Origin of the sequence: Poseidonocella sedimentorum (assembly GCF_900116005.1) — a bacterium.
Taxonomy (GTDB): Bacteria; Pseudomonadota; Alphaproteobacteria; order Rhodobacterales; family Rhodobacteraceae; genus Poseidonocella; species Poseidonocella sedimentorum.
The window spans coordinates 165,819-278,987 of the sequence record NZ_FOYI01000002.1 but is presented as its reverse complement, the minus strand read 5'-3'; the positions used below and the strand labels follow the sequence as shown (position 1 = coordinate 278,987).

Genomic DNA, 113,169 nt, shown 5'->3' with positions numbered 1-113,169 from the left:
CCAGGCGATCGAGACACTGTCGGGGCGCTTGGCGGACTCAGTGGTAAAATGGCGTGAAGGGCTCCTTACCGCGATGTCGCTTGTGGAAGCCATGATCGATTTCTCGGACGAAGAGCTTCCTCCCGGAATGACTGAGGATATCGTGCGGCGTCTGGCTGAACTTGCTCGAACCTTTGAGCGCGAAATCGAGGGAAGCCAAGTCGCGGAGCGGGTACGTAGTGGGTTTGAGATCGCCATCATTGGGCGGCCCAATAGTGGTAAATCCACATTGCTGAACCACATTGCCGGTAGGGAAGCCGCAATCACGTCCGAAATTGCCGGGACGACGAGAGATGTCATCGAGGTGCGGATGGATTTGTTCGGACTTCCGGTGACTTTTCTCGATACCGCAGGGATGCGAGAGACGGACGACCCGATAGAGGCGAAGGGTGTAGATCTCGCCAAGCAGCGTGCGGAGCGGGCTGACATTCGAATCCATTTGGTTGAGAGTTCCGACTCCGGGGATTTACGAATTGAAGACGGAACTGCTTTTGTTGGACAGAAACGAGATCTGGCGAGCTACCCCGGGTTTGGCCTATCTGGCGTGACCGGTGAAGGCGTTTCAGATCTACTTCACGCAATTCATGAGTATCTGAAAAATTCAGTAAATTCAAAAGGTAGCATCAGCAATGAAAGACACCGCCGTTCTTTGGTTGAAGCGAAAAGGTGTATCTTGCAGGCTGCAGTTCACATAGAGCTGGGGGAAGACTACGTTGATCTCGCGGCAGAAGAGCTACGTAGAGCAGTGCATGAGCTTGATGCCGTTGTAGGCAAAATCGGCGTGGAAGACGTGTTGGGAAAGATATTCGCCACGTTTTGCATGGGTAAATAGAGGATTGTTTCACGTGAAACATTACGATGTGATCGTCGTAGGCGGTGGACACGCCGGGTGTGAGGCCGCCCACGCTGCGACCCGAATGGGTGCAATAACGGCGTTGGTTACAATGAAGCGTGATGACCTGGGCGTAATGTCTTGCAATCCAGCAATTGGAGGATTGGGAAAAGGTCATCTTGTACGCGAAATTGATGCGCTAGATGGCGTTATGGGCCGAGTGGCTGACCTTGCTGGTATTCAATTTCGTCTACTGAACCGGCGCAAAGGACCTGCAGTGCAAGGACCTCGGGCGCAGATCGATCGATCTCTCTATAAAGCTCATATGCGCACCGAGATGGAGTCGCTGCCGATTCTTGATCTCCTCGAAGGCGAGGTTGCTGAACTTCTCTTTGAAAATTCGAAACTAGTCGGGGTTGGCTTGACAGACAACGCGGCGATCTATGGCAAAACCGTGGTGTTGACCACTGGGACATTCCTCGGTGGCACCGTGCATATAGGGGACAAGCGCTATCCTGCCGGCAGAATGGGCTCCAAATCGTCGATTCGCCTCGCTGCGCAAATTCGGGACCTTTTTCCGCGTATGGGTCGCCTCAAGACCGGTACACCGCCGAGATTAGATGGGAAAACAATAAATTGGGAGGTTCTTGAGTCTCAGCCTGGGGATGACGTACCCACCTACTTCTCTTTTCTGACGAACTCGACGTCAACAGAACAGGTTTCTTGCGGAATTACTCATACGAACGGTGAGACTCACGACATAATTAGAGAGAATCTCGATAGATCTGCTATGTACGGTGGTCATATTGAAGGAACTGGACCGCGATACTGCCCATCCATCGAAGATAAAGTCGTCAGATTCTCTGATAAATCGTCTCACCAAGTGTTCTTGGAGCCAGAGGGACTCTCGACCGATGTTGTATACCCTAACGGAATCTCCACGTCACTTCCGGAAGATGTCCAGGAAAGCTACGTTTCCACGCTAAAAGGGCTTGATAACGTTAGAATTATCCAACCCGGATACGCGATTGAGTACGACTATTGCGATCCTACAACCCTATCGCGAACATTGGAACATAGGGATCAAGAAGGTCTTTTCCTAGCTGGGCAGATCAATGGCACAACTGGCTACGAAGAAGCTGCAGCGCAAGGATTGGTCTCGGGGTTGAACGCGGCCGCGAAGGCGCTCAGCAAGGATACTGTGACGTTCTTGCGTTCAGACAGCTATATCGGCGTGATGCTGGATGATTTGACAACTCGCTCCGTTACCGAACCATATAGGATGTTCACCTCTAGAGCTGAGTTTCGCTTGAGGTTGCGTGCGGATAACGCAGATCAGAGGCTTACTGAATTCGGAAAGCTGGCTGGGTGTGTCGGAGAAGCACGTTGGACAGTATTTGCGGAGAAAAAGTCAAAACTAGATTCGGCCAAAGCGATAATGGAGAACAAGACCTACTCTTCGAAGGAGCTCGAAGGGTTCGGTATTAGCGTGAAGAACGATGGGAAGAAGCGGTCAACCTTTGATCTTCTGTCCTTCCCGAACATCGAGTTTCCAGATCTCCTTGAAATTCAGCCAGAGTTGTCGTCGGTCGAATTCCATGTGCGGGAGCAAATCGAGAGAGATGCGATGTACGCAAATTATCTTGTGCGGCAAGAACGCGACGCTGAAGCGCTGCAGCGGGATGAGCAGAGGGCGATCCCTGTTGATATGGACTACGAGTCTCTATCCGGGCTTTCGGGCGAGCTTCGGTCTAAACTAGTCCGCGTTCGTCCGGCTTCCTTGGGACAGGCTGCGAGGATCGAAGGGATGACGCCTGCTGCGCTGACTTTGATTCTTTCTGTCCTGAAGCGCTCTGAAGCTGAACGCAGGGCGTGAGCATGGAAATGCAGAATGTTTCACGTGAAACAGAGGCGCTATTTCGGAGTTTTGAATCGCTTGTAGGGAAGTGGTCGCCCAGAATAAATCTTGTATCCAAAAGCGACCTCTCCAATGTCTATTCTAGACATATCATTGATTCTAAACAAGTTTATCAAGTTGATTGGAACTGGTCGTCGTGGATCGATATAGGGTCTGGCGGCGGATTTCCTGGCATCGTCGTTGCGATTTTGGCGAAGGAGTTCAATCCCGGTGGGAAGGTCGTCCTCGTGGAGAGCGACAAGAGAAAATGCGCCTTCTTGCGGACTGCGATCCGCGAACTGGATCTTCCAGCCCAGGCTCTCGGTCAGCGGATAGAGGACGTACCTTCGCAACCTTTCGACATCGTTTCTGCGCGCGCGTTAGCGCCTTTGGGTGCACTATTCGGGTTGTCTGAGAGGTTCCTTCACGAAGCGACTACACTTGGGTTCCCGAAAGGGAAGAAATGGCAAGAAGAAATAGAGCTTGCATCACGGCAATGGCTGTTTGATTACGAAGCTGTGCAAAGTAAAACCGATCCTGAAAGCAGGATTCTGATCATCCGAAATCTCCGTCCTATCGAGGACAAATAACCGTTGAAAACCAAAGTGATAGCGGTCGCCAACCAAAAAGGCGGCGTGGGCAAGACAACGACGACGATCAACCTGGCAGCCGCTCTGGCTGAGCTGGGCCACAGATCGTTGATCATTGATATTGATCCTCAAGGAAACGCCTCGACTGGCCTTGGGTCTGATCCGGAATCACGCGATCTGACGACGTACGATCTGCTTTTCGAGGACGTGGGACTGGACGCCGCTTCGATTCCAACAGACGTCGAAAATCTCGACATTATCGTGTCGAACACAGATCTGAGCTCTGTCGATCTGGACCTGGTCACTCAGGAAAATCGCAGCTTTTTGCTGAAAGAGATCCTTCGCTCGGACGCTTCAACGCTGGCAGGCTACGAATACATTTTTCTGGATTGTCCACCATCGCTGAATATTCTCACGATCAACGCCATTGTCGCGGCGGATTCGATTTTGGTGCCTCTGCAGTCAGAGTTTTTTGCATTGGAAGGGCTTTCGCAGCTCATGGTTACCATCCGCGAGATCCGTGAAACAGCGAATCCAGAGCTTCGAATAGAGGGTGTCGTGCTCACGATGTTCGACAAACGGAACAACCTGTCGCTGCAAGTCGAGAAAGACGCGCGGGAGCACCTGGGGCATTTGGTGTTTGACACGAGAATTCCACGGAACGTTCGTTTGAGCGAAGCGCCATCGCATGGGTTGTCCGTCCATGAATATGATCGCTACTCGATCGGCGCGCAGGCGTACAGGCGGCTTGCACACGAAATAATAAATAAAAACAAAGAGTTAGGATAGGATTCACGATGAGGGACCCGAAATCCAAAAGCCGTGGATTGGGGCGCGGGCTCTCTGCGCTCATGGCAGATGTGAATGTCGCCTCCGATGCGACGGGCGCAGGGGTTAGCGCGAAGACCGAGCGTTTTCTGCCGATTGAACAAATTCAACCCAATCCGGATCAGCCGCGGAAGCGATTTTCCGAGGATGAATTGCAGGGGCTTGCCGACTCAATTCGTGAGAAGGGCGTCATTCAGCCACTCATCGTGCGCCGAATTGATGAGGCCGATCACTACCAGATCGTGGCGGGTGAGCGTCGTTGGCGCGCCTCTCAGCTGGCGCAGTTGCATGAGCTGCCAGTCATTGTTCGCGAATTGTCTGACTCGGATGTGCTTGAGATCGCCATCATCGAGAACATCCAGCGCGAAGAGCTTAACGCGATCGAGGAGGCGCTTGGCTATCGCCAGCTCATGGATCGTTTCGGCCACACTCAGGAGCAAATCTCGAAAGCTCTGAGCAAGAGCCGGAGCCACATTGCGAACCTTTTGCGGTTGCTCAACCTGCCGGAACAGATTCAGGACCATGTGGCCGCAGGGCGCTTGTCGGCCGGGCACGCACGTACGCTCGTTGGCCACCCGCAAGATGTTGAACTTGCAGAAAAGATCATCAATGAGGGCCTGTCGGTACGTCAGGCCGAAAAACTGGCCAAGTCCGGGTCAGATAATCCAGCTGCGCGGATCAAGAAACGCAAGTTGATCGCGCCTGATAAGGACGCCGATACCCGCGCTCTGGAGGCGGATCTTACTGCAAATCTCAAAATGTCGGTGGTTGTCGAGCATGATCCGGGGACGGAGCGGGGCCGCGTGACGATTCAGTATAAGTCCTTGGAGCAATTGGATGAACTTTGCCAACTGCTTGGCGGTCTGTGACTAGAGCAGCTTTGCCAGGATAGCGTTCAGAACGGCGCGGCCGCTCCGTGTTGCGCCGATCTGCTCCGCGCGCGTCCAGATCAGGCCCAATTCTTGTAGCTCATCAATCGCGTCCGGGTCCAATTCGCGACCGCTGAGTGTCCGGAAACGGTTGAGCGACATACCTTCGGTCAATCGCATCGACATGAGCGCATATTCCGAAGCGGCATCGTCATGTCCCAGAACAGTCCGTTGCAATTCGCCCAGCCCGTCATCGACCGCGCTTAACCATGCGCCGGGGAGGAGTTGCGTTGAGGTCGCGACGCGCTGACCGTTCAGCGTCAACCGCCCATGCGCGCCCGGCCCGATGCCGGCGAAATCGCCGTAACGCCAATAGATCAGGTTATGCGCCGAGCCGTGGCCTGGCATTGCGTGATTGGAGATCTCATAGGCCGGATAGCCCGCTGCCTCGGTGATGTCCTGCGTGAGCTCATACAAATCGGCGGAGAGATCTTCATCGGGCAGCCCTTTGAGATGCCCAAGCGCGTGACGTTTGCCAAAAACGGTGTCCGGCTCGACCGTCAATTGGTAAAGCGAGAGATGCCCCGCAGCCATGCCGAGCGCCTCCGTCAACTCCCGGGACCAATCCTCGAGGGTCTGATCCTGGCGCGCATAGATAAGGTCGAAGGACATGCGGTCAAAGGTCTGCTGCGCGATCTCGATGGCCCGGCGCGCTTCCTCTGTGGAATGGAGCCGGCCCAAACGCCGGAGATCCCGGTCGTTCAGCGCCTGAACCCCGACGGAGACGCGGTTCACCCCCGCATCCCGATACCCGGCGAACCGCCCCGCTTCCACGGAACTGGGGTTCGCTTCCATCGTGACTTCGAGATCGTTGGCGATCGGCCAGCTTGATCGGATTTTCTCAAGGATGGATCCGACGAGATCGGGCGACATCAGGCTCGGCGTGCCGCCCCCGAAGAACACGGAATTGAGGACACGCCCATCTGTTTCACTGGAAACTCGTTCTATTTCAGATAGATAGGCGTCGCGCCAGCGCGTCTGGTCAATCGTGCGGGACACGTGGCTGTTGAAATCGCAATAGGGGCACTTGGCTTCGCAAAACGGCCAGTGAAGGTAGAGCCCGAAGCCGCCGTTGCGCCAATCCTCAGTCAAGACTGCCCGCGACAAATTTTCCGAAGGCCATGGCCCGGTGAGACATCCGGTGCTTCATTTCCGGGTCCATCTCGCCGAAGGTTTCGCGCTCGCCATCGGGGAGGAATACCGGGTCGAAACCGAAGCCCCGGTCTCCGCGCATCGGCCAGACCACTTGCCCGCGCACGATGCCTTCGAACAGCTCGTCATGGCCATCGGGCCACGCGAGGCATAGGGTGCAATGGAACGCCGCGCTGCGCGGGGTGGGGGCCCCGGCGGCTTCGAGCTCGTTCCAGACGCGCGTCATCGCCATGACGAAATCCCGGCCCTGACCGGTTTCCGCCCAATCCGCGGTGTAGACGCCGGGCGCGCCGCCGAGGGCGTCTACGGTTATACCACTGTCATCCGAAAGCGCCGGGAGGCCGGTCTTCTTCGCCGCATAGTGCGCCTTGATCCGGGCGTTGCCGGCGAAGCTGTCTTCGGTTTCTTCCGGCTCGTCCAAGCCGAAGTCACCGGCTGATTTAACCGTTTTGCCAAAGGGCTCCAGCAGCGCCGATATCTCGCGCAGCTTGCCTGCGTTGTGGCTGGCAAGCACGAGCGTGGTGTCGGTGAGCTTACGCACTGGTGACCTCGGTTTGCAGCGCGACGAGCTCGCCAACGCCCTTGTCCGCGAGCCCCATGAGAGCGTCCATTTGATCGCGCGAGAAGGTCTTGCCTTCTGCCGACATTTGCACCTCGATCAGATCGCCTGTCCCGAGCATGATGAAATTGCCATCCACGCCCGCCTGACTGTCTTCGGGGTAATCCAGATCAAGAACGGCTTGCCCGGCATAGATCCCGCAGGACACCGCGGCGACCGGCGAGGGCAGGGGATCGCTCAGCACGTCGCCCGCCTTCATCAGCTTGTTGACCGCGAGCCGCAGCGCGACCCAGCCGCCGGTGATCGAGGCGCAGCGGGTTCCGCCATCGGCCTGGATCACGTCGCAGTCCACGGTGATCTGTCGCTCGCCGAGGGCCACCCGATCGACGCCGGCGCGCAGTGCGCGCCCGATCAGCCGTTGGATCTCCACCGTCCGGCCGCCTTGCTTGCCGGCCGAGGCCTCGCGCCGCATCCGGCTGGTCGTGGAGCGCGGGAGCATCCCGTATTCCGCAGTGACCCAGCCTAGCCCGGTCCCCTTGACGAACGGCGGTACGCGCTCTTCGAGCGTCGCGGTGCAGAGCACGTGGGTGTCGCCCATCCGGATCAAGCAGGACCCTTCGGCATGTTTGCTCACGTTCGTTTCGATCGAAACCGCGCGCATTTCATCAAGACGTCTGCCGGAAGGTCGCATCTCTCTCTCCATTTTGTCTGGCGCGGGGATACTCTTCCCATGCTCAGGAACGCAAGCAAGATTGACGTTCGAGACGGGCGACCTTTAATGAATGTAAGGGGTCAAAGACCGATGACAGAACAAGCGCGAATCCTCGAAGAAATGAATGAACGCTCGCGCGAAGTGTTTCGCCGGGTGGTCGAAGGCTATCTTGCGACCGGCGATCCAGTGGGTAGCCGGACGCTCACACGCGATTTCAGCGAAAAGATCAGCGCCGCCACGATCCGCAATGTGATGCAGGATCTCGAATATCTCGGCCTGCTTGACAGCCCGCATGTTTCGGCGGGCCGTATCCCGACGCAACAGGGATTGCGGATGTTTGTCGACGGGCTGCTGGAGGTCCGCAATCTCGACAACGAAGACCGCGAGCGAATCGATGCAACAGTTTCGGGCAAGAGCTCGGATGTGGCGGGCCTGCTTGACGAGGTCGGTACAGCGCTGTCGGGCGTGACGCGCGGCGCTTCGCTGGTGTTGGCGCCGAAGCGAGAAGCGCCGATCAAGCATATCGAATTCGTCAGCCTCGCCCATGACCGCGCGCTTGCGGTGCTGGTCTTTGCCGATGGTCATGTGGAAAACCGGATCTTTGCCCCGCCGACGGGCCAAACGCCGAGTTCGATGCGCGAAGCGGCGAATTTCCTCAATGCTTTGGCCGAGGGCCGAACGATCACCGAGCTTCAGACCGTCATCCGGCGCGAGATCGACCGCCGGCGGCGGGAGTTGGACACGCTGGCGAGCGTCATGGTCGAGAAGGGAACCGCGCTTTGGGCCGAGGGCGAGGAGGGGCCGGAGCGGCTGATCGTGCGCGGGCGGGCGAATCTGCTGGGCAACGAGGGCGAGGCCGCCGAGCTGGACCGTATTCGCGAGCTCTTTGACGATCTCGAACGCAAGCGCGATATCGCCGACTTCCTTCAGCTCACCGATGAAGGCGATGGCGTGCGCATTTTTATCGGTTCGGAGAACAAACTTTTCTCACTTTCGGGTTCCTCTCTGGTGGTTTCTCCCTATATGAACGCGGATCGTAAGATTGTCGGTGCGGTTGGCGTCATTGGGCCCACGCGCCTGAACTATGGACGGATCGTGCCGATTGTGGATTACACGGCACAGTTGGTCGGCAAGCTGATCTCCGACCGCTCTTAGAGGTGAACAATGGCAGAGCCGAACGCAAACGAATTTCTCGACGAGATCGCAGACGCCGAGGCGGAAGAACTCGCGGCTGAAATGGAAGAAATCGACGAAGAGGCGTTGGAAGTTGAGGAGCTGCGCGCGGAGCGCGACGATTACAAGGACAAGTTTGTCCGGGCTCTGGCCGAGGCGGAAAACACCCGCAAGCGGGCCGACAAGCAACGCCGCGAGGCGGAGCAATACGGCGGTTCGCGTCTCGCGCGGGACATGCTGCCGGTCTATGACAACCTCAAGCGCGCGCTGGATGCTGCCAATGACGAGCAGCGCGAAGGCGCCAAGGCGCTCATCGAAGGGGTCGAGCTGACCCTGCGCGAGCTGCAGTCGATCTTCGAAAAACACGGCATCACCGTGATCTCCCCGAAAGTGGGCGAGAAATTCGACCCGCAGATGCACGAGGCGATGTTCGAAGCGCCGCTGCCCGATACCAAGGCGGGCGACATCATCCAGGTCTCGGCCGAGGGTTTCATGCTGCATGATCGACTGCTGCGCCCCGCCGCCGTCGGGGTCTCGTCGAACCCGGGCTGATCGGGCCCGGGCTGTTCCGGTCGGGGCCAATCGGGCTTGGGCTATCGGGCCCAAGCTCGCCGCACGTCAGCGGATGCGCTGCTCGGTCTCGCGATCAAATAGCATGATTCGGTCCATTTCGATCTTCAGGCCGACCGACGCGCCTTCGGGTGCGGGGGCCATTTCGCCGGCTTCAACGATGATCCGCTCACCGGTCTCTTTGTGGCGAAGATAGATGTAGGACGTCCCGCCGAGCGATTCCGTCAGATCGACGCTGTGGCTCTGCCCCGCCGGATCGATCGCGATATGGGAGGGGCGCACCCCAACCGTGACCGCCTGATCGCCGGTCAGAGAAGCCGGTGCCGCGAATTGATCATCCCCGAGGCCGGGGCAAAGGATCGCCCCGCCGCGCGCCTCCCCGTCGAGGAAATTCATCGAAGGTGAGCCGATGAACCCGGCGACGAACTTGTTGTCCGGATCGCGGAAGAGATCCATCGGCGCGCCGACCTGTTCGATCTTGCCCGCGCGCAGAACCACGATCTTGTCGGCCAGCGTCATCGCCTCGACCTGATCATGGGTCACGTAGACCATCGTTGCGCCGATCTCCTTGTGCAGCCGCGCGATCTCGACACGCATCTCGACGCGCAGCTCCGCATCGAGGTTGGAGAGCGGCTCATCGAAGAGAAACACCTCCGGCCCGCGCACGATGGCCCGGCCGATGGCGACGCGCTGGCGCTGGCCGCCGGACAGCGCCTTGGGTTTGCGGGCGAGATAGTCTTCCAGCCGCAGGATCCGCGCGGCTTCGGCGACCTTTTCTTCGATCTCGGCTTTGGGGTGGCGGTTCATCTTCAGCCCGAACCCCATGTTCTCAGCCACCGTCATATGCGGGTAGAGCGCGTAGGTCTGGAACACCATGGCGACACCGCGTTCGGCGGGATCGAGCTTGGTCACGTCGCGCGCGCCGATGCGAATCGTGCCGCCCGTGGTCTCTTCCAGGCCGGCGATCATGCGCAGCAGGGTGCTCTTGCCGCAGCCCGACGGCCCGACAAAGACGCAAAATTCGCCATCCTCGATTTCGAGGTCGACCCCGTGAATGACCTGTGTCGCGCCGTAGCGCTTGATCACGTTCGAAATATTCAATCCGGACATTATTCGGCTACCAGTTCTGTCAGTCCTGCGGTTTCGGGGAAGCGCCAGTCGGAGGCGGCCCGGGCGATATCGCGCGCGGCGTCGACGATCCGCGGCACGCGTGTTGCAAGGTCGTCCAGCGTGGCGCGCGATGTGGTTGTGGTGATCGAGAGCGAGCCGAGGACGCGGCGATTGCGGGTCAGGATCGGAACGGCGACGCAGATGATACCCGGCTCATGCTCCTCACGATCATAGGCAAACCCGCGCTCGCGGATGTTTTCAAGCTCGGCCTCCAGCGCCTCGCGGCTGGCGAGCGTGTGCGGGGTGAAGGCGTGGTAGCTTTGCTGGTCCAGCGCATGTTCGCGCGCGGCCTCATCGAGGAAGGCGAGCATCGCCTTGCCCACTCCGGTGCAATAAGCCGGCCCAACCTTGCCCGCGTCGGAAAACATCGCCACCGGCCGCGTTGCGTTGCGCTTGTCGACGTAGAGCACCTGGGCGTTGTCGATCTGCGCGAGGTGGACCGTCTCCCCGAGATCCCGGCTCAGCGCATCGATGAAGGGCCGCGCGATGGGCGCGAGCGAGCTCTGTTGCCAGGCCGAATGCGCCATCCGCACCAGCCGCATCCCGAGCGCGTAGGTCTGGGTTTCGGCGTCATGGCTGAGCATCCCCTGCCGGGTCAGGGTCTGGACCAGGCGATAGAGCGTCGCCTTGGGATAGTTCGCGCGCTCGAGCAGCTCGCCGAACCGCACCGGCCGCCCGAACTCGGAGACCATGTCGAGCACGGCCAGCGCCTTCGCGACGGTCCCGTCCCCCTGCGGCGATTGTGCCATTGCTGTCCTCCCTTGCATGGATCGCAACGTCGTGGCGCGCCCATACCCTCTTGACAACCATAGGCCAGCAGGGGCTATGATTTCAATATGCAAAACTAAGTTTCAAATAGTGGAACAATCCGCGCCTTGAAACAGCAGTGAAGCGTAGGGAGGACAACATGCTTCAACTATCCAAGGCTGCCGTGGCAGCTCTTGCAATCTCCTCGTGTCTGGCCGGGGCGGCCGCCGCGGGGGATCTTGTGATCAACTTCGACGATCTCAACCCGGGGCCGAAACAGGGGTTCGACGATGCCGTCGCCCAGTTCAAGGCCGAGAACCCGGACATCAACGTCATCGTCAACAACAATGACCGCGAGGCGCACAAGACCGCGATCCGCAACTTCCTGACGGCCGATGCGCCCGATGTGACGAGCTGGTATCCGGGCAACCGCATGGCGCCGTTTGTCGATGCCGGGCTCTTCGAGCCGGTGACCGATCTGTGGGAAGAGGAAGGGTTCACCGAAGATCTCGCCGCCATCATGCCGACCATGAGCCGCGACGGAGAGATCTGGGGCGTGCCCTACAGCTACTACCAGTGGGGCATCTACTACCGCAAAGACATCTTCGACCTGCTGGAGCTCGAAGAGCCCGAGACATGGGACGAGCTTCTCGCGGCCTGCGCCAAGATGAAGGACAACGGCGTTACCCCCTTCACGATCGGGACCAAGTACCTCTGGACCGCGGCGGGCGTCTTTGACTACATCAACCTGCGGACCAACGGCTATGACGTCCACATGGATCTCACCGCCGGCAAGATCAAATACACCGATGATCGCATCCGCGAGACCTTCGCCAACTTCGAAACGCTGATCGGCGATTGCGGCTTCGTGGACAACCACGCCTCCATGAGCTGGCAGGACGCCATCGCCCCCTTCGCCAATGGCGATGCGGCGATGTATGTCATGGGCAACTTCGCGGTGGACGGGTTCAAGAACGCCGGTCTGACCGAAGATCAGATCGACTACTTCGCCTTCCCGTCGATCAACCCCGATGTGCCGCGCGCCGAGGAAGCGCCCGCGGATGCCTTCTTCATCCCGACCAACGCGAAGAACAAGGAGGACGCCCGCAAGTTCCTCGCCTTCGTTGCGCGGCCGGATGTTCAGGCCAAGTGGAACGCGACGATCGGCCAGCTGCCGATCAACTCCAAGGCCGAAGTCGGGGATGACAAGTTCATCCAGGAGGGTTTCGCGACGGTCTCGACTGCCGCGGGCCTCGCGCAGTTCTATGACCGCGACGCACCGGCCGAAATGGCCAAGGCGGGCATGGAAGGCTTCCAGCGCTTCATGACCGATACCTCCAGCCTCGAAGAGGTGCTCCAGCGCCTCGATGAGGTCCAGGCCGAGGTATACTGATCCGATCCGGCGGGCTCCCATGACGGGGGCCCGCCCTTTTGCACGGGGAGTTCTAGGATGTCGGTCATGGATGAGACGCATCCCGAAAACGCCGGTTGGCTGAAACGCAACAAGCTGGCGATCGCGCCCTGGATCTTCCTGATCCCCGCCCTTGGCTTCTTCGCGGTCTACGTGGTCCTGCCGATCTTCGAATCGATCTGGCTCTCCTTTTACGAATGGAACGGGCTCTATCGCCCGGACGGGACCAGCACGGCCACATGGGTCGGGTTTGACAACTACGCCAAGCTCTGGGGCGATCCGAAGTTCTGGATCTCGCTCAAGAACAATGTGCTCTGGCTCGTGCTCTTCATGCTCGCGGTGCCCGCCGGGCTCCTGATCGCGCTCTTTCTCAACCAGACCGTCATCGGAATGCGGCTCTACAAGAGCCTCTTCTTCTTTCCCTTCGTCATCAGTCAGGTCGTCGTCGGCCTCATCTTCGGCTGGTTCTACAATCCCGATTTCGGCGTGGTGGGCAGCGTATGGAAGGCGCTCTTCTGCGAGGAGACGGTCAACATCCTCGGCAATGCGACCTTCCGTTGCACCCGCAGCGCGCCCGATATTCTCAGCTCACCCGAGTTCGCGACATACGGCATCATCGCCGCCGGGCTCTGGCCCCAGATCGCATATTGCATGATCCTCTATCTCACCGGCCTCAACAACGTCGCCGCGGATCAGGTCGAGGCCGGGCGGCTCGACGGCGCCAAGGGTTGGCGGATGCTGTGGTACGTGGTGCTGCCGCAACTGCGCCCCGCCACATTCATCGCCGTGGTTGTGACCGTGATCGGCGCGCTGCGCTCCTTCGACATGATCGCAATCATGACCCAGGGCGGGCCCTTCGGCTCCACCAACGTGCTGGCCTATTACATGTACGAAACCGCCATCTCCGAATACGGTGAGCGCTACGGCTACGGCTCGGCCATCGCGACCGTGCTCTTCCTCATCATGCTCGTCTACATCAGCTACTTCCTCTGGCGGATGTATCAGGACGAAAAGGGAGGGCGCTGAGATGTTTCCCCGCCCCGTCAGCGCCGCCGGCACATTCGGCGGCCTCAGCTACCGCATCGCCGTCCCCATCGCGCTGGTGATCTGGCTCTTGCCACTCATCGCGATCTTCCTGACCTCGATCCGCTCGGCGGTGGACATCAACTCGGGCAATGTCTTCGGCTGGCCGAGCGAATTCCGGATGCTGGAGAATTACACCGCCGTCTTCACCCAGTCGCGGGCCGCGCTGTATCTCAAGAACTCCTTCCTGATCACGATCCCCTCGGTGGTGATCTCGGTGACGCTCGCCTGCCTCGCGGGCTATGCTCTGGCGATCTACCGCTTCCGCGTGGCGCTGCCGCTCTTCTTTCTGTTCGTCGCGGGCAATTTCGTCCCGTTCCAGATCCTCATGGTCCCGGTGCGCGACATGTCCGTCCAATCGGGGCTCTATGACACGATCGCGGGACAGTTCCTGTTTCATGCCGCCTTCCAGACCGGGTTCTGCACGCTCTTCATGCGCAACTTCATCCGCGCCCTGCCGTTCGATCTGATCGAGAGCGCGCGGATCGAGGGCGTCGCCGAATGGCGCATCTTTTGGTACGTGGTCCTCCCGCTCGTTCGGCCCGCGATCGCGGCGCTCGCCGTGCTGATCTTCACGTTCGTGTGGAACGACTTCTTCTGGGCCAACGTCTTGACCCAAGGCGAAAGCGCCAAGCCGATCACCGCCGGTGTCCGCGCGCTCAACGGTCAGTTCGTCAACAACTGGCACCTCGTCTCCGCCGCCTCTCTTCTGGCCGCGGTCCCGCCGGTTCTGATGTTCTTCCTCATGCAGCGCCACTTCATCGCCGGCCTGACGCTCGGGGCGGTCAAATGACCACCTGCTGGCGATTGGACGGGGCGCGGCAGACGCTGGTTCTCGGCTCCGAAAACGGTGCGTTGCCGCATGTGCTCTACTGGGGTCCGCGCTTGGGCCAGGATGAAGACCTCGCAGCCATCGCAGCGGCGAGGGGTGCCGATTTCACCGGCGGTTGCCTCGATGCGCCGGTTGAGATCTCGCTCTGCCCCGAAGCGGCGCGGACCTTTCCCGGGCAAGCCGGGTTGCGGGCCAGAGATGCGCGCGGCCACAGTCTTCACATGCGCTTCTCGCTTCGGGACGTCATCGAAGAGCGGGGCTCCTTGACCGTTCGGGCCGAAGATGCGGCGCTCGGGCTGCGCTATTCCGCCCAAATCCTGTCGCACCCCGCCTCCGATCTTTTTGAGCTTTCCGCCGAGTTGGAAAGTGATGCGCCGATCGCTGTGGACTGGTTCGCGGCCCCCGTGCTCCCCGTCGCGCAGGACGTGGCCGAGAGCATCGAATTTTCCGGGCGCTGGGTGGGCGAATTCCAGACCTGCCGCGTGCCCTGGTCCATGGGCGCGCGCCTGCGTCACGCGCCGTTGGGCCGATCGGGCCATGAGCACCCGCCGCTGCTCTATCTGCCCTCCGGGGCCGCGAACAACACCCAAGGCAGTGCCGCCGCGCTGCATTTCGGCTGGTCGGGTGGGCACACGATGATCGCCGAGGAGCTCCCCGACGGGCGGCGGCAAGTCCAGTTCGGCAAGCTCATGGGCAGCCACCTCGCCCCCGCGACGCGGTTTGCCTCGGGCTCCGTCTTCGCCGCCTCGTCGGAGACCGGGCTCAATGGCTGCGCCATCGCCTTCCAGCGCCACGTCCACGACGAGCTCACCTTGCAAAAGCGCATGCCCCGGCCGGTGCATTACAATTGCTGGGAAGCGATCTATTTCGACCACGATCTCGATGCGCTCAAGGCCATCGCCGACCGGGCCGCCGCCCTCGGCGCGGAGCGGTTCGTTCTCGATGACGGCTGGTTCGGCGCGCGCGACGATGACACCACGAGCCTCGGCGACTGGCAGATCGACGCGCGGAAATACCCCGGCGGGCTCGGCCCCCTGATCGACCACGTCCACGCGCGCGGCATGAGTTTCGGCATCTGGTTCGAGCCCGAGATGGTGAGCCCCGACAGCGATCTCTTTCGCGCGCATCCCGACTGGGCGCTCGGCCCGGCCGACCAACTCCTCGGGCGCCAGCAGATGGTGCTCGACATGGCGCGCACCGAGGTCCGCGAGGCGCTCTTCGGGATGATCGCGGCGGTGCTCTCGGCGCACCGGATCGACTACGTCAAATGGGATCACAACAGGCTGCTACCTTATGCCGATGCCGCTCAGGCCGAGGGGAGTTATGCGCTGCTCGACCGGTTGCGCGCGGCGTTCCCCGAGACCGAGATCGAAAGCTGCGCCTCTGGCGGCGGGCGGATCGATTTCGGTATTCTGGCCCGCACGGGCCGGGTCTGGCTCTCGGACAGCAACGACGCGTTGGAACGGCTGAAGATCCAGCACGGCGCGGCGCTCCTGCTGCCCGCCTCCGTGACCGGATCGCACGTCGGGCCGCGCCATTGCCACTCCTCGCACCGGACGCTCTCAATGCCCTTCCGCGCCTGGATCGCGGCGCAGCGGCACATGGGCTTCGAAATGGACCCGCGCGAGTTGACGGCCGAAGAGGCCGAGGTTCTGACCCGCGTGACCGCGTGGTGGAAGGCCAACCGCGACTGGCGCATGAACGCCGATATTCACCGGCTCGACAGCGATGATCCCGCCGTGATCGCCGAGCTTCAACTTTGCCGCAGCCGGGGGCGCTTCGTGGTCTTCGCAGCGCAGGCCGAGGTCAGCGCTCAGTCCGCGCCGCGCCCGCTGCGCCTTGCCGCGCTGGAGCCAGAGGGGCGCTATCGCATCTCGCTCGCCAACCGCGAGGATATCAGCGCGCTGTCCCGTGGCAAAACCGCGCTCGAGGCCGGGGATATCGTCCTGAGCGGCCGGATCCTGATGACGCAGGGGCTTGCACTGCCCTTCGCTTTGCCGGAACAGGTCTGGGTGCTTGAAGGGGAGAAACTGTGAGCGGATCTGTGCGAAATTCGGCGATCTCCTGGATTGCCGTCGATTGGGGCACGACCCACCTGCGGGCCTGGGCGATGGATGCGGCGGGCGAGGTCCTTGCCGAGGCAAGCTCTGCCGACGGGATGGGCGCGCTGACCCGTGACGGGTTCGAGCCGGCGCTGGTGCGGCTCATCGACGGCTGGCTCTCGGATGGGGTGCGACTCCCGGTGATCGCCTGCGGCATGGTCGGCTCGCGCCAGGGATGGGTGGAGGCGCCCTATCGCGCCGTCCCCTGTCGGGCGGAAGCCGGGGCGCCAGTCACGGTCGAGACCCGCGATTCCCGGCTCAGCGTCCATGTCATCCCCGGCGTGATGCAGCCGGAGCCCCCCGACGTCATGCGCGGCGAAGAGACCCAGATCGCGGGGTTCCTCGCGGCAAATGAAGGCTGGGACGGGGTGGTCTGCCTGCCCGGCACGCATACCAAATGGGCCCACCTGAGCGCGGGCGAAATCGTCAGTTTCCAGACCTTCATGACCGGTGATCTCTTCGCCGCCATCGCGGGCCATACGGTGCTGCGCCACTCCGTGACGACCGACAGCTGGGACACGGAGGCGTTCGAGGAGGCGGTCGCGGATGCGATCAGCCGCCCTGAGAAACTCGCCGCGCGGCTCTTCGGGCTCCGGGCCGCAGGGCTTTTGCACGGGCGCGATGGCGCCAGCGCGACGGCAGCGCTTTCGGGCTATCTCATCGGGGCGGAACTGGCCGCCGCGCGCCCCTACTGGCTCGGCCAGCAGGTCGCCGTGATTGGCGCGAGCAAGGTGGCCGCCCACTACGCGGCGGCGCTTGCCAATCAGGGCGTTTCCGCCAATATCTTAAGCGCGCAGGAGGCCGTTTTGCGTGGCCTTGCCGCCCATCTCGATCAGGTAAAGGCCACCACATGACCCGACCCATCATCGCCATTCTGCGCGGTGTCGCGCCCGGCGAAGTGCTCGCCGTGGGCGAGGCCCTTCTGGACGCTGGCATCACCACGATCGAAGTCCCGCTCAATTCACCCGAGCCGCTCGCATCGATCGAGGCGCTGGCCAAGTCGTTTGGCGGGCGCGGCACATTCGGGGCCGGGACCGTGCTCACCACGGGCGAGGTCCGCGACGTGGCGCAGGCAGGGGGCCAGATCATCGTCTCGCCCAATTGCGACCCTGCCGTGATCCGCGCCACGCGCGATGCCGGGCTCGAAAGCTGGCCCGGGGTCATGACCCCGACGGAATGTTTCGCGGCGCTGCAGGCCGGTGCGACGGGGCTCAAGCTCTTCCCGGGCAGCCTCATCGGCCCCGAGGGGCTCGCGGCGATGCGTGCCGTGCTCCCGCCGAACTGTCCGGTCTACGCGGTCGGTGGCGCGGGCGCAGAGAATTTCGCGGCGTGGAAGGCCGCCGGCGCGGCGGGCTTCGGCATCGGCAGCGCGATCTACAAGGCCGGGATGTCGGTGGCGGAGGTCGCCGAGGCGGCCCGGACGGTGGTCCACGCTTACGACGCCCTGCCATGAGCGCCGTTTTCGATCCGACCCCTTGCGCTCTTGGCGAGGGCCCTCTGTGGCATCCGGAGCGCGGCGAGCTGTTCTGGTTCGACATTCTCGGCAAGAGGCTTCATGCCCGGAAGGGTGCCGCCGCGCGGCAGTGGCAGTTTGATGAACACGTCTCCGCCGCCGGCTGGGTCTCCGAGGCTGAGCTACTGATCGCGTCGGAAACGAAGCTGATGGTCTTTGACATCGAGACCGGCGCATCGCGCCTGCTTTGCCCGCTGGAGGCCGGCACGGCGCAGACCCGTTCCAACGATGGGCGCGCGGATCGCAGCGGCGGCTTCTGGATCGGCACGATGGGCAAGTCGGCGGAGCCGGGCGCGGGGGCGATCTATCGGTGGTTTCGCGGCGAGGTGCGCAAGCTTTACGACAACATCACCATCTCCAACGCGATCTGCTTTTCGCCCGACGGCGCGCGCGCCTATTTCACCGACACGCCCACTGGGATCATCCAGACGCAAGCGCTCGACGGTGATGGCTGGCCCGTTGGCGATCGGGCCGTCTTTGGCCGGCCCGGCGCCGAGGGGCGCAACCCGGACGGTGCGGTGGTCGATGCGGCGGGCAATCTGTGGTGCGCGGAATGGGGCAGCGGCGAGGTTGCGTGCTACGCGCCCGACGGGGCGCTCTTGCGCCGCGTGGCGGTCGATGCGCCGCAGGTTTCCTGCCCGGCCTTCGGCGGCGAGGCCTTCAACAGGCTTTTCGTGACCACCGCGCGGCAGGACATGACCGATGACGCGCTCGCCGCAGCGCCGCTCTCCGGCGCGGTTTTCGAGCTTGACCCGGGCGCCGTCGGCCTGCCCGAGCCGCGCGTCATTCTTTAAAAAGGGGGCCGCCATGACACCGAGTTTGGGCGTTTGCTATTATCCCGAGCACTGGCCGGAAGAGACATGGGCCGAGGACGCGGCGCATATGGTCCGGCTGGGGTTGAGCTGGGTCCGGATCGGGGAATTCGCGTGGTCGAGGATGGAGCCGGAGCCGGGCGATCTGCGGCTTGACTGGCTTGATCGCGCGACCGAGACGCTCGGCGCGGCCGGGCTCAAGGTGATCCTCGGCACGCCGACTGCCACGCCCCCGCGCTGGATGATCGACAAGCATCCCGATATGCTCGCCGTCGATGCCAACGGGCAGCCGCGCAAGTTCGGCTCCCGCCGGCACTACTGCTTCAGCCACGCGGGTTATCGCGACGAAAGCGCCCGGATCGTCGCGATCCTGGCTCGCCGCTACGGCGCAAACCCGCATGTCGCCGCATGGCAGACCGACAACGAATACGGCTGTCATGACACCGTGCTGTCCTACTCCGATCCGGCCCGCCGCGCCTTTCGGATCTGGCTCGCCGCCCGCTATGACAGCATCGAGGCGCTCAATGCCGCCTGGGCCAATGTCTTCTGGTCGATGGATTACCGGAGCTTTGACGAGATTGACCTGCCCAACCTGACCGTGACCGAACCAAACCCGGCTCACGTTATGGCCTTCCGTCGCTTTTCCTCCGATCAGGTCATCCAATACAACCGGATGCAGGCCGAGATCCTGCGCGCGCATACGGACGCGCCGCTCATCCACAACTACATGGGCCGGATCACCGAGTTTGATCACTACGAGGTTGGCGAAGACCTCGATATCGCCAGTTGGGACAGCTATCCAATCGGTTTCTTGTCGGATCGGCTCGAGGCAAGTGACGCGCATAAACAGGCGTTCCTGCGGCAGGGCGATCCGGACATGCAGGCATTTCACCATGACATCTATCGCCGCGTCGGCAAGGGCCGGTGGTGGGTCATGGAGCAGCAGCCCGGCCCGGTGAACTGGGCGCCATACAACCCCGCGCCGCTGCCCGGGATGGTCCGGCTCTGGACGTGGGAAGCGTTCGCGCATGGGGCCGAAACCGTGAGCTATTTCCGCTGGCGCCAAGCGCCGTTCGCCCAGGAACAGATGCACGCCGGCCTCCTGCGGCCCAACCGGACCGAGGCGGAAGCCTCGGCCGAACTGCGCCAGGTCGCGGAGGAAATCGCAGAGCTTGGCGACGTTGAGCCTGCGCGCGCCCGGGTGGCGCTGATCTTCGATTACCCCTCCGCCTGGGCCTGGGAGACGCAGCCCCAAGGCGCGGATTTCGACTATTTCCGCCTGGTTTTCGCGTTTTACAAGGCGCTGCGGTCTTGCGGCTTGACGATCGACATCCTTCCCGCGCGCGCGCCGGACATTGCCGGATACGACCTCGTCCTCGCGCCGGGCCTGATGGAGGTGGGCGCGCCCTTCGTCGAGGCGCTTCAGGCGCAGAACGGACTGGTCGTCCTCGGCCCCCGCGCCGGGCACAAGACCGACGAAATGGCCACGATCCTGCCTGAGCCGTGCCCGATCTCCGAGCTCGGCGGCGCGTTGCTGCTTGTCGAGAGCGTCCCGCCGAGCGAAGTTATCCCGCTGCAAGGCGGCGGTGCCTTTTGCCACTGGGTTGAGCGGGTTGCCGCCACGGAGACCGTCGCGGAGCGGACTGTTGCCGGCGATCCGGCCGTACTGCGCAAGGACGGTCTCGCCTATCTCTGCGGCTGGCCCGATGCGCCGGCTCTGGGCCGGATGCTACGGGCCTGGTGCGCGGAGAGGGATGTCCCGACGCTCGCGCTGCCTGAGGGTCTGCGGCTGCGCGACACCGCCACGCATCGCTTCGTTTTCAACTACAGCGCCGTGCCGCTGACGTGGGACGGGACCCAGATCCCGCCTGCCGGTGTCCACTGGGAGATGCGCAAATGACGCCCGTCGGACCCTCGCCGCGCGGGGAGGATGTTCATGAAATCACTCTGAGCCGCGGCGCGCTCACCGCTCGGATCTGGACGCTCGGTGCCGCGCTTGCGCGTTTGCACCTCGCTCCCTTCGATCACAACCTCACCCTCGCGCCGCAAGCGCCCTCTGGGATGACCGGCCCGCTGCAATATGCGGGCGCGGTGGTCGGGCCCGTGGCCAACCGCCTGCGCAACGCGCGCCTCCCCATGCCGGATGGTGTTTACACATTGCCCGCCAATGAGCCCTCCGGCCATGTGGTCCATTGCGGCGCGATCGGGCTTCACCACGATATTTGGGAGGTGGTCGATCACGGCCCCGAGCACGCGCGGCTCGCGATCACCCGCGCGCATCTGAGTGACGGGCTCCCGGGGCATCGCAGGTTCGAAGCGCTTTACCAACTCGCCGACGATGCGCTCCACCTCACCCTGAGCGCCGAGACAGACGCGCCCACCGCGGCCAACCTCGCCCATCATCCCTACTGGGCCCTCGCAGACGCGCCGACCATTTCGGACCATACGCTCTGGATCGCGGCGGATCATGTGCTGGAGACCGACGAGGGCCTCATCCCGCTGGACGCACCGCGCGCCGTTGACGGGACGGCGTTCGACTACCGCAGCGCCCGCCGCCTGACCGATTCCGCGCGGCTCGATCACAACTTCTGTCTTTCCGATGCCCGAACCGTGCTGCGCGATGTCGCAAGGCTGATCGGCCCGAACGGCCTCTCGCTCACCATCGCCACCACCGAGCCGGGCCTGCAGGTTTTCAACGGCTTCTCCCTGCCGCGATCGGACGCGGCTCTCGCTGATGGCCGCGCGATGCGCCCCCACGCGGGGATCGCGCTGGAGCCGCAATTCTGGCCCGACGCGCCCAACCAACCGGCCTTCCCGTCCATCCTGCTTCACCCCGGCGAAAGCTACCGGCAGGAGACGGTCTATGGCATCACCACGGCGGCTTGAGCGCTGGGCGAAATGGATCGAGATCGGAGATACTTCGAATTTTCACGATTCTCTTGAGGGTTTGGAAGCAATTTGGATATCTTCGGGGGCGCGGATCATGTTAATCTCCTGTAGAGCAAGAACAGAGCGGCGCCGTTTACACCTCATGTCTCTGTTTTCGCGGCAATAGTCGCTCTTTGCTGACCCGGGCACGCCCCGGCGACTGTTTCTAAATGCGAAACAATCGCCTAAAAGTCTCGGTTTACGCCACAATTTCGCCACATTTCGGGCCAAGTTCGGCCGCATTTCCGCATCAGATTGATCTCCTCATCGGAGGTCTGTCTCGTGTCGAACCTGAATTTCCTTGGAACCCTGTCGCTCGTCAGTGAGACGATTGAGGCGTCGCAGTGGGATCTGGAATTCACCAGCGTCAACGGCAGGCCGTTTCTTCTCGCCCTTTCGGGCTACAACGATCTGCTGCTCAGCATCCAGATTCGCACGTCGGATCTCTCGGGCGCGATCCAGAGCGTTGCGCTGCCCGGGACCGGGGCGATTTCGGCGACCCTGTCGTCCGATGGCGACGGGGGCGATCTGCTTCTTGCCGGGCTTTCGGCGGATACGGTCTATTCGGTCGCGCTCCCGTCGGGTGGCCTCCCCAGCCTGTCCGAACTGGACGCGAGCGGAGGCGGGTTCTCGGCGTTCGAGGCGATCCGGATCGGAGATGACAGCTTGCTGTCCATCAACCTCGACCGCGACGGGATCACCCTGCACAGCATCACCGGCGGCTACCTCAACGCGCTCGCCTCTTTTCAGGATGACGAGACCAGCTTGCTCGAAGAGATCGACGAAGTTGCCTTCGTCGAGGTCTCGGGCGCGCAATATGTTATCGCCTCGAGCCGCGCGGAAGACGGGGTTTCGAGCTTCTCGGTAGAGAGCAACAGCCTCAGCCACGTGGACAGTTTCAGCGCCGAAGACGGGCTCGGATTTGCCACGCCAACCGATCTTGAGAGTGTCCAGTTCGGCGATCGCAGCTATGTGTTGCTCGCCAGCGAGGGCAGCCAAAGCGCGTCAACGACGCTCAGCGTGCTTGAGATTACCTCCGACGGTACCATCGCCGCGCGCGATCACATTTCGGTCAAATCCGGCAGCGCCTTCGGGCTCGGCCTGATCGCGACGGAAGCGGTGGGGGATCGTCGCTTCGTGGCGACCGCGGGCGTCCAGGGCGTGGGGCTCTTCGAGATCCTCGCAAACGGAACACTGATCAAGCATGGCAGCCTGGCATTCTCGGAAATGGACGCGGTGGACGGCGCGACCTCCATCGATATGGCGCAAATCGGGACGACGTTGCGCATCGGCCTCGGCACGATGGCGGGCGACGCGATCGGTTTCGCGAGCTTCGAAATACCGCAAGGTGACGCGCTCTTCGCGGATGATCTGGGCGGCACACTGTCCGGCACGGGGTCGGATGACGCGCTCGTGGATGGCGCGGGATCCGACACGCTGGTCGGCGGGGCCGGAGCGGACGTGTTCGTCTTCACTCAGGATGGTGAGACCGATGTCATCGACGGCTACAATCCGAGCGAAGACCGGCTTGACCTGTCGGCCTGGCAACGCATGTACGCGGCGGAGGACGCAACCGTCACAAGCACCTCAGACGGAGCGCGGATCGAATTTGGCGACGAAGTACTTGTTCTCTTCAGCGAAGGCGGCGGCGCGCTTGACGCAGAGGACGTCCGCGACAGCATCTCCGACGATTTCTTTCGCAACTGGTGGGTTCACATCCCCGAAGAAGAGCCGGATACCGGCGGCGGCGCGCCCGCAGACGATCGCGCGGTTGCCTCGGAACTCGCGGCCCTGCTCGTCACCGCGCAATCAACCACCTTGACCTCGCACGCGTCCCGCTTCGGCTATGACAGTTTGGTCGATGATATCGCCCGGATCGCCGCGCAATACGAGGCACTGACCGGCCGCGACGGCGGCTCTTCCGCGCAATCGATCGAGACCGTCTCCTTCGACGATCCTCTCGCAGGCTGAGCCCTGACGCATTACGCGTTGAACCCGGCGCTTTCCTTCAGATCATAGAGCAGTTGCAAGGCCTCACGCGGCGAGAGCTCGTCGGGGTTGATCGCTGCGAGCCGCTCCAGGGCTGGGTTTGTCTCCTGCACGGCGGGCGGCGAGGGAATGGCGAAAAGCGGCAGATCATCGATCAGCGCGGCCGCGCCCTTGCCGGCTTCGCGATCCTGGCTTTCCAGCGCATCGAGCACCTGCCGCGCCCGTGCGACCACCGCTTCGGGCAAGCCGGCCAGCCGCGCGACCTGTACCCCGTAAGACCGATCCGCCGCGCCCTTGCGCACCTCGTGCAGGAAGACGACGTCGCCGCCGTGCTCCTTGATCGCCACGGTGGCATTTTCGACCGCATCGAGTTTTCCGGCGAGCGCGGTAAGCTCATGATAGTGCGTCGCAAAAAGGGTTCGGCAGCGGTTCACGTCGTGCAGGTGTTCCAGCGTGGCCCAGGCGATGGAGAGGCCGTCATAGGTCGAGGTGCCGCGCCCGATCTCGTCGAGGATCACCAGCGCGCGATCATCGGCGCGGTTCAGGATCGCGGCGGTTTCGACCATCTCGACCATGAAGGTGGAGCGACCGCGGGCAAGGTCGTCTGACGCGCCGACGCGAGAGAAAACCTGTGAGACAAGCCCGATCCGCGCCGATTTGGCGGGCACGAAGGCGCCCATCTGGGCCAGAAGCGCGATCAGCGCGTTTTGCCGCAGGAAGGTGGATTTCCCGGCCATGTTCGGGCCGGTCAGCAGCCAGATGCTCTCTTGTCCGAGCGCGCAATCATTGGCGATGAAGGGCGTGCCGGAGTTGCGCTGCGAGGTCTCGACGACCGGGTGGCGACCGGCTTCGATCTCGAAGGCGCGGCTGTCATCGATCTTGGGCCGGCTCCAGTTTTCCTGCTGCGCAAGCTCGGCAAGGCTCGTCGTGAGGTCGATCTCGGCCAAGGCCCGCGCCGCATCGCCGATCTCGCCCGCGTGCGCCAGCACCGCCGCGCGCAACTCGTCGAACAGCCGCTTCTCGATCTCCAGCGCGTGGGCGCCCGCGTTGAGGATCCGCGTCTCCAGCTCGCTGAGCTCGACGGTGGTGAAGCGGATCTGGTTGGCGGTTGTCTGGCGGTGGATGAAGGTCTCGGCGAGCTCGGGCGTGCGCATCTTTTCGGCATGCGTCGCGGTGGTTTCGATGAAGTAGCCGAGCACGTTGTTGTGCTTGATCTTGAGGTTGGAGACGCCGGTCTGCTCGGTGTATTTGGCCTGAAGCGAGGCGATGATGCCGCGGCCTTCGTCGCGCAGGGTGCGCGCCTCGTCGAGCTCGGCGTCGTGCCCCGGTGCGATGAATCCTCCATCGCGCGCAAGAAGCGGCGGCTCGGCGACAAGCGCGTCATCAAGCTGCTCGCGCAGGGCGTCGTGGCCTTCCAGAGCGCGGGCGGCGGTGGTGAGCCGGGCGGGCGTGTCTTCGGCGGTGATCGCCGCGTGGATCTCTTCGGCCTGGCTCAGCCCGTCGCGCAGGGAGGCAAGGTCGCGCGGGCCGCCACGCTCCAGCGCCAGCCGCGAGAGCGCCCGGTCCAGATCCGGCACCCGGCGGAGCATGTCGCGCAAATCGGCGCGGAAGCCGGAAGCGCGCGCGGCAAATTCCACCGCGTCGAGCCGGTGGGTGATTTCGCCAAGGTTGCGCGAAGGGGCGGAGAGGCGCCGTTCGAGCAGCCGCGCGCCGCCTGATGTCACGGTGCGGTCAATCGTGGCCAGAAGCGAGCCTGCCCGGCCACCCTCCATCGAGCGGGTCAATTCGAGGTTCCGGCGGGTGGCTGCATCGATCTGGACGGCGTCGCCCTGGGCCTCGCGGCGCGGACGGCGCAGGAGCGGCAGCTTGCCCTTTTGCGTGATGTCGAGCCAGTCGACAATCGCGCCCATGGCCGCGAGCTCGGGCCGGGTGAAGGGGCCGAATACATCCGTCGAGGCGACCTTGAAGAACTCGGTCAGGCGTTTTTCCGCGCCGGTGCTGTCGAAACTGCTGCGCGCGAGCGTGGTAAGGCTCATGCCGATGTCCTCGGCGATGGTCGCGGCCGCGTCTTCCTGCGCCTCGCTGACGAGCAGTTCGGCGGGTTGGAGACGGGCCAGCTCCGGGCCGAGCCGGACGGGGGCGGACGGCATGACATGAAACGCCCCGGTCGAGATATCGACCCAGGCAATCGCGCCCTCGTCCCGCACCTCGGCATAGGCGGCGAGGTAGTTGTGGCGGCGCGCCTCAAGCAGCGATTCCTCGGTGAGCGTCCCCGGTGTGACGAGGCGCACCACATCGCGTTTGACCACCGACTTGGAGCCGCGCTTCTTGGCTTCAGCCGGGCTTTCGAGCTGTTCACAGACGGCAACGCGAAAGCCCTTGCGGATGAGCGTGAGCAGGTAGCCTTCGGCGGCATGGACCGGCACGCCGCACATGGGGATATCATCGCCCTGATGCTTGCCGCGCTTGGTCAGCGCGATGTCGAGCGCCTCGCTCGCAGCGACCGCGTCATCGAAGAACAGCTCGTAGAAATCGCCCATTCGGTAAAACAGCAAGGCGCCGGGATGCGCGGCCTTGATGTCGAGATATTGCGCCATCATCGGCGTGACGGGCTGGTCCTTGTTGCTCACGTGTCGTCCCCGGTTCGGATCGGCGCGACCTTAGAACCCATGGCGAGGGGAGGAAAGTGGGAAGGTGCGTCATCGCTTGCCCGCCGGTGGGGCCGCGTGCAAACTGGGGCCCGGACCGAACAGGAGCACGGCGGCATGACCATCTGGAATCTCGGGTCGATCAACGCGGATCACTTCTATCACGTGCCGCACATCCCCGCCCCGGGGGAGACCTTGGCTTGTTCTTCTCTGCGCACCGGGCTCGGGGGCAAGGGGGCGAACATGTCGGTCGCGGCGGCGCGCGCCGGGGCGCATGTGGCCCATATCGGTGCGGTCGGGCCGGAGGGTGGATGGGCGCGTGACCGGCTCATGGAATACGGTGTCGACACCCGCCATATCGCACAGGTCGCCCAGCCGACGGGCCATGCGATCATTGCCGTGGCGGACGGGGACGGCGAAAACACGATCCTGCTGTTTGGCGGGGCGAACCATGCGATTGACGAGGCGATGGTTGGCGCCGCGCTCTCGTCGGCTTCGACCGGCGATACCTTCCTGTTTCAGAACGAGACATCGGCGCAGGGATACGCGGCCGAAACCGCCGCCAAGCTCGGGCTTCGCGTGGCCTATGCCGCGGCGCCCTTCGATGCGGCGGCGGCGCGGGCGGCCTTGCCGTTTCTCGATTTTCTCATCCTCAACGAGATCGAAGCCGAACAGTTGGGCGCGGCCGTGGGCAAGCCGGTGTCCGAGATGGGGGTGACCGATGTGATCGTGACGCTCGGCGGCGCGGGGTGCGATTGGTATCACCGGGGCGAGAAACAGAGCTTTAGCGCCGTGCCCGTCACCCCGGTGGACACCACTGGCGCCGGCGACACCTTTACCGGCTACGTGCTCGCGGGGCTCGACCGTGGGATGAGCATGGCGCAGGGGATCAGCCTTGCGATGCGGGCCGCGGCGCTCAAGGTCACACGGGCCGGGACGGCGGATGTCATCCCCGATCTGGCGGAGGTGGAGGCCTTTGCCTCAGCCCCCGACAAAGGGCGCGGCTGAGCCCCAGAGTTCGCGCACCCGTTGATCGCGGCGGCAGCCTTCGCGGTAGCGCTCGTAGGCCTCATCCTGCTGGACATAGCCAAAGCGGGTCAGCACGCGATTGGTGCCTTTGTAGTAATTCTGGTGGTAGTCCTCGGCGAGGTAGAATTGCCCCGCGGGCAGGATCGGGGTCACGACCTTGACCCCCAGAGCCGCTTCGGCCTCCGCTTTCGCGGCCTCGGCCGCGCGGGTCTCGGCGTCGCCCTCGGCGAAGATCGCGGTGCGATAGGATTCGCCCCGGTCACAGAACTGGCCGCCCGCATCCGTCGGATCGACGGAACGGAAGAACAGATCGAGCAGGGTCTCGACGCTCACCTGACCCGGATCATATTCGATCTGCACGGCCTCGTAATGCCCCGTGCCACCGCGCGTGACCTCCTTGTAGGTCGGGTTTGCCGTGGTCCCGCCGGTGTAGCCCGAGACAACCTCTCGCACGCCATCGACCTTTTCGAAATCGGCCTCCACGCACCAGAAACACCCGCCGGCGACGGTCAGCGTCCGGCTCTCAGCGGCCCGAAGTTCGGTGCAGGGGAGGATGAGGGCCAACGCAAGCGCGAAGACGAGAACGCCGGCTTTGATGTTTGCGATGTTGCGGGTCACGGGGGACACTCCTTCTCGAACTGCGCCCAGAGTGACGGAGGGGGACCCCTGCGCCAAGAGGGTGCAACCGGATGTCACGAGGAGGTGACAGCCGGTGAGGCGCCCGCGACAGGCAAGGCCCCGTCGTTTGAAGCCACCCGCTCCGAGTTTTTCGCCGTCTGAATACCAACTGTTTAGATATGAAACGGTAGAACGACATAGGTTTTAAGGATTGCCGGGCGCATGTACCGCTTGATCGAATGTATTACGCAAGAGCACCTCTTTGGGTTGGTGGCTCTGGCGGCAACGGTGTGCCTGATGGGATCGTTGCTCACGGTGAGGCTTGCCCGCCGCATGGTGACGAGCAATGGCCGGCGCAGGCAGTGGCAACTCTTCCTCGCCGGTATGATCGGCGGGACAACGATCTGGTCGACCCATTTCGTCGCGATGCTGGCCTACAATCCCGGGTATCCGCATGGCTACGAGCCCGTCCTGACCCTGCTTTCGCTGGCCGTGGCCTTCTCGGGAGTGCTCGCATCGCTCGCGATTCTGGCCTACTGGCGCTCCGCCATCAATCTGATCGCGGGCGGGTTCTTGCTTGGGCTGTCGATCGCCGCGATGCACTACATGGGTATGCTGGCCTACAAATTGCCGGGCGAGCTTGTCTGGGATGCGTCGATCTTGCGGGCGTCGATCCTCTTCGGCGGGATTTTCAGCGCCCTTGCATTTCACCGCGTCAAGCATCCAACCACGAAATACTGCTGGATAGGCGGCGGCATCCTGATGTTCCTTGCGATCAACGCGGTGCATTTCATCGGCATGACCGCCTTCGAGATCGAACTCAGCCCCCTTGTCGAAGTCCCCGAGCAGATCCTCCCGGATACGACGCTGGGCATCATGGTTTTCGGCGTGACCACGATCCTGTTTTTCGTCGGTTTCGTGGGGATGAGTATCGAGACGAATGTCGAGAAAGAAGCACTTGCCCGTGTGGATCATATCGCCTCCCACGATCAGCTCACCGGCCTGCCCAATCGCGTCATGCTCACCAGAAAGGCCGACGGTTTCTCAAAAGCCCTTGCGGAAGATCCGACCTACCGTCTCGCCGTGGTTTCGATAGATCTCAGGAAATTCAAGGAGATCAACGATCTGCGCGGAAACCGGGCCGGCGATGCGGTGCTCATTCAGATCGCGCGCCGATTGCTTCTGAGCTGCGACAGTGGCGAGGTCGTGGCGCGCACCGGCGGGGATGAATTTGTCGTGGTCAAACCCGGGTTGCGGCGCCTCGATGAAGTCCGCGCCTTTTGCGACCGTCTGCTGGCGCAGATCGCCGAGCCGATCATGTTTCACGAGTCGCCCATAGCGGTTAGCGTGGCCATCGGTGTGGCAAGCTCGCTCGAAGACGGGACGGAGTTCCCCGGTTTGCTCCAGAAAGCGGATCTCGCGATGCACCGCGCCAAGGCCACGCCCGGGTTCGATTGCATCTTCTACAACTCCGAGATCGACCGGCAGAACCGGGATCGTTTGGTCTTGCTCAATGACTTGCGCCATGCCGCCTCACGCGGCGAGCTCGAACTGTATTACCAGCTTCAGAACGATGTCTGCACGGGGGCGGGCGTCGGCTTCGAGGCGCTTCTGCGCTGGAATCACCCGGATCGGGGGCGGATTTCGCCGTCGGAATTCATTCCCCTAGCCGAGGAGTCCGGCCTCATCCGCGATCTCGGGCTTTGGGTAATGAAAACGGCCTGCCGCGAGGCCGCGCGCTGGGATCGCCCGCTCGGCATCGCGGTCAACGTCTCGCCGCAGCAACTCGCCCAGCCGAGTTTCGTGGAGCAGTTGTCCGACATCCTGATCGAGACCGCGCTTGCGCCCGAACGGCTCGAGATCGAGATCACCGAAGCGAGCATCATCGACGATCAGGACCACGCGCTGAAGATCATGCATCGCATCCGGAAAATGGGTGTGCGCATTGCGATGGATGATTTCGGCACGGGCTTTTCCTCTCTCGCGATGCTGCAGGCCTTTCCGTTCGACAAGATCAAGATCGATCAGGGTTTTATCCGCGACGTTCACCTCTTTTCCGAACGCGCCGCCATCGTGCGCGCGACCCTGCTTCTCGGCAACGCGCTGAAAATCCCGGTTCTTGCCGAAGGGGTGGAGGTCGCGAATGAGCTCTCGTTCCTGCGGCGCGAGCGTTGCCAGTTCGTGCAAGGGTTTTTCTTCGGCAAACCCATGCCGGTAGAGGAGGCGCGGGCGCTCGCCTGTGACGCCTCCGAGGCAAAAGTCTCCTGACACCTCGGGCGATCCGACCTGTATGATGGCGACCCCGGCAGGATTCGAACCTGCAACCTGCCCCTTAGGAGGGGGCTGCTCTATCCAGTTGAGCCACGGGGCCGGCCGTGCCGGATCTCCGGCGGGGGCCTTTTCGCCCGGGCCGCGCCGCAAAGCAAGTCTCGCATTGCTTTGGACAATCCCCCGCAAGCCCGGTAATACGTGCCAACACGATCCATCCAGGACACTTCCTTGACCAGACAGGCCCCCCGCCCCTTGACCCTGCGCGATGTTTCCGAAGCCTCGGGCGTCTCGGAAATGACTGTCAGCAGGGTGTTGCGAAATCGCGGCGATGTCAGCAAGGCGACGCGCGAGAAGGTGCTCCTTGCGGCCAAGCAGTTGGGATACGTGCCCAACAAGATCGCCGGGGCGCTGGCGAGCCAGCGTGTCAACCTCGTGGGGGTGGTCATTCCGTCGCTGAGCAACATGGTCTTTCCCGAAGTGCTATCCGGCATCAACCAGGTGCTCGAAGACACCGGCCTGCAACCGGTTGTGGGCGTGACCGACTATCTTCCTGAAAAAGAAGAGAAAGTCATTTACGAGATGCTGAGCTGGCGGCCCTCGGGGCTGATCGTTGCCGGTATCGAGCATAGTGATGCGAGCCGGGCGATGCTGGTGGCAGCCGGGATTCCGATTGTCGAGATCATGGATATCGACGGGACGCCGGTCGATTGCGCGGTGGGCATTTCCCATCGCCGCGCGGGCCGTATGATGGCGCAGGAGATCCTCAAGGCGGGCTATCGCCGCATCGGGTTCATGGGGACCAAGATGCCGCTCGATCACCGCGCCCGCAAACGGTTCGAGGGGCTCACCGAGGCGCTGGCCAAAGGCGGTATCGAGATCGCCGATCAGGAGTTTTACTCCGGGGGTTCGGCGTTGGCGAAGGGGCGCGAGATGACCGACGCCATGCTCCAGCGCTCGCCGGATCTCGATTTTCTCTACTATTCGAACGACATGATCGGCGCGGGCGGTTTGCTCTACCTGCTGGATCGGGGGGTCAAGGTGCCCGAGCAGATCGGCCTCGCGGCGTTCAACGGGGTGGAGTTGCTGCAAGGCTTGCCGCAAAAGCTCGCGACGATGGACTCCTGCCGCCTGGAGGTGGGCCGGACGGCGGCGGAGATCGTGGCGGCGCGGGTTGCCGATCCCGCGGCGATGGTGCAGCGGGTGGTCGAATTGACGCCTAAGATCAGTTTCGGGGAAACGCTGCGCCGCTCATGAGCCTTGCTGCCGCAACGCGTGGCCGGCGAGGTAGAGCGAGCCGCAAATGAGAATGCGCGCGGTCGGGGCCGTTTTCGCGAGCATCGACAGGGCCGACTCAAGATCCTCTGCGGGTTCGACCGTCGAAAAGCCGCCCGATCGCGCGGCGGCGGCGGTTTCGTTTGCGCTGAGGGTCGCCGCTTCGCCGGGGATCGAGACCGCGGTGAGGCTGTCCGCGACGCGCGCGAGTGGGGCGAGATAGCCGCTTGCGTCCTTGGTGTTGAGCATACCGCAGATGAGATGCGTCTGGCGCTCTGGCATCGCGCGCAGTGTTGCGGCAAGGGCCGCGCCCGCGGCGGGGTTGTGCCCGCCGTCGAGCCAAAGCTCGGCTTCGGGTGCGAGTGCATTGAGGGCGCCATCGCGGAGCCGCTGCATCCGCCCGGGCCAGACCGGCTTCGCCACCGCCGCGTCGCAGGCGGCCTCGTCAAAGCCGAGGTGCCGCAACGCCATGATCGCGGCGCCGGCGTTGGCGATCTGATGCGCGCCGGGCAGAGACGGCAAGGGCAAATCGAGCAACCCGGTTTCATCCTGAAACAAGAGCCGTCCGCGCTCTTCGCCCACGTGCCAATGCTGCCCGTGTACCAGAAGCGGCGCCCCGAGCCGGGCAGCACGCGCCTCGATCACATCGAGCGCCTCGTCCTGTTGCGGACCAACGATGCAGGGCACACCGCGCTTGATGATCCCGGCCTTCTCGCCCGCGATCTGGTTCAGACTGTTCCCGAGAAACCCCTCGTGATCCATCGACACCGGCGTGATGATGGTCAGCGCGGGCGCGTCGATCACGTTGGTGGCATCAAGCCGGCCACCGAGCCCGACTTCGAGCAGGGTGAACTCCGCCGGCGTGCGGGCAAAGGCGAGGAGGGCGGCGCAGGTCGTGATCTCGAAATAGGTGATCTGCGCGCCGCCGTTGCTCTCGTAGCACTCATCGAGAATCGTGGTCAGCGCGTCTTCGGTGATGAGCTCTCCGGCAAGGCGGATGCGTTCGTGAAACCGGACGAGATGGGGCGAGGTGTAGGCGTGCACGCGCTTGCCCGCCCCTTCGAGCCCTGCCCGGATCATCGCCTGGGTCGAGCCTTTGCCGTTGGTCCCGGCGATGTGGATAACCGGCGGCAGGGCGCGCTCGGGGTGGTCGAGCCGCTCCAGAAGCGCCCAGACCCGGTCGAGCGTCAGGTCGATGATCTTGGGATGCAGCGCCATCATCCGCTCGAGGATGGCGTCGGAGCCGGGCTTGGTCATTTTGCCTCGGGTTTTGCCCCGGTGTCGGGCTGGGCCTCGGCCGGAACCGGCGCGCTGTCTTCGGTCTTGGTCGCCTGCTCCGGCGCGGGCAATTCGCCGTGCACCGCGGGGGGCAGGCCGAGCAGCATCCGGGTGATGGTGATGAGCTCTTCGCGCATCGCGCCGCGTTCGACGACCCGGTCGATCATGCCATGTTCGAGCAGATATTCGGCGCGCTGGAACCCGTCGGGCAGCTTTTCACGGATGGTCTGTTCGATGACGCGCGGGCCGGCGAAACAGATCAGCGCGTTGGGCTCGGAGATGTGGATATCGCCCAGCATCGCGTAGGACGCGGTGACGCCGCCGGTCGTCGGGTGGGTCAGCACGACGATATAGGGCAGGCCCGCTTCCTTGAGCATCTGCACCGCGACGGTTGTCCGCGGCATCTGCATCAGCGAGAGGATCCCTTCCTGCATTCGCGCGCCACCGGCAGCGGAGAAGAGGATGAGCGGGCGCTTGAGCCGGACGGCCTCCTCAGCGGCGGCAACAATCGCATTGCCGACATACATGCCCATCGATCCGCCCATGAAGGAGAAATCCTGCGCGGCCGCGACGATCGGCGTTCGCCCGATCTCCCCGGCGGCAACCAGCATCGCCTCGGCTTCACCGGTTGCTTTTTGCGCGGCACGCAAACGGTCGGGGTATCTCTTCTGATCCTTGAAGTGCAGCGGGTCGGCCACCGGCGCCGGGACGGAGACTTCGGCGAAGATGCCGCCATCGAAGAGCGCGGTGAACCGGTCGCGCGGGGTAAGCGCCATGTGGTGGCCGCAGTTGGTGCAAACGTTGAGGTTCGCACTCAGCTCGCGGTGAAACAGCATGGTCCCGCATTCGGAACACTTCTGCCAGAGGTTCTCGGGGGTCTCACGCCGGGAGAAGAGCGAGTTGATCTTCGGCCGGACGTAGTTGCTGATCCAGTTCATGCGGCATCCCGTCTTGAGGTCGCCTTCAAATAATCGGACCCGGGCTGAATTGCAATCAGCGGCGGAGCGCGATGCGAATTGCGAGCCACATCAAGCCGAGGAGACAGAGGGAGACGAAAAAGTTCGGGTCGAGCGGCGCGGTTGCCTGGGGCGCGTGGCCCGTGTGTGGTGGGCTCAGCCAGAGGGCGAGGCCGGAATCCGCGCCGTCGCGCTCGCCCCAGAAGAGCGACGCGTAGACATTGTTGGCGAGGTGAAACCCAATGGCCGCCCCGAGCGATCCGGTTCGCGCGGTCAGATCCGAGGCGGCCAGGCCGAAGGCAAACGCCCAAAGGACATAATGCACATCGCCGATCACATCGCCTTGTCCGTCGTAGTGAGCCAGCGCGAAGAGCACGTTGGGCAGGATGAGCCAGACGCGCGGATCGGGAAACCGCACCGCGAGCTGTTGCTGCAGGTAGCCGCGAAACAAAAGCTCCTCGGCGCTCACCTGAACGAGCAGGGCGGAGAGCGAAACCGGCAGAAGGAGCAGCCAGAGCAGTGGCGGTTTGCCAAGCGACATCCCGCCCCAAAGCCACGGCGGCAGCAGTTCAACGGCTAGCAGAAGTGCCGCGCCGGCGAGAAAGGCGACACGCAGATCGGGCCAGAGTCGCGCGGGATCGCCGAGAAGCGACCACAATCCCCGCCCATCGGCGCAGCGCAGAACGACAAGCAGCGCGGCCGAGAGCAGGCCAAAGGAAAAGAGTTGGACAAGAAGGCCGATCGCGGTCGCGCCGGTGCTAACCTCGGCGCCGGACGACACGACGCCAGCCCGCTTCAGGGCCAAGACCGTTGCGAAGAGCGCGATCAGGAAGATCGCCTCGATCGTAAACAGCAGAAGGGCCACGCGCCCGAGCCCCGGAAACCTCCGGGCGGGCGCGCAGAAGGCCGCGTGGGGGGCGTAGGGCCAGGGCCGATTCATACGCGCAGGGCGAGCCGCGCCGCGAGCCAGCTGACGAAGAGCGCGGCGATATCGAGCGCGATCATCGGGCGCAGGGCGGGGTCGGCCATGTCCACCTGCATGCTGAAGAGCGCGAGACCGTCGAGCGGGCCGGTGGCGCTGACGACGAGGATCGCGAAAAAGTTGTTGAACGCGTGGAAGCCGATGGCGGCCCCGAGCGAGCCGGTTCGGGCGGTGAGATCCGCGGCGGCGAGGCCGAAAAGGCTCGCCCAGGCCACGATGAGCCAGGCGTTGCCGCCCATGCTGGCCGGATCATAGTGCAGCAGGCCGAAGGCGAGCGAGGGCAGGACAAGCCAGACCCACCGCGCGGAAAACCGCGCGGCGAGTTGTTGTTGGAGATAGCCGCGGAAGAGCACTTCCTCCGAGCCGGTCTGCACCAGCACCGCGAGCAGTGAGAGCGGTAGGATCGAGAGCCAGTCGCCGAAGGGCAGGTTTTCGCGCGGCGAGATCCCGGTGCCGCCATCGCCCCAGGGGGGCAGGAGCCCGAGCACGATCTGCAGGATGGCGAGCGCGGCCAGCACGCGCAGCCCGTCGCGCAGCGCCCGGGCCGGAGGGCCGATGAGCGACAGGCCGGGCCGGTGATGGAGGAGCCGGGCGGCGACCATGGCGCCGATGCTGAGGAACCCGAATGCAAAGAGCGAGACCAGCACCGTGATCGGGCGCCCCGGCCGATCGGCAAGAGCGCCGGAGGACACAAAGACCGTATCGAGCGCGATCCCCAGCCCGATGACGATCGCCGCCACGGTCAGGAGCCCCGCGACGAGCCGCCAGATCTGGGCCCCGGCGCGGGCGGGGGCGACGAAGGCGTCATGCGGGTCATAGTGCATTTGCGAAACCTAGGCGCAGCGCCGCGCGGGTGCAATCCGCCAAAGCCGCCGCCCTCGTGGGCGCTTGCGCGCACGGGCGTCGTCACTTAGACGATGACAAACCGCAGCCGGGGAGCCAGCCAGACAATGACCAAGTTCGACAAATCCGTCTTGCCCAGCCGTTACGTGACCGAGGGCCCGGCCCGCGCGCCGCATCGGTCCTACTACTACGCGATGGGCCTGTCGGAAGACGAGATTCACCAGCCGCTCATTGGTGTGGCGACCTGCTGGAACGAGGCCGCGCCCTGCAACATCGCGCTGAACCGGCAGGCGCAATCGGTCAAGCTCGGGGTCAAGGAAGCCCGGGGCACCCCGCGCGAATTCACCACCATCACCGTCACCGACGGGATCGCCATGGGCCACGAGGGGATGCGCTCCTCGCTCGCCTCGCGCGAAGCCATCGCCGATACGGTCGAGCTCACCATGCGCGGCCATTGCTATGATGCGATCGTCGGGCTCGCGGGTTGCGACAAGTCGCTTCCGGGGATGATGATGGCGATGGTGCGGCTCAACGTGCCGTCGGTCTTCATCTATGGCGGATCGATCATGCCGGGCCGGTATCAGGGTCGGGACGTGACCGTGCAGGACGTTTTCGAAGCGGTCGGCCGGCATCAGGCCGGAGCGAATTCCGACGAAGAGCTTGCCGCGCTCGAAAAGGTCGCCTGCCCCTCCGCGGGCGCTTGCGGCGGGCAATTCACTGCCAACACCATGGCCTGCGTCTCCGAGGCGATCGGCCTTGCGCTGATGAACTCCTCCGGTGCGCCCGCGCCTTATGAAAGCCGCGACCAATACGCGACGGCCTCGGGCGTGGCAGTCATGAACCTGCTCGAGAAGAATATCCGCGCGCGCGATGTCGTGACGCTCAAGAGCCTTGAGAATGCCGCGCGGGTCGTTGCCTGCACCGGCGGCTCGACCAATGCTGGCCTCCACCTTCCGGCGATCGCCCATGAGGCGGGGATCGACTTCTTCCTCGATGACGTCTGCGAGATTTTCCGCGACACGCCCTATTTCGTCGACCTCAAGCCGGGCGGTCAATTCGTCGCCAAGGACCTTTACGAGGTGGGCGGCGTGCCGGTCGTGATGAAGGAGCTGCGCAAGGCGGGGCTGCTGCATGAGGATTGCATCACCGCATCGGGCAAGAGCATTGGCGAAGAGCTCGACCTGATCGAGCGCGAGGCGGATGGCAAGGTCATCTACCCGATCGAAAATCCGATCACCAAGACCGGCGGCGTCGTCGGGCTCAAGGGCAATCTCGCCCCGGAAGGCGCGATCGTCAAGGTCGCGGGCATGAGCGAGGCGGAACAGGTGTTCTCCGGTCCGGCGCGCGTCTTCGAATGCGAAGAAGAGGCCTTCGAGGCGGTCAAGCAACGCTCCTACAAGGAAGGCGATGTTCTGGTCATCCGCAACGAGGGCCCTGCGAGCGGCCCCGGCATGCGCGAGATGCTGGCGACCACCGCCGCGCTCTCGGGTCAGGGCATGGGCAAGAAGGTCGCGCTCATCACTGACGGGCGCTTTTCGGGCGCAACGCGTGGCTTCTGCGTCGGCCATGTCGGCCCCGAGACGGGCAAGGGCGGCCCCATCGCGCTTCTGAAGGATGGCGATGTCATCACGCTCAACGCCGTCACCGGCGAGATCAGCGTCGATCTGAGCGAAGAGGAGCTGGCCACACGCAAAGCTGCCTGGCCGGGCCCGCGCGAGACGAATTACGCCTCCGGTGCGCTGTGGAAATACGCCCAGCTCGTCGGCGAGACCTACCGCGGCGCGGTGACCCACCCCGGTGCCAAGGCGGAAACGCACCAGTACCCCGACCTTTGATCCCATGGCCGCCCGGCGCCTTGCCCTCATCGTCGCGCCCGCGATGCTCGCGCTCGCGGGGTGCGAGGCGGGGTTGGATGGCGCCGGGCCCGCGTCCCAGCGGGTTGACGTGGTTCCCGCGGTGGCCGATGGGCGCGTGATCCTCGACGGGCCTTCGGGCTATTGTCTGCTGTCCAATGAAACCACGGCGCAGGCGGGCACGGCTTACGTGCTCTATCATCCCTGTGACGGGGCCGGATCGGAGACAGGCGCGCCGCTTCTGACGGCGATGGTCGATCTCGACCAGAGCGCGGATCTTGAGATCAGCACCGAGGCGCTGCTCGCCGGAATGGGGGTTTCCGAGGCGCTGGAGCGCGTTGAGACGGACGGGCTCGTGCTGCTGCAGGTGGACGACACGGTCACGCCAAAATGGCGCGGGGCGATGGATGTGCACGGCCATCTCTTGCTGCTCGGGGCCCATGGCGACGCGGCGAGCGCCGGCGATCTGCGCGATTTCGCCCGCGCGATCCGGCGCGCGAGCGGTGGCGCCGGCTTTCTGAGCGCGATCTTGCCTTGAGCGCGAAAAGGGCAAGAATACCGGGACATCGCAATCCCGGAGGCGCGCCGCAGAGTGATTGACCGCTTCATCCAGAATGTTGCCCTGCGGGCTTGGCGCGGTTGGGCCGATGCCGCGGCGCGGCGCGATCCGCGATGGTTGCGCCAATCGCGCGGCAGCGCCCGGCGGCTGAAAGGGCAGCTGGAGCGGTTTCTCTCTGCCGCGGACCGGCGCCTTGCCATGCCCGCGACGACGCACAGCCCGATCCTGGCGCCCAGCAGCGCCGATTGGACATGGCGGCCCGGCCTCTGGCGCGCGCCCCTGCCCGCAGAGACCCGCGCCGCGATGACGCGCGACCGGACGATCAATGACGAGGTCAGCCTGTTTGCGGAAAATCAGGGCGATGAGATCATCCTGCGCCAGCCGCGGAATTGGGCCACGACCGACCTCTGCCCCTACGGGCTCGAAATCGAGACATTTCACGTCGCGGGCGCGTTCCTTTCGCTCGTCATCACGCTCCCCGAGGCGGCGGCCCAAGGGCTCACCGCGCGGCATCTCATCGGGCTTTCGATGGTGCTGGAGGTCGAGCGCCCGCAAGGGTTCGTTGCCCGGATCAACATTCGACACGGGCCCAACACCGCTCAGATCCCGCGCGAGATCCCGCCCGGGGACCTGGCGCCGCTGATCGAGTTCGACCTCGCCTATGCCGAGCTCGACGACACCGCCATCGGGCACGTCTGGCTCGATCTGATCTTTGACCAGCCGGCCATGAACCGGATTCGCATCCGCGATCTGACCCTCATGCGCCTGCCCCGATCGGAGCTCTGAGAGATGGTCAGCCTTATCAGCACAGCGTTGCGCGATGGCGTTTGGGAGCTGGAGCTCAGCCACGACGGGCCCGCGTTGCCTGATCTCGCGGTCATGCTCGATGGCACCGAGGTCGCGCGCGCAGTGGCATCGCAGGCGGGCGACGGGCGCTGGCAGGTGCGCGCCCCGCTGCCGCCGGAGGTGCTGCATGACGGGCTCAATACGTTCCTGCTCTGCGCGTCCGACGCACCCGATCCAATCGCGTCGCTTCCGGTGATGGCCGGCGCGCCGCTCGATCCGGATATCCGCGCCGAGCTTGATCAACTGCGCAGCGAGCTCGACCTGCTCAAATCCGCTTTTCGGCGCCATTGCCGCGACGGGTCCTGACCGGGGGCTTGCCCGCTGGCGCGATCCGTTGTTGAACTGCCCCGCATGATCGCGCCAGACTTCTCATTCGAAACCGCGCTGCTCCATCAGGGGCTCGACCGGATCGCCGGGGTCGACGAGGTCGGCCGCGGCCCGCTTGCCGGGCCGGTGACCGCCGCTGCCGTGATCCTCGATCCCTCTGCGATTCCGCGTGGCCTCGACGACAGCAAGCGGCTGGGGCCGAAACGGCGAGAGGCGCTCTACGCCGATATCCTTGCTGTTGCGGAGGTCGGGATCGGCCATGCGACGGTGGACGAGATTGACCGGATCAACATCCTTCAGGCCAGCCATGTCGCGATGATCCGCGCCCTCGCGGCTCTGGCCAACCGCCCCGATCATGCGCTGATCGACGGGCATATCCTGCCCAAAGGGCTCAACCTGCCGGCGCGTGCCGTGACCCGCGGCGATGGCCGATGCTTTTCCATCGCGGCGGCTTCGATCGTGGCCAAAGTGACGCGCGATCGGATCATGTGGGATTTGGCGCAACAGTTTCCCGGCTACGGATGGGAGACCAACAAGGGCTATCCGTCAAAAAGCCACAAATTGGCGCTCCGAGATTTAGGGGTTACCCCACACCATAGACGGTCCTTCCGGCCCGTCCACAATATCTTGTATCAAGAACAATCTGCAACCCCTTGATTCAAAAAAGAATTTGACCGCGAATCACCTTTGACTCATCTTTGTCTCAATCCAACGAGCGCCACATAAGGCGCCGATCAGAGGCAGACCGATGACAACGAAGACCCGCAAAGAGCGTAACACCGCGCTCCCTCTCAACACGATTCTCGACGGCGATTGCATCGAGAGGATGAACGCGTTGCCCGAGGCGAGCATTGACCTGATTTTCGCCGATCCGCCCTACAATCTCCAATTGCGCGGCGATCTGCACCGGCCTGACAACTCCAAGGTCGACGCGGTCGACGATGCCTGGGACCGGTTCGCGAGCTTTGAAAGCTACGACCAGTTCACCAAGGCGTGGCTCAAGGCGGCGCGGCGGCTGCTCAAGCCCAACGGCGCGATCTGGGTCATCGGATCCTATCACAACATCTTCCGCGTCGGGGCGGCGCTTCAGAACGAGGGCTACTGGATCCTCAACGATGTCGTCTGGCGCAAGTCCAACCCGATGCCGAACTTCCGCGGCAAACGGTTCACCAACGCGCATGAAACGATGATCTGGGCCTCGCGCGATGAGGGCGCGAAATACACCTTCAACTACGAGGCGCTCAAGGCGCTGAACGAGGGTGTCCAGATGCGCTCGGACTGGGTCCTGCCGATCTGCACCGGCCATGAGCGCCTGAAGGATGAGAACGGCGACAAGGCGCACCCGACGCAAAAGCCAGAGAGCTTGCTGCACCGGGTCCTGATCGGCTCCACCAATCCCGGCGATGTCGTGCTCGACCCGTTCTTCGGGACCGGGACAACCGGCGCCGTCGCCAAGATGCTGGGCCGGGATTTCATCGGGATCGAGCGCGAGGAGGCGTATCGCAAGGTCGCCCTCAAGCGGCTGGAGAAAATCCGCAAATATGACAAGGACGCGCTGCAGGTCTCGACGTCCAAACGCGCCGAGCCGCGCGTTCCTTTCGGCCAGCTCATCGAGCGCGGCATGCTCCGCCCGGGCGAAGAGCTCTTTTCGATGAACAAGCGGCACAAGGCCAAGATCCGCGCCGATGGCACGCTCATCGGAGATGACGTGAAGGGCTCGATCCACAAGGTCGGGGCCGAGCTCGAAGGCGCGCCGTCCTGCAACGGCTGGACCTATTGGTGCTTCCGCCGCGATGGCAAGACCGTGCCCATTGACGTGCTGCGCCAGCAGATCCGTGCCGAGATGCGCGACCGCCCGAACTGAGCGCGCCTCACCATTCCAAGTTACCGCCGGTGCCTGTGGCCTGACCACGGCACGTACTTGCCCCGCCGCATGCCGGCGGGGTTTTTTCGTGGGGCTGGCCGGCGCGTGATAGACTGATGCGGCAAGGCGCGCTCGGGACCCTCCGATTGAAAATTTCGGCCCAAGGGCAATGGCTTGCGATTGTCACAGTTCCGTCACTGTATTGTTTCGCGAACGAAACAGTTGCGAGGCAATCAGACGGCGCAACACAAAGGAGACCTTCAATGTCAGCATTTCGTTCCGCCGCAATGGCCGCGGTGCTTCTCGGGACCGGCTCTGCCGCCATCGCCGATGATCACTCGGCCACGCTCCAGATCGACTACGGCCCCCGGCCGATGTTCCTCATCGAGAAAATGACCGACAGCCCGCTCAAGCAAAAACTGCTGAGCTGTGAAGGCCAGACACCAGCGCGGAGCGCGTTTTCCATCGGGCACCGCGGCGCGCCGCTCATGTTCCCCGAGCACACGGTAGAAGCCAACGTCGCCGCGGCGCGCATGGGCGCGGGCATTCTTGAGTGCGACGTGACCTTCACTGCCGACAAGGAACTGGTCTGCCGCCACGCGCAAAACGATCTGCACACCACGACCAACATCGTGGCCTCCGATCTGGCAGAGAAATGCACCACGCCCTTCAGCCCGGCCTCCGGTGACCAGCCGGCAAGCGCTGAATGCCGCGCCTCGGACCTCACGCTCGCCGAGTTCAAGACCCTGACGCCCAAGATGGACGCGGCCAATCGAACGGCGACCACTGCGGAAGAGTATCTCGACGGAACCGCCGGCTGGCGCACCGATCTCTACAGCGACGGCGCGACTCTGATGACCCACGCGGAGTCGATCGCGCTCTTCGATTCCCTCGGGGCCGATTTCACGCCCGAGCTCAAATCCCCCTCGGTCGAGATGCCCTTCGACGGGTTCTCTCAGGCCGATTACGCGCAGAAGCTCGTGGATGAATACAAGGCCGCCGGGATCGATCCGAGCCGTGTCTGGCTGCAATCCTTCAACTATGAGAACGTGCTCTATTGGGTCGAGAACGAGCCCGAGTTCGGCGCGCAGGCGGTCTTCCTCGATGCGCAGTACGACAACGAGGGCTTCGATCACATGGATCCGGAGACCTGGGCCTTCTCGATGCAAGAGGTGGCGGATGCCGGGGTGAACTACCTCGCGCCGCCGATGTGGATGCTGGTCACGATCGAAGATGGTGAGATCGTGGAGAGCGCCTACGCCAAGGCCGCCAAGGAGGCCGGCCTCAAGCTCATCACATGGACGCTGGAGCGCTCCGGCCCGCTCGCCAGCGGCGGCGGCTGGTACTTCCAGTCGGTCGCGGATGTGACTGACAATGACGGCGTTTACTACGAGATGCTCGACGCGCTGGCGCAGGATGTGGGCGTGGTCGGTGTCTTCTCCGATTGGCCCGCCACGGTGACCTACTACGCCAACTGCATGGGGCTCTGAACGCCTTCACGATCGGTTTGAGACAAGGGCGGCGCTCCACGTGGGCGCCGCTTTTTTTCAATGCGGCGCGCAGGTTACCGCTCGCCAAGCTCGGCTTGGCAAACTAGGGTGCCGCGCATGATGTCGCCCCTTGCCCTCCTGCGCTCCGGTTGGATCAGCCTCGTTCTGATCGTCGGGCTGTGCGTGGTCGGCAGCCTGCATCATCCGGACCCGCGCCCCGATGATCCCGCCCTTGCGCGCTATATCGCGATGGGCGGCAAGATTGCCGACATCTGTGGCGATCCGTCGACCGACAGCTCTCTGGCGGGGTGCGAATTCTGCCGCCTGACCGCTGCGGCGCTGCTCCCCGGCAAGCCGGCCCTCTGGATGCCCGCTCGGCTCGAGCGCCAGGCGCGCCTGCTAGGCCGCGCCACGCGTATTCACCGGCGCAAGCGGCGCGAGCCTAACCTCCGCTCCCGCGCGCCTCCTCGTCTCTGACACGCCCCTGAAATCCTTACCTTTCCTGATTCGCCTTGGCTGCGGATCGCACTGGCGTGGAGCCTGCAGATGATGAACACGACGACACACGCGCGCCCCGAGGGCGGCGCCAACAAACTCTATTTCGCCGCCTGGCGCTGGCATTTCTACGCGGGGCTCTTCGCGCTCCCGTTTCTCAGTATCCTCGCCATCACCGGCATGATGATGCTCTGGATCGCCTGGATCGACGGGCGCGATGGCGAACGCACCGAGGTTGTGCCAAGCGGCGCGGCGGCCCCGGTCTCGCAGCAGGCCGAAGCGGCGCTCCTCGCTGTTCCCGGCGGCGACCTTCGGCAGTACGTCGCCCCGCGCCGCGCCGATCTCGCGGCACTGTTTCGCGTGGACCACGAGGGGGAGGCGGTGATGGTCGCCGTCGATCCCTATCGCGCCGAGGTCATCGAGACCTTCCCGCGCCGCAGCGGCTGGTACGACTTTTTCGACAATCTCCACAGCGATCTGATGCTCGGCGTGACCGGGGACCGCATGGTCGAGGCGGCGGCGTCGATCTCGCTCGTGCTCGTTGCGACAGGGCTCTACATGTGGTGGCCGCGCGGGGGCGGATGGCGCAAAGCGCTGGTGCCGACCTTGGGCCGGGGGCGCGCCTTTTGGAAATCGTTGCACGGGGCTGTCGGGCTCTGGATCTCGGTGGTGCTGATCTTCTTCCTGATTTCCGGGCTCTCCTGGGCTGGGATCTGGGGCGGAAAGATGGTACAGGCTTGGAGCCAGTTTCCGGCCGAGAAATGGGATAACGTCCCGCTTTCGAGCGACACCCACGCGAGCATGAACCACGTGCGCCGCGAAGTGCCTTGGGCGCTGGAGCAGGTCCCGCTTCCCGCCTCGGGCAGCACGGCGGGCATGCCGGGGGTGAGCGGCGAGGTGGGCATCGACGCGGTTGACGCGCTCGCCCGCGAGATCGGGTTTGACGCCCGCTATCAGCTCAACCTGCCCCGTGGCGAGACCGGCGTCTGGACCCTGTCGCGCGATTCCATGAGCACCGACGACACCGACCCGACCTCGGATCGCACCGTCCACGTCGATCGTTTCAGCGGCAAGATCCTCGCCGATGTGCGCTTCGCCGACTACTCGCTCGCGGGTAAGGCGATGGCCGTGGGCATCGCGCTGCACATGGGGACGCTCGGGCTCTGGAGCGTGCTGGCAAACACCGCCCTTTGCCTGTCGGTCCTGTTCCTCTGCGGCAGTTCGCTGGTGCTCTGGTGGAAACGCCGCCCGGCCCGCGCCGGCCGTCTCGCCGCGCCGCCCATGCCGCGCGAATTGCCGCTCTGGCAGGGCGCAGCGCTGGTGGGGCTGTTTGTGGCGATGGCTTTCCCGATGGCCGGGATCGTCTTGCTCGCAGTGCTCGTGCTCGACACGCTGGTCCTCTCGCGGCTGCCCGCGCTCAGGGACAAACTGACCTAATGCTCCGAACCGGGGGCGCACCCGTTGCGCCCCCTCTGCGTCATTCCCTCGGCAGGTCGAGCAACTCGGCGCGGGTCAGGGTGAAGCCCGATGCGATCCACGCCGAGCGCAAGGCGGCGAGCCGCGCGCCAAGGGCGGGGCCGGTGTAGTCCGGCATAAGATCGGTGGCGGCCACGGGAAAGTCCTGCGCGGCCGCCGTTTGGGCAAAGCGCCAGTCCCCATCCGAGACCGGCGTCTCAAGAAGCGCCGCGCGGATCAGCAACACATCGCGCGCCGTGTCCGCGCCGTGATCCAACGCAAGCGGCGCGAGCGCGGCCCCCTCCCGCGCGGCGCGAGCGAGAAACCCCGCGCGCCGCGCCTGCTGACGCGACAGGCGCAGGGCCTCTGCGTCCGGGCTGGTCAGCGTGGCCAATCGGCGCAGGGCATCAGGGGAAACTCCCCGCTGCGCTTCTTCGTGGATAAGGATCGGCAGGGGCCTTGCGTCAGCCCCGGGCAGGATGCGACCTAGCACACCTGCATGAGCCATCGCGGCGACCGACGGCGCGGGATCTGGCGCGGACAGCAGTTTCATGAGTTCCCCGCCGAGTCGCTCGCGCGAGATCTGTTCGAGCCCTTCGCTCAGCTCAGCGCAGGCGGCGAGCCCTTCGGCATCGAGCCCCAGATCCGGATCGCCGTACCACGCATGAAACCGGAAGAAGCGCAGGATCCGCAGGTAATCTTCCGTGATGCGCGCGCGCGGATCGTCGATGAAGCGCAAACGACGGGCCCGCAGATCGGGCAATCCGTTGATCGGATCGTGGATGGCCCCATCGGCCGAAGCATAGAGCGCGTTCATGGTGAAATCGCGGCGATGGGCATCGTCCTCGATGCTGTTGGCATAGGCGACAACCGCGCGGCGGCCATCGGTCTCCACATCGCGGCGGAAGGTGGTGATCTCATGCGGAATGCCGCCCGCGATGACCGTCACGGTCCCATGATCGATCCCGGTGGGCACCGCTTTGAACCCGGCTTTCCCCGCAAGCTCGAGGACGCGCTCAGGCCGCGCATCGGTGCTGATGTCGATGTCGGTAATCGGTGCGCCAAGCAGCGCGTTGCGCACGCAGCCTCCCACCACGAACGCCTGATGCCCGGCTTCGGCGAGCATCGCCATGACCGCTTGCGTGGTCTTGCCCTCGATCCATGCGCCGGTGACTTTCATCCCTCTCCCGTGACCCGATCCGCCAGACCTCGTAGAATGCGTGCTGTCGCCCCCCAGATGTAGTATGGGCCATAGGGCACAGTGTAGTAGTATCGCCGCTCGCCGCGCCAGTAGCGGTGTTCGATGCGGAACCGGGCGGGGTCGGTCACATGATCGAAGGGGACGGTAAAGACCTCCTCCACCTCGCCGGGCTCGGCAACGGGCGCGAAGGGGGCGTTGAGCCGCGCGAGCACGGGCGTCATCGTGAAACTGGAGACGGTCTCATGGGTCGAGAGGCGCCCGAGGATGGTGACATTTGCCGGGTCGAGCCCGATTTCCTCGCGCGCCTCACGCAGGGCGGTGTCCTCCAGCGTGGCGTCCTCCGGATCCATCTTGCCGCCGGGGAAGGCGATCTGGCCGGGGTGGTGTTTAAGCCCCGATGCGCGCTTGGTCAGGATGAGCCGCGTGCCCGAGCCATCGTCGAAGAACGGGACGAGCACGGCGGCGGGCCGCAGCTTGCGGCCTTGCGGGTAGATACCGGGATTGAGGTCGAAATCCGAGGACGCCGCACCCGGGCGCGTGAGCGCCGTCCCGAGCGCGGCGAGCGGGTCAGCCTTGCGTCGGGGCATCGGGAGCGTCGAAGCCGACGGTGGCCGGATCGAGATCGTAATGCGCGCCGCAGAACTGGCAATCCGCCGTCACCCGGCCATCATCCGTGGTCATCTTTTCGATGTCCTTGGCGGAATAGATCGAGAGCGAATTCCGGACCCGTTCCACCGAACAGGTGCAGCCGAAATGCACCGACTGGGCATCGAAGACGCGCGGGCGTTCCTCGTGAAAAAGCCGCAGGAGCAGGTCCGTCGGCGCGATCTGGGGGCCGATCATTTCCAGATCCTCGACAGTATCGAGCAGCAGGTTGACGCGCGACCAGTTTTCGCCGTCATCGCCTTGCAACAGGTCATCGCCGGTCAGCAGCCCGCCTTCGCCGGTCGCGTCGCCGGTGGCGAAGGGCGAGGCTTTGGGCATGTGTTGCAGCATGATCCCGCCCGCGCGCCAATGCTCCGACCCCCCCGCCTCAGTCGATTTGCCAAAGCTGAGCGAGAACCGCGTCGGAAGCTGTTCGGACTGGGCGAAATAGGCTTCGGCACAGGCCGCGAGCGAGCCGCCCGAAAGCGGGGTGATGCCCTGATAGGGGGTCGTGTCGGGGCCCTGATCCATCAGAATCGCGAAATAGCCTTCGCCGAGCTGGTCAAACGGCGCGCCGGCCTCGATCCGCTCCGGGTCGAAACTGGCATAGGCGCGAATACGCGCGGGCTCGCCGTCGGCCTTGGGCGCGAAGTAATCGGTGGCGATCATGCGCACCGGCCCGTTGGTCTGGACCTGTAGCGAGAGCTTCCAGCGCAGTTTGATCGTCTGCCCGACGAGCGCGGTCAGAAGCGCCATTTCCGCCACGAGCGCTTCCACGCCGGGCGGATAGTCATGCTGCCGCAGGATGCCCTCAAGCACCCCATCGAGCCGGGCAACCCGGCCGCGGGTATCGGAATTGTCGAGCTGGAAGGGCAGGACGGTATCGTCCCACGCGATTTTAGTGCCGAGTGTCATGGGGTTTCCTTGCGCGCCGGTCCTTGGCATACCGCGTCCATATAGGAGCGGCAAGCCGGGAACCAAGACGGGGCGAGATGATCAGACGTTACGGCAAGCCTCCCCGGGAGGATCAGCGCTACAAGGCGCGGCCCGGGGTTTACGCGGTTCTGCCGCGGGGCGGGCATGTGCTGGTGACCTGGAAGGACGGGCTGGCGCAAGAGTTTCAGCTCCCGGGCGGCGGGATCGATCCGGGCGAGCAGCCGCTTGCCGCGCTGCATCGCGAAGTTCTGGAGGAGACCGGCTGGCGCATCGGCGCGGCGCGGCGGCTCGGGGCTTTTCGCCGCTTTACCTTCATGCCGGATTACGGGATCTGGGCCGAAAAGCTCTGCACGGTTTACCTCGCCCGCCCGGTACGGCGGCTCGAACCTCCGCGGGAGGACGGGCACGAAGCGGTCTGGCTTGCGCCCGATGCCGCTGCATCCCTGCTGCAGAACGATGGGGATCGGCAATTCCTCGTTGCGGCGCTTGGGGTGGGCGTCGCCCGCTAGGCGCCGGTGCCGCGAAATTCCCACAGCGCAGCGGAAATGTCGTCAGGCAGCTCCTGACCATCGGCGAAATCCTCGACCATGTCGCTCAGGTGGGACAGGAACTGCGTCCCTGATTCCTCGCTAAGCTCTTCCATGATTGACGAAAACCCATCCTCTCCGAGCATCTGGCCTGAGGGGTTTGCGCTTTCGATGAACCCGTCGGAGAGAATGAGCAGCCGGTCCCCCGGCGCGAGCGCGTGGTGCACTGTCTCGAAGTCCGCCTCGTCCAGAAGGCCCACCGGGAAGCCTCCTTCGCCGATCGTGTCGATCCGTCCGCAAGCGCGCTGGATCATGGGGCAGGGGTGGCCGGCCTGGACCATCTCGATCGCGCCGCTGTCCTGATCGACATAGGCCAGAAGGAAGGTCAGGTAATGCTCGGTGTCCATCTCGTGAATCACGAGGTCATTGAGCAACCGAACCACATCCGCCGCCGGGCGCGGTGTGAAACCGCCCTTGCCGTCGGCGGTGAAGGCGAGATTGTAGGCGGGGGACTGGTCGGAGAAGTGCCCCGCGAGGCGGGCCGTGACCAGCGCCGAGCTGATCCCGTGGCCCGATACGTCAATGGCGAAAATCGCGATCCGGCTCTCATCCAGCGGGAAATACCCCACGAGATCGCCGCCCACGTGACCGCTGGGGCGGAGCATCAACGTCACATCGCCCCCGCGATAGCTGTGCTCGGGCTCGCGCAGCAAAGATTGTTGCAGCTTGCGGGCTTCGGCGAGGTCATTGTCGAGCGCGTCGTAGACGGTCTGCAATTCCGAGAGCGTGGCCGAGATCAGGCGGTTCTTCTCCGAGAGCTGCTTTTGCATCGTAAGGATGCGAAGCCCCGCCGAAATGCGCGCACGAAGCTCGAGAATGTGCACAGGTTTGGGCAGGAAATCGTCCGCCCCGGCATCGAGCCCTTCGGCGGCGGCATCCCGATCGGAATTCGAGGTCAGGAGAATGAAATATCCATAGCCCTCAAGATCCAGCTGGCGAAACGCGCAGCAGAATTCCAGCCCGTTCATCCCCGGCATCATCCAGTCGCTGATGACCAGTTCGGGCGGATCGGCGCGGCAGACCTCGAGCGCAGAGAGCCCGCCATCGGCCTCCGTCACCCGGAAGCCCCATTTGGCCAGTGAATTGCTCAATATGCGGCGCTGCAGCGAACTGTCGTCAACGACAAGAACATGCATCGGCTTCGCTTCAACGCGCGCGCGCTGCGGTTTTTTCAATCTATTTTGTAACACGAACCACACTCCAACGACGCCCTGCATCGTGGAAAGGAATTACCGAAGGGTTAAATCTCGCATTTGAGCGACTTTGCGGCCCGGGTTGACGTTTGTGTAAGGTCCATCGGGCAAACCCATGCAATGGCTGATGAATTGATTGACTGGGCGCGTATCGCGGAGCTTCGGGAAGAGTTCGGGGAAGATGGATTTTCCGAGATCGTGAAGCTGTTCATGGTCGAAGTGGAGAGCGGCATCGACGCCTTGGAGCGGGACGTGGAGGCGCGGGCCGAACGGCTGCATTTTCTCAAGGGCAGCGCGCTCAATCTGGGCTTCAGCGCCATGGCGGTGATCTGTTGCGATGAGGCGCCGGACGACGAAACGGTGGCCCTTGTGCGCGAGGTTTTCGCCTCCTCGCGCGATGCGTTTTTCAAGGGCTGCGATGTGGCCGGAACGGACAGCGCCCCGGCCTCTTTCCGCGCCTGATCGCCAGAGCCTAAACGAGGAACTGCCCGAGCAGCTCGTCGTTGGTGATGTCGGTGAAGGTGAATCCGCTTGCACCGAGCCGGCCAAACAGCGCGTCGAAATTCTCCGGCCGCGCGGTCTCGATCCCGATCAGCACCGAGCCGAAATTGCGGGCGGATTTCTTGAGATACTCGAACCGCGCGATATCGTCTTCCGGGCCGAGAATGGCGAGGAAATCCTTCAGCGCGCCCGGCCGTTGCGGGAGCCGCAGGATGAAGTACTTCTTGATGCCGGAAAAGCGCAAGGCGCGCTCCTTCACTTCCGGCAGGCGCTCGAAATCGAAATTGCCGCCCGAAGTGATGCAGAGGACGGTTTTGCCGCGAATCTGATCGGAAATGTCGGTGAGCGCATCGATGGCCAGCGCGCCGGCGGGTTCGAGCACGATCCCTTCGATGTTCAGCATATCCAAAATCGTGGTGCAGATCCGGTCCTCCGGCGCTTTGACCAGATCCTCGGGGGAGATGCCGCGCAGCCGGGCAAAGGGTTTTTCGCCGATCCGCGCCACAGCGGCGCCATCGACGAAGTTGTCCATATACTCGAGCGTGACCGGCGCACCCGCCTTCACCGCTGCGGCAAGGCTCGGCCCGCCCGCGGGCTCGACGAAGGTGTAGCCGATGTCCGTGCCGAAATAGGAGCGGATCCCGGAAGCAAGACCGCCCCCGCCCACCGGCAGGACGATATGATCGAACGGTTTCGGCATCTGATCGGCGATCTCGACCCCGACACTCGCCTGCCCTTCGATCACGTCTTCATCGTCAAACGGGGCGAGGAAATGCCCGCCCGCCTCGGCGCAGAAGGCTTGGGCCGCGGCGAGCGTGTCGTCGAAATAATCGCCGGTGAGCCGGATTTCGATGGCATCGCCGCCAAAGGCGCGGGTCTTGCCGATCTTTTGCTGCGGCGTCGTGACCGGCATGAAGATCACGCCCCTGACCCCGAAGTGGCGACAGGTAAAGGCCACGCCCTGGGCATGGTTGCCCGCCGAGGCGCAGACGAAAAGATCCTGCTGCGGGGTGTCGGCGCGAACCTTGCGCATCGCGTTGAGCGCACCGCGGATCTTGTAGGACCGCACCGGCGACAGATCCTCGCGCTTGAGCCAGATCTCGGCGCCGAAGCGGTCCGAGAGATAGTCGTTGCGCTGGCACGGCGTCGGCTCGAAAACATCCCGCATCGCCGCCGTAGCCGCCCGGGCCTGATCCTGAAATCTGGTCATGGGGCTGGTTTGGCCGGTTGCGCCTGGGGTTTCAAGACGTTTCGGGGCGGATTGCCCGCATGGCGCCGGCCAAACTTGCCCCTGCTGCCAAAACCCGATATCCGCGCGTCGATACCGAACAGATGGACAGTCCGAATGACCGCGCCCAAGAAAGTTGTGCTTGCCTACTCCGGCGGGCTTGATACCTCGATCATCCTCAAATGGCTCCAGACGGAATACGGCTGCGAGGTCGTGACCTTCACCGCCGATCTCGGGCAGGGCGAGGAGCTTGAGCCCGCGCGCCAGAAGGCCGAGATGCTCGGTGTTTCCGAGATCTTCATCGAGGACCTCCGCGAGGAGTTTGTCCGCGATTTCGTCTTCCCGATGTTCCGCGCCAACGCGCTTTATGAGGGGCAATATCTTCTGGGTACGTCCATCGCGCGGCCCCTGATTTCAAAGCGGCTGGTGGAGATCGCCGAGGCGACGGGCGCCGATGCGGTCGCCCATGGGGCGACGGGCAAGGGCAATGATCAGGTCCGGTTCGAACTTGCGGCCTATGCGCTCAACCCGGAGATCAAGGTGATCGCGCCGTGGCGGATCTGGGATCTGACATCGCGCACCAAGCTTCTGGAATTTGCTGAACAGAACCAGATCCCGGTCGCCAAGGACAAGCGCGGCGAGGCGCCGTTTTCGGTCGATGCGAACCTGTTGCACACCTCATCTGAGGGCAAGGTTCTCGAAGATCCGGCCGTGGAGGCGCCCGACTACGTCTATCAGCGCACGGTGCATCCCGAGGATGCGCCCGACACGCCCGAATACGTCGAAATCGGCTTTGAGCGGGGCGATGCGGTGTCGATCGATGGCAAGGCGCTGAGCCCGGCCACGATCCTGACCAAGCTCAACGAGCTCGGCGGCAAGCACGGCATCGGGCGGCTCGATCTGGTCGAGGGGCGGTTCGTGGGCATGAAATCGCGCGGTATCTACGAGACGCCGGGCGGCACCGTTCTGCTCGAAGCGCATCGCGGGATCGAGAGCATCACGCTTGATCGGGGTGCCATGCACCTCAAAGATGAGCTCATGCCGCGCTATGCCGAGCTCGTTTACAACGGATTCTGGTACAGCCCCGAGCGCGAAATGCTGCAGGCCGCCATCGATCACAGCCAGGCGATGGTCTCGGGCACAGTGCGAATCAAGCTCTACAAGGGGCGCGCGCAGACGGTTGGCCGCTGGTCGGACCAATCGCTATATTCCGAGGCGCATGTGACCTTCGAAGACGATGCGGGCGCTTATGATCAGCAGGATGCGGCGGGCTTCATCCAGCTCAACGCCTTGCGGTTGAAGCTGCTGGCGGCGCGGGCGCGCCGGACCAAGGGCTGAGCTACGGAAGGCGGAGGCGCCTATCTGTCTAAAATTGAGCGATTCTAGCTGCATGAACGGCGCGGGTCGCTTATAGCTCAGTCATGAGCCGTTTGACGGAAGGCGCAGAAGCGCCGCGACTTTTCGTGGCACTCCCGGTTGTTCTGACCTTGTTGGGGTTGGGCGGCTGCGGCGTGAGCTACAAGAGCCCCACGGTCGAGAGCGCCGCTGCTGGCGCGACTGTGGATGTTGTCTCCCTGACGATGACCAGCGTCGTTCAGGCCAATGCAACGCCCTACACGCCGCGCGGTCTTCCGGCGGCGTTTTTCGCGACGGGCGGCGGCGGGGCAGCAGCGGCCTCCGTATCCCTGCCCGATCCGCCCGATCCGGCCAGCGCGCCCGCGGCGCCGCTGGAGCTGCGCATTCCTCCCGCCCATCAGCCCGAACCTTACCGCATCGGCGTCGGGGACGTGCTCTCGCTGACGACCGAATCGGAATCGGCGGGCGTCGGCGGTGTGCTTGGTGCAAACCGGCGCCAGAGCTTCGTGGTCCGCGATGACGGGGCGATCGCGGTGCCCGAGATCGGGTCGATACAGGTGGCCGGGCGCACCGTCGAACAGGCCGAATCCGATCTCTTTCCCGTCTTCGTGCAGAACCAGCTCGATCCCTCCTTTGCGCTGGAGATCGAGGCCTTCAATTCCAAGCGGGTCTCTGTCGGCGGAGCCGTCGGAGCGCCGCGCATCGTCCCGATCGCGCTGACGCCTTTGAAACTGGGCGAAGTGCTGGCCGAGGCGGGCGGTATGACTGTCGATGCCGATGATCAGGCGGCGATTCGGCTCTATCGTGACGGGACGCTTTATCAGATCCCGGTCTCGCAGTTCTTTGCCCGTGGCGATCTCCAGCAGATCCAGCTGAAAGATGGCGACGCGATCTACGTGGACCAGAGCTATGATCTCGATCAGGCGCAGCGATACTATGCGCAGCAGCTCGACGCCTTCGCCGAACGCAGGGAAGCGCGGCAAGCGGCGCTTCTGGCCCTGCAGACCGAGATCAACCTGCGTCGCGGCGAGCTGGCCGACCGGCGCGCTCTACATGAGGCGCGTGGTGATCTTGGCGCCGAGCCCCGGGACTACGTCTATCTCACGGGCGAAGTGGCGCAGCAGGGGCGCTACGTCCTGCCCTACCAGCGGCAGGTAAGCCTGGCCGATGTCTTGCTCGGACAGGGTGGTTTTCCCACCGTGACCGGGGATCCCTCGGCGATTTACGTGCTGCGCGCCGCGGGAGAGACGCGCATCCTCGCGTGGCATCTCGATGCCAGCAACGCGGCCAACATGATTGTCGCAACCCGAATGGAAATGCGCCCCTCGGACGTGATTTTCGTCGAGGAACAGCCCATCACCAAATGGAGCCGCGCGCTGCAACAGGCCTTCCCGATCCTGGTCAACCGCGCCTCCAACGCCATAGACGGCTGAGCGCGTAAAACAGTTAAAAAGCCTAGTATTAGGCGCGGTTTAACTCCTGTCCTCTACTGCTTGTCCCTGGGTGAGATTATAGTGGTGGTATCATGGTCGGCGAAAACGTCGCGCCAGTCATCATCAAACGGAAGAAAGTCATTGTCGGGGGCGGCCATCACGGTGGCGCCTGGAAGGTGGCATATGCCGACTTCGTGACCGCGATGATGGCATTCTTCATGTTGATGTGGCTGTTGAACGCAACAACTGAACAGCAACGCAAGGGGATTGCGGACTACTTCAGTCCGACGATTCCGCTCAGCCCGGTTTCGGGCGGGGGCGATGGCGCTTTTGGCGGCAATGACATCTTTTCGGAGATGACGCTGCCCAAGAACGGCATTGGCGGCTCCAAGGAGAACGCCAGCAAAAGCGACAAGGCCAAGGGCGACAGCGGCCCCGACGATGGCAAGAAGGATGAAGAAGCCTTCAGCACAGTCGAACAGGCTCTGCTCGGCCATAGTGGCGAGAGCGAAGCCGCCGACGAGACCATGCGCCATATCGTTACCAGGGTGACCGACGAGGGGCTCGTGATCGAGATATTCTCGCTCCCCGGCCGTCCGATCTTCGCCGAAAGCGGTACAACGCCCGAACCCATCCTGCGCGATATCGCGGGGATGCTGGGGCGTGTGACGCGGCTGGTGGAGAATGATGTCGCTGTGGAAGGGCATGTCACGTCGATCCCGGTGGTGAAGGAAGACAAACCCGTCTGGGCTCTCTCGGCCGGGCGCGCGGATGTCATGCGCCAGTTGCTCGAACAATCGGGCCTGTCGCCGGCGCGGCTGAGCCGTGTGACCGGTCATGCGGACCGTGAACACGTGACCCCCAACCCGCTGGACCGGCGGAATGATCGGCTGGAGGTGATCCTGCTGCGTTCCGATCTCTAGCGCGCGCTGTGCTATCGCGGTCTTCACCATTCGTCGTTAGCGGCCTGTTAAGCGCTGCTCTGTACTGCTGTGCTCCAGTAATGGATCAATGCAGCAGAAAGGCGCGCAATGACGATATCCTCCTCGCTTAATGCAGGTGTGGCCGGGCTTTCATCGAATGCCAGCAAACTGGCGTCGATTTCCCAGAACATCGCCAACTCGTCCACTTATGGTTACAAGCGCGTTGAAACCGATTTTCATTCGGTGGTCATCGCGGGATCGGGCGGCGCCTACGCCGCCGGCGGTGTCCGGGCGTCGACACAGCAGTTGGTCGATCAGAAGGGCACACTGATCAACACCACTAACGCCACCGATATTGCGGTCAAGGGCAACGGCATGATCCCGGTCATGCAGGCCGCCCAACTCGATTCCGGCCAGGATCCGACGATGTTCCTGACGAGCACCGGCTCGTTCCGCGCGGACGGGGACGGATATCTGAGATCCGAATCCGGCCTTGTCCTGCTTGGCTGGCCCGCGGATGCCGATGGCACGGTGCCGTCCTATCCGCGCGATACCTCCACCGGGCTTGAGCCGATGCGAATCACGTCGGGGACATTCTCCGCAGAGCCCACGACCGAGATCGAGATTGCGCTCAACTTGCCGTCCACCAATACCGAAGCTGGGTCTCCAGGAGATCCAAGCGCGGTCTCCATCGAATACTACGACAACCTCGGCGCCCCCCAGTCGCTCGAATTTTCCTTTTCGCCCACCGTTCCGGGCACGGGCAGCTCCAACGAATGGACCATGACCATCACGGACAACGCGCTTGCGGGCGCGACCGTCGGGGAATACGTCATGACCTTCAACGACAGCACCGGTGACGGCGGCACGCTCGCGGGCATCACCACCACGTCCGGTGGCGCGTATGACGCCAGCACCGGTATTCTCCAGATCACCAGCGCCCGTGGCCCGATCGACATCGATATCGGCCGGCCGGGCGACGCCGATGGCATGACCCAACTCGCAGGCGCCTTCGCGCCGGTGACCATCAACAAGGACGGCGTGCCGGTCGGCAACATGATTTCGGTCGAGATTGACGACAAAGGCTTCGTCAACGGCGTCTTCGACACCGGGATCACCCGGACGCTTTACCAGATTCCGCTCGTCGACCTGCCCAATCCCAACGGCATGCTGGCAATGGACAGTCAGGTTTACCTGCCCACCGCCGAGAGCGGGAGCTTCTTCCTTCTGAACGCGGGCGAGGGCTCGATGGGCGAGTTCGTCTCCTTCGCGCGGGAGCAATCCACGACCGATGTCGCGGGCGAGCTGACCGATCTGATCCAGACGCAGCGGGCCTATTCGTCCAACGCCAAGGTGATCCAGACGGTCGACGAGATGCTTCAGGAAACCACCAACATCAAACGGTAACCGGGCGCTCGAAGCTCGGGCGGTAAGGGGGCAAAATGTCCATATCTGCATCATTGCAAAATGCGCTCACGGGCCTCACGGCCTCGTCCAAGGCGGCGCAGCTCGTTTCGTCGAATATGGCGAATGTGATGACCGAAGGCTATGCCACGCGCGAGATCGAGCTCTCGTCCGCCGCGGGCGCGGGCTCCGGCGGCGTCCGCGTCGACGGGATCACGCGCTCGGTCGATCCGGTCATCCTGGCGGATCGACGCGGTGCGGATGCGGAACTGACCGAGGCCTCGACGCTCTCGGATTACATGACCCGGCTCGAACGCGCCTTCGGCATCCCCGATGACGCGGATTCGCTGAATTCGCGCATCAACGACTTGGAAACCGCGCTCATTTCCGCCTCCAGCCGACCGGATTCGGAGCCGCGCTTGCGCCAGCTTCTGGATTCGGCCGTCAACCTGACCGACACGCTCAACGGGCTCTCCGATGGCATCCAGTCGATGCGGCTCGAGGCCGAAAAGGCGATCGAATCCGCCGTCGGCCAACTCAACACCAAGCTTGAAGCCGTCCACGAGCTCAACCGCGACATCACGCAGGCGACAGTCGCCGGGCGGTCAACCGCTGCGCTTGAAGACGCGCGACAGGTGACGCTCGACGCGATCAACGAGCTTGTCCCGATTCGCCTCATGCAGCGCGACAACGGCGCGGTGGCGGTCCTGTCGGCCGGTGGCCAGGTGCTCGTTGACTCAACCGCGAAATCTTATGAGTTCACGCCGGTCAATGCCATCGAAGCCGACATGGCGGTGTCGGATGGCTCGCTCGACCGGATCTCGATCGACGGTGAAGAACTGACCGCGAGCCAGATGTCGCAACTCTCCGGCGGCAAGCTCTCCGCGCTGTTCACCGTCCGCGATGACATGATGGTCGACGCGCAATCCAAGGTCGATGCGGTGGCGCGGGATCTGATCGACCGGTTCCAGGATTCGGCGGTCGATACCTCTCTGCTCGCAGGCGACCCGGGGCTCTTTACCGACAACGGCGCGCTCTTCGATGCCGCTGATGAGGTGGGGATCGCGCAGCGGATCTCGGTCAATGACGCGGCCAATCCGGATGAAGGGGGCGAGCTGTGGCGGCTGCGCGACGGGATGTCCGCGCTGACACAGGGTAACGGCGGCAACAGCGCCATCCTTCAGGCCGGCGCGATGGTCCTGACCGAACAGAGGTCACCGTCGTCTACGGGGGTTAGCGATCTGTCGCGGACATCCTCGGCGCTGGCCTCCGACGTTCTGTCCTACTTCGGCGTTGCTCGTCAAAATGTTGAGGCCGATCTGAGCTATGCCGCCTCCAAACACACGGAGCTTACCCTTCTGCAGATGGAAGGCGGCGTCGATACCGATCAGGAGACGCAGAAACTGCTCCTGATCGAACAAAGCTACCAAGCCAACGCGCGTGTCATGGCAGTCATCGACGAGATGATGGACACGATTTTGAGGATCTGATTCATGAATATGTCTTCCCTCGGTGATCTCGCGCAGAGCTATGTCACCCGGCAGCGCAATGCCGAAATCAAGCAGGAAATCAACACCCTGACCGATGAGCTCTCCTCCGGTCGGATCAGCGATATCGCCAGCGCGCTTGCTGGGGATTTCGGGCAATTGGCCAGCCTTGAGCGCTCCTTGTCGTCGCTCGATGCCTTCAAGGTCTCGAGCGATGAGGCGACGTTCTTCACCGACTCGCAGCAGCTTTCGCTCGAGGGCATGGCCTCGGGGCTCGACTCCGCGGTCGAGGCGATGCTGGCGGCGTCGAACTCGTCCTTCCCGGCGTCGATCAACTCCGGCTCCATCGAGGCGGACAGCCAGTTTCGAGCGATGGTCTCGTCGCTGAACGGAACCGCGGGCGGGCGGTCTCTCTTTGCGGGCGATGCCACCGGCGATCCCGCCCTGGCGGACGCTCAGGATATTCTTGACGAGCTCTCCACACTTGTGACCGGGATGACCGATCCCGACGTGATCACCGCGACCGTGGATGACTGGTTCAACACGCCCGGCGGCGGCTACGAGACCTTCGCCTATATCGGCTCGACCGAAGAGATGCAGCCCTTCTTGCTCGGCGATGGCCGCACCTACGGCCCCGGCATCACTGCGCTGGACAGCGGCGTGCGCGAGGCGCTCGGCTCGCTTGCCATGGGCGCCCTGATGATGAACGGGGTCGTGACCAACGACACATTTCTGCGCGGGCAGGTCATGGACATCGCCACGGAATCGAGCCTGACCGCGAAGGGCAAGCTGCTCGACACGCAATCGGTCGTCGGCACCCTGCAGAACCAGATAGAGACGCAACAGGCGCGGATCGCCGCTGAACACTCGGCCTATTCCATCGCCCGAACGGAACTCGTCGCGGCGGACCCTTACGAGACGGCGACGCGGCTTGAAAACGTCCAGTTTCAACTCGAAGCGCTCTACACCTCAACCGCATATGCCTCGCGCATGTCCCTGTTGGATTATATCTGATGCTTCATCGCCTCCTGACAGTTCTCTTCGTTCTGCTGCTTGGTCACGCGGCGCAAGCCGGGCCGATCCGGATCAAGGATCTGGTTGAATTCGACGGGGTGCGAGGGAACGATCTGGTGGGCTATGGGCTCGTCGTGGGGCTCAACGGGACGGGCGACGGGCTCCGGAACGCGCCCTTTACCGAAGAGATCATGTCGAACATTCTCGAACGGCTCGGCGTCAATGTTGCCGGCGAGCAGTTCCGGCCACGCAATGTCGCGGCGGTGATCGTCACGGCCAGTCTGCCGCCCTTCGCGCGCGCTGGTGGGCAGATCGACACCACCGTTTCGGCCATTGGCGATGCAAGCAGTCTGCTCGGCGGTACGCTGATCATGACCCCGCTCAACGCCGCCGACGGCCAGATCTATGCCGTGGCGCAGGGCACGATCATCGCCGGTGGCGCGTCCATCGAGGGCGATGCCGCGCAGGTGGTGCAGGGCGTACCGACGGCGGGTGTGATCCCGTCCGGGGCGCGGGTCGAACGTGAGGTCGACTTCGACTTTGCCAATCTCGAAACCATTCGGCTCGCGCTGCGCACGCCGGACTTCACCACGGCCGGCCGGATCGAACAGGCGCTCAACCGCAATTTCGGCCGCGGTGTGGCGCGGATGCTTGATGCGGGCACCGTCGCGCTCGACATCGCCAGCACGCGTCAGCCCTCTCCGGCGCATGCCCTTGCGCGCGTGGAAAACATTCTCGTCGAACCCGAACGCCGCGCGCGCGTGGTGGTGGATCAACGGTCGGGAACGATCGTGATGGGCGAAGACGTCCGCATCAGCCGGGTCGCGGTCTCTCAGGGCAACCTGACGCTGCGAATCCAGGAAGAGCCGCTGGTGATCCAGCCCAACCCGTTTAGCGACGGCGAGCCCATCGTGGTCCCGCGCACCGAGGCGGCCATCGAGGAAGAACCCGGGATCGGCCTTGCCGAGGTCCCGGACGGGACGTCCCTGTCAGAGGTCATCGCGGGCCTCAACGCCCTCGGCGTCGCGCCGCGGGACATGATCGATATCCTCAAGAGCATCAAAGCCGCAGGGGCCCTGCACGCCGAATTCGTGGTGCGCTGAGCCTGGTATCGCGCGTGCCATGACCCTCGTGAGAGAGGTCTTTGGCGCGCGCGAAAGGTTTGAAATCGCTGATCTCTTGAAGAGTCAAAGTCCGCGCTGACCTCCCGCCATCGGAGCACGGGGGCGCAGATCTGGTTTGAATACAGCGATTTAAGCGCCGTGAGAGCCGCTATCATCGAAAGCGACCGCTGCTCGGCCCGGAGGGGCAGCATCTCACACAAGGACGAGGGCAGCCGACTGCTCCGCTGTCACCGAGAGCTTCGCCTTTCCCAACATGCCCGCACAAACAAGACAGCGTGAACCGGCATCCCGGCTTATGCTGTGAACTATGGGTGAGCCTGCCAAAGCACCCCGCCGCGGCCGTCGGCCCCGTCCAGCGGAGCCGAACACGCGCCGACTGGCGAAGTGCATCTGTGGTGGAGGGACTAGAAGTAGCTGCGGACCAGCGCTTCGGAGATCAGGCTCCAGCCGTCCGCGACCACGAAGAACGCCAGTTTGAAGGGCAGCGAGACGACCACCGGCGGCACCATCATCATGCCCATCGACATGAGCACCGCGGCGACCACGAGGTCGATGATGAGGAAGGGCAGGAAGATCAGGAAGCCGATCTGAAACGCCCGTTCGATCTCGGACAGAAGGAAGGACGGGATCAGCAATGACAGCGGGGCTTCGGCACGGATTTCCGGGATTTCGATCCCCGGACGCAAGGACGCCATGGACTCGAACGTATCCGCCTCGACCCGGCCTCCCATGAACTGCCGGAAGGGTTCGAGCGTCTCCATGAACGCGGTCTCTACCGAGATTTGCTCTTCAAAGAGCGGCGTCAGCCCGTTCTCCCAGGCCGCGGTGAAGGTCGGCTCCATGATGAAATAGGTCAGAAACAGCGCGAGGCTCACCAGGAGCATGTTGGGCGGCGATTGCTGGAGCCCGAGAGCTTGTCGCAAGATCGCGAGCACCGTGACCAGAAACGGAAAGCAGGTGACCATGATCGCCAGCCCGGGAACGAGGCTGAGAACCGTCAGCAGGACCAGAAGCTGGATCGAGCGTGCGGCGATCGAGCCATCATCGCCCAGCGAGATGGAAATATCCTGTGCCAGCGCGGGACCGGCCAAGAAGGCGGCCCCCAGAGCGAGGCCGATACAGAGGAAATGCCTGGGCATATCGGCGGGTCAGAGACCCTGTTTGAGATCGACGATCTCGGTGATCCGGATCGCGAGCTGGCCCTGTTGTTCTCCTTCGAGTTCCTCAAGTTCGCCGCGCGCCACAAGGCGATCCCCGACAAAAAGCTCGACCGGGTCTTCGACCCGCCGGTCCAGTTTGAGAACGGCATTTTCGCTGATTTCCAGCAGCTCCCGCACCCGGGGCTTGGCCCGGCCGACTGAAACCATCAGATCGATGGGAACATTGCTGAACGGGTTCGCGGGATCCAGCGTTTCTGTCTGAGCGTCACTCATTTACTGCTTCCTTCTGCTGTTCGTCGAAGAAGCCATTCGCGGCGGCTTCGATGCCGGAAATCACTCCGGAGAGATCGATGAGGCGTTCGGAGTCTTCGAATCGAAGCTCGACCTGCCCCTCGTTGAGGCTGGGGTCAGTTTCCAGCGTCAGGGGCATCTTGCCGTCCGTTGGCAAGGAGACGTCGAGATGCTGTTTGTCGGCGGGCGAACACACGATCTTCACCGCAACATTGCCCGCCGTCTCGGCGATCTCGAAGAGCTCATCGGCGATTCGCTCACCCATGGTTTCACGCATCGCGGTCGGAAGAACGGCCTGAATGATTTGGTCGATCAAGGGTTTGGTGGACTCAAGCATCTTGGCGAGAGCTTCGTGATAGGTGAATTCGAGATCGGCGATCTTCTGGCGGAGCAATTCGCTCGGCGCGGGTTCGTCGGATTTGTTGGCCTTGGAGCCATCTTCCCAGCCCGCGTTGTAACCGTTCTCGAAAGCCTGAAGCCGAATGTCCTCGACGGCGTCATCGGACAGGCCGCTACCGCCGGTGTCAGGAGGCGCAGACGAGAAATCCGGAAGCAGATGGCTTATAGACGTCATGCGTTTTCTTCCTTCTCTTCCATCCAGCTGCGCAGGATCTCTACGGTTTCATCCTGGCGCTCGCCGATCATGGCGCGCAGCCGGGCAACCGGATCGTTCGAAGCGGGCGCGGGTGCTGGCGCTGGTGTGGGAGCGATTGCGGTGAACTCGGGGGCGGGCTCTTCGATCACGTTCATCTGGGGAAGATCGTCGAAATCAATCTCGCCGGTGATCGCCTCTTCGGCCTCGCCGGGGAGGCCCGCTTCACCGCCCCGGCCCGGAAGCGCAAGGGGCGTGCCGAGCGCGGGCGTCTGGTTTGCGATGATCGGGCGCAGGACAAAGAGACCGAGGACAAGCGCGACAATGGCGAGAACCGCCATCTGGATCATGTTGGCGGGCTTGAGCCCGAGCGTTTGGAACCAGCTTGTTTCAGAAGCTGTGCCGAGAGGTTGCAGCGCGGCAAATTCCATGGATTTGATCGTGATCACATCCCCGCGCGTCTCGTCAAAGCCAACCGATGAGGCGACCAGTTCGCGCAAGGCTTCCAATTCGCCCTCGTCCCGAGGTGAAAACTCCGCGGCCTCTTCTCCCGCGGCTCTGGCCGTCCCGTTGACGAGCACGGCGACGGTGATCCGTTTGGTATCGCCCGGCTGGCGCAGTACTTCGCGCTGCGTCTCGGACACTTCGTAATTGATGCGCTCAAGCGTCTGGCTGTTTTGCGACGAGCTCGATCCGCCCCCGGCAGCCCCCGTCCCGTCGGGCAGGTTCGAGGCCACGGTCACATCGCCGCCGCCGCTGTCCTGATCATTGGTCGAGCGCTCTTCGGTTTCGGTGCTGATGGCGACGCGCGCCTCGGGGTCGAATCGCCGTTCGACGATGGATTCCTGTTCGGTCACGGTGTCGACGCTCACTTCCACGACCGCGTTGCCATGACCCACGCGCGCTTCCAGAAGCCGGACGACACGCTCCCGCAGTGCGGAGGCGCGCTCTTCGTTGATCGGAACGGAGGATTGATCCTCGGCCGCGCCGATGAGGTTGCCCGAAGAGTCGATCACCGCGACATTGTCGGGTGAGAGGCCGGCAACGGCCGATGAGACAAGGTGGCTCAGCGCTTTGGCGTTGCCCGGCGTGATCGCGCCATTGGCGGCGACGACGGTCACCGAAGCGGATGCGCGCTGGTTGCGTTGAAACGGGTTGCTGCCGACGTTGGCGATATGGACGCGTGCGGAGCGGATATGCGGACTCGCGGCGATGGTCCGGGCAAGTTCGCCTTCTTTCGCACGCAAATAGGCGGCATCGAACATCTGGGAAGTGGTGGAAAACCCGGAGAGCCCGTCCAGCAGATCGTATCCCTTGGAGGAAGTCGAGGGCAGGCCCTCACTTGCGAGCATCATGCGCAGGGAATCGCGCTCGGAGGTATCGACGTAAATCGAATCGCCCCGCACTTCGTAAACCACGCCGCGCTGGTCGAGGCTGTTGACCACCTCGCCGGCCACATCGCTCTCCAGGCCCGCATAGAGGAGCGTAAGATTGGGCGCCGTCGCGATGCGCGACAAACCTAAAACCGCAATAAACACACCGATCGCTGCTGCTGCGGCGATCAACCGGCGTTGCCAAGTAAGCGTGTTCCACACATTGAGAAGCTGCTGCACGTCTTGCCTCCTGCACCGCCATTCTTGGCGGCTCACGAATGTCGTTTTGTAATATCAGCCTTAACAATCGGTTAGTCGTCTGCGGATTATATGAACGCCGACACCTTTCTGGAGGCACCATGTCGGACGACGCAGCAGACACAGGCGACGAAAGCTCTGGCAAATCGAAGTTGCCAATCATTATAGGCACCGTACTGGCCCTTCTCGGGGCCGGCGGCGGCTTTTACGCGACCTATTCAGGCATGCTTGGCGGGGTGATTCCCGGCGAAGAGAAATCCGCAGAGGCGCCGGAGGCCAAGTCGGTGATTCCCGAGGCCACGACCGATGTGGCCTTTATCGAGATCGATCCCATGGTGGTGTCCGTGGGCGCGCTCGACTCGGGGACGCACCTTCGCTTTCGCGCGCAGCTTGAGGTCCCAGACAAGTATGAAGCCGAGGTCTCCAAGGTGATGCCGCGGATCGTCGGGGTGCTGAACGGCTATCTGCGGGCCGTGGAGCTTTCCGATATTCAGGAGACCGGCGCGCTGCTGCGATTGCGCTCGCAAATGCTGCGCCGGGTGAAGGTTGTCGCTGGCGAGGATCGCGTGCGCGATCTGCTCGTCATGGAATTCGTTGTGAGTTGAGGACGAGAGATGACTTTGATTGCAGACATACTTCTCGTAGGCGGCGCCCTTGGCGCAGGGCTCTATTGCTTTGTCCTGTCGCGGCGTCTGGCGCGGTTCAACGATCTTGAAACCGGGGTCGGGGGCGCGGTGGCCGTGCTCTCCGCCCAGGTCGATGACCTGACCAACACGCTGACGGCGGCGCAAGGGGTCGCAAGTTCGTCGTCCAACAGCCTTATCGAGCTGACGCAGCGAGCCGATACGGTCGCCCGGCGACTGGAGCTTCTCGTCGCCTCGATGCACGACCTTCCAGATGAGACGGCGAAACCCGTCGAGACCGCCAAGCCCGATGAGCCGGCCGCTGACGCCGCGAGCGCGGAGCCCGACGTTGAGCCGGAGCCCGCGGCTGAGCCCGAGCCCAAAACGGCGGAAATCAGGACGCTTGAGCCCGCCGGTGCCGCCGAGGAGGCTGAGCCCGCGGCGCAGGAGGCCGCCGTGCCGATGTTCCGCAGAGGGGGCGCTTGATCATGGCCAAGGCTAAGCAAAACCCGTCCCCCAAGGGCAAATCCAAGGTGAAATCTCGGGCGACCCGTGGCGCGCTTTTCACGCTCGCCGTGATGCTTTTCGCCTCCGCGTTTCTGCGAATCGGCCCCGATGCCGGCCAGGCGATTGCGCTGGAGTTCTCCAAGGCGACGTCCAACGACGCCGATGAGACCGTCTGCGAGCCGCCGGAAGATGTGGTCGCGGTGCTGTCCGCTTTGCAGGAGCGCGCGCAGCACCTCGACACGCAGGAAGCCGATGTCTCCAAACGCCTCAAGACCCTCTCCGTGGCGCGCCGGGAGATTGATGCAAAGTTGGAGCAGCTCGCGGAGGCCGAAGCCAAGCTCGCGGCGACCATCGCTCAGGCCGAAGCCGCCTCCGAAGGAGATCTCGGTCAGTTGACGGCGGTCTACGAGGCGATGAAGCCCAAGGACGCGGCGAAGCTGTTCGAAAACATGGAGCCCGAATTCGCGGCAGGATTCCTCGGGCGGATGCGCCCGGAATCGGCGGCGGGCGTCATGGCGGGCCTCTCTGCCCAGTTTGCCTATTCGGTAAGTGTTGTCCTCGCTGGCCGCAATGCCGGCGTGCCTAAACAGTAGCGCGGATCTGAAATGCGCCGCGTTGATCGTGATTTTAGACCTCATCCAAAGGAGATGATCCTATGATCGGAATTATCGGGATCGTTGTCACCTTTCTCATGGTGTTTGGTGGATACCTCGCCGCGGGAGGGAAGATGGGAATCATTCTGAAATCCCTGCCTTTCGAGATCACCATGATCGGCGGCGCGGCGGTCGGGGCGTTCCTGATCAGCAACAGCATCGCCTCGATCAAGCACACGCTCAGCGACATCAAGAAGGTCTTCAAGGGGGCGAAATGGCTCCCCGAGGATTACCGGGACTTGCTGTGCCTGTTGTTCGAACTGATCCGCATGGCGCGGCAAAATCCGGTTTCTGTCGAGGAGCATATCGAAGCGCCCGAGCAGTCCGAGGTCTTCGCGAAATACCCGCGCATTCTGGAGGACAACGAGGCCATCGCCCTGATCTGCGACACCATGCGTTCGGCGTCGATGAACTATGACGATCCGATGCAGGTGGAGGAAATCCTCGACAAACGCATCGAATCGAAGCTTCATCACGACCTGCATTCAAGCCATGCCTTGCAAACCATGGCCGACGGGCTTCCGGCGCTTGGGATCGTCGCTGCGGTTCTCGGGGTGATCAAGACCATGGGGTCGATTGATCAACCCCCTGAAGTTCTTGGTAAATTGATCGGTGGCGCGCTTGTCGGGACTTTCCTCGGCGTGTTCCTCGCCTACGGTCTCGTCGGACCCTTCGCCTCCAAACTCAAAACGGTGCTTGAAGAGGACAGCCAGTTCTACCAGCTGATCCGCGAAGTGCTTGTGGCCAACCTGCACAACCACGCGACCAACATCTGCATAGAGGTCGGCCGCCAGAACACACCAAAGCAGTTTCGCCCGAGCTTTGGTGATCTCGAAGAAGCGCTCAAGGCCGTCAAGAGCAACGCCGCCTGATGCTGCGCCTGTCTCTATTCCTCGCTGCCGCGACGCTGTCGACCGCGGCAACGGCGCAAACCGTTACCGTTCGGTCCGGGGAACACGATGGATTCACCCGGCTCGTCCTCGACCTGCCGCGCGCGTTGGAGCACCGATTGGAGACGGACCTAGGGCGGCTCGAGGTGATCTTCGATCAGCCGTCGCTTCAGTTTGACACCAGCGAAGTCTTCGATCGGATTTCGCGCGATCGCGTCGCCGAAATCGGGAGCGCCTCGGGAAGCGGCAAGCTCGAGGTTGACCTTGGCTGCGCCTGCGTGGCGCAGGAATTCTGGCATCTCGGGCGCTATCTGGTCATCGACATCTATGGCGACGAGGCCCTTATCGACCGCAGCACGGCGTCCGAAACCTCTCCCGATCTCGCGCTCCCGACCCTTCTGAGCCTTGGCGCCTCTGTCCAGGGTCTGTCCTTCGGTTCAGGCCCCGCCTTCGCGCCGGCCGCTTCGGTGGCAACGGTGCCGGCGCCGAAACCAGAAACCACCTTGCCGCCGGTGAGAGCCAGCCGCGACGCGCTGTTGGCATCGCTCGAAGAGCAGACATTGCACCGCGAAGAGATTTCAGAACTGGAGCGGAACCTGTCGGAATCGATCGGGCTCGCCGCGAGCCAGGGTCTTTTGCAGGCAAACACGCAAAACACGCCGGTGGAGGTCCCGGAACCCGCGCCGCCGAGCGCGCGCGCGATAGAGACGCCTGATCCGGAGCCGGAACCGCTTGCCCCAACTGTTCCGCAAGTACATGCGACGTCGACAGCGGGCACGAATCTTGAAGAAATCGCCGACATCCTCAATGAGGAAAACGCGACTCGCTATTGCGGTGATCCGGACTACTTCGATCTCGCGGAATGGGGCGGCGATGGAGATTTCCTGCCGCAACGCGCGCATCTGATCGCGAACCTTTTTGATTCGCGCGGCAACCTGGCGCATGACAACGTGCTCTCCTTGTCCCGGCTGTTCCTCCACTACGGATTCGGCGCGGAAGCGAAGGAAGCGGCCAACCTGCGCAAGGACGAGACCGAGGCGCTTGAAATCGCCAAGGCGCTTTCCGATGTGCTCGAGTATCAGAGCAAACGCGAAATCCCCTCGCTTGCGCGGTATCGCAATTGCGGTAGTGAGCGGACGCTCTGGTCCGTCCTGGGCAGTTATTCGACAGAGCCGCTCGACGAGGATGTGGAACAATCCGTCGTACGCGCGTTTGCGCGCCTGCCGGGCCCCGTTCAGATCGCGACCGCTGCGCCTCTTGGAGAACGGCTTGCCGCGGCGGGCCATGCGCAAACCGCGAAGGCGATCCTGCGCTATCTCGTGCGGGAGAATGAATTCACCACCGAGTCGGTCGATCTCGTGGCCGTGAGATTGGAAGCCTCGCCTCATCTCAGCGCCGAACAGCAAGCGCGTCTGGCTGAAATTGCGGTTGGAAACAGCCCTGAAGCGGCCGATGCCATGACCGAATGGCTGCTGCGCGGATTGAAGAAAGACGCCACGATTGCGCCCGAGATGATCGAACTCGCCGGGGTGATGATCGTTGAAAACGACGGGGCCGACGTCGCCGTGCCGCTCCGCAAGGCCTTTCTGCGGGCGCTGTTGCACAACAGGAGCTTGGATGAAGCGCTCACCAACTTCGATGACATGGCGAGCGAATTCAGCGCAGAAGACTACCGCACGATGCTTGATGCGGTGATGGCTGACATGGCGGAGTTCGGAGAGGTCGAGCCGTTCCTCAAGCGCGTGCTGGCCCTGAACGGCGAAGAGCTCGATGTGCTCGAATCGTCGACGAGCATCGCCCTTGCCGACCGTTTGGTCGACCTCGGTCTCACCAATGCCGCGCTCGATATCCTCGAACGCCCGACCCTAGCAAGCTCTCAAGAGCGCGATATGCTCGCCGCGCGCGCTTACCTTCTCGAGAAGCGCCCGGGCCGCGTGCTTGACGCTTTGGCCGCCTACGACGACGACGCAGCCAGAGAAATGCGCGGGCGTGCCTACCAGATCGCGGGGCAGCATGCCGAAGCGATAGAATCGCTCAAAGACAGCGAAGACACCCGGGACCTCGTCGCCAGCGCCTGGGAACTCGAAGATCTCGCGCTTGTGGGTGAAGTGGGGGAGACGGATGAACAAGCGTTGGCAGAAGCTGTCGTTGCCGCGCAGGATGTGTTGCCGCAACCCGATGCGCCCTTGGCGTCGGGGCGGGAAATCATCGATCTCAGCGCCGATCTTCGCGCCCGTCTGACCCAGTATCTCTCGGAGGAATAAGACCCCGGAGGAGTGGCTAAAAGTCACTAACCGGTAACCCTTTTTCTCTATCCGGGAAGGGTCCGTAGCAGAATGCACGATACCCTGAATGACCATGAAATGGCCTCCCCGCGCCCGGCGCCCGAAATCCGCACCTTTTGGGTGGCGCCGAGCCGCGTGTTTTCCCCTGATCCTCGCCCTTCTTACCGCCTGCCCCGCGCGTGCCGCGGTTGACGGAGCAATTTGCGACAGCGTTGCCTATCGGGCGTCCGAACAGACGGGTGTTCCGGTCTATGTCCTGCGTGCGATCACCCGAACCGAGACCGGCCGGGCGAGCAAGAAAGGCGTCGCGCCTTGGCCGTGGACGGTGAACATGGAGGGCAAGGGCGTCTGGTTCGACACGCCCGCGGAAGCAAAATCCTATGTCGCGCAGCATATGGCCCGCGGGGCCCGCAGCTTTGATGTCGGGTGCTTTCAGCTCAACTACCGCTGGCACGGAGAGGCCTTCGCCTCCGTCGCGGAAATGTTCGATCCGCTGGAAAACGCGCTCTATGCCGCGCGCTTTTTGAAGGAATTGCACGGAGAGTTCGGAAACTGGACGGATGCCGCCGGCGCCTACCATTCTCGGACGCCGAAATACGCTGAGCGGTACAAGAGCCGGTTTCAGGATTTTGTGGCGCGGCTTGACGCGGCGCCTGACCTTTCGCGCGTCGCCGCGGCCGCGCCGGATACGCCCGCGCCGCCTCCTGCGCCGAACCTCTATCCCTTCCTGAAACCCGCCGCCGCCCAGACCCGCATGGGCTCTCTGGTGCCCGGCACCGGCGGCGGCGGCGCGTTCATCGCGCTACCCGGCGTGAAAGGCTGATCGATGGGAAAACTGTCCGTCCAGACCCTCTTCCAGCCGACTGTACTGATGGCGCTCGCGCTCATGGCCGTGATCGTGATGATGATCCTGCCGATGCCCGCCTTCGTTCTCGACATCGGCCTGGCTGCGTCTTTCGCGCTCGCGATCCTCATCTTCACGGTGACGCTTTTCATCGAACGCCCGCTCGATTTCTCGTCCTTCCCGACGATCCTTCTCGCCTCGCTCATGCTGCGGCTGTCGCTCAACGTGTCATCGACCAAGCTGATCATCGGCCAGGGACACACCGGCACGAACGCGGCGGGCGACGTCATCGCCGGGTTTTCCAGCTTTGTCATGGGTGGCAGCGTCTTCCTCGGGCTTGTGGTCTTCCTGGTTCTGTTGATCGTCAACTTCATGGTGATCACGAAGGGCGCGACGCGGATGGCCGAGGTCGGCGCGCGCTTTGCGCTCGACGGGATGCCGGGCAAGCAGCTGGCGATCGACGCCGACGTCTCCGCAGGCGCCATCGACCACACCGAAGCCAAGGCCCGTCGCGAACGCGAACAGGCCGAGACGACCTTCTTCGGCTCGCTCGACGGCGCGTCGAAATTCGTCAAGGGCGACGCGGTCGCGGGGCTGCTCATCACCTTGCTGAACCTTGTCATGGGCTTGATCATGGGCATCGTCGTCCATGGGATGCCGGTGGCTCAAGCATTTGAAACTTATGCCATTCTGACGGTCGGTGACGGGCTTGTGACCCAGATTCCGGCGGTCATCATCTCGATTGCCTCGGCCCTTTTGTTGGCGCGCGGTGGTGCGACGGGTGCAGCAGACATCGCCGTTCTGGCGCAATTGAGCCGCCATCCCGCAGCGCTTGGCACGGTGGCGGTGCTGCTCTTTCTCTTCGCACTCGTCCCCGGCCTTCCGTTTCTGCCCTTCCTCATCGGCTCGGCGATCCTCGGCGTGACGGCCTTCTACTCGAGCAAACGCGTGCAGAAGGAGGAAGAGGAGGTCCGTCCGGACACCAATGTCGAGCCGAAGAAAAAGCCGATGGGCGACACGCTGGATCTCGACGAAATCCACGTGGAATTCGCCTCCGATCTGGTCAACATGGTTCTCGATCCGGGCACGGGCCTCGACGCGCGCATTGCCAATATGCGGACGCATGTCGCGAGCGTTTACGGCGTCATTCTTCCCGAAATGCGCCTGACGGATGATCCCAGCCTGCCCTCGGGGCAGTACATTATCCGCATCCACGGCGTCGAACAGGCGCGCGACAGGCTTTTCCCCAGCAAGGTGCTTGCGCTTACCGGGGACGGGGCCAACGGGCTGCCGGCGGGCGTCGATGTGCACGAGCCGGTCTATGGCGCGAATGCGCGCTGGATCAACAGCGAGGATCAGGATTCGGCCGCGCTGACCGGGCTCACGATCGTGGCGCCGACGGAGGTTCTCGCGACGCATCTGCTCGAAGTGCTCAAGCGCAATTTCGCGCGACTCTTCACGCTGAAATCCCTGCGCCGGTTGTTGGACGAGATGGTCAACCTCTCCGACCCCCACCGCGCCGAGGCCAACCGCAAACTGCTGGACGAGGTGATACCGGACAAGGTGCCGCTCGATGTGTTGCACGGGGTCTTGCGCCTGCTGCTTGAAGAGCAGGTCTCGATCCGCAACATGACGGTGATCCTCGAAGCTATCGCCGAGGCCAAGCAAGCCAATCTCGGCACGGAAGCGACCTGCGAACATGTTCGCCACCGTCTCGGTTTCCAGCTCGTCGCCAACCTCAAACGCGAGGACGGGACGATCCCGTTGGTGCAGCTCGCGCCCGAGTGGGAAGACATCTTCTCGCGCTATCAAATCGATGGAGATCGCGGTTCGGTCGATGTCGCGCTGCCGCCCGATGCGTTCAACCAGCTGGCGGACAACCTTGCCGAGAAGATCGGAGAGGCCAACCAGAAAGGCGTCGACGCCGCACTGGTGACCTCCACGCGCCGCCGCCGGTTCCTCCGCACGGTGATGAGTGCGAAGGGGCTCGGCAGCCCGGTGCTGTCTTTCGAGGAAATCGGCCTCGATGCCCGGCCCGCGCTCGTGGGCGTGGTGCCCGCGTGACCGAGGAGCTCACCGCGACGATCCTGTCCGTTCAGGGGATCCTCGCGGCCGGGTTCATCATCATGCTCCGCGTCGGCGCGATGATGGCGGTCCTGCCGGCCTTTGGCGAGCGCGCCGTGCCGATGCAGGTCCGTCTCGTGATCATCCTCGCCTTCACCGTCATCGTCACACCCATCATCGCGCCGGAAAATGCGGTCACGCTCGATGCGCCACTGAAGCTCCTGGCGCTCGCCTTGCCCGAAACGATCATCGGCCTCGCGCACGGGATCACGCTCCGGCTCTTCATCCTTGCGCTTTCAACCGCGGGGTCGATTGCCGCGCAGTCGACGTCGCTGTCCCAGATCCTCGGCGGGGCGGCCGCCGATCCGATGCCTGCCATCGGGCATCTGTTCGTGATCTCGGGGCTGGCGCTTGCGGTGCTCTACGGATTTCACACCAGGGTCGTGGAGTGGATCGTTCTGTCTTACGAGATCTTTCCCATCGGCCGCATGCCCGATGCCGGCATTCTGACTCAGTGGGGCACCGAACGCGTCGCCGCCTCTTTTGCCATGGCCTTCACGCTGGCCGCGCCCTTCGTTCTCGCGTCGCTGCTCTATAACCTGACGCTGGGCTTCATCAACAAGGCTATGCCCCAACTCATGGTGGCCTTTGTCGGCGCGCCGGTCATCACCCTGGGCGGGCTCTTCATCCTCTTCGCGTCCTCGCCGATCCTGCTTCGGGTCTGGGTTACGGCGCTGAACGGATTCGTGGCCAATCCCTATGGGGGCGGCCCATGAGCGGAGACGACGACAGCGCCGAAAAGACATTAGACCCGACGCCAAAGAAGCTCGAACAGGCGCGGGAAAAAGGGGAAATCGTCCGCTCGACGGATGTCAACACGGCCGCGGTCTACGGGTCGATGGCGTTGGTGGCGGCTGGGTTCGGGGCGGTCTCGATGGACAAGATCGGCGCGGTGCTCACGCGGCTTATCGGGCGCGCGCCGGAGCTTGCGGATCTCTTCTTCGAAGGCTCGGGCCAGCGGCTCCCGGGGGGGCTGTTCTCCGGAATCCTGCCGTCGCTCTCGCTCTGGTTCATCGTCCCGGCGCTGGCGGTTCTCGGCTCGCTCTTCGCGCAGCGGGCCATTGTCTTCGCGCCGAGCAAGCTGGAGCCGAAACTCAACCGCATCTCCCCGCTCAGCAACGCCAAGAACAAGTTCGGCCGCAACGGGCTCTTCGAGTTCGGTAAGAGCTTCGTCAAGCTCGTGATCTACTCGATCGTGCTCGGCGCCTTCCTGTCGGCCCGGCTCGACCAGATGATCCTCGCGATTTCGACCTCGCCCGGCGCGATCGCGGCGATGATGTGCGAGCTCTGCCTGCAACTTCTGCTGATCGTGATCATGGTCGCCATCGCCATCGCCGTGCCCGACTACCTCTGGCAGCACTTCGAGCATATCCGCAAGAATCGCATGTCCCGCAAAGAGGTCATGGACGAGATGAAACAGTCCGAAGGCGATCCCCACATGAAGCAGCAGCGCCGGCACAAGGGCCAGGAAATCGCGCTGAGTCAGGCGATCCAGGAGGTGCCGCGGGCGGATGTGGTGGTGGTCAACCCGACGCACTATGCCGTGGCGCTGAAATGGAGCCGCAAGCGCGGCGAGGCGCCGGTTTGCCTCGCCAAGGGGACCGACGAGATTGCGCTCCGGATTCGCCAGATCGCGCAGGAAAACGGTGTCCCGATCCACAGCGATCCGCCCACCGCGCGCGCCCTGCACGCGACCATCGAGATCGGGCAGGAAATCCACGAAGAGCATTACGCCGCGGTGGCGGTGGCGATCCGGTTTGCCGAGCGGATGCGCAAGAAGGCGAAGGCGCAACCATGGACGATATGACGCACAAGCTTCAGGAGCTTTCAAAGCTCACGGACCTCGCCTTTCAGCGCGCATCAGCTCCGCTTGCGGAATACGCCCGGCGCGAGGCCGAGCTGCGCAAGGCGATTGCCGCGCTGACGCCGAGTTCGGAGTATTTCGCGTCGCAAGAGGTTTCTGACGATGCGAAGGAGACGGTCCGGCGCGGCGGGGCCGCGATGGCCTGGGACCGCTGGGCCGCCAAGCGCAAGTCACAGCTCAACATGGATCTCGCGCGGGTTCTGGCGGAAAAGGCCGGGGTCGAGGCGCAGGCGCGCCGCGCATTTGGCCGCAGCGAAGTCGCGCGGCATCTGCTTGTCGATCACAAGAAAGGGTGAGTGCCCCGTCCCGGCGTCGCACGCGCAAGAGCGTGGCGCCGGGCCGGAGTGAGCTCAAAGATCCTGGCGCATGAAGGCGAGGATCTGGACGTCATTCGCAACGCCCGGAAGGCTGCGCTTGGCTTCCTTGGTCAGCATCGAGCGCAGCGGCGCGAGCTGTTCATCAGAGGTGAAATTGCCGGCAAACCCGCCGTAGTTGGCGTGATCGAACATGATTCGGAGGAACCCGTCGCGCAGCTTCGGCTCTCGCTTGCGCACATCGGCGGCGTAGCCATAAGGCACCTCGATGCTGAGCGAGAGCACGACCATCGCGTTCACTTCGCTGCCTTCCACGAGCGGGACGACAAACTGGTTGGACATCTCGACGTATTCGACATCGGCGTCCTTTTCCGTGTCCTTCTCTTCATGGTCGCCGGCCGCATCGTCCTCGGCGGCGGCATGTTCCGCGCCATACTCGTCGCCGCATGGGTTTTCCGCGACCGCCTTTTCAGCCGGCCGCAGAGCGATACCCGCGCCCACACCGGCAGCGATGCCGATGAGCGCGAGAACGAGGGGGAGGATTTTTTTGATCATGGCGCTCAGAAGGGCAGCACGCGGTCCAGGATTTGCTGGCCATAGCGTGGTTGTTGCATGTCGGTGATCTGTCCGCGTCCGCCGTAGGAAATGCGGGCCGAGGCGATCTTGTCATAGGTGATCTCGTTCTGGCGCGAGATATCGGCGGCCCGGACGTAGCCGGTCACCAAAAGTTCGCGCATCTCGAAATTCACCCGGACTTCCTGGCTCCCCGCGATGGCGAAGACGCCGTTGGGCATCACGTCGACGATGGTCGCGGCGACGCGCAGGGTCAGCTTCTCGTTGCGCCGGACCCGGCCATCGCCAGCGGCTTCGCTGGAGCTGTCGATCGCGACCGCTTCGCCGAGGGTCGCGCCTTCGGGGAGGTTTTCGTTGGCCCTCTGCGGCAAGCCGAAGAGTTGATCGATCCCGAGGCTCTCGGAGCCGGAGCGCGATTGCGAGGTGCTGTTGGAAATTTCCGCGCGTTCGTCGATCTCGATCACCACGGTGAGGATATCGCCGGTTTTCACCGCGCGGCGCTCGCCGAGCAGCGAATGGCGGGACATGTCCCAAAGCGAGGCGTTGTCGCTGTCGCGCAGCGGCGGGGCGACAAGCTCGGTCCCGGCGTTGAGCATCGCCACGTGTTCGGGGCTTTCGGCGGGCTCGGAGAAACTCGGCGCCTTGCCGAGGTGGTCCATCCGGCCGCATCCGGCGGCCAGCAGCCCGAGCGCCGCGATCAATAGCGGTGTCTTCAGCATCTTCATCTCCTGATCACGACCGAGCCGTCGTCCTGGACGACGCCGGAAACCGTTGTGCGCGACGACAGGTTCATCACGCGAATCACATCGCCCACGCCGCCGCGCCCGAGCGCGCGGCCTTCCGTCGAGATGGCGAGCCCGCCCTCGCGGTAGTGCAGCAGCAGGACTTCGTTGCGGTCCACAACCGTGGGCGCGCCGAGATCTCCGGGGTGGACCGGGCGGCCGGCATAGAGCGCGACGCGGGCCTCGAGGCCCACCACATCGCGCAGGTTCTTGGCCGCGCCGGGAGACTCGATCGGCCTGAGCCCGATGTCTTGGGCGGTGACGATCTCGCCGGGGCGAATCGTGCGCAGCGCATGGACGGTATCGGCCGCGACCGGCAGCGCGAAGGCAGAGACGAGAAGCGACAGAAGAACCCGGCGCATCAGCGCACCTGCGTGGTGGCGCCGAGCATCTGGTCCGCCGCGGATATGACTTTGGAGTTGAGCTCGTAGCCCCGCTGCGCCTCGATCAGATCGGTAAGTTCCTTCACCGCATCGACCGAGCTTTCTTCCAGATATCCCTGGCGCAACGTGCCGAGCCCGTCTTCGCCGGGGACCGCAACGGCGGGCGGGCCCGAGGCGGCGGTCTCGCGGAAGAGGTTGGAGCCGACAGCTTCGAGCCCCTTGGCGTTGGTGAAGCCCGACAGGGTGATCTCGCCCAGAAGCTGCGCGTCCACCTCGTCGGCGAAATAGGCATAGACTTCGCCATTGGCGTTCACAGAAATCGAGCGCGCATCCTGGGGGATGACGATTTCCGGCGCGACGGGGAAGCCGTCAGCCGTCACGATGACGCCTTCGGCCGAGCGTTTGAGCGCGCCATCGCGGGTGTAGGCCGCGGCGCCGTTCGGCAGCGTGACCTCGATATACCCGTTGCCTTCGATCGCCAGATCGAGCTCCGATCCGGTCTGCGCCAGCGAGCCCTGCGACAGGTTCACCGAGACAGATGCGGGCCGCACGCCGAGCCCGAGCTGAACCCCGGTGGGCAGCACGGTACCGTCATTGGCGTTGATCGACCCGGGGCGGGCGAGCTGCTGGTAGTGCAGGTCGGAAAACTCCGCGCGCCGGGCGTTGTAGCCGGTCGTGCTCATGTTCGCGAGGTTGTTGGAGATGACCTCGACGCGCATCTGTTGGGCGCTCATGCCGGTGGCGGCGATCTTCAGGGCTCTCATGGGGTTTCTACCTCACTGGTTATCGGATCATCGATTTGACGGCGGAGCGGACCCGCTCGTCTTCGCGTTCAAGGAATTTCTGGCCCATCTCGTAGGCGCGCTGCACCTCGATCATGCGGGTGAGCTGCAAGACGGTGTTGACGTTGGAGGACTCCAGGAACCCCTGGACCATGGTGGCATCCTCGGCCTCCTCGAAGCCCTCTTCCGCCTCAAACAGCACGCCGGTCTCGCGCAGAAGCGCACCGCTCTCGCCGCTGGGTTTGACCAGCCCGATCTGCGCCAGCGGCCGGCCGTCGGCGGACAGCGTCCCGTCGGAGGCGACGGAAATCGCGGTGTTGGGCGGGATGAAGACAGGCGCGCCGCCCGCATCGAGGACGCGGTTGCCATCGGCCGTGACCAGCTCGCCCGCCTCGTTGGGCAAAAACGAGCCCGCCCGCGTGAGCCGCTCACCGTTGGCCGTCTCCACGAGGAAAAACGCATCGCCCTCGATCGCGAAATCGAAGGTCCCGCCGGTCTGGCTCAGGGTGCCTTGCGCATAAGAGGTATTGCGCACATTGCCGTTGGCCATGGAGATCGAGGGCGCGTCGTCGGGCGAGGCGATATACTCGGAGAAGATCATCCCCTCCTGCCGAAACCCGGTTGTGCTGGCGTTGGCGATGTTGTTCGCGATGAGCGTCATCTCGCGCAGGAGGCCGGTTTGGCGGGTGAGAGTGGTATAGCCGGTATTTTCCATATCAGCCTCCGATCACTTGGGTGAGGATGGTGGTTTGGAAAAAGCTGACGAGGCGTTCGGTCATGAACCCCATGGTCAGCCAGAAGACAGCGACGATGGCAGCGAGTTTCGGCACGAAGGTGAGCGTCATTTCCTGAATCGACGTCAGCGCCTGAAACAGGCCGACCGTCAGACCGGCGACGAGCGCCACGGTGAGGATCGGGATCGAGATCGTCACGCCGATCCAGAGCCCCTCACGCAGGGTGTCGAAGAATACTGCCTCTTCCATGGGTCAGACCGGCATCCGCAGGATTTCCTGGTAGGCCTCGACCACCTTGTCGCGGACCGCAACGGCGGTTTCGACAGCGAGCTCGGTCTGGGCCAGCGCATGGACGAGCTTGTGCGGATCGCCGTCGCCGCTCATGGCGCGGACCGATTCGGTCTCGCTCATGGCGAGGGTTTCCGCGAAGTCCTTCGCCGCGTTTACGGCGGTCTGGACAGCCCCCTCTCCGCCCGGCTGCGGTGTCGTCGCGGGGCGCAGGGACTGGTATTGTTTCGCGGCATTCAGCGCGGTCAAAGTCATCAAGGATTCTCCTTATCGACGTAGTAGATCCATCAGTCCGGAGGACATCTGGCGGACTTGTTCAAACATCTTGAGGTTGGCGTCGTAACTGCGTTGCGCCTCGCGTGCGTCGGCGATTTCAACGAGCAGATCGACGTTGGACCCTTTGTAGTATCCGTTGCCATCGGCAAGCGGATGGGCCGGGTCGAAAATATCGGGCAGCTCGCGCCGATCCAGCTTGACGGGGCCGGTCTCGACAGACGGATCGCCCGCCTGTCCCGCGACGGTCTCGAAGCTGACGGTCTTGCGCCGGTAGCCGGGCGTGTCGGCGTTGGCGATGTTTTCCGAGACATGTTGAAGCCGCGTGGCCTGGGCTTTCAGGCCGCTGGCGGTGACGGAGAGGGCGTTGCTGAAATCGCTCATCGGGGCGCTCCTCAACCGCGGCCAATTGAGCTGCGAATCACGGACATGCCGTGACGGTAAATGCTCAGTGCGCGCTCGTGTTGGCGGTTGGCCTCGACGGCCTTGAGCATTTCGAGCTCGATGACGACGTTGTTATCATTGAGGGAATTGGCGCCGTTTTCGTCTTCGACGATCTGCGCCTCTCCGCTGTTCGCGGCGCTTCCGAAATGCTGGGCACGTGTCGCACGGGCGACGAAACCGCTGCCCGCACCTTCGGCGTGGACCTCGAAAGGCGTTGTTTTCTTGGCCTTGAACCCAGGCGTGTCGGCATTGGCCACGTTGGTCGAGATGACCGACTGTGTGGTTCCGGCATGGGTTGCCATCGCATGAGCAAGACGAAACACTTTGAGCGTGTCATGCATCGGGGCTTCTCCCTCGATTGATTTCAACTAAGGCTTAACTGTGATTCCTTTAGAAACCGTTTTCAGAAACGTTGAGGAGCTGTGAAATGGCAGGACGTTCTCTCGAGGCCTTCTCGGCGCAGCTCGCATCGATGCGGTCTAGTTTTCCGGTGGGCCGTGTCGCAGCGGTTGACGGCGGAACGCTTCACGTGGCCGGGCTTTCGCGCCATGCGCGCGTGGGCGATCTGTTGCAGATCCACCTGCGTGACGGATCCAAGATCGGCGGCGAAGTCATCCGGCTGGGCGGCGCGACACTGGTGATGCTGCCCGACGCGGCGGTCCACGGCGTTGCCCTTGGTGATCGTGTGATCCTGCGGCCTGACCCCGGCATCGCGCCGCATGAGGGCTGGCTCGGGCGCCTCGTCGATCCCTATGGCGTGCCGCTCGACGGTCATCCGCTTCTGCCTGGTCCCGTTGCCAGCCCGCTGCGCGCGCAACCGCCCGCGCCCTCTCGCCGCCGCCCCCTTGGCGCCCGGCTGGAAACCGGGATGGCGATTTTCAACACCATGCTGCCCATCGTCGAGGGCCAGCGCCTTGGTCTGTTCGCCGGGTCGGGCGTCGGGAAATCCTCGCTCCTTGCGACGCTCGCGCGGAACATGGATGCCGAAGTCGTTGTGATCGCTCTCGTTGGTGAGCGTGGGCGGGAGGTTCGTGAGTTCGTGGACAACGTGCTTGGCCCCGAAGGGATGCGGAGATCCGTCGTGGTCGCCGCTACTTCGGACCGCTCGCCTCTCACGCGCCGGCGCTGCGCCTGGACCGCGATGTCAGTGGCCGAACACTTCCGCGATCAAGGCAAGAACGTCTTGTTTCTCGCAGATTCAATCACGCGCTTCGCCGAGGCACATCGCGAGATTTCGGTCGCCGCCGGGGAGGACGCCAGCTTGCGCGGCTACCCAGCTTCGACGGCGCATACGATCACCTCGCTGTGCGAGCGGGCCGGGCCGGGGGAAGAGGGGTGCGGCATGATCACCGCGATCTTCTCGGTGCTCGTAGCGGGTTCGGATATGGAGGAGCCCATCGCCGACATTCTGCGCGGGGTGCTCGACGGCCATGTCATTTTGTCGCGCGAGATCGCCGAGCGGGGTCGATACCCGGCGATCGATCTGTCGAAATCGGTCTCGAGAAGCTTGCCGATGGCGGCGACGGATGAAGAAAACGCGCTGATCTCGGCCGCCCGCCGGATGCTCGGGAGCTATGAGAAATCGGAAATGATGGTGCGCTCGGGTCTCTACAATCGGGGTAGCGATCCGCAGCTGGATCAGGCGATCGAAGCCTGGCCGCGGCTCGACAGCTTCATTTCCGAACCCGAACCGCACGACACAAAGGCGAGTTTTGCGCGGTTGTCCCGCGTTTTGCCTGGTAAATAGGTTCGCCTCGGCCCCAGCCGGACAAACGAAATCCCCGGACTGAACCGCAGCCGGGGATCAGGGCGTATCTGCCCTGCGTTACTCTGATAGCATCGGCCTCTGACGGGCGCGTTTGCTGCCTCTGAAACTGAAAATTGAGACCGAGATCAACTCGTTACGGTCTCCGGCCGGGGCCGGAGGCTTACTCTGCGGCGCGTTTGAACAGCGCGTCTTCGATCGGAAGCAGGGCACGCAGCGCCTTGAGCGCCTGATAGTACTTCTCGTCCGAGATATTCTCGCTGGCCTGATCGAGATAAGCGCGGCTTTCGGGGTCGATGAAGACCTGACGCATCTGCTCGACACCGCGTTGCAGCTGCTTGTGGCCGTCTTCGGGATCGGCATCGCCAGAAAGAACAAGCTGGGCGACGTAGCACAGGCGGCGCACCGGGGTGTTGGCGTCCTGCGGGTGGATCGCATCCCGAAGGCGCAGGATGTTGGCGTTGGGTGTGACGATGGAGAGCCGGCTGCGCCGATCCCCGTTCTCGATGACCGCGCCATTGATCAGGACGCGCTCTTTGGGGCTGAGTTTGAGTACGAGGCCGCTCATGTGGTTGGCTCCTGGGTCCCGCGCAGTCCGCGCATCACGGCAGTGTTGATCTCGATGAGGATATCCATCTTGCCTTCACCGCTGAGAACTTTGCTGCTGTGCTGATTTGTGAAGTCCGCGAGGTAGAGAAGTTGAGCGCGAAGCTGGTCCGGGAGCTTGTTGTTCTCATCCACCAGGTCGATCGTGAGGATTTTCCAGAGTTTGCGGTTCTCATGGATGGTCTGGGCAATGGCCTTGATACGGCGGCCCCGACCTTCGCTTGCGGCTTTCATGCGGCTCGTGATCCGCGCGAAGGCCTGATATTCGGTGGCGCGATCGGTGCGGATCGGCGCGGTGGTGGAATAGGCACTTTTCGCCAGGTTTTGCGCGTTCACGTCATTTCCTTCCGTTACGCGGAGCGTTGTGCTGCGTTTTGCAGCGGTGGGGTTACTGGGGCGCGGCGGTCAGCACGCGCCCCAGTGAAGCCGTCATTAACGGAAGAGCGACAGGATCGTCTGCGGCGCCTGGTTGGCGATGGAGAGCGACTGCACACCGAGCTGCTGCTGCACCTGGAGGGCTTGCAGACGTGCGGAGGTCTCTTCCATGTCGGCGTCGACGAGCGAGCCGATCCCGGACTTCAGCGAGTCGGTCAGCTTGCCGACGAAGTCGTTCTGGATGCCAACGCGTTTTTCGGCCGAACCCAGAGCCGCGGCGCTGTCGATCGAGGACTGGATCAGGTTTTCGATCGAGGCCAGAGCAGCTTCGGCGCCATCGCTGTCGGTCACGTCGATATCTGCGAGAGCCGCAAGGCCGCCGCCGATCACGTTGTCGCCCGCCACGGTGTCGACAGTCACGCCGATGGTGTCGGTGCCGTCAGTGACGGTCGACGTTGCGGTCAGAACGCCGCCCGAAGACGTGATGTTCAGAACGTCGGTGTCGAGGCTGTTTTCTGCCGCATACTCGGTATATGCCGCCGCGAGAGCGTCTGCCACGTCTGCGCCGGTGTCACCGTCACGGGCAACATAGGCAATGTTGGCTGCGCCAGTAGCGGTTGCTGCCGTGGTGTAGGAGGCCGGAGTAAAGGCGCTCGCGTCTGCGTCAGTACCGGTGAGGCCGATGCTGTAGGCGACGCCAGCAGTGATCGTTTCACTGCTCAGATCGATGGTGAGGCTCTGGGATGCGTTCAGCGTGACGGACATTGCGCCAGTACCGGCGGTGCGGGTGCCCCCGGTGTCAACACTTTGTGCCTGGGTGCTCAGGTCCTGCTTGCGGACATCGATGTCAGCGGCAGTGATGGAGCCATCTGCGCCGCGGTCAAGCGAGGACATGATGCTGACGGTGCCCGAACCGGCGGTTTCGTCGGTGTTGGACAGCATGTTGAGGCCGTTGAACTGGGCGGCGCCAACAACGGAGGTAATCTGATCGCGAAGCGCTTCGATATCCGTCTGGATCTTGTCGCGGTCGACGTTCTCTTCTTGCGAGGCGACGATCTTGGTCTTCACTTCTTCGAGCAGGCCTTCAACAGTCTCGGCCGCGTTGCGGGCAACCGCGACGGTGGACTGACCGAGCGAGAGGCTGTCGGAGATGGCTTCAAAACCGGCGACGTCCGATTCCATGACTTTGGAGATCGCCCAGACGGCGGAGTTGTCTTTGGCGGAGCCAACCTCTTTACCCGTGGAGATGACTTCCTGGGTCTTGTTGAGGTCGGAGTTGATCGACTTGAGGGTCTGCAGCGCGACCATTGCGCTGTTGTTGGTCAGAATGCTGGACATGGTTTTTCCTTGAGCAAGAACGCTTTTGCGTTTGTTACAGTACGGTGCCTTTTAGGCAGGGCGTCATTCTGACCATTGCTGCGAATTCGTTCGCGGCGCCACCCGACAGGATGCCTGTGGACTATCGGGGGAAATTTGCTAACAGCGCCCTAAGACTGGGACGGTGCATTCCAATAATTTTATTCAATCTCACCCACTGGTTTCGCAAGGGTTCGTTCAGATTTACGCTCTGTTAAAACACGTGTTATCAATCACTTGATTTGAACATGTCGCAGTCCGGCGGCGGCTTGAAGCGCGGCATCTGCAATCGGGGACACAGACAGTTTCCACGGCGGGGGAAATTATAGTCCGGGATCGCGCAATCGCAGGCCGAAAGGTGAATGCGGGGTTTACCAAAAAGAACTGCGGCCCTGCTTTCGCCGGGCCGCAGATTCAGAGAGATAGAAGGTGGCGCTTCGAGGTCAGGCCCGGCGCTCCATCTTTTCGGACAAGGTCGTCTTCACCACGGTCTTTTGGCCGTTGGCATCATAGGTCGTCATTTCCTTGCGCACGCGGCGCAGCTCGCTCATCCGTTCGGCCACGGCACGAATCCCCTTCAGGGAGCTCGCGAGCATGTCCTGATTGCGCCGGACCTTCGCGCGGATCTCGTCGAGCTCCTCCGGCTCCGGCTCCGCAGCGCCCAGAGCTTCGATCAGAGCGGTCTTTTCTTCGGTGATCCGGGCGATCGCGTCGAGGTTGCCCGACAAGAGCGCATCGCGCTCCGTCTTTAGTAGCGCATCCAGATCGCTCAGGATGTCATTGGTCGCGTCAGTCATTGGCTTTGCTCCACCATGGCTTCAAACAAGGCTTCCGCCAGTCCGATCCCGCCAGCGGCGACGATCGCATCGGCCTGTTGCGCGACGAGCAACGAGGAGAATTGGTCTTCCCCGATTCCACCGCCAAACTCCCCCCGACTTTTCCCGAATCCTGCATAGGTCAGCATCTCGGCGAGAAACACGCTTTCGAATTTCTGCGCCGTTTCAAAGAGGTGCATGTTCTGCTCGGCCGGTTTGCCGGTGGTCGTTGCCGCGGTCACTGTCATCATCGCGTCCATTGGGATTTTCCTCTGTTATGGTGCTCGTGGGCCCACATGACCCGATGTCGGTAAAGGATTGGTAACCGCGAATCATCTATCAGCGAGGTGAGTGAAACTCGGAGGTCCCGATGCAGAACGTTCAGACCATGGCAGCTCCTGCGCCAATTGCGCCGAAAGGATCGGCGCCCGGCGCCGCGCAGGCCAAGGGCGACAAGGCCGCGGAATTCTCCGATGTGTTCGGGTCGGACGCCGGCGAGGAGCCGGTTGTCGAGGAGGTCTCGGGCGGCGAAGATGCCCAGGCCGACGGCGAGGCCGCGACCGATGCCGAGGTTGCTGAAAATCCTGACGCTGTGGTCGCTGGCGAGGAGACGGCGGGCGCGGAGGTGGCGGAGCGTGATAGTCCGATAGCCATCTGGCCCGCTGAAACCGTGCAGGTTTCCAAAGCCGGGGCGGCCGAGACTGCTTTGGGTGGTGACGCGCCAGCGGAAGGGGTCGAGACGACCGCGACCGATGACGTGGAGCCGGCGAAGGACGTGCCCCGGAACGCGCCTCTGAATGACGCAAATGCGCGCGCGGGGATCACGGAAGTGGCCGTGAAGGTGGCAGCTGTCAATGGGATGGAGCGCGGAGATGCCGCCTCTCGGACCCGAAGGGCAGTCGAGCAGACAGTGACCGCGCAACCAGCATCGCGCACGGTGCTTTCAGCAGCGGTGGATGAGGCCGGGCAGGGCGCGGTGGCGGCAGCCAAGGAACAGCAATCGGCCAATTCAGCCACGCCGCCGCCCGCACATGTGAAGACCGAGGCCGCCGGGACGGCCACCGTTCAGATGGCGACGACACAGCAACGCCAGACGACACCAAGCGAGCGGCCGGTCGAATCGGAAGCCCCGATCGAGGATGTCGCGCCGCGCGCAACCGAGACGCGAAGGGCCACACCGCAAGCGATCCGGGCCTCGGCGCCGACCCCGCTTGAGAGCATCGGCCTGGCCCAGCTGTCGGCAGCGGCTGCTCCGGCGGAAGCGGCCAAGGGATTGACTGATTTCGCGGTGGTCGACGAGGTGTTCGCAGGGTCGGGGCCCGTCTCCGAACGCGTCGAGATGAGCGCGGCCGCGCAAACCTCAGCGACGATGCGCGCGCCCGTGGCGGCGCAACACGTCGCGGCGCAGCTTGCCGAAGTGGTACGCAATGGGCGGGAAGGGGCGATCGAAGTGTCGCTCAAGCCCGCCGAGCTTGGCCATGTCCGGATGATCATCACCCAGACCGATACCGGCCTGCAGGTATCCATCGGCGCGGATCGGCCGGAGACGGCGGATCTCATGCGCAAACACGCCGATTCGCTCCAGAAAGAATTTGCCGACGCGGGCTTTGGCTCCGTGAACTTCACCTTTGAAGAGGACGCGTCAGGCTCCGACGGCGGGCGCGAAGGCGGCGCTGGCAATAACTCCACCACCGTTGCCATGCTCGACGGGGAGGGCGCTGCGGAAGACGGCACGCCCGTCTCGATTCAGGGCACCCTGAGCGACGGGCTCGACATTCGTATATGAGAGGCTGACATGACAGACGTCACCAGCGCGACAAGCGCCGCGGCAACCACCGCGACACCATCGACTTCCGCTTCGGGCAGCAGCCCGGCGGCCATCACCTCGGATTTCGAGACCTTCCTGAAGATGCTGACAGCACAGTTGCAGAATCAGGATCCGCTCAACCCGGTCGAATCGACCGACTACGCGGTCCAGCTTGCGACGTTCTCGTCGGTCGAGCAGCAGGTCCAGACGAATGACCTGCTGACGACCCTTCTGCAGCAGGGCGGCTATGGCGGCCTGAGCGACTATGCGCATTGGGTCGGGATGGATGTGAAGAGCTCGGCGGGCGTCGCCCATGACGGATCGCCCGTGGCGCTCAGCTTTGATCCGCTGGCCGAGGGCGAGACCGGGTCACTCGTGATCAAGAACGACAGCGGCATGGCGTTGCAGCGGATCCCCCTCTCCTCGGGGACCGGCGCGATGACGTGGCAGGGCGAGGACGACAACGGCCTGCCCTATGGCGACGGGACCTATTATTTCTCGGTCGAAGTCTATGAGAACGGTGTGACCAGTGATGTGCGCAAGGTGATGGCCTTTGACGAGGTGGTCGAGGTGCGCAGCGATTCGGGCGCTGTCGAGCTTCTGCTGGCAAGCGGCGGCACGGTCTCGCCCGACGAGGTCACCGCGGTACGCGGCGCGAGCGACGGCGCCTGATTTCCGGGCGTCCTAGAGACTGGCGAGACAGGCGGCGACGGCAACCACCGCGCCGCCAAACACAGCGCCCACCGCGCCCCAGACAAACCGACCGCGCGGCCGGGAAGACTCGGGATTGCGCTCCTGCGACTGGCGGATCAGCGCATCTTCGACGAGGCCGGGCAGACGCGGACCGAAGCGCGCAAGCACCCGTGCGGTATTGCCCAGATCGCGCAAGACGGCCCGGGGGCCGATGCTGGTGCGGATGTAGTCTTCGACAATCGGGCGCGCGACTTCCCAGATGTTGATCTGGGGATTGAGCGAACGCGCGACCCCCTCGACCACGACCATCGTGCGCTGGAGCAGGATGAGTTCGGTCCGGGTTTCCATCCCGAAACGTTCGGTCACCTCGAAGAGGTAGTTGAGCAGCTTGCCCATGGAAATTTGGGTCGCGTTCATGCCGAAGATCGGCTCGCCGACGGCGCGCAGGGCGCGGGCGAAATCATCCACATCGCGATCGGCGGGGACATAGCCCGCCTCGAAATGCACCTCGGCCACGCGCTTGTAATCACGGCGGATGAAGCCGAAGAGGATCTCGGCATAGACCCGGCGGGTGTATTCGTCGATATGGCCCATGATCCCGAAATCGAAGGCGATAAGCTCGCCCGAGGCGGAGGCCTTGAGGTTGCCCTGATGCATGTCGGCGTGGAAAAACCCGTCGCGCAGCGCGTGGAGCAGGAAGAGCTGCAACACTCGCTCGCTGAGCGCGACCCGGTCGACGCCGGCGGCATCGAGCGCGGCGATATCGCCCAGCGGGATGCCCTCGGCCCAGCCCATCGTCATGACGCGCCGGCCGGAGAGCGGCCACTTGATCTGGGGCAGGCGAAAGCCTTCGTCCTGTTCGGTGTTGGCCGCGAACTCCGAGGCTGCGCTGCTCTCCAGCCGCAGATCGAGCTCGCCCAGAACAACCCCTTCGAAATGCTCGACGACCTCTTGCGGACGCAGCCGGCGCGAGGAGGGCGAGAGGGTCTTGATCACCCAGGCTGAGAAATAGAACGCGTCGATGTCGCGGCGGAAGGCCTGTTCGATCCCGGGGCGCAGGATCTTGACGGCCACGTCCTCGCCGGTCTCGCGCAGGCGGGCCTTGTGCACTTGCGCGATCGAGGCGGCGGCGACGGGCGGGCCGAACTCGCTGAAGACCTCGCCCACGTGATAGCCGGTCTCGCGGTGGAACGTCGCCTCGGCTTCGGCCTGCGAGAATGGCGGGAGCTTGTCTTGCAACACGCGCAGTTGCAGGGCGAGCTCGTCGCCGACCACGTCGGGCCGGGTCGACAGCACCTGGCCGAACTTGATGTAGGCGGGGCCCAGAGCGTTGAGCGCGCGGGTGGCGGGCGGCATGGCCGGATCGCCCTTGTCGCCGAGCCATTTGAACGGCCAGGCAAGGACGCGCGCCGTGGCGCGGAGCACCGGGGGCGCGTCGAACGCATCGAGCACCACCGCCATCGCCCCGGTCCGCTCAAGCGTTGCGCCCGTCCGGATGAGCCGCAGGATGTTGTGGGGGCCGCGCAAGGCTCAGAGCTTCCAGCCGGAGTGCAGGCAGGCGATACCCATGCTCAGGTTGCGATACTTGGCATTGCCGAACCCGGCGGCGCGGACCATGCCGAGGAAGGTCTCCTGATCGGGAAACTGGCGGATCGATTCAACGAGATACTGATAGCTCTCGCGGTCATCGGCGATGGCCTTGCCCATGGCGGGAATCACGTTGAAGGAGTAGCGGTCGTAGGCCCATTGCATCGCCGGGTTGGGGATCTGGCTGAACTCCAGAACCATGAGCCGACCGCCGGGGCGGAGCACGCGAAAGGCCTCGTTGAGCGCCTCCTGCGGGCGGGTCACGTTCCGGATGCCGAAGCTGATGGTGTAGACGTCGAAGCTTGCGTCCTCGAAGGGCAGCGCCATGGCATCGCCCACCACCCAATCGAGGCTCTCGCCCATGTCCGCCGCTTCCGCGCGCTTGCGGCCCTCGATCAGCATCGGCTCGGTCAGGTCGAGCACGGTGGCATGTCCGCGGCCCGCGCGTTTGAGAAAGCGGAAGGAGATGTCGCCCGTCCCACCCGCCACATCAAGCAGGCGCTGGCCGGGGCGCGGGGCGAGCCAATCCATCATCGCATCCTTCCAGACGCGGTGAATCCCGAAGGACATGGCATCGTTCATGACATCGTATTTCGACGCCACGCTGCTGAAGACGCCCTGAACCCGGCCTGCCTTCTCGCTCTCGGGGACGGTCGCGAAGCCGAAATGCGTCGTGTTGGCCGTGTCCCTGCTCGTCTCGTCACTCATTGGCTTGCCACTTTCTCTTGTCGCCCTTGTTATAGGGTGCTCTGAGGCGGGCACAATGTGCGCCGGGATCACAAGGAGAGACAATGCCCGAATTGCCCGAGGTCGAGACCGTGCGCCGGGGGCTCTTGCCGGTGATGGAAGGGGTGCGGATGGCGCGGGTCGATGTGAACCGCCCGGACCTGCGCTGGCCGTTTCCGCCGGGCATGGCCGAGCGGCTGACGGGCGCGAAGGTCGCGGCGCTGCGGCGGCGGTCGAAGTACATCCTCGCCGATCTGGATAGCGGCGAGACGATGCTGATGCATCTGGGCATGTCGGGGCGAATCCTCATCTCCGGGGATCCGCTGGGCCAGTTCCTGCACGATCATCCCGCGCCGGAGAAACATGACCACGTGGTGTTTCACATGCAAAACGGCGCGCGGGTGACCTTCAATGATCCCCGCCGTTTCGGGGCGATCGACCTCTTCGAAACGGCGGACGAGGCCGCGCATCCGCTCCTTGCCAAGCTCGGGCCGGAGCCGCTGGGCAACGGGTTTCACCAAAGCTACCTCGTCGAGCGGCTGCGCGGGAAGGCGGCGCCGATCAAGGCCGCGCTTCTCGATCAGCGGATCGTGGCTGGGCTCGGCAATATTTATGTCTGCGAGGCGCTCTACAGGACCGGCATCGCCCCGACGGACAAGGCGGGGCAGATCTCGGCGGCGCGGGTGGCGACACTGGTGCCGGCGATCCGCGATGTGCTCGGGGCGGCGATTCTCGCCGGCGGCTCGACCTTGCGGGATTTCCGTCAGGCGGATGGGGAGCTGGGCTATTTCCAACACAGTTTCGATGTCTATGGCCGTGAGGGGGACCCGTGCCGCCGGGCGGAATGCGGCTCTGCCATAAGGCGCATCATCCAGTCGGGGCGGTCGACCTTCTTCTGCCCGCGCTGTCAAAGATAGCTTGAACCCGCGCTGCGGAATTGCGAGGACTCCCGTCAACCACCGACGCCCGGGATGAGAACATGGCTTACGAGACGATCAAGGTCCAAACCGAAGACAACATCGCGCTCATCACGCTCGACCGCCCCGATGCGCTGAATGCGTTGAACTCCCAGCTTCTGGGGGAGCTGTGCGAGGCGCTCAAGGAGGCCGATGAGAGCGACCGCGTGCGCTGCATCGTCATCACCGGCTCCGAAAAGGCTTTCGCCGCCGGCGCGGATGTCAAGGAAATGGCGGGCAAGAGCTACGTCGAGGCCTATGTCGAGAACCTCTACGGCGCGGAGGCGGAGCGCATCGGATCGGTGCGCAAGCCGGTGATCGCGGCGGTTGCGGGCTATGCGCTGGGCGGCGGCTGCGAGCTGGCGATGATGTGCGATTTCATCATCGCGGCGGAGAACGCCAAATTCGGCCAGCCGGAGGTCAACCTCGGCATTCTCGCCGGCATGGGCGGCACCCAGCGGCTGACCCGCGCCGTGGGCAAGGCCAAGGCGATGGACATGAACCTCACCGGGCGGTTCATGGATGCCGAAGAGGCCGAGCGCGCCGGGCTCGTGAGCCGGGTGGTGCCCGCGCGCAAGCTTGTGCAGGAGGCAATGGAGGCCGCCGAGAAGATCGCCCACAAGTCGCAGCTCTCGGTGCTGGCCATCAAGGAATCGGTCGGGCGCAGCTTCGAGACCCCGCTCTCGGAAGGGCTGCTGCACGAACGCCGCCTGTTTCAGGCGACCTTCGCCAGCGAGGATCAGACAGAGGGTATGGACGCCTTCCTCGAAAAGCGCGAGCCCCAGTTCCGCGACAAGTAGCGCCGGACCCCCAAAAACACAGGTTTTTGCGATTCCGGGCTTCCCTTTTGGCGCCACCTGCTCTAAGGGACGCCGTCATACATGCGCGTGATGCCCGCTCAGGCAAGAGTCAGGCCGGATAGATCCGGGGCCTTCTGGGTGTTGCGTTGTCGAACAGAAAAACACCACGTGAAAGGTCCAGACCATGGCCAACTCGCCGCAATCCAAGAAACGCGCCCGTCAGGCCGAACGCCGCTCCGCCGTCAACAAGGCTCGCCGTTCGCGCATCCGCACCTACCTCCGCAAGGTCGAAGAAGCGATCGACTCCGGTGACAAGGACGCCGCAACTGCCGCCCTGCGCGCCGCTCAACCCGAGCTGATGCGCGGCGTCACCAAAGGCGTCTTCCACAAGAACACCGCCTCGCGCAAACTCTCGCGCCTGTCGGCCCGCGTGAAGTCGATCGGCTAAGCGCCGGAACAGACCGCCTGAAAAAGCGTCGCTCATGCGGCGCTTTTTTTTGGCTCTGCGGGGCGGCCGGAGATTCTTTTTCGGAGTCGCCTGAGTCAAGATCGAAGTTCTGTTGATCGCTCCGCGGCGAGCTTGCTAACCCTGTCCATGCGATTCACGTCGCCTGGGGGGACAGCTCACTCAGACCTGCGTATGCGCCACAGATGCAGGTCACCCACCGACCCGAGCTACAACGATAGCCATGGGGTCGATACCGGTATCCGGTAGCTGTCCAGTTACATTGGTGCATTGCGTTCGGCGCTCGGCCTTTGGCTGGGGTGGTCCTGTCGTGATGAGTCTCTGCGTCCACTTTGGACAACCTGTTGCGCGTTGCAACGGGGCGGGGAGCCTTTGTCCAGATGCGTGAAACGTGCGCCGCTTCAGGCAGAGCGGTTCGATAAACGTAGAAAACACGCATCAAGAGCGGACAGGACAGAATGACACAAGAGCAATGGGGACAGGTTCAGGAGCAGCTCAGGGAGACGGTCGGAAACAGTAATTTCAAGAACTGGATCGAACCGCTGCAATACACCTCCGTCGATGACGGGGTGGTGAACTTCGGCGTGCCGACGAATTTCATCGGCAACTACGTGGCGCGCAATTTCTCCGATCTGATCCTCTATCATCTGCGGTCCGTCACCGGAGGCAAGGTTTCGCGTCTGAACTTCGCCGTTCCGCCCTCCGGCGCGGCCAATACCGCGCAGCGCCCCGATGGCGCGCGCGCCGCGTCTCGCGCCGCCGCCGCCGGGGATACGGCCGGCATGGCCTCGGCCAAGGCCCGGACCAACGTGTCGCCCGCCAAAAGCGCGGCCCCGGCCCAGGTGGCCGAGGACCTACCCGGCGCGCCGCTCGATGAGCGCTTCACCTTCGAGCGCTTCGTCGTGGGCAAGCCCAACGAGCTCGCCCATGCCGCGGCCCGCCGTGTGGCCGAGGGCGCCGCGGTGTCCTTCAACCCGCTCTTCCTGTATGGCGGCGTCGGTCTCGGCAAGACCCACCTGATGCACGCCATCGCCTGGGAGCTTCAGGAGCGCCGCCCGGATCTCAACGTCGTCTACCTCTCGGCGGAACAGTTCATGTACCGCTTCGTGCAGGCCCTGCGCGACCGCCGCATGATGGACTTCAAGCAGATCTTCCGCAGTGTCGATGTGCTCATGGTCGATGACGTCCAGTTCATCGCCGGCAAGGACAGCACCCAGGAAGAATTCTTCCACACCTTCAACGCGCTGGTTGATCAAAACAAACAGATCATCATCTCCGCCGACCGGGCGCCCAACGAGATCAAGGACCTTGAGGACCGGATCAAGAGCCGGTTGCAGTGCGGGCTCGTGGTGGACCTGCACCCCACGGACTATGAGCTTCGCCTCGGCATCCTGCACAACAAGGTCGACCAGTTCCGCGAGCAATATCCGGGGCTGGAAATCGGGCAGGGGATCCTCGAATTCCTCGCGCTGCGCATCTCGACCAACGTGCGCGTGCTGGAAGGCGCGCTGACGCGGCTCTTTGCCTTTGCCTCGCTCGTCGGGCGCGAGATCACCATGGATCTGGTGCAGGATTGCCTCGCCGACGTGCTGCGCGCCTCGGAGCGCAAGATCACGGTCGAGGAAATCCAGCGCAAGGTCTGCGAGCATTACAACATCCGCCTGTCGGACATGCTCGGGCCGAAGCGGCTGCGCACCTTTGCCCGCCCGCGGCAGGTGGCCATGTATCTTTCCAAGAACATGACGAGCCGGTCGCTGCCCGAGATCGGCAAGCGGTTCGGTGGCCGTGACCACACCACCGTGATGCACGGGGTGCGCCGGATCGACGAGCTGCGGCTGCAGGACGGGCAGATTGACGAGGATCTCGAACTGCTCCGCCGGGCGCTCGAAGCCTGAACCGCACCCTCTGGCACTGCCGATCCGGCAGGCCGAGGCGCGCGGCTTTGAGTCCGCATTGTCACTCTTTTACACCACTCGTGCCGGGGCCCTTGACGGGCCCTTGCACTCTGCCCAGAAACTTCCCCGAAATGCGTGGCAAGAAATGGCTTGTTCGGGGCCGGGAAAAAGGTACCTTTCCCATCCCGGATCACAAGGAGCGTGGGGATGAAACTCAGCATTGAACGCAGCGATCTGCTCAAGGCGGTCAGCCAGGCGCAATCGGTGGTCGAACGCCGCAACACCATCCCGATCCTTGCCAACGTCCTGATCGAGGCCGAGGGCGACACGGTCCAGTTTCGCGCCACCGACCTCGATATCGAGGTGGTCGACAAGGCCCCGGCTCAGGTCGAGCGCGCGGGTGCGACGACAGTGAGCGCGCTGGTGCTGCATGAGATCGTGCGCAAGCTGCCGGACGGCGCTCTGGTCAAGCTGACCGAGGATGGCGCCAGCGGGCGGATCACGGTCGAGGCGGGGCGTTCGCACTTCTCGCTCGCTACCCTGCCGCGCGAGGATTTTCCGGTCATGGCGAGCAGCGAGTACACCGCGAATTTCACCGTGCCCGCTCCGGTGCTGCGCCGCCTCTTCGACAAGTCCAAATTCGCGATCTCGACCGAGGAGACGCGCTATTACCTCAACGGCGTCTACATGCATGTGGCCGATGGCGAGGAGGGCCGCGTTCTGCGCTGTGTCGCGACCGATGGTCACCGGCTGGCGCGGATCGATGCCGACCTGCCCCCCGGCGCGGAGACGATGCCGGGCGTGATCGTGCCGCGCAAGACGGTGGGCGAGCTGCGCAAACTGCTCGATGACGACGACATGCAGATCGCGGTATCGGTGAGCGAGACCAAGGTCCGCTTCGCCACGCCTGACATCACCCTGACCTCCAAGGTCATCGACGGGACATTCCCCGATTACACCCGCGTCATCCCGACCGGGAACACCCGGCGGCTGGAGGTCGATGCGGGCGATTTCGCCAAGGCGGTGGATCGGGTCGCGACGGTCTCGTCGGAGAGGTCGCGCGCGGTCAAGATGGCGCTGGACACGGATCGGCTGGTGCTCTCGGTCAACGCGCCCGACAGCGGCGCGGCGGAGGAAGAGCTCGCCGTGGCCTATTCCGACGAGCGGCTTGAGATCGGGTTCAACGCCAAATACCTGCTCGAAATCGCCAGCCAGGTGGACCGCGAGAACGCCGTCTTCCTGTTCAACTCCGCGGGCGATCCGACGCTCATGCGCGAGAGCAATGACACCAGCGCGGTCTATGTGGTCATGCCGATGCGCGTGTGATCCGGCGCGCGCGCCATGATCGCCGGGCCCGTCCGGCGGCCTGATCGCCGGGCCTGGAGCCAAGGATGCAGATCCGGTCCCTCACCCTGTCGCATTTCCGGTCGCATCGCCTGACGCGGCTCGCGGCGGATGCGCGCCCCGTGGCGATCTACGGGCCCAATGGCTCGGGCAAGACCAACATTCTCGAAGCAATCTCGCTGCTGTCCCCCGGCCGCGGTTTGCGGCGCGCCTCGGCCGCCGAGATGGCCCGACGGCCGGAATCGCTGGGCTGGAAGATCTCGGCCATGCTCTCGGGGCCCGGCACTTCGCACGAGGTGAGCATGGTGGCGGAGGGCGGCGGTGCGCGGCAGTTGCGGATTGACGACAAGCCCGCGCCCCAGACCCGGCTCGGCCAGCTTGTCCGCGTGCTTTGGCTGGTGCCCAGCATGGACCGGCTCTGGATCGAGGGCGCCGAGGGGCGGCGGCGGTTCGTGGACCGTATGACGCTCTCGTTTTTCCCAGAACATGGCGAGCAGTCGCTGAGCTATGACAAGGCGATGCGCGAGCGCAATCGGCTGCTGCGCGACGGGGTCTTGGATGATCGCTGGTATGCCGCGCTGGAGGATCAACTCGCGCGCGCCGGGCTTGCGGTGCATCAGGCGCGGGCCGCGGCGCTCGCCCGGCTCGCCGCGGCGCAGGAGGGGGCGGCCACGGCCTTTCCCATCGCGGCCCTGACGCTGGAGCCCGGCGAGACGGGCTTGCCGGAAAGCGAGGCGGAGTACCGCGCCGCCCTTGCCGCGAGCCGCGCCCGCGACATGGCCGCGGGCCGGACGCTGATCGGCCCGCACCGCGCCGATCTGAGCGCGGCCTATGCGGCGAAGGGCGCGCCGGCGGCGGAGTGTTCGACCGGCGAGCAGAAGGCCCTTCTCATTTCGCTGGTGCTCGCCAATGCCCGCGCGCTGGCCGAGGATGCGGCGCAGTTGCCGATCCTGTTGCTTGACGAGGTCGCCGCGCATCTCGATGAGGACCGCCGCGCCGCGCTCTATTCCGAGATCCTCGCGCTTGGAACGCAGGCCTGGATGACCGGGACCGAGCCGCATTTCTTCGCCCAGCTCGGCCCGGAGGCGCAGCGCCTCCGCGTGGCAGAAGAGGGCGGCGTATCGCAGGTGGAGGATTTGGGCGATGGCTGAGCCGAAGACGCGCCTGCGCCTGCGTCTGCATTTCGGGGAGGGCGCGATGCTTGGGCCGGGCAAGGCCGACCTGCTGGAGAAGATAACCGAAACCGGCTCCATCTCCGCCGCCGGGCGGGGCATGGGCATGAGCTACAAGCGCGCCTGGATGCTGGTCGAGACACTCAACTCCATCTTCGCCGAACCGCTGGTGGTCAGCTCGCGCGGCGGGGCGCAGGGCGGCGGCGCGGAGGTGACGGAGATGGGGCGGCAGGTCTTGGCGCAGTACCGCGCACTGGAGGCGCGGGTGCGCGCGGCCGGTGCCGCTGAGATCAGCGCTCTGGAGGCGATGCTCGCAAGCGATATGTCCGACGGAAAATAACGCTTGCAATTGGGGCCGCCGCGTCGGCACTCTCGCGGCTGTTGACAGGATCATCGCAAGGCGGGGCCGTGATCGGATCGCATACCTTCTGGGGCTGGGCGGCGCTCAGCGCTCTGCTCGCGCTGCCGCTTCGCGCGGAGACAGTCACGGTTTTCGCCGCGGCGAGCCTCAAGACCGCACTGGACGAGATTGCCGAGCGCTACGAGGCGGAGGAGGGCGCGCGCATCCTGCGCACCTATGCCGGCTCATCCGTGCTTGCCCGGCAAATCGCGCAAGGTGCGCCTGCGGATATCTATCTGGCGGCCAACAGCGCCTGGATGGATCATCTGGAGGCAAAGGGCGCGATCCGGGCCGAAACCCGGCGCGACGTCGTCTCCAACACGCTGGTGCTCATCGCGCGGGAGGCGCCCGACATCCCCGATCTGGGCCAGCCGGAGGCATGGCTCGGCGCCGAGCGGCTGGCGGTTGCGCTGGTCGATGCGGTGCCCGCGGGGATCTATGCCAAGGCGGCTCTGACCTCGCTCGGCATCTGGGACGAAGTGGCCCCGGCGGTGGTCCAGACCGACAACGCGCGGGCGGCTCTGGCGCTTGTGGCCTCGGGCGCCGTGGGGTTCGGGATTGTCTACGCCAGCGATGCACGGGCCGAGCCGCGCGTGCGCGCCATCCACGGCATCCCCGCCGCCCTCCATCCGCCGATCCGCTATCCTGCAGCCCTCACGGCCCGCGCACGCGCGGACGGGGCGGCGGCGTTTCTCGACCACCTGAGCGGCCCGGGCGCGCGCGCCGTCTTTGATCGCTGGGGGTTTCTGCCCCCCGGGCCCGCCGCGCCCCCCGCGCCATGACCGGCTGGCTCGGGCCAGAGGAATGGCAGGCGGTCGCGCTGTCGCTGCGGGTTGCGCTCTGGGCCACGGTGCTGAGCCTGCCGCCCGGGATCTTTGTCGCCTACGCGCTCGCCCGCTGGCGCTTTCCGGGCAAGCTCTGGCTGAACGGGCTGGTCCACCTGCCGCTCATCCTGCCGCCTGTCGTGACCGGCTACCTGCTGCTGATGCTCTTCGGCGCGCAGGGCCCGCTCGGTCGGGCGCTGGAGGCGGCTTTCGGCATCAGCATCGCCTTCCGCTGGACCGGGGCGGCGCTTGCGGCGGCGATCATGGGCTTTCCGCTCATGGTCCGCGCGATCCGGCTCTCCATCGAAGCGGTCGATCCGCGGCTCGAGGCCGCCGCCGAGACCCTCGGCGCGCCGCGGCTCTGGGTCTTCGCGACAATCACGCTCCCGCTCGCGCTGCCCGGGATCCTCACCGGCGCGATCCTCGCCTTCGCCAAGGCCATGGGCGAGTTTGGCGCGACGATCACCTTCGTGTCGAACATCCCCGGCCAGACCCGGACCGTCCCCTCGGCGATCTACGCCTTCCTGCAGGTGCCGGGGGCGGAGGGCGCGGCGCTGCGGCTCGTGATCGTGTCCATCGTGGTGGCCATGGGCGCGCTGCTCGTATCGGAACTGCTCGCCCGGCGGGTCTCGGCGCGGGTCCGTGGATCATGAGCCTCGATCTGTCGGTCCAGCATCGCTTTGACGGCTTCGCGCTCGACGCGGGCTTTACCGCGCCCGAAGGCGTCACGGTGCTTTTCGGCCGGTCCGGCAGCGGCAAGACGACGATCGTCAACGTGGTGGCGGGGCTCTTGCGCCCCGACCGCGCGCGGGTGTCGGTGTGCGGTGAGGTCCTCTGCGACAGCGCATCGGGCCGCTGGGTCCCCGCCGCGCGGCGGCGCATCGGCTACGTGTTTCAGGACGCCCGCCTGTTCCCGCACTTGTCCGTCCGGCAGAACCTGACCTACGGCCAGCGTTTCTCGCCCGCCCCGCTCGGCACGGCGCAAAGCGCGCGCATCGTCGAGATGCTTGGCCTCGGCGCGCTTCTCACCCGGCGGCCCGGGGCGCTTTCAGGCGGCGAAAAACAGCGGGTCGCCATCGGGCGGGCGCTGTTGTCCGGGCCGCGACTGCTGCTGATGGATGAGCCACTCGCCTCGCTCGATGAGGCGCGCAAGGCCGAAATCCTGCCCTATTTGGAGCGGCTGCGCGACGAGGCGCAGATGCCGCTGCTCTACGTGAGCCACTCCACCGCGGAGGTCACGCGGCTGGCCACGACCCTCGTGCTGCTACACGAGGGGCGCGTCGCGCGGGCCGGGCCGGTTGCCGATGTTCTGTCGGATCCCGAGCTTGCGCCGATGCTCGGGGTGCGCCGGGCCGGGGCCTTTCTCACCGGGCGCGTCGCGCGGCATCACGAGGACGGGCTGACCGAACTGACAAGCCCCGCAGGCGCGATCTTCCTGCCCCGGGTCGCGGCCGCTCCGGGGGCGACCTTGCGCGTTCGCATCGCGGCGCAGGACGTTTTGCTCGCCGCCGCGCACCCGTCGGAGATCTCGGCGCTCAACGTGTTGTCGGTCGAGGTTCTGGCCGTCCGGCAGGGCGATGGCCCCGGGGTCATGGTGCAGCTTGACGCCGGCGGCGAGCGCCTGCTCGCGCGCATCACCCGCCGCTCCGCCGAGGCCCTTGGCATCGCACCCGGTCGGCGCTGCTACGCCATTGTCAAAACCCTCTCGGTGGCCCCGTTCGCCATCGGTGAAAACGCGACGGCGGATCCCTGAGCCGCAATGGCAAATCTTGTGGGTTGCCCGTGACATTACCCCCAAGGTTTCGTATAAGTTTCACAAATTCTGGAAGGAAAAACCGAATGGCGGAACCCGCTCGCTCGCCGGAAGATTACGGCGCAGATTCCATCAAGGTTCTCAGAGGCTTGGAGGCCGTGCGCAAGCGGCCTGGCATGTATATCGGGGACACGGATGACGGCTCGGGCCTGCACCACATGGTCTATGAGGTCGTCGACAACGGCATCGACGAGGCGCTGGCCGGTCACGCGGACTATGTCCACGTGAAGATCCACGCCGACAACAGCGTTTCCGTGCGCGACAACGGGCGCGGGATTCCGGTCGATATCCACGAGGAAGAGGGCGTCTCGGCGGCCGAGGTCATCATGACCCAGCTCCACGCGGGCGGAAAGTTCGACAGCAATTCCTACAAGGTCTCAGGCGGCCTGCACGGGGTGGGCGTCTCGGTGGTGAATGCGCTGTCTGTGTGGCTTGAGCTGCGCGTCTGGCGCAACGGCAAGGAACACGTGGCGCGGTTCGAACACGGCGAGACGGTCGAACATCTCAAGGTCGTGGGCGACGCGGTGGGCGAGACCGGGACGGAAGTGCGCTTCCTCGCCTCGACCGGGACCTTCTCCAACCTCGACTTCAGCTTCGACACGCTGGAAAAGCGCTTGCGCGAGCTCGCGTTCCTCAACTCCGGCGTGCGCATCATCCTGCAGGACGAGCGCCCCGCCGAAGCGCTCTATTCCGAGCTCTATTATGACGGCGGCGTGCGCGAGTTCGTCAAATACGTCGATCGCCACAAGACCGCGATGATCCCCGAGCCGATCTACGTGGTCGGTGAGCGCGATGATATCGGCGTCGAGGTCGCGATGTGGTGGAACGACAGCTATCACGAAACCGTGCTGCCCTTTACCAACAACATCCCCCAGCGGGATGGCGGGACGCATATCGCGGGCTTTCGCGGGGCCCTGACCCGGACGTTGCAGAAATACGCGACCGAGAGCGGGATCGCCAAGCGCGAGAAGGTGAACTTCACCGGGGATGACGCGCGCGAGGGGCTGACCTGCGTGCTTTCGGTCAAGGTGCCCGATCCGAAATTCTCGTCCCAGACCAAGGACAAGCTCGTCTCCTCGGAGGTGCGGCCCGCGGTCGAGGGGCTGGTGGGCGAGAAGCTCAGCGAATGGTTCGAGGAGAACCCGAACGAGGCGCGGATGATCGTCGGCAAGATCGTCGAGGCGGCCATGGCCCGCGAAGCGGCGCGCAAGGCCCGCGAGCTCACCCGGCGCAAGACGGCGATGGACGTCAACTTCCTCGCCGGCAAGCTCAAGGACTGCTCCGAGAAGGACCCGTCCAAGACCGAGGTTTTCCTCGTCGAGGGCGACAGCGCCGGCGGCTCGGCCCAGACCGGGCGCGACCGGGGCACACAGGCCGTGTTGCCGCTCCGGGGCAAGATCCTCAATGTGGAGCGCGCGCGGTTCGACCGGATGCTCTCGAGCCAGGAGATCGGCAATCTCGTCATGGCGCTCGGCACCGGCATCGGCCGGGATGAATTCGACATCTCCAAGCTGCGCTACCACAAGATCGTCATCATGACCGACGCCGACGTGGACGGCGCGCATATCCGCACCCTGCTGCTGACGTTCTTCTATCGCCAGATGCCCGAACTCATCGAAGGGGGCTACCTCTACATCGCCCAGCCGCCGCTCTACAAAGTGGCGCGGGGCAAGTCCGAGGTCTATCTCAAGGATCAGGCCGCGCTCGACGATTACCTGATCAACCAAGGGGTCGAAGGCGCCTATCTGCGGCTCGGGACGGGCGAGGACATCTCCGCGCAGGACCTGACCCGCGTGGTCGATGAGGCGCGTCAACTCAAACGCGTTCTGGACGCCTTCCCGACGCATTATCCGCGCCACATCCTCGAACAGGCCGCCATCGCGGGGGCCTTCGTGCCCGGCGCGGTGGACGCGGACCTCCAGGGCGTGGCCGACAGGGTCGCCGTCCGTCTGGACCTCATCGCACTGGAATACGAACGCGGCTGGTCCGGCCGGATCACACAGGATCACGGCATCCGCCTCGCCCGCATCCTGCGCGGTGTCGAAGAAGTGCGCACGCTCGACGGCCCGATGCTCCGCTCCGGCGAGGCCCGCCGTACCGGCAGCTTCACCAAGTCGCTGCAAGAGATCTACAACACGCCGGCCACGCTTCACCGCAAGGAGCGGCATCAGCTCATCCACGGGCCGCTCGACCTTCTCAAGGCGATTCTGGAGGAAGGCGAAAAGGGCCTCACGCTCCAACGCTACAAGGGCCTGGGCGAGATGAACCCCGGTCAGCTCTGGGAAACCACGCTGGACCCGGAGGCGCGCTCGCTCCTGCAAGTCAAGATCGACGACGTGGCCGAGGCGGACGATCTCTTCACCAAGCTGATGGGCGACGTGGTCGAACCCCGCCGCGAATTCATCCAGAAAAACGCCCTCAACGTCGAGAACCTCGACTTCTGAGTGTTTGTAGGATCGCGCATAATCGTGCGCGATCCCCATAAGTTTGCGCGATTTGCCCAAAGGTTTGCGCAGGAAACGCCAAAACGCATACCACCTGGTTCGGCGCTGGCCGCTCTTCGAGGCTTCGCCGTGGACGACAACAAAGACGGGAAATGATGGAGCGTGGGTTGGGAACTGCCAACCTGCTTCTTTCCAACACTTTGAGCCGAAGCCTATGAGATAATATCGCGCATTCTCTCGCTCCATTGCGGAACGCATATGGCAAGGGCCACGGCCGCGGACGCGACTTCAAGGGACTTCAACCACGCCATGCCCGTATTGCGATTGGGGCCGCCAGCACATTCGTCGATTTCGTCTTGGATCTTCACCTGACCCAGCAGTAGACCAGAATAGTCACATCAATGTCTGTCCGGTCTCATAGTGAAACTACGGCACACATATCGATCATTTTGCCGAAAGGGCGGTTTCCGGACCTTCTCTGCGCGTGCGAACCGAGCTTTGCCAGATCATGACAGCGGACGTTCCGCCAGGATCAAGCTTCAGAACCAAGTGCGAGCTACACGGCTGGCGGGTAACCTAACCACGGTCCATACCTGCCGCCCGGGGTAGATGCAAAAGGCCTGGTTTTGGTGGGAAACGCGGTTTTCGTGAGTAACTGCGCCCAAGGCGTTGCCATAACACTCTGCGCCCCTCATCATCTTTCACGTAGATTTTAGGCCTGAGGCAAGAAGCGCGGGGCAAGCATGTATATTCGTAAGATTGAGATTGAAAATTTTCGCTGTTTTGGCGAGGGGGAGAAAAAGTTTGTGCTTTCACTCTCGCCCGGCCTGACAGCTTTGTTGGGAGAAAATGACGCGGGGAAGACGGCTGTCATCGATGCACTGCGATTCATCTTCGGAACGCGCGATCAGGAATACTACCGGGTTCAGGATAGAGATTTTCACTGGCCAGCCGGGAATGTCGAAAGACGAAGGGATATCCGCATTTGCTGTCGGCTCGATGGTCTAAGTCTGAAAGAGCAAGCGCGTTCGCCGAGTTCCTGACCTATGTGGATGAGGGCAGCGAGCCGGATGTGGCCTTATACATCCATTGGACTGCCAAGGACAAAAGCGGTGCCCGAAGCGGCCGCAGGATGGTCTTTTCGGAGGTCCGGTCGGGAAAAAACGGTGATGGCCCGGCACTTGATGTAGAGGCGCGTGAGCTGCTGCGCTCCACATACTTGCGGCCCCTTCGTGATGCCGAGCGTGCCCTGTCGTCAGGACGCGGTTCAAGGCTGTCAGAGATTCTCAATAGCACCAAGCAGGTCATCGACGTGGGTGCAGACTATGACCCAGAAACCAACCCCGCACCGAATGTAGCTGATCTCAGCCTTCTCGGGATCGGAGATTATTCGAATGCATTGATCGGTGAGCATGAGGGCATTCGCCAAGCGCGGCAAACCCTGAACGAAACCTACCTGAGGCCACTATCTTTTGCAGGTGATAGCCTGGAAGGTCAAATATCCGTCGGCAGGCAAGGCGACCGCGATGCAAGGCTTCGCCAGCTTCTCGAACGTCTGGAGCTTGAGCTTAGGGTCAGGACCCATGAATATCTGCCGGGCGCGAACCAAGTCTACAGCCATCTTGAGCCAAGTGGTTTCTCGCGCAGAAATTTTGCAGCTTGCGGCCAGCTGATCACGCAAGCCCCCTTCTGGTAAGCCGCGATGCAGCATGCCCAGTCTACGCGGATGTCCTCAAAGTGCCGTTCCCGACGGATTCTCAGAATGGGCGGATTGCATGTCTTCACTGCGGGTCCACACCCTTTCCACAACACTTCGAATAGGTGACGTTCGAAGCTGGAAACTTGATCTGTGATCGATCTGCTCATCTCAGATGAAGAACGGCCCGGTGGGTTGCGTGTAGAAGCAGTGGGCGCTCTCAGCGTCAGACCGGCAAAGGTCATTTCGCTCAGAACCGATTTTGCGTAAGAACGCAGCAAGATGATATTGGTGGAAGGTTATCAAAGTGCGAGAAATCAAAGGCTATGACCGCTCCATTCAGGAACTTCTGTCTGGTGGAAGCTACGGAATTGATTTCTACCAGCGAGAATACAAATGGGGCAGGAAACAGCTTCAAGAGCTTGTGGATGACCTGACCGGGCGTTTTCTGGATAGCTACCAGCCTGGAGATGCCTCCAAGGAGGTGGCCCTATACGGCCACTACTTCCTGGGCTCTATCGTTGTCAGCCAGAACGACGACGTTCGCCACATCGTCGATGGGCAGCAACGTATGACTTCCCTGTCGATACTGCTCATCTTCCTCAACAACCTTCAGAAGGGCCGCGATCAGCAGGTTTCGATCCAAACAATGATCTATGCCGACGATTTCGGCGAGAAGAAGTTCAAGATGGACGTGCCGGAACGCAACGACTGCATGGAGGCGTTGTTCAACGAAACACCCTTCAACACTGATGGCGTATCAGAATCGGTTCGAAATCTGGTTGCCCGGTATCAGGACCTTGGCGAACTCTTTCCTGACGACCTTCAGGGCGACGCACTGCCCCTGTTCATCTATTGGTTGATGCGCAAGGTAAAGCTCATCGAGATCATCGCCTATGCGGACGAAGACGCATACACGATCTTTGAAACCATGAACGACCGGGGCCTGTCATTGACCCCGACGGACATGCTCAAGGGCTATCTTCTGGCCAACATTGACAACGCGGAAAAGCGGCTCGAAGCAGACAGGAGGATCAAGAAATACCTCGGCAAGTTCGCCGAACACGGCAAGGAAACCGACTCCGATTTCTTCAAAGCCTGGCTTCGCTCTCAATACGCCCAGAAGATCAGGGAACGGAAGAAGGACGCCAAACCGGAAGACTTCGACCTGATCGGCACCGAATTCCATCGCTGGGTCCGCAACCATGCCTCGGCACTGGGGCTTCGTGAAGGCAACGACTTCCACCAGTTCGTGATGCGGGATTTCCAGTTCTATGCCGGTCTCTACCTTCGGCTTCTCAACGCCGCCAAGACCCGCACCAAGGGCTTGGAAAGCGTTCGCTACAACGCCGATGCCGGGTTCACGCTTCAGCATCACATCACGCTGGCATCAGTCACGCCCGAGGATGACAACGACACTGCAACCGCAAAGATGGGGGTAGTGGCTGACTTCCTTGATAGCTGGCTGAATCTGCGGTTCTGGAACTATAAATCTAACAGCTATTCCACCATGTCCTATGCGGTGTTCCTGGTGATCCGCAGCATCCGGGGTAAATCATTAGTCGAGGTGCGAACCATCCTGCATGATCAGTTGAAGAAAGACATGGAAGAGGTCGATTTTTCCCGACCTGTCCATCTTAATCAGTTCACGTCCAAAGCAATCCACCGTCAACTCGCTCGGTTTACCGATTGGCTGGAACAGCAATCAGGGGTGCCAGGGAAATACGAAGATTACATCGTGCGGTCTGGTAAAAACGCCTATGAAGTGGAACATATCTGGGCCAACCATTACGATCGGTTCGCAGATGTGTTCGATCAGCAGCGCGACTTTGACCACACCCGAAATCAGATCGGAGGACTCTTGCTGCTGCCCAAGAAAATCAACGCAAGCTTGAGCGACTTGGCCTATGTGGAAAAGCAGCCGCACTACCTCAAGGCCAACGCGCTGGCCCAATCGCTACACAAGGCGTTTTATGAGAAGAATCCCGGCTTCCATCAGGCACTGCAAAAGCATGGGCTTCAGTTCAAACCGCTGGAGAAGTTCGGGCCGACCGAGATGGAGAATCGATCCAAACTCTATTCCGAGCTCGCCGCCCTGATTTGGTCGCCAGATCGGCTGCTGATTGAAGGTGTAACGTGATGTTGGATGGCCATCCAAATTAGACTGTTACAGGGCAGTGAGGACGGTTTGTCGGCATCTTTCCACAGCAGGGTTTCCACAGCGAAGCTATCGGAAGGGGATTGTCCAAGTTGACGGGGCTGCGCCACCGCATCAGATCGCTATCGTAAACGACGGCTATGGGCTGTTGACTGCGGTAGGGGCCACCTGCGAGGCCGGACGGGATCTCGATACGGTGTAGCTCGACGAGGAAGAGGCGATCCTCGATCCGGCCCGACGTGCCGAAATCGTTGACGACCTGAAACGCGCTCTAGATGCAAGCGCTTCCGCGGACTGAGAAGCCGCCGCCGCGAGCGGGAGCTTGCCTCCGCCCTGAAGGCCGACGGCGGCGCAGAGGCCGATCAGGAGCGGGTCGCGATCATGGAAGACCTGACCGGCGGCGCGCAAGAGGCGATATTGCGCGCGATCGGCGCGACAGCCGTGCGGATCGCTTTGCGACGTCTCGGTGAAAGCCGCCGGGGCCCGGTGCTGGCCGATACCGAGGCTGCGCTCCGCACGCTAACCGGAGGCGTCTGGTCCCGACTCGACAAGTGGGTGCAGGGGCAGGACTAAAGGCTTATAGGTTTTTTCCGAGCGACGTTCCGTGTCGGCGGGAAGGCGACGGTAACGCGCGCGCATGCCAAGATCGCCACGACCGCTACGCCGTAAGCACGCGCCTGGCCGTAAGACGGATTGCTCACGACAATCCCGTTCAGACAATAGGTCTATGCATCAAGCCTTATGAGTGCGCCCGCGAGCGCATGCTCGGCAACAAAGCGCATCGCGTGCCCGGCCTCGATCTTCTGGAAGGCTGCCTCGATCTTGGTGCCGTAATGCGTGGTTTTCCAGTGCCGCGACGCGGTGCTGGAGACGACCACGTAATCGGTCTCGTCGGTCACGGTGCCCTTGAGCGTGCCGCCGCGCCGGGCGATCTCGTCACCAATGAGCGATCGCGGCCCCAGGCTCATCTTGCCCGTCAGAACGAAGACCTTGCCCTCGATATCAACGGCGCTCGCGTTGGTGATCGGGTAGGTGGGTGCCAGCACGCCACCGATATTAGCAACGCCCGTGTCGGCGTGGCCGTCGGTTACCAGATCGGCGATCCACTCGCGGATCTCCTCGGCCTCATGCTCGTCGAGCATCGCGTCGGCAAGAGCCTTGTCCACAGTCCATCGCAGGTGCGCGAAGATGGGTGCCTCGGCGAGAGTGGGGTCCAAGTGGAAGCGGGCATGCATCTTGCGCGCCTCGCGCGAGGTGATCCGGCCGTCGCAGATGATCCCGGCGCAGAAGCCGAGGAAGGTATTGACGACGTCCTATTCGGCGGCGTGCTCGGGGTCGTCGAGACTTTCGCGCAGGGCCGTGCACTGGATCGAGATGGCGGCCATCAGATCCCCAACCGCATCCTCGAGCGCCTCGGCCAGCATGTCGGTGACGCGGCTCTCGCCCGCATCGCCGAAGAAGGCGTCGATTTCCTGCGCCTCCGCGACGAGAGCCTCGGATTCCCCCTCCTCGATGGCGTCGGAGGCCGCGACTCCCTCGAGGAAGCCGAGCCAGTAGAAGCCGCGCTTGCGCGTCGTGGCGGTGCGGTTGAAGTGGTCGTAAGCTTGGTCCCCGCACCACTGCTCGATCCGCGCCAGTGCCTGTTCTGACAGGGAGGGCCTGGGTCCCGTCAGGACATCCGCAACATCCGCGGCGGCGGAGGGCACCGCCGAAGGTTCCTCGAAGAGCCGCCCCTGGCGGGTATTGTCGGACTTCGCCTTCGCGTCCGCCTTGGCGGCTTTCCTTGTCAAAGCCTGTTCGGCCCGCTCGGCTTTCGCCGCCTCCGCCGCCTCCGCCGCCTCCGCCGCCTCCGCCGCCTCCGCCGCCTCCGCGGCGCGCGCCGCGGCCACCTCGGCGGCCTTCCGGGCCCGCTCGACCGCCTGGGCGCGGGACTGTTGGCGCTCGGCCTCCTCGGTCTTCGCGCGCGTCAGCGCGGCGACGAGCGCAGCGCGCAGCTTTTCGATCTGGCCGCGGGGATCGCGGAACCAGTCGGTCGACCAGATCCGGTGGAAGTGCCAGCCAAGCCCCTCGAGCACCTGCTGGCGCAGACGGTCGCGGTCGCGGCTCGAGCGCGAGCTGTGATAGGGCGCGCCGTCGCATTCCACGGCGAGGATGAAGCCGTAAGGCCAGTCTGGGTGGCGCACGCCGATGTCGATCTTGAAGCCCGAGGCACCGACCTGCGGAACGGCCTCGTAGCCCGCGGCCTCGATCTGGGCGATCACGAAATCCTCGAAAGGGCTGTCGGTCTCGCAGCGCTCGACTTGGATGTCGCCGAGCTGACCGGTGCGCGAGAACTCGAGCCAGGCGCGCAGCATCTGAACGCCATAGGCCTTGCCATCTGCCAGGATGTCGGTGGGCACCATCGAAGAGTAGGTAACGATCTTCTCCTTGGCCCGGGAGAAGAGCACGTTGAGCCGGCGGTGGCCGTGCACTGAATTCACGGGACCGAAGCGCTGGTAGGTCTTACCCGTCTCCGGATCGGGTCCGTAGAGTGTCGAGATCATGATCACGTCGCGCTCGTCGCCCTGAATCGTCTCGAGGTTCTTGACGAAGATCTCCTCGAGCCCGTTATCCTTCTCCGCCCAGCGTTCGATATAGGCCTCAACATGCCGGTTGCGGGCGCGCTCGCGCTCGAACTCGGTGACGATAAGCTCAGTCTGGTCCTTGTTCATGGTCGCGAGGCCCAGAGAGCGTTCGGGGTGGTCGCGCATATGCTGGATGGCGCCGGCGACGATAGCGCGGGCTTCGGGGATGTTGCGGCCCTTGCGATACTCGCCCTCGACCTTCACGAGCTCCACGCCAAGCTCCGGGTCCCCGTCGCGGGCGGCTGGGAAGAGCGTGAGCTGCCCATCATAGACCATCTTGTTCGAGATCGCGATGAGGTTGGGTTGGGGCGAGCGGTAGTGCCAGCGCAGCTGGCGCACAGGCGTGAACGTCGTGTTCGCCATGTCGAGGATGCTCTCGCTGTCGGTGCGGACATCCTCGTCCTCGTCGGCATCATCGAGCACCTTGGAGAAGAAGTTGGTGGGCGGCAGCTGTTTGGTGTCGCCGACGATGACGACCTGGCGGGCGCGCATGATCGCGCCCAGCGCGTTTTCCGGCGTTATCTGCGAGGCCTCGTCGATGACGACGAGATCGAAGGCGAACTGCCCATGCAGGTATTGCGCCACGGCAAGCGGCGACATCATCCAGCAGGGTTTCAGATCGATCAGCGCGGCACCGGCGCGGGCAGTGAGATCCCGCACTCCGACCCGGTTGCGCTGCTTGTTCAGCTCGTGCCGGATGAGGCTCATATCGGTATAGGTGCCGACCTTGCCGATGCCATTGCCGGCGGGCGGATGGCTGTTCTCTATGAGCTCCTCGCGGATCGCGAGGCGCGATAGATCGGTCAGCTCGCGATCGGTTCGCGCGATGTCGCGGCGCAGGCGGTCGAGATCGGCGCCGTCGTAGCTGTCGAGCGTGCGGCCGAAGCGCGCCTGCACGTGATCGGTCAGGCTGCGCGCGTAAATCGCCTCGACGATCGCCGGCAGGTTCGCGCGCTGAGATTGTCCCTCCTCGCTCTGCACCCAGTCCGTCAGCGGCTAGAGCCCTCGCGCCTCGAGCGCAGCGAGGGCGCGCAGGAGGCGCGCCTGGTCGACGAGCCCCTCGGCGCTGCGGGCGGCATCGTAGAGATCCGGCAGGCGACCGGCCAGCGCGTGAAGGGCCGTTTCCGGATCATCGCCATCGGCACAAGGGAGGGCGATCTCGCCTGCGACCGCGGTCGCTTCCTTGGGCGCGCGCGTTCGATCATCTCCTGATCAAGCGTGCTGCGCCCCTTGAAAGACAGACAGAGCCTGGCAGCCGTCTCGCGCTCGTCGCATGCGGCCTCGAGCTTCTTTTCGGCGGCGTCAACGTCCGACACCAATCCGGAAATCGACGTTGACGGCATCGCAGCCTCGGCGACGAATTCCCGGAGCGGCTGGAGCGACCCGGTCTCGAGCGCGTAGCGCAGGCGGTCGTCGCCCTGTGAGAGTTGTCCGATCGTTTCATAGAAGCTCGCCAGCGCGTCGAGAAGCTCGGGGTCGCTGTCGACGCCCTTGAAGAGAGCGCCGAGATGCGTGGCGAGGCGCGTGTCGGACCCGAAGGCGTCACGCTTCTCCGCCCAGCGAGCATAGTCGCGCAACGCAGAAGCGGCCGCCGGACGCCCAGCCTTTGGGTCTCTGCCCAGCGTTTTTCTGTAGAGCGGCCAAGCCGCCTTGTAGCGTCGTGAGAGAAAGCGGAAAAGACCGGCCTCGTCGATTGCCTCGGCCGCGGTCTTGAGGTCCGTGGGGGCGTGGGTGCCGGCACGCGGCAGGCGCTGGCGGATCGTGTCCCGCTCTCCCGCCAGCGCGCGCTGACTCGCGGCCGCCTCGCGGGCGGTCGTCGGCACGAGGCGGGCCTCATCTGGTTGCCGGCGGCTCAGAACCGCCTCCGGTGCTCGCAGCAGCCGCTCGATGTCGAGCCGCAGGTCCGAGAGGGTCAGCCCTTCGTCCTCGGAGATCTTCGCCCAGCGCGCGGGCAGCGCAGTCGCGAGATCGCGCAGGTGCGTGAGCGTCGCGCGGCGAGCGTCGTGCCGCTCGATCTCGGCCGACATGGCATCCGGATCAATTGAGCCGTCATTGCGAGATGCCATCTCGGCGGCCGAGGTGATGGTATCATCCACATCGTCCGTGTCCCTATCGGACAAGATTTCGGCCAGAACCGCCTCCGCGGCCTTGGCCGCATCCCGGGCCTCACAGACATCAAAGGCGGCACGACGCATGTCCGCATCAAGAAGCCGGTCTACGAGATCCGCGTCGGTGTCCGTGTTGCCGACGATGGCGGCCAGTGCCGCCCGGGTCGGAGCAGCGCAGGCCTGCACCGGATCGTCCGGCAGGAAGGCGTGCAGCGGGCTCTCCTCGGCTTCGCTCCGGAACGCCTCGATGGCCCGGGCCAGCGCCGTGAGGTCGGCGGCGATGTCCTCGGCCTCGTCGGCCCGCAGAGGGGCACTGCGGGCCTCCCGCCAGAGCGCGGCGATGCGATCGGCACCGTCCAGCCGGTCGACGACCATGCGGGCGTCGCCGTCTATCTCGGTCCGGGTTTCCTTGTCGAGTGTTTCGGGGGCCGCGATCCGCAGGCGCCGGATGTCGCGGGGCAGGCCGTCGATATGTTGCGCGGTTGCAATGGCGCGCCCCACGGCTTCGTGGACGGTCATCCCGCAGGCGCCAGGCCTGGTGCCGAGCATGTCGAGATAGGCCTGTATCTCCAAGCGGCGTCGCGTGAGGGCTTCGTGTCGAGCCCGGTGGGCCTCGGCCGACCCGGAGGGCGGCCGTTCCATCATCAGCCGGTCCTCGAGGCTCTGGAACACCGCGTCGCGCGACCCGCGGCCCGCTTGGAGCGGCAGGATGAACTCGCCGAGACCCGCGGCGTCGAGGCGGTTGCGCACAACGTCGAGCGCGGTCAGCTTCTCAGCCACGAACAGGACCTTCTTCCCGTCCGCCATCGCCGACGCGATCAGATTAACGATGGTCTGGCTCTTGCCTGATCCGGGAGGGCCTTCGATGGCGACGTTCGTCCCATTGGCGACATCGACGAGGGAGGAGAACTGGGAGGCGTCCGCATCCATCACGAGGCGGGGGACACGGCTTTCCACGTCGGGATGATCCGTATCGTAGACCTCGGCATAGGTGGTGCCTTCTCCACCCACCGAGGAGAGCATTGTCTCGATGAGCGGGCTTTCAACCACGTGACCGTTGTCGGGATCAAGGTCGCGATACATCGCGATGCGCGAAGACGGGAACACTCCAACCAGCGCTTCGCGGCGCACGGACCACTGCCAACCCGAGGGCGCGAGATCGGCCACGGCCGCGAGGTAATCCTCAACCGAGCCCTCTTCGTAGGCAGGAAGCTCCAAGCCGAACTGGGCGCTGAGGGTCTGGGCGAGCGTAGTGTTGAGGCCGAGTTCATTCTCGCCGCAGATGTGATACTCGGCGCCCCCCGGCGCTTTCTTTCGGGACATCCGGACTTCGAGCAGTAGCAGGGGTGATCGCGCCGGCGTCCGCGAGGAGCCGGGCTCGTTCCATTCCAGGATGCCGAATACGGCGTGGAGCACGTTGACGCCGGTTTCCCGCTCGAAGGCGTGGCCGCGGTCGTGGAGCGAGCGGCCAACTCGGTCGAGCCGCTCCGGTAGGAGCAACGTCTGAATGTCGGCGTCGTCGTGACGACCGTCCTCGGGACTCTCGCTCCGCTCGGGCAGAATGTAATCGGGGGAGATGCCGTGATTGCGCGCGTGCGCGGCCAGCGACGGGTTCTCTTCTGTCTGTCTTTCGGGAAGGCCCAGTTCCGCGCGCACGCGGTCCTTCAACGCCCGCTCGAGGTCGATTTCCTTCTGGGCATACTCGGAATCGGTCGGATCGAGCGCCGCGGAGTCCGCGAGATGCTTCTCGTCGGTGGCGTGCGCGACCTCGAGAGCGTCGAGGAATTCGTCGGTCTGCTCGTCGGGCAGGGGTTTGTCGATCGGCGGCAGGGCCACGAGGCGCATTGGACGCTGGTTGTGCAGCCGCTCGGCGAACACATCGGGCAGCTCGTCTACGGACCGGATGAGGCTCGACGAATTCTGGCGAAAGGGCACTTGGATGAGCGGGTTGCGCCGTGAGCTATCCAGAAGCCTCGCACGTAGGTGTTGAATGCGATTTCGGACCAGGTTGGAGATTACGGATATTTCCGATGCCTCTGCGTTGTTTTGGGTGGCCTCTTCAGCGAACGAACGGTCGGTCTTGGTAACTCCTGGCACTTGCTACATGGATATTAGCCATCAGCGTTTTTGCAAAAGGAAACCCAATTATCCACGAAACAAAGCGTATCTGATTTCATGGTGTTGAAAGACATATAGAAAACACATTTGCTCCACTAATTGGCGCGACTTGAGGCGTGTCTCTTTGGAATTCGCGGGTTTGGCCAATATTGCCGATCCCCGGTGATGGAGACAAGCATGATCACAGAATTGAAATCGGTGCGAGACATTTGGAAGAAGATGCCCAGCGAGCGCCACGCACGCATTTTCCTTGAAGAGATGATTTGGCCGTCTGGTCGCCATTGCCCGCATTGTGGCAGCCTTAGTTCAACTCCTATCCGCGGACGCACTGCGCGAGCTGGTCTCTACCAATGCGCTGAACGCGAGTGCCGCCTGCAATTCACGGTCACCACAAAGACCCCGATGCATGCTACGAAACTGGATCTTCGAACCTGGATTGCAGCAATCTTTCTGGTGCTGACCTCCAGCAAGGGAATCTCCTCCGTCGTCATGGCGCGGATCTTGGGGGTAAACCAGAAGACTGCCTGGAAACTGGGCCATGCGATCCGGGAATTGATGGATGACCGTGAGGATGTTTCTGCCAGGTTGGCCGGCGTTGTGGAGGTGGACGAGGCATATGTCGGTGGCGCCCCGAAGTTCAAGAAAGGCGTAAAGAACAAGCGGGGTCGGGGCACAGGCAAGCCCATGGTGCTGGTTGCGGCGGATCGCACCGGGCAGGCAAAGGCGACTCTGATCCCAAATGCGCAAGGCGCGACGCTCGGGCCGATCATGAAAGAGTGGATTGATCCCTCCTCGGCCCTCATGACCGACAGCAACACCGCTTATCGGAAGATTGGCCTGAGCTTTGCATCACACCACACCGTCAACCATGGCAAACGACAGTATTCGCGGCCTTCCAAGGGGGCACACATCAACACCGTGGAAGCTGTGAACTCCCAAGTGCAGCGGGCACTGATCGGTGTCTATCACCGCTTGGGCCGACAGCATCTTCAAAGATATTTGGACGAAATTCTCTGGCGCTGGAACCATCGCCAACAAGAGGCGAAGGTCAGGAACCGGAAAACATCATCTGGCACCATGACGATTGCCACAACAGTTTGGAAGCCCATCCCTGTCGTCGAACAGATGCGGGGATTGCTCTGCTGTGCCGTCGGTCGGCAGGTTCGCAGAACAAAAGAGTGGGGGCTAAGCTGGCCATGAATGCGCTATCAGGACAGGCTATGAAGAGACCTCTTGACGAAGTTCTATGTCGAGACAAGTATCGAGCGCAGTGAATAGATGAAGCCGGATTCTTGATAGTATTTCGTTACGCACTAATGTTTATGCTGCCAATAGGATTGGCGGCAATACTCCACTATGGGACCTCCTCACTGAGAGCTGATGCTCACATTGAGGTTAGAGAGCGGATAAATCTCACACTTTCGCCGGACGGAGAGATCAGGAAGGAAGCGTTCAAAAGACTGACCGACGACCAGCATCTTAGGCTGGTTAATCGGTTGGACAGATTGTTTGCGGGCGCGATCATCATGGGGAGTATGATACTGGCAATGGCCATGCCGGTCGGGGCGAATTCACAGAGGACAGTTAATCTCCTGACAATGATGGTTTGTGGTTTCTGCGCGGCCAATTTGGTTATCGGCTTCAACTACATGAAGTGGTCAGAATTCAGCGTGTGGCTTGCCGTTGGTTTTATCTGCGCCATCGCAGTGTTTACTGTTCGAACGATCTTTAACAACAATGCATCGAGAATACGATCAGACTGAATTCTTACTTTGTTTGGTGGATAATTGGGAAAGGAAATGACTACTCGAATTGGCTCTGCGGACCTTTGTGGCTCTGATGGATGCGCAATTTGGCACAAATACGGTGGAAAATCTTGCCCACTTATCCACCAAAGAAAGCAGGGGTATCAGCACCCAACCCTTTTGTCCTTGAAGTCGGCTATGCGGGAGCAGGTCAACTTTCAGCCTCACCGAACTTGACCTGTCTGAAGCTTCACACCTTAGAACGGTCTCGACGGTCGAGAATCGGTGTGAGCGGACAACGCAGCGGATGTATCAAATCTCAGAATTGGCGGAGAGTGTAGGAGTCTCGCGTGCGACGCTGCTCTATTACGAGAAGCTCGGGCTGCTGAAGGGCAAACGTCAGGCGAACGGCTATCGCGTCTACACAGACGCCGACCGGCAGCGCCTGCACCTGATGCAGCAGCTTCAGGCCGGCGGGCAGAACTTGCAGGAATGTCAGGCCTGCCTCGATGGCAAGCTCAACCGCGACATTCTGTGCCAGCGCCTGGCCGTGCTGGACGCGGAGATCGCCGAAAAAGGCAAGTCGCGCGACCTTCTGGCGGCTCTGCTCGGACGGTCAAGCCTCAAGGACTGGCACGAAGAGGTCGAGCGCGTCGCACCCGATCTGCACCGCGCATGGCTGATGTCGCAGGGGTTTTCCAGCGCGGAGGCCGGGCTGGTCGCGATGGTGTCCAAGGACATGAACGCCCACGAAGCCTACATGGCGGGCTTCATGGAGGTGTTCGCCGGCCTTGGCTGGTGGGGCCCGGGAACGGCCGACGCGACACGCCGGACGCTCGGCATGCTGCCCTTCGCGCCCGGGACGATCCTTGAGATCGGCTGCGGCCCCGGCATGGCGACGATGACACTCGCCGAGGCAACGCGGGCGCGGATCACGGCAACCGACACGGCCGAGGTTGCGCTCGACAAGCTCAGGGCGCGGATCGCAGCGGGCGGGTTCGCCGACCAGATCGCGGTGCAGAACGTCGACATGGCCGCACTTCCGGCCCCCGAGCGTCCCTGGGATGTGATCTGGGCCGAGGGCAGCGCCTACATCATCGGCGTCGAGCGCGCCCTGCGCGACTGGCGGCAACTCTGCGCCCCGGCGGCGTTC

Annotated in this window: 109 protein-coding genes and 1 tRNA gene (2 of these 110 running past the window's edge); 70 read left to right on the top strand and 40 right to left on the bottom strand. The window is 63.6% G+C overall.

Annotation, left to right across the window (positions count from 1 at the left end):
• The 5 genes in view from mnmE to BM353_RS04295 are tightly spaced (at most 8 nt apart) and all read left to right on the top strand, a layout consistent with a single transcriptional unit that may run on beyond the window.
• Nucleotides 1–871: the 3' portion of a tRNA uridine-5-carboxymethylaminomethyl(34) synthesis GTPase MnmE gene (mnmE, locus tag BM353_RS04315; protein ID WP_092076984.1), read on the top strand. It extends 416 nt beyond the left edge of the window; the window shows 871 of its 1,287 coding nt (coding positions 417–1,287); its start codon lies beyond the left edge, outside the window; its stop codon occupies nt 869–871.
• A gap of 4 nt (nt 872–875) precedes the next feature.
• Complete coding sequence (gene mnmG, locus BM353_RS04310) at nt 876–2,747, top strand: tRNA uridine-5-carboxymethylaminomethyl(34) synthesis enzyme MnmG (RefSeq protein WP_177220448.1); 1,872 nt, start codon at nt 876–878, stop codon at nt 2,745–2,747.
• 2 nt (nt 2,748–2,749) lie between these two features.
• Nucleotides 2,750–3,358 (top strand): 16S rRNA (guanine(527)-N(7))-methyltransferase RsmG, encoded by a 609-nt coding sequence (gene rsmG / locus BM353_RS04305; protein ID WP_092077549.1) that lies wholly within the window; start codon nt 2,750–2,752, stop codon nt 3,356–3,358.
• Between the two features lie 3 nt (nt 3,359–3,361).
• Entirely contained in the window at nt 3,362–4,147 is a 786-nt protein-coding gene (locus BM353_RS04300) for a ParA family protein (RefSeq protein ID WP_092076982.1), read from the top strand.
• Nucleotides 4,148–4,155: 8 nt separating this feature from the next.
• A complete protein-coding gene (locus tag BM353_RS04295) occupies nt 4,156–5,055 on the top strand; it encodes a ParB/RepB/Spo0J family partition protein (protein ID WP_092076980.1) in 900 nt (299 codons plus the stop codon).
• Here BM353_RS04295 and hemW read toward each other — a convergent pair whose 3' ends face one another.
• From hemW to rph, 3 genes are read right to left on the bottom strand one after another with little or no spacing between them, the layout of a single operon-like run.
• Nucleotides 5,056–6,207 (bottom strand): radical SAM family heme chaperone HemW, encoded by a 1,152-nt coding sequence (gene hemW, locus BM353_RS04290; RefSeq protein ID WP_092076978.1) that lies wholly within the window; start codon nt 6,205–6,207, stop codon nt 5,056–5,058. It abuts the gene before it with no gap.
• Nucleotides 6,200–6,808, bottom strand: a complete 609-nt coding sequence (gene rdgB, locus BM353_RS04285) for an RdgB/HAM1 family non-canonical purine NTP pyrophosphatase (RefSeq protein WP_092076976.1) — start codon at nt 6,806–6,808, stop codon at nt 6,200–6,202. Before rdgB ends, hemW begins: the two co-directional genes overlap by 8 nt.
• Nucleotides 6,801–7,517, bottom strand: coding sequence for a ribonuclease PH (gene rph / locus BM353_RS04280; RefSeq protein ID WP_092076974.1), 717 nt, complete (start codon nt 7,515–7,517; stop codon nt 6,801–6,803). Before rph ends, rdgB begins: the two co-directional genes overlap by 8 nt.
• A gap of 111 nt (nt 7,518–7,628) precedes the next feature.
• Here rph and hrcA point away from each other — a divergent pair, with 111 nt between their 5' ends.
• Together hrcA and BM353_RS04270 are read left to right on the top strand one after the other, a co-directional pair.
• Nucleotides 7,629–8,693, top strand: a complete 1,065-nt coding sequence (gene hrcA, locus BM353_RS04275) for a heat-inducible transcriptional repressor HrcA (RefSeq protein WP_092076972.1) — start codon at nt 7,629–7,631, stop codon at nt 8,691–8,693.
• Nucleotides 8,694–8,702: 9 nt separating this feature from the next.
• Nucleotides 8,703–9,263: a nucleotide exchange factor GrpE gene (locus BM353_RS04270; protein ID WP_092076970.1), complete on the top strand. Its 561-nt coding sequence runs from the start codon at nt 8,703–8,705 to the stop codon at nt 9,261–9,263.
• A 66-nt stretch (nt 9,264–9,329) separates the two neighbouring features.
• On the opposite strand, the gene BM353_RS04265 is transcribed toward BM353_RS04270, so the two are convergent.
• The gene (locus BM353_RS04265) at nt 9,330–10,391 is read right to left on the bottom strand and encodes an ABC transporter ATP-binding protein (protein WP_092076967.1); all 1,062 of its coding nucleotides are present in this window, start codon (nt 10,389–10,391) and stop codon (nt 9,330–9,332) included.
• A complete protein-coding gene (locus BM353_RS04260; protein WP_092076965.1) occupies nt 10,391–11,200 on the bottom strand; it encodes an IclR family transcriptional regulator in 810 nt (269 codons plus the stop codon). The genes BM353_RS04265 and BM353_RS04260 overlap by 1 nt, the downstream gene beginning before the upstream one ends.
• A gap of 158 nt (nt 11,201–11,358) precedes the next feature.
• On the opposite strand from BM353_RS04260, the gene BM353_RS04255 reads away from it, so the two are divergent.
• The 10 genes from BM353_RS04255 to BM353_RS04210 all read left to right on the top strand — a co-directional run bounded on the left by BM353_RS04255 (nt 11,359) and on the right by BM353_RS04210 (nt 23,850).
• Nucleotides 11,359–12,591: an ABC transporter substrate-binding protein gene (locus tag BM353_RS04255; RefSeq protein ID WP_092076963.1), complete on the top strand. Its 1,233-nt coding sequence runs from the start codon at nt 11,359–11,361 to the stop codon at nt 12,589–12,591.
• Between the two features lie 57 nt (nt 12,592–12,648).
• On the top strand, nt 12,649–13,635 hold the full coding sequence (locus BM353_RS04250; RefSeq protein WP_092076961.1) for a carbohydrate ABC transporter permease: 987 nt from the start codon (nt 12,649–12,651) through the stop codon (nt 13,633–13,635).
• A 1-nt stretch (nt 13,636) separates the two neighbouring features.
• Complete coding sequence (locus BM353_RS04245; RefSeq protein WP_092076959.1) at nt 13,637–14,485, top strand: carbohydrate ABC transporter permease; 849 nt, start codon at nt 13,637–13,639, stop codon at nt 14,483–14,485.
• Nucleotides 14,482–16,560, top strand: a complete 2,079-nt coding sequence (locus BM353_RS04240) for an alpha-galactosidase (protein ID WP_092076957.1) — start codon at nt 14,482–14,484, stop codon at nt 16,558–16,560. The genes BM353_RS04245 and BM353_RS04240 overlap by 4 nt, the downstream gene beginning before the upstream one ends.
• Entirely contained in the window at nt 16,557–17,480 is a 924-nt protein-coding gene (locus tag BM353_RS04235) for a 2-dehydro-3-deoxygalactonokinase (protein ID WP_281248105.1), read from the top strand. The genes BM353_RS04240 and BM353_RS04235 overlap by 4 nt, the downstream gene beginning before the upstream one ends.
• Entirely contained in the window at nt 17,477–18,079 is a 603-nt protein-coding gene (locus BM353_RS04230) for a 2-dehydro-3-deoxy-6-phosphogalactonate aldolase (RefSeq protein ID WP_092076955.1), read from the top strand. Before BM353_RS04235 ends, BM353_RS04230 begins: the two co-directional genes overlap by 4 nt.
• A complete protein-coding gene (locus BM353_RS04225) occupies nt 18,076–18,933 on the top strand; it encodes an SMP-30/gluconolactonase/LRE family protein (protein WP_092076953.1) in 858 nt (285 codons plus the stop codon). Before BM353_RS04230 ends, BM353_RS04225 begins: the two co-directional genes overlap by 4 nt.
• Nucleotides 18,934–18,946: 13 nt before the next feature.
• Nucleotides 18,947–20,851, top strand: a complete 1,905-nt coding sequence (locus BM353_RS04220; protein WP_092076951.1) for a beta-galactosidase — start codon at nt 18,947–18,949, stop codon at nt 20,849–20,851.
• Entirely contained in the window at nt 20,848–21,837 is a 990-nt protein-coding gene (locus tag BM353_RS04215; protein ID WP_092076949.1) for an aldose epimerase family protein, read from the top strand. Before BM353_RS04220 ends, BM353_RS04215 begins: the two co-directional genes overlap by 4 nt.
• Before the next feature lie 324 nt (nt 21,838–22,161).
• Complete coding sequence (locus BM353_RS04210) at nt 22,162–23,850, top strand: calcium-binding protein (protein ID WP_143104093.1); 1,689 nt, start codon at nt 22,162–22,164, stop codon at nt 23,848–23,850.
• Nucleotides 23,851–23,861: 11 nt separating this feature from the next.
• Here the strand turns inward: BM353_RS04210 and mutS are convergent, their stop codons facing one another.
• On the bottom strand, nt 23,862–26,468 hold the full coding sequence (mutS, locus tag BM353_RS04205) for a DNA mismatch repair protein MutS (RefSeq protein WP_092077543.1): 2,607 nt from the start codon (nt 26,466–26,468) through the stop codon (nt 23,862–23,864).
• A 165-nt stretch (nt 26,469–26,633) separates the two neighbouring features.
• Here mutS and BM353_RS04200 point away from each other — a divergent pair, with 165 nt between their 5' ends.
• Nucleotides 26,634–27,524 carry a ribokinase gene (locus BM353_RS04200; RefSeq protein ID WP_092076945.1) on the top strand — a complete coding sequence of 297 codons (891 nt, stop codon included), beginning with the start codon at nt 26,634–26,636 and terminating at the stop codon, nt 27,522–27,524.
• Here BM353_RS04200 and msrA read toward each other — a convergent pair.
• On the bottom strand, nt 27,498–28,163 hold the full coding sequence (gene msrA, locus BM353_RS04195; protein WP_092076943.1) for a peptide-methionine (S)-S-oxide reductase MsrA: 666 nt from the start codon (nt 28,161–28,163) through the stop codon (nt 27,498–27,500). The two genes, BM353_RS04200 and msrA, sit on opposite strands and share 27 nt — an antisense overlap.
• 297 nt (nt 28,164–28,460) lie before the next feature.
• Here msrA and BM353_RS04190 point away from each other — a divergent pair, with 297 nt between their 5' ends.
• On the top strand, nt 28,461–30,431 hold the full coding sequence (locus BM353_RS04190; RefSeq protein WP_342742205.1) for a putative bifunctional diguanylate cyclase/phosphodiesterase: 1,971 nt from the start codon (nt 28,461–28,463) through the stop codon (nt 30,429–30,431).
• Nucleotides 30,432–30,457: 26 nt separating this feature from the next.
• Here the strand turns inward: BM353_RS04190 and BM353_RS04185 are convergent.
• A tRNA-Arg gene (locus BM353_RS04185) sits at nt 30,458–30,534 on the bottom strand.
• A 128-nt stretch (nt 30,535–30,662) separates the two neighbouring features.
• Between BM353_RS04185 and BM353_RS04180 the strand changes: the two genes are divergently transcribed.
• Complete coding sequence (locus BM353_RS04180) at nt 30,663–31,688, top strand: LacI family DNA-binding transcriptional regulator (RefSeq protein ID WP_092076939.1); 1,026 nt, start codon at nt 30,663–30,665, stop codon at nt 31,686–31,688.
• Here BM353_RS04180 and BM353_RS04175 read toward each other — a convergent pair.
• The 4 genes from BM353_RS04175 to BM353_RS04160 all read right to left on the bottom strand — a co-directional run bounded on the left by BM353_RS04175 (nt 31,683) and on the right by BM353_RS04160 (nt 35,746).
• Complete coding sequence (locus BM353_RS04175; RefSeq protein WP_092076938.1) at nt 31,683–32,963, bottom strand: bifunctional folylpolyglutamate synthase/dihydrofolate synthase; 1,281 nt, start codon at nt 32,961–32,963, stop codon at nt 31,683–31,685. The genes BM353_RS04180 and BM353_RS04175 overlap by 6 nt on opposite strands.
• A complete protein-coding gene (gene accD, locus BM353_RS04170) occupies nt 32,960–33,922 on the bottom strand; it encodes an acetyl-CoA carboxylase, carboxyltransferase subunit beta (RefSeq protein WP_092076935.1) in 963 nt (320 codons plus the stop codon). The genes BM353_RS04175 and accD overlap by 4 nt, the downstream gene beginning before the upstream one ends.
• A 55-nt stretch (nt 33,923–33,977) precedes the next feature.
• On the bottom strand, nt 33,978–34,805 hold the full coding sequence (locus tag BM353_RS04165; RefSeq protein ID WP_177220447.1) for a CPBP family intramembrane glutamic endopeptidase: 828 nt from the start codon (nt 34,803–34,805) through the stop codon (nt 33,978–33,980).
• Nucleotides 34,806–34,876: 71 nt separating this feature from the next.
• Entirely contained in the window at nt 34,877–35,746 is an 870-nt protein-coding gene (locus BM353_RS04160; protein WP_092076931.1) for a CPBP family intramembrane glutamic endopeptidase, read from the bottom strand.
• Nucleotides 35,747–35,872: 126 nt separating this feature from the next.
• On the opposite strand from BM353_RS04160, the gene ilvD reads away from it, so the two are divergent.
• From ilvD to BM353_RS04115, 9 genes are all read left to right on the top strand, one after another.
• The gene (gene ilvD / locus BM353_RS04155; protein WP_092076929.1) at nt 35,873–37,600 is read left to right on the top strand and encodes a dihydroxy-acid dehydratase; all 1,728 of its coding nucleotides are present in this window, start codon (nt 35,873–35,875) and stop codon (nt 37,598–37,600) included.
• Between the two features lie 4 nt (nt 37,601–37,604).
• On the top strand, nt 37,605–38,156 hold the full coding sequence (locus BM353_RS04150) for a hypothetical protein (RefSeq protein WP_092076927.1): 552 nt from the start codon (nt 37,605–37,607) through the stop codon (nt 38,154–38,156).
• 54 nt (nt 38,157–38,210) lie between these two features.
• On the top strand, nt 38,211–38,963 hold the full coding sequence (locus BM353_RS04145; protein WP_092076925.1) for a DUF6478 family protein: 753 nt from the start codon (nt 38,211–38,213) through the stop codon (nt 38,961–38,963).
• A 3-nt stretch (nt 38,964–38,966) separates the two neighbouring features.
• A complete protein-coding gene (locus BM353_RS04140) occupies nt 38,967–39,329 on the top strand; it encodes a hypothetical protein (RefSeq protein WP_092076923.1) in 363 nt (120 codons plus the stop codon).
• A 45-nt stretch (nt 39,330–39,374) separates the two neighbouring features.
• A complete protein-coding gene (locus BM353_RS04135) occupies nt 39,375–40,007 on the top strand; it encodes a ribonuclease HII (protein WP_092076921.1) in 633 nt (210 codons plus the stop codon).
• Nucleotides 40,008–40,098: 91 nt separating this feature from the next.
• On the top strand, nt 40,099–41,214 hold the full coding sequence (locus tag BM353_RS04130) for a site-specific DNA-methyltransferase (RefSeq protein WP_092076919.1): 1,116 nt from the start codon (nt 40,099–40,101) through the stop codon (nt 41,212–41,214).
• A 263-nt stretch (nt 41,215–41,477) separates the two neighbouring features.
• Nucleotides 41,478–42,704, top strand: coding sequence for a glycerophosphodiester phosphodiesterase family protein (locus BM353_RS04125; protein ID WP_245759561.1), 1,227 nt, complete (start codon nt 41,478–41,480; stop codon nt 42,702–42,704).
• 117 nt (nt 42,705–42,821) lie between these two features.
• Nucleotides 42,822–43,181 (top strand): hypothetical protein, encoded by a 360-nt coding sequence (locus BM353_RS04120; RefSeq protein ID WP_092076915.1) that lies wholly within the window; start codon nt 42,822–42,824, stop codon nt 43,179–43,181.
• A gap of 69 nt (nt 43,182–43,250) precedes the next feature.
• On the top strand, nt 43,251–44,636 hold the full coding sequence (locus BM353_RS04115) for a PepSY-associated TM helix domain-containing protein (protein ID WP_092076913.1): 1,386 nt from the start codon (nt 43,251–43,253) through the stop codon (nt 44,634–44,636).
• Nucleotides 44,637–44,676: 40 nt separating this feature from the next.
• On the opposite strand, the gene BM353_RS04110 is transcribed toward BM353_RS04115, so the two are convergent.
• The 3 genes from BM353_RS04110 to hslO are packed head-to-tail and all read right to left on the bottom strand — an operon-like array spanning nt 44,677 to nt 47,415.
• The gene (locus BM353_RS04110) at nt 44,677–45,834 is read right to left on the bottom strand and encodes a CCA tRNA nucleotidyltransferase (protein ID WP_092076911.1); all 1,158 of its coding nucleotides are present in this window, start codon (nt 45,832–45,834) and stop codon (nt 44,677–44,679) included.
• Complete coding sequence (locus BM353_RS04105) at nt 45,831–46,442, bottom strand: CoA pyrophosphatase (RefSeq protein ID WP_092076910.1); 612 nt, start codon at nt 46,440–46,442, stop codon at nt 45,831–45,833. The genes BM353_RS04110 and BM353_RS04105 overlap by 4 nt, the downstream gene beginning before the upstream one ends.
• Nucleotides 46,423–47,415, bottom strand: a complete 993-nt coding sequence (gene hslO / locus BM353_RS04100; protein ID WP_092076908.1) for an Hsp33 family molecular chaperone HslO — start codon at nt 47,413–47,415, stop codon at nt 46,423–46,425. Before hslO ends, BM353_RS04105 begins: the two co-directional genes overlap by 20 nt.
• Nucleotides 47,416–47,492: 77 nt before the next feature.
• Here hslO and BM353_RS04095 point away from each other — a divergent pair, with 77 nt between their 5' ends.
• Nucleotides 47,493–47,945, top strand: a complete 453-nt coding sequence (locus tag BM353_RS04095; protein WP_092076906.1) for an NUDIX domain-containing protein — start codon at nt 47,493–47,495, stop codon at nt 47,943–47,945.
• Here the strand turns inward: BM353_RS04095 and BM353_RS04090 are convergent.
• Entirely contained in the window at nt 47,942–49,159 is a 1,218-nt protein-coding gene (locus BM353_RS04090) for a PP2C family protein-serine/threonine phosphatase (protein ID WP_092076904.1), read from the bottom strand. The two genes, BM353_RS04095 and BM353_RS04090, sit on opposite strands and share 4 nt — an antisense overlap.
• Before the next feature lie 177 nt (nt 49,160–49,336).
• Between BM353_RS04090 and BM353_RS04085 the strand changes: the two genes are divergently transcribed.
• Nucleotides 49,337–49,678: an Hpt domain-containing protein gene (locus tag BM353_RS04085; RefSeq protein WP_245759560.1), complete on the top strand. Its 342-nt coding sequence runs from the start codon at nt 49,337–49,339 to the stop codon at nt 49,676–49,678.
• 10 nt (nt 49,679–49,688) lie between these two features.
• Here BM353_RS04085 and ilvA read toward each other — a convergent pair whose 3' ends face one another.
• Complete coding sequence (gene ilvA, locus BM353_RS04080; protein ID WP_092076902.1) at nt 49,689–50,927, bottom strand: threonine ammonia-lyase IlvA; 1,239 nt, start codon at nt 50,925–50,927, stop codon at nt 49,689–49,691.
• Nucleotides 50,928–51,062: 135 nt separating this feature from the next.
• On the opposite strand from ilvA, the gene BM353_RS04075 reads away from it, so the two are divergent.
• The 7 genes from BM353_RS04075 to BM353_RS04045 all read left to right on the top strand — a co-directional run bounded on the left by BM353_RS04075 (nt 51,063) and on the right by BM353_RS04045 (nt 59,665).
• Nucleotides 51,063–52,283: an argininosuccinate synthase gene (locus tag BM353_RS04075; RefSeq protein ID WP_092076900.1), complete on the top strand. Its 1,221-nt coding sequence runs from the start codon at nt 51,063–51,065 to the stop codon at nt 52,281–52,283.
• A gap of 83 nt (nt 52,284–52,366) precedes the next feature.
• Complete coding sequence (locus BM353_RS04070) at nt 52,367–53,734, top strand: polysaccharide biosynthesis/export family protein (RefSeq protein ID WP_092076898.1); 1,368 nt, start codon at nt 52,367–52,369, stop codon at nt 53,732–53,734.
• A 92-nt stretch (nt 53,735–53,826) separates the two neighbouring features.
• Nucleotides 53,827–54,657 (top strand): flagellar motor protein MotB, encoded by an 831-nt coding sequence (locus BM353_RS04065; protein ID WP_092076896.1) that lies wholly within the window; start codon nt 53,827–53,829, stop codon nt 54,655–54,657.
• 108 nt (nt 54,658–54,765) lie between these two features.
• On the top strand, nt 54,766–56,064 hold the full coding sequence (locus BM353_RS04060; protein WP_092076894.1) for a flagellar hook protein FlgE: 1,299 nt from the start codon (nt 54,766–54,768) through the stop codon (nt 56,062–56,064).
• 35 nt (nt 56,065–56,099) lie between these two features.
• Nucleotides 56,100–57,551 carry a flagellar hook-associated protein FlgK gene (gene flgK, locus BM353_RS04055; RefSeq protein WP_092076892.1) on the top strand — a complete coding sequence of 484 codons (1,452 nt, stop codon included), beginning with the start codon at nt 56,100–56,102 and terminating at the stop codon, nt 57,549–57,551.
• A 3-nt stretch (nt 57,552–57,554) separates the two neighbouring features.
• On the top strand, nt 57,555–58,562 hold the full coding sequence (locus tag BM353_RS04050; protein ID WP_092076890.1) for a flagellin: 1,008 nt from the start codon (nt 57,555–57,557) through the stop codon (nt 58,560–58,562).
• On the top strand, nt 58,562–59,665 hold the full coding sequence (locus tag BM353_RS04045; protein ID WP_092076888.1) for a flagellar basal body P-ring protein FlgI: 1,104 nt from the start codon (nt 58,562–58,564) through the stop codon (nt 59,663–59,665). Before BM353_RS04050 ends, BM353_RS04045 begins: the two co-directional genes overlap by 1 nt.
• Before the next feature lie 425 nt (nt 59,666–60,090).
• Here the strand turns inward: BM353_RS04045 and fliP are convergent, their stop codons facing one another.
• Genes fliP through fliF form a run of 4 tightly spaced genes read right to left on the bottom strand, consistent with a single transcriptional unit; the run spans nt 60,091 to nt 63,342 of the window.
• The gene (fliP, locus tag BM353_RS04040; protein ID WP_092076886.1) at nt 60,091–60,825 is read right to left on the bottom strand and encodes a flagellar type III secretion system pore protein FliP; all 735 of its coding nucleotides are present in this window, start codon (nt 60,823–60,825) and stop codon (nt 60,091–60,093) included.
• Nucleotides 60,826–60,834: 9 nt separating this feature from the next.
• On the bottom strand, nt 60,835–61,119 hold the full coding sequence (locus BM353_RS04035; RefSeq protein WP_092076884.1) for a FliM/FliN family flagellar motor switch protein: 285 nt from the start codon (nt 61,117–61,119) through the stop codon (nt 60,835–60,837).
• A complete protein-coding gene (locus tag BM353_RS04030; RefSeq protein WP_092076882.1) occupies nt 61,112–61,711 on the bottom strand; it encodes a FliH/SctL family protein in 600 nt (199 codons plus the stop codon). Before BM353_RS04030 ends, BM353_RS04035 begins: the two co-directional genes overlap by 8 nt.
• Nucleotides 61,708–63,342 carry a flagellar basal-body MS-ring/collar protein FliF gene (gene fliF / locus BM353_RS04025; RefSeq protein ID WP_092076880.1) on the bottom strand — a complete coding sequence of 545 codons (1,635 nt, stop codon included), beginning with the start codon at nt 63,340–63,342 and terminating at the stop codon, nt 61,708–61,710. Before fliF ends, BM353_RS04030 begins: the two co-directional genes overlap by 4 nt.
• Nucleotides 63,343–63,461: 119 nt before the next feature.
• Between fliF and BM353_RS04020 the strand changes: the two genes are divergently transcribed.
• From BM353_RS04020 to BM353_RS03975, 10 genes are all read left to right on the top strand, one after another.
• Complete coding sequence (locus BM353_RS04020) at nt 63,462–63,965, top strand: flagellar basal body-associated FliL family protein (RefSeq protein WP_092076878.1); 504 nt, start codon at nt 63,462–63,464, stop codon at nt 63,963–63,965.
• A 9-nt stretch (nt 63,966–63,974) separates the two neighbouring features.
• Complete coding sequence (locus BM353_RS17085; RefSeq protein WP_245759559.1) at nt 63,975–64,469, top strand: hypothetical protein; 495 nt, start codon at nt 63,975–63,977, stop codon at nt 64,467–64,469.
• 2 nt (nt 64,470–64,471) lie between these two features.
• On the top strand, nt 64,472–65,083 hold the full coding sequence (locus BM353_RS04010; protein WP_092076876.1) for a MotE family protein: 612 nt from the start codon (nt 64,472–64,474) through the stop codon (nt 65,081–65,083).
• 62 nt (nt 65,084–65,145) lie between these two features.
• Nucleotides 65,146–66,015, top strand: a complete 870-nt coding sequence (gene motA, locus BM353_RS04005; protein WP_092076874.1) for a flagellar motor stator protein MotA — start codon at nt 65,146–65,148, stop codon at nt 66,013–66,015.
• The gene (locus tag BM353_RS04000) at nt 66,015–68,297 is read left to right on the top strand and encodes a hypothetical protein (RefSeq protein ID WP_092076872.1); all 2,283 of its coding nucleotides are present in this window, start codon (nt 66,015–66,017) and stop codon (nt 68,295–68,297) included. Before motA ends, BM353_RS04000 begins: the two co-directional genes overlap by 1 nt.
• Before the next feature lie 352 nt (nt 68,298–68,649).
• Nucleotides 68,650–69,141 carry a transglycosylase SLT domain-containing protein gene (locus tag BM353_RS03995; protein ID WP_245759558.1) on the top strand — a complete coding sequence of 164 codons (492 nt, stop codon included), beginning with the start codon at nt 68,650–68,652 and terminating at the stop codon, nt 69,139–69,141.
• A gap of 3 nt (nt 69,142–69,144) precedes the next feature.
• Entirely contained in the window at nt 69,145–71,226 is a 2,082-nt protein-coding gene (flhA, locus tag BM353_RS03990) for a flagellar biosynthesis protein FlhA (protein ID WP_092076870.1), read from the top strand.
• Nucleotides 71,223–72,002 carry a flagellar biosynthetic protein FliR gene (locus tag BM353_RS03985; RefSeq protein WP_281248104.1) on the top strand — a complete coding sequence of 260 codons (780 nt, stop codon included), beginning with the start codon at nt 71,223–71,225 and terminating at the stop codon, nt 72,000–72,002. The genes flhA and BM353_RS03985 overlap by 4 nt, the downstream gene beginning before the upstream one ends.
• Nucleotides 71,999–73,093 (top strand): flagellar type III secretion system protein FlhB, encoded by a 1,095-nt coding sequence (gene flhB, locus BM353_RS03980; protein WP_092076868.1) that lies wholly within the window; start codon nt 71,999–72,001, stop codon nt 73,091–73,093. The genes BM353_RS03985 and flhB overlap by 4 nt, the downstream gene beginning before the upstream one ends.
• Entirely contained in the window at nt 73,081–73,446 is a 366-nt protein-coding gene (locus tag BM353_RS03975; protein ID WP_092076866.1) for a hypothetical protein, read from the top strand. Before flhB ends, BM353_RS03975 begins: the two co-directional genes overlap by 13 nt.
• A 54-nt stretch (nt 73,447–73,500) precedes the next feature.
• On the opposite strand, the gene BM353_RS03970 is transcribed toward BM353_RS03975, so the two are convergent.
• The 9 genes from BM353_RS03970 to BM353_RS03930 are packed head-to-tail and all read right to left on the bottom strand — an operon-like array spanning nt 73,501 to nt 78,064.
• Nucleotides 73,501–74,019 (bottom strand): flagellar basal body-associated protein FliL, encoded by a 519-nt coding sequence (locus BM353_RS03970; RefSeq protein ID WP_245759557.1) that lies wholly within the window; start codon nt 74,017–74,019, stop codon nt 73,501–73,503.
• Between the two features lie 5 nt (nt 74,020–74,024).
• Complete coding sequence (flgH, locus tag BM353_RS03965; protein WP_092076864.1) at nt 74,025–74,762, bottom strand: flagellar basal body L-ring protein FlgH; 738 nt, start codon at nt 74,760–74,762, stop codon at nt 74,025–74,027.
• Entirely contained in the window at nt 74,759–75,181 is a 423-nt protein-coding gene (flgA, locus tag BM353_RS03960; protein ID WP_092076862.1) for a flagellar basal body P-ring formation chaperone FlgA, read from the bottom strand. Before flgA ends, flgH begins: the two co-directional genes overlap by 4 nt.
• On the bottom strand, nt 75,181–75,966 hold the full coding sequence (gene flgG / locus BM353_RS03955; protein ID WP_092076860.1) for a flagellar basal-body rod protein FlgG: 786 nt from the start codon (nt 75,964–75,966) through the stop codon (nt 75,181–75,183). Before flgG ends, flgA begins: the two co-directional genes overlap by 1 nt.
• 19 nt (nt 75,967–75,985) lie before the next feature.
• Nucleotides 75,986–76,699, bottom strand: a complete 714-nt coding sequence (locus BM353_RS03950) for a flagellar hook-basal body complex protein (RefSeq protein ID WP_092076858.1) — start codon at nt 76,697–76,699, stop codon at nt 75,986–75,988.
• A 1-nt stretch (nt 76,700) separates the two neighbouring features.
• Complete coding sequence (locus BM353_RS03945) at nt 76,701–76,967, bottom strand: flagellar biosynthetic protein FliQ (RefSeq protein WP_092076856.1); 267 nt, start codon at nt 76,965–76,967, stop codon at nt 76,701–76,703.
• A gap of 3 nt (nt 76,968–76,970) precedes the next feature.
• Nucleotides 76,971–77,261 carry a flagellar hook-basal body complex protein FliE gene (gene fliE / locus BM353_RS03940; RefSeq protein ID WP_092076854.1) on the bottom strand — a complete coding sequence of 97 codons (291 nt, stop codon included), beginning with the start codon at nt 77,259–77,261 and terminating at the stop codon, nt 76,971–76,973.
• A gap of 12 nt (nt 77,262–77,273) precedes the next feature.
• Nucleotides 77,274–77,663: a flagellar basal body rod protein FlgC gene (gene flgC / locus BM353_RS03935; protein WP_092076852.1), complete on the bottom strand. Its 390-nt coding sequence runs from the start codon at nt 77,661–77,663 to the stop codon at nt 77,274–77,276.
• A gap of 11 nt (nt 77,664–77,674) precedes the next feature.
• Nucleotides 77,675–78,064 (bottom strand): FlgB family protein, encoded by a 390-nt coding sequence (locus BM353_RS03930; protein WP_092076850.1) that lies wholly within the window; start codon nt 78,062–78,064, stop codon nt 77,675–77,677.
• Nucleotides 78,065–78,150: 86 nt separating this feature from the next.
• On the opposite strand from BM353_RS03930, the gene BM353_RS03925 reads away from it, so the two are divergent.
• Complete coding sequence (locus tag BM353_RS03925; RefSeq protein ID WP_092076848.1) at nt 78,151–79,470, top strand: FliI/YscN family ATPase; 1,320 nt, start codon at nt 78,151–78,153, stop codon at nt 79,468–79,470.
• Nucleotides 79,471–79,651: 181 nt separating this feature from the next.
• Here the strand turns inward: BM353_RS03925 and flbT are convergent, their stop codons facing one another.
• The 5 genes from flbT to BM353_RS03900 all read right to left on the bottom strand — a co-directional run bounded on the left by flbT (nt 79,652) and on the right by BM353_RS03900 (nt 82,900).
• Nucleotides 79,652–80,056: a flagellar biosynthesis repressor FlbT gene (flbT, locus tag BM353_RS03920; protein WP_092076846.1), complete on the bottom strand. Its 405-nt coding sequence runs from the start codon at nt 80,054–80,056 to the stop codon at nt 79,652–79,654.
• Nucleotides 80,053–80,430: a flagellar biosynthesis regulator FlaF gene (flaF, locus tag BM353_RS03915; protein ID WP_092076844.1), complete on the bottom strand. Its 378-nt coding sequence runs from the start codon at nt 80,428–80,430 to the stop codon at nt 80,053–80,055. The genes flbT and flaF overlap by 4 nt, the downstream gene beginning before the upstream one ends.
• Before the next feature lie 96 nt (nt 80,431–80,526).
• Nucleotides 80,527–81,807: a flagellin gene (locus BM353_RS03910; RefSeq protein WP_092076842.1), complete on the bottom strand. Its 1,281-nt coding sequence runs from the start codon at nt 81,805–81,807 to the stop codon at nt 80,527–80,529.
• A 461-nt stretch (nt 81,808–82,268) separates the two neighbouring features.
• Complete coding sequence (locus BM353_RS03905) at nt 82,269–82,622, bottom strand: hypothetical protein (RefSeq protein ID WP_092076840.1); 354 nt, start codon at nt 82,620–82,622, stop codon at nt 82,269–82,271.
• A complete protein-coding gene (locus BM353_RS03900; protein ID WP_092076838.1) occupies nt 82,619–82,900 on the bottom strand; it encodes a rod-binding protein in 282 nt (93 codons plus the stop codon). Before BM353_RS03900 ends, BM353_RS03905 begins: the two co-directional genes overlap by 4 nt.
• Nucleotides 82,901–83,010: 110 nt before the next feature.
• Here BM353_RS03900 and BM353_RS03895 point away from each other — a divergent pair, with 110 nt between their 5' ends.
• Entirely contained in the window at nt 83,011–84,426 is a 1,416-nt protein-coding gene (locus BM353_RS03895; protein ID WP_092076836.1) for a flagellar hook-length control protein FliK, read from the top strand.
• Nucleotides 84,427–84,435: 9 nt separating this feature from the next.
• On the top strand, nt 84,436–85,119 hold the full coding sequence (locus BM353_RS03890; protein WP_092076834.1) for a flagellar hook capping FlgD N-terminal domain-containing protein: 684 nt from the start codon (nt 84,436–84,438) through the stop codon (nt 85,117–85,119).
• Nucleotides 85,120–85,131: 12 nt separating this feature from the next.
• Here the strand turns inward: BM353_RS03890 and ubiB are convergent, their stop codons facing one another.
• Both ubiB and ubiE read right to left on the bottom strand, forming a co-directional pair.
• Nucleotides 85,132–86,667 (bottom strand): 2-polyprenylphenol 6-hydroxylase, encoded by a 1,536-nt coding sequence (ubiB, locus tag BM353_RS03885; protein ID WP_092076832.1) that lies wholly within the window; start codon nt 86,665–86,667, stop codon nt 85,132–85,134.
• 3 nt (nt 86,668–86,670) lie between these two features.
• Complete coding sequence (gene ubiE / locus BM353_RS03880; RefSeq protein ID WP_092076830.1) at nt 86,671–87,435, bottom strand: bifunctional demethylmenaquinone methyltransferase/2-methoxy-6-polyprenyl-1,4-benzoquinol methylase UbiE; 765 nt, start codon at nt 87,433–87,435, stop codon at nt 86,671–86,673.
• An 83-nt stretch (nt 87,436–87,518) separates the two neighbouring features.
• On the opposite strand from ubiE, the gene mutM reads away from it, so the two are divergent.
• The 16 genes from mutM (at nt 87,519) to BM353_RS03805 (ending at nt 103,994) form a co-directional block, all read left to right on the top strand.
• Nucleotides 87,519–88,370 carry a bifunctional DNA-formamidopyrimidine glycosylase/DNA-(apurinic or apyrimidinic site) lyase gene (mutM, locus tag BM353_RS03875; RefSeq protein WP_092076828.1) on the top strand — a complete coding sequence of 284 codons (852 nt, stop codon included), beginning with the start codon at nt 87,519–87,521 and terminating at the stop codon, nt 88,368–88,370.
• A 62-nt stretch (nt 88,371–88,432) separates the two neighbouring features.
• Nucleotides 88,433–89,209, top strand: coding sequence for an enoyl-CoA hydratase (locus BM353_RS03870; protein WP_092076826.1), 777 nt, complete (start codon nt 88,433–88,435; stop codon nt 89,207–89,209).
• A gap of 184 nt (nt 89,210–89,393) precedes the next feature.
• The gene (gene rpsT / locus BM353_RS03865) at nt 89,394–89,657 is read left to right on the top strand and encodes a 30S ribosomal protein S20 (protein ID WP_092076824.1); all 264 of its coding nucleotides are present in this window, start codon (nt 89,394–89,396) and stop codon (nt 89,655–89,657) included.
• Between the two features lie 476 nt (nt 89,658–90,133).
• A complete protein-coding gene (gene dnaA / locus BM353_RS03860) occupies nt 90,134–91,570 on the top strand; it encodes a chromosomal replication initiator protein DnaA (RefSeq protein WP_092076822.1) in 1,437 nt (478 codons plus the stop codon).
• A gap of 207 nt (nt 91,571–91,777) precedes the next feature.
• Nucleotides 91,778–92,896 (top strand): DNA polymerase III subunit beta, encoded by a 1,119-nt coding sequence (gene dnaN / locus BM353_RS03855; protein ID WP_092076820.1) that lies wholly within the window; start codon nt 91,778–91,780, stop codon nt 92,894–92,896.
• Nucleotides 92,897–92,961: 65 nt separating this feature from the next.
• A complete protein-coding gene (gene recF, locus BM353_RS03850) occupies nt 92,962–94,065 on the top strand; it encodes a DNA replication/repair protein RecF (RefSeq protein ID WP_092076818.1) in 1,104 nt (367 codons plus the stop codon).
• Nucleotides 94,058–94,426 (top strand): winged helix-turn-helix domain-containing protein, encoded by a 369-nt coding sequence (locus BM353_RS03845; RefSeq protein ID WP_092076816.1) that lies wholly within the window; start codon nt 94,058–94,060, stop codon nt 94,424–94,426. Before recF ends, BM353_RS03845 begins: the two co-directional genes overlap by 8 nt.
• Before the next feature lie 68 nt (nt 94,427–94,494).
• A complete protein-coding gene (gene modA / locus BM353_RS03840; RefSeq protein WP_092076814.1) occupies nt 94,495–95,268 on the top strand; it encodes a molybdate ABC transporter substrate-binding protein in 774 nt (257 codons plus the stop codon).
• Nucleotides 95,265–95,963, top strand: coding sequence for a molybdate ABC transporter permease subunit (modB, locus tag BM353_RS03835; RefSeq protein ID WP_092076812.1), 699 nt, complete (start codon nt 95,265–95,267; stop codon nt 95,961–95,963). The genes modA and modB overlap by 4 nt, the downstream gene beginning before the upstream one ends.
• Nucleotides 95,960–97,063: a molybdenum ABC transporter ATP-binding protein gene (gene modC / locus BM353_RS03830; RefSeq protein ID WP_092076810.1), complete on the top strand. Its 1,104-nt coding sequence runs from the start codon at nt 95,960–95,962 to the stop codon at nt 97,061–97,063. The genes modB and modC overlap by 4 nt, the downstream gene beginning before the upstream one ends.
• Nucleotides 97,064–97,149: 86 nt before the next feature.
• The gene (gene gyrB / locus BM353_RS03825) at nt 97,150–99,567 is read left to right on the top strand and encodes a DNA topoisomerase (ATP-hydrolyzing) subunit B (protein WP_092076808.1); all 2,418 of its coding nucleotides are present in this window, start codon (nt 97,150–97,152) and stop codon (nt 99,565–99,567) included.
• Between the two features lie 224 nt (nt 99,568–99,791).
• Nucleotides 99,792–99,950: an abortive infection family protein gene (locus tag BM353_RS17220; RefSeq protein WP_092076806.1), complete on the top strand. Its 159-nt coding sequence runs from the start codon at nt 99,792–99,794 to the stop codon at nt 99,948–99,950.
• Nucleotides 99,951–100,310: 360 nt separating this feature from the next.
• On the top strand, nt 100,311–100,610 hold the full coding sequence (locus BM353_RS03815) for an ATP-dependent nuclease (protein WP_092076804.1): 300 nt from the start codon (nt 100,311–100,313) through the stop codon (nt 100,608–100,610).
• A 5-nt stretch (nt 100,611–100,615) separates the two neighbouring features.
• Entirely contained in the window at nt 100,616–101,263 is a 648-nt protein-coding gene (locus BM353_RS16555; RefSeq protein WP_143104092.1) for a hypothetical protein, read from the top strand.
• 307 nt (nt 101,264–101,570) lie between these two features.
• On the top strand, nt 101,571–103,403 hold the full coding sequence (locus BM353_RS03810) for a DUF262 domain-containing protein (RefSeq protein ID WP_092076802.1): 1,833 nt from the start codon (nt 101,571–101,573) through the stop codon (nt 103,401–103,403).
• 399 nt (nt 103,404–103,802) lie between these two features.
• Nucleotides 103,803–103,994: a hypothetical protein gene (locus BM353_RS03805; protein ID WP_092076800.1), complete on the top strand. Its 192-nt coding sequence runs from the start codon at nt 103,803–103,805 to the stop codon at nt 103,992–103,994.
• A 152-nt stretch (nt 103,995–104,146) separates the two neighbouring features.
• Here BM353_RS03805 and BM353_RS17080 read toward each other — a convergent pair whose 3' ends face one another.
• The 3 genes from BM353_RS17080 to BM353_RS17070 form a co-directional block, all read right to left on the bottom strand.
• Nucleotides 104,147–104,656 (bottom strand): BRCT domain-containing protein, encoded by a 510-nt coding sequence (locus BM353_RS17080; protein WP_245759555.1) that lies wholly within the window; start codon nt 104,654–104,656, stop codon nt 104,147–104,149.
• 78 nt (nt 104,657–104,734) lie between these two features.
• The gene (locus tag BM353_RS17075; protein ID WP_245759554.1) at nt 104,735–107,026 is read right to left on the bottom strand and encodes an AAA domain-containing protein; all 2,292 of its coding nucleotides are present in this window, start codon (nt 107,024–107,026) and stop codon (nt 104,735–104,737) included.
• Nucleotides 107,027–107,034: 8 nt separating this feature from the next.
• Nucleotides 107,035–110,250, bottom strand: a complete 3,216-nt coding sequence (locus BM353_RS17070; RefSeq protein WP_245759553.1) for a DUF4011 domain-containing protein — start codon at nt 110,248–110,250, stop codon at nt 107,035–107,037.
• Nucleotides 110,251–110,436: 186 nt separating this feature from the next.
• Between BM353_RS17070 and BM353_RS03795 the strand changes: the two genes are divergently transcribed.
• The 3 genes from BM353_RS03795 to BM353_RS03785 all read left to right on the top strand — a co-directional run.
• Nucleotides 110,437–111,471 (top strand): IS1595 family transposase, encoded by a 1,035-nt coding sequence (locus BM353_RS03795; RefSeq protein ID WP_092076798.1) that lies wholly within the window; start codon nt 110,437–110,439, stop codon nt 111,469–111,471.
• Between the two features lie 116 nt (nt 111,472–111,587).
• Nucleotides 111,588–112,034 (top strand): hypothetical protein, encoded by a 447-nt coding sequence (locus tag BM353_RS03790; protein ID WP_092076796.1) that lies wholly within the window; start codon nt 111,588–111,590, stop codon nt 112,032–112,034.
• Nucleotides 112,035–112,323: 289 nt separating this feature from the next.
• Nucleotides 112,324–113,169: the 5' portion of a MerR family transcriptional regulator gene (locus tag BM353_RS03785; RefSeq protein ID WP_218155455.1), read on the top strand. Its footprint extends 351 nt past the window's final position; only the first 846 of its 1,197 coding nucleotides appear in the window; it begins with the start codon at nt 112,324–112,326; its stop codon lies beyond the right edge, outside the window.

What these genes read in the sequence shown, in the direction of transcription:
- flgH (WP_092076864.1), bottom strand. Translation starts at nt 74,762, where the DNA reads ATGAAGATGCTGAAGACACCGCTATTGATCGCGGCGCTCGGGCTGCTG.
- BM353_RS04095 (WP_092076906.1), top strand. Translation starts at nt 47,493, where the DNA reads ATGATCAGACGTTACGGCAAGCCTCCCCGGGAGGATCAGCGCTACAAG.
- flgK (WP_092076892.1), top strand. Translation starts at nt 56,100, where the DNA reads ATGTCCATATCTGCATCATTGCAAAATGCGCTCACGGGCCTCACGGCC.
- ilvD (WP_092076929.1), top strand. Translation starts at nt 35,873, where the DNA reads ATGACCAAGTTCGACAAATCCGTCTTGCCCAGCCGTTACGTGACCGAG.
- flhA (WP_092076870.1), top strand. Translation starts at nt 69,145, where the DNA reads ATGGGAAAACTGTCCGTCCAGACCCTCTTCCAGCCGACTGTACTGATG.
- accD (WP_092076935.1), bottom strand. Translation starts at nt 33,922, where the DNA reads ATGAACTGGATCAGCAACTACGTCCGGCCGAAGATCAACTCGCTCTTC.
- BM353_RS04245 (WP_092076959.1), top strand. Translation starts at nt 13,637, where the DNA reads ATGTTTCCCCGCCCCGTCAGCGCCGCCGGCACATTCGGCGGCCTCAGC.
- recF (WP_092076818.1), top strand. Translation starts at nt 92,962, where the DNA reads ATGCAGATCCGGTCCCTCACCCTGTCGCATTTCCGGTCGCATCGCCTG.
- dnaN (WP_092076820.1), top strand. Translation starts at nt 91,778, where the DNA reads ATGAAACTCAGCATTGAACGCAGCGATCTGCTCAAGGCGGTCAGCCAG.
- BM353_RS04130 (WP_092076919.1), top strand. Translation starts at nt 40,099, where the DNA reads ATGACAACGAAGACCCGCAAAGAGCGTAACACCGCGCTCCCTCTCAAC.
- fliE (WP_092076854.1), bottom strand. Translation starts at nt 77,261, where the DNA reads ATGACTTTGACCGCGCTGAATGCCGCGAAACAATACCAGTCCCTGCGC.
- motA (WP_092076874.1), top strand. Translation starts at nt 65,146, where the DNA reads ATGATCGGAATTATCGGGATCGTTGTCACCTTTCTCATGGTGTTTGGT.
- BM353_RS03845 (WP_092076816.1), top strand. Translation starts at nt 94,058, where the DNA reads ATGGCTGAGCCGAAGACGCGCCTGCGCCTGCGTCTGCATTTCGGGGAG.
- BM353_RS04125 (WP_245759561.1), top strand. Translation starts at nt 41,478, where the DNA reads ATGTCAGCATTTCGTTCCGCCGCAATGGCCGCGGTGCTTCTCGGGACC.
- BM353_RS04215 (WP_092076949.1), top strand. Translation starts at nt 20,848, where the DNA reads ATGACGCCCGTCGGACCCTCGCCGCGCGGGGAGGATGTTCATGAAATC.
- rph (WP_092076974.1), bottom strand. Translation starts at nt 7,517, where the DNA reads ATGCGACCTTCCGGCAGACGTCTTGATGAAATGCGCGCGGTTTCGATC.
- gyrB (WP_092076808.1), top strand. Translation starts at nt 97,150, where the DNA reads ATGGCGGAACCCGCTCGCTCGCCGGAAGATTACGGCGCAGATTCCATC.
- BM353_RS04120 (WP_092076915.1), top strand. Translation starts at nt 42,822, where the DNA reads ATGATGTCGCCCCTTGCCCTCCTGCGCTCCGGTTGGATCAGCCTCGTT.
- BM353_RS03930 (WP_092076850.1), bottom strand. Translation starts at nt 78,064, where the DNA reads ATGCATGACACGCTCAAAGTGTTTCGTCTTGCTCATGCGATGGCAACC.
- BM353_RS04010 (WP_092076876.1), top strand. Translation starts at nt 64,472, where the DNA reads ATGGCCAAGGCTAAGCAAAACCCGTCCCCCAAGGGCAAATCCAAGGTG.
- ubiE (WP_092076830.1), bottom strand. Translation starts at nt 87,435, where the DNA reads ATGAGTGACGAGACGAGCAGGGACACGGCCAACACGACGCATTTCGGC.
- BM353_RS04260 (WP_092076965.1), bottom strand. Translation starts at nt 11,200, where the DNA reads ATGGCACAATCGCCGCAGGGGGACGGGACCGTCGCGAAGGCGCTGGCC.
- BM353_RS03890 (WP_092076834.1), top strand. Translation starts at nt 84,436, where the DNA reads ATGACAGACGTCACCAGCGCGACAAGCGCCGCGGCAACCACCGCGACA.
- BM353_RS04050 (WP_092076890.1), top strand. Translation starts at nt 57,555, where the DNA reads ATGAATATGTCTTCCCTCGGTGATCTCGCGCAGAGCTATGTCACCCGG.
- flhB (WP_092076868.1), top strand. Translation starts at nt 71,999, where the DNA reads ATGAGCGGAGACGACGACAGCGCCGAAAAGACATTAGACCCGACGCCA.
- rsmG (WP_092077549.1), top strand. Translation starts at nt 2,750, where the DNA reads ATGGAAATGCAGAATGTTTCACGTGAAACAGAGGCGCTATTTCGGAGT.
- modB (WP_092076812.1), top strand. Translation starts at nt 95,265, where the DNA reads ATGACCGGCTGGCTCGGGCCAGAGGAATGGCAGGCGGTCGCGCTGTCG.
- BM353_RS03895 (WP_092076836.1), top strand. Translation starts at nt 83,011, where the DNA reads ATGCAGAACGTTCAGACCATGGCAGCTCCTGCGCCAATTGCGCCGAAA.
- BM353_RS04105 (WP_092076910.1), bottom strand. Translation starts at nt 46,442, where the DNA reads ATGCCCCGACGCAAGGCTGACCCGCTCGCCGCGCTCGGGACGGCGCTC.
- flgA (WP_092076862.1), bottom strand. Translation starts at nt 75,181, where the DNA reads ATGCGCCGGGTTCTTCTGTCGCTTCTCGTCTCTGCCTTCGCGCTGCCG.
- BM353_RS04265 (WP_092076967.1), bottom strand. Translation starts at nt 10,391, where the DNA reads ATGTCCGGATTGAATATTTCGAACGTGATCAAGCGCTACGGCGCGACA.
- BM353_RS03975 (WP_092076866.1), top strand. Translation starts at nt 73,081, where the DNA reads ATGGACGATATGACGCACAAGCTTCAGGAGCTTTCAAAGCTCACGGAC.
- BM353_RS03970 (WP_245759557.1), bottom strand. Translation starts at nt 74,019, where the DNA reads ATGATCAAAAAAATCCTCCCCCTCGTTCTCGCGCTCATCGGCATCGCT.
- hrcA (WP_092076972.1), top strand. Translation starts at nt 7,629, where the DNA reads ATGACAGAACAAGCGCGAATCCTCGAAGAAATGAATGAACGCTCGCGC.
- flbT (WP_092076846.1), bottom strand. Translation starts at nt 80,056, where the DNA reads ATGAGCGGCCTCGTACTCAAACTCAGCCCCAAAGAGCGCGTCCTGATC.
- modC (WP_092076810.1), top strand. Translation starts at nt 95,960, where the DNA reads ATGAGCCTCGATCTGTCGGTCCAGCATCGCTTTGACGGCTTCGCGCTC.
- BM353_RS03950 (WP_092076858.1), bottom strand. Translation starts at nt 76,699, where the DNA reads ATGGAAAATACCGGCTATACCACTCTCACCCGCCAAACCGGCCTCCTG.
- BM353_RS04065 (WP_092076896.1), top strand. Translation starts at nt 53,827, where the DNA reads ATGGTCGGCGAAAACGTCGCGCCAGTCATCATCAAACGGAAGAAAGTC.
- BM353_RS17085 (WP_245759559.1), top strand. Translation starts at nt 63,975, where the DNA reads ATGACTTTGATTGCAGACATACTTCTCGTAGGCGGCGCCCTTGGCGCA.
- BM353_RS04110 (WP_092076911.1), bottom strand. Translation starts at nt 45,834, where the DNA reads ATGAAAGTCACCGGCGCATGGATCGAGGGCAAGACCACGCAAGCGGTC.
- BM353_RS04060 (WP_092076894.1), top strand. Translation starts at nt 54,766, where the DNA reads ATGACGATATCCTCCTCGCTTAATGCAGGTGTGGCCGGGCTTTCATCG.
- flgC (WP_092076852.1), bottom strand. Translation starts at nt 77,663, where the DNA reads ATGAGCGATTTCAGCAACGCCCTCTCCGTCACCGCCAGCGGCCTGAAA.
- BM353_RS03900 (WP_092076838.1), bottom strand. Translation starts at nt 82,900, where the DNA reads ATGGACGCGATGATGACAGTGACCGCGGCAACGACCACCGGCAAACCG.
- BM353_RS04255 (WP_092076963.1), top strand. Translation starts at nt 11,359, where the DNA reads ATGCTTCAACTATCCAAGGCTGCCGTGGCAGCTCTTGCAATCTCCTCG.
- BM353_RS04090 (WP_092076904.1), bottom strand. Translation starts at nt 49,159, where the DNA reads ATGCATGTTCTTGTCGTTGACGACAGTTCGCTGCAGCGCCGCATATTG.
- BM353_RS04200 (WP_092076945.1), top strand. Translation starts at nt 26,634, where the DNA reads ATGACCATCTGGAATCTCGGGTCGATCAACGCGGATCACTTCTATCAC.
- BM353_RS04030 (WP_092076882.1), bottom strand. Translation starts at nt 61,711, where the DNA reads ATGACGTCTATAAGCCATCTGCTTCCGGATTTCTCGTCTGCGCCTCCT.
- BM353_RS03925 (WP_092076848.1), top strand. Translation starts at nt 78,151, where the DNA reads ATGGCAGGACGTTCTCTCGAGGCCTTCTCGGCGCAGCTCGCATCGATG.
- flgG (WP_092076860.1), bottom strand. Translation starts at nt 75,966, where the DNA reads ATGAGAGCCCTGAAGATCGCCGCCACCGGCATGAGCGCCCAACAGATG.
- BM353_RS04045 (WP_092076888.1), top strand. Translation starts at nt 58,562, where the DNA reads ATGCTTCATCGCCTCCTGACAGTTCTCTTCGTTCTGCTGCTTGGTCAC.
- dnaA (WP_092076822.1), top strand. Translation starts at nt 90,134, where the DNA reads ATGACACAAGAGCAATGGGGACAGGTTCAGGAGCAGCTCAGGGAGACG.
- BM353_RS04250 (WP_092076961.1), top strand. Translation starts at nt 12,649, where the DNA reads ATGTCGGTCATGGATGAGACGCATCCCGAAAACGCCGGTTGGCTGAAA.
- ilvA (WP_092076902.1), bottom strand. Translation starts at nt 50,927, where the DNA reads ATGACCAGATTTCAGGATCAGGCCCGGGCGGCTACGGCGGCGATGCGG.
- BM353_RS04020 (WP_092076878.1), top strand. Translation starts at nt 63,462, where the DNA reads ATGTCGGACGACGCAGCAGACACAGGCGACGAAAGCTCTGGCAAATCG.
- BM353_RS04225 (WP_092076953.1), top strand. Translation starts at nt 18,076, where the DNA reads ATGAGCGCCGTTTTCGATCCGACCCCTTGCGCTCTTGGCGAGGGCCCT.
- BM353_RS03910 (WP_092076842.1), bottom strand. Translation starts at nt 81,807, where the DNA reads ATGTCCAGCATTCTGACCAACAACAGCGCAATGGTCGCGCTGCAGACC.
- BM353_RS04085 (WP_245759560.1), top strand. Translation starts at nt 49,337, where the DNA reads ATGGCTGATGAATTGATTGACTGGGCGCGTATCGCGGAGCTTCGGGAA.
- mutS (WP_092077543.1), bottom strand. Translation starts at nt 26,468, where the DNA reads ATGATGGCGCAATATCTCGACATCAAGGCCGCGCATCCCGGCGCCTTG.
- BM353_RS04135 (WP_092076921.1), top strand. Translation starts at nt 39,375, where the DNA reads ATGATCGCGCCAGACTTCTCATTCGAAACCGCGCTGCTCCATCAGGGG.
- BM353_RS04115 (WP_092076913.1), top strand. Translation starts at nt 43,251, where the DNA reads ATGATGAACACGACGACACACGCGCGCCCCGAGGGCGGCGCCAACAAA.
- BM353_RS04175 (WP_092076938.1), bottom strand. Translation starts at nt 32,963, where the DNA reads ATGACCAAGCCCGGCTCCGACGCCATCCTCGAGCGGATGATGGCGCTG.
- BM353_RS03795 (WP_092076798.1), top strand. Translation starts at nt 110,437, where the DNA reads ATGGAGACAAGCATGATCACAGAATTGAAATCGGTGCGAGACATTTGG.
- BM353_RS04075 (WP_092076900.1), top strand. Translation starts at nt 51,063, where the DNA reads ATGACCGCGCCCAAGAAAGTTGTGCTTGCCTACTCCGGCGGGCTTGAT.
- BM353_RS04035 (WP_092076884.1), bottom strand. Translation starts at nt 61,119, where the DNA reads ATGAGTGACGCTCAGACAGAAACGCTGGATCCCGCGAACCCGTTCAGC.
- fliP (WP_092076886.1), bottom strand. Translation starts at nt 60,825, where the DNA reads ATGCCCAGGCATTTCCTCTGTATCGGCCTCGCTCTGGGGGCCGCCTTC.
- BM353_RS03945 (WP_092076856.1), bottom strand. Translation starts at nt 76,967, where the DNA reads ATGGAAGAGGCAGTATTCTTCGACACCCTGCGTGAGGGGCTCTGGATC.
- BM353_RS03995 (WP_245759558.1), top strand. Translation starts at nt 68,650, where the DNA reads ATGGAGGGCAAGGGCGTCTGGTTCGACACGCCCGCGGAAGCAAAATCC.
- BM353_RS04270 (WP_092076970.1), top strand. Translation starts at nt 8,703, where the DNA reads ATGGCAGAGCCGAACGCAAACGAATTTCTCGACGAGATCGCAGACGCC.
- BM353_RS03805 (WP_092076800.1), top strand. Translation starts at nt 103,803, where the DNA reads ATGGAAGACCTGACCGGCGGCGCGCAAGAGGCGATATTGCGCGCGATC.
- BM353_RS04190 (WP_342742205.1), top strand. Translation starts at nt 28,461, where the DNA reads ATGGGATCGTTGCTCACGGTGAGGCTTGCCCGCCGCATGGTGACGAGC.
- BM353_RS04295 (WP_092076980.1), top strand. Translation starts at nt 4,156, where the DNA reads ATGAGGGACCCGAAATCCAAAAGCCGTGGATTGGGGCGCGGGCTCTCT.
- BM353_RS03905 (WP_092076840.1), bottom strand. Translation starts at nt 82,622, where the DNA reads ATGACTGACGCGACCAATGACATCCTGAGCGATCTGGATGCGCTACTA.
- BM353_RS03815 (WP_092076804.1), top strand. Translation starts at nt 100,311, where the DNA reads ATGTATATTCGTAAGATTGAGATTGAAAATTTTCGCTGTTTTGGCGAG.
- BM353_RS04070 (WP_092076898.1), top strand. Translation starts at nt 52,367, where the DNA reads ATGAGCCGTTTGACGGAAGGCGCAGAAGCGCCGCGACTTTTCGTGGCA.
- BM353_RS03790 (WP_092076796.1), top strand. Translation starts at nt 111,588, where the DNA reads ATGTTTATGCTGCCAATAGGATTGGCGGCAATACTCCACTATGGGACC.
- BM353_RS03870 (WP_092076826.1), top strand. Translation starts at nt 88,433, where the DNA reads ATGGCTTACGAGACGATCAAGGTCCAAACCGAAGACAACATCGCGCTC.
- BM353_RS04160 (WP_092076931.1), bottom strand. Translation starts at nt 35,746, where the DNA reads ATGCACTATGACCCGCATGACGCCTTCGTCGCCCCCGCCCGCGCCGGG.
- BM353_RS04220 (WP_092076951.1), top strand. Translation starts at nt 18,947, where the DNA reads ATGACACCGAGTTTGGGCGTTTGCTATTATCCCGAGCACTGGCCGGAA.
- BM353_RS04150 (WP_092076927.1), top strand. Translation starts at nt 37,605, where the DNA reads ATGGCCGCCCGGCGCCTTGCCCTCATCGTCGCGCCCGCGATGCTCGCG.
- BM353_RS04230 (WP_092076955.1), top strand. Translation starts at nt 17,477, where the DNA reads ATGACCCGACCCATCATCGCCATTCTGCGCGGTGTCGCGCCCGGCGAA.
- BM353_RS04240 (WP_092076957.1), top strand. Translation starts at nt 14,482, where the DNA reads ATGACCACCTGCTGGCGATTGGACGGGGCGCGGCAGACGCTGGTTCTC.
- BM353_RS04000 (WP_092076872.1), top strand. Translation starts at nt 66,015, where the DNA reads ATGCTGCGCCTGTCTCTATTCCTCGCTGCCGCGACGCTGTCGACCGCG.
- rpsT (WP_092076824.1), top strand. Translation starts at nt 89,394, where the DNA reads ATGGCCAACTCGCCGCAATCCAAGAAACGCGCCCGTCAGGCCGAACGC.
- BM353_RS17080 (WP_245759555.1), bottom strand. Translation starts at nt 104,656, where the DNA reads ATGCATGCCCGCTTCCACTTGGACCCCACTCTCGCCGAGGCACCCATC.
- mutM (WP_092076828.1), top strand. Translation starts at nt 87,519, where the DNA reads ATGCCCGAATTGCCCGAGGTCGAGACCGTGCGCCGGGGGCTCTTGCCG.
- BM353_RS04140 (WP_092076923.1), top strand. Translation starts at nt 38,967, where the DNA reads ATGGTCAGCCTTATCAGCACAGCGTTGCGCGATGGCGTTTGGGAGCTG.
- hslO (WP_092076908.1), bottom strand. Translation starts at nt 47,415, where the DNA reads ATGACACTCGGCACTAAAATCGCGTGGGACGATACCGTCCTGCCCTTC.